The 82,323-nt window shown below is 63.7% G+C and carries 78 protein-coding genes (1 of these 78 running past the window's edge); 21 read left to right on the top strand and 57 right to left on the bottom strand.

Translation table 11 applies throughout. The features are described from left to right. Nucleotides 1-690: formate dehydrogenase subunit beta (fdxH, locus tag Q352_RS0110570; RefSeq protein ID WP_028499321.1), on the top strand; the 690-nt coding region annotated here is incomplete at its 5' end. After that, nucleotides 687-1,313, top strand: coding sequence for a formate dehydrogenase subunit gamma (locus Q352_RS0110565; RefSeq protein WP_028499320.1), 627 nt, complete (start codon nucleotides 687-689; stop codon nucleotides 1,311-1,313). The genes fdxH and Q352_RS0110565, both read left to right, overlap by 4 nt. A gap of 65 nt (nucleotides 1,314-1,378) precedes the next feature. Here the strand turns inward: Q352_RS0110565 and Q352_RS0110560 are convergent, their stop codons facing one another. From Q352_RS0110560 to Q352_RS0110520, 9 genes are all read right to left on the bottom strand, one after another. Continuing rightward, nucleotides 1,379-1,942: a PqiC family protein gene (locus Q352_RS0110560; RefSeq protein WP_028499319.1), complete on the bottom strand. Its 564-nt coding sequence runs from the start codon at nucleotides 1,940-1,942 to the stop codon at nucleotides 1,379-1,381. Continuing rightward, on the bottom strand, nucleotides 1,939-3,585 hold the full coding sequence (locus tag Q352_RS0110555) for a PqiB family protein (RefSeq protein WP_036385982.1): 1,647 nt from the start codon (nucleotides 3,583-3,585) through the stop codon (nucleotides 1,939-1,941). Before Q352_RS0110555 ends, Q352_RS0110560 begins: the two co-directional genes overlap by 4 nt. After that, nucleotides 3,569-4,231 carry a paraquat-inducible protein A gene (locus Q352_RS20655; RefSeq protein WP_036385979.1) on the bottom strand — a complete coding sequence of 221 codons (663 nt, stop codon included), beginning with the start codon at nucleotides 4,229-4,231 and terminating at the stop codon, nucleotides 3,569-3,571. The genes Q352_RS0110555 and Q352_RS20655 overlap by 17 nt, the downstream gene beginning before the upstream one ends. Further along, the gene (locus Q352_RS23900; RefSeq protein ID WP_051528864.1) at nucleotides 4,228-4,869 is read right to left on the bottom strand and encodes a paraquat-inducible protein A; all 642 of its coding nucleotides are present in this window, start codon (nucleotides 4,867-4,869) and stop codon (nucleotides 4,228-4,230) included. The genes Q352_RS20655 and Q352_RS23900 overlap by 4 nt, the downstream gene beginning before the upstream one ends. Nucleotides 4,870-4,925: 56 nt before the next feature. After that, on the bottom strand, nucleotides 4,926-5,618 hold the full coding sequence (locus Q352_RS0110540) for a peptidoglycan DD-metalloendopeptidase family protein (protein WP_028499316.1): 693 nt from the start codon (nucleotides 5,616-5,618) through the stop codon (nucleotides 4,926-4,928). A gap of 84 nt (nucleotides 5,619-5,702) precedes the next feature. After that, nucleotides 5,703-5,906 carry a hypothetical protein gene (locus tag Q352_RS0110535; RefSeq protein WP_028499315.1) on the bottom strand — a complete coding sequence of 68 codons (204 nt, stop codon included), beginning with the start codon at nucleotides 5,904-5,906 and terminating at the stop codon, nucleotides 5,703-5,705. A gap of 183 nt (nucleotides 5,907-6,089) precedes the next feature. Further along, nucleotides 6,090-6,707: a protein-methionine-sulfoxide reductase heme-binding subunit MsrQ gene (gene msrQ / locus Q352_RS0110530; RefSeq protein WP_028499314.1), complete on the bottom strand. Its 618-nt coding sequence runs from the start codon at nucleotides 6,705-6,707 to the stop codon at nucleotides 6,090-6,092. Then, the gene (msrP, locus tag Q352_RS0110525; protein WP_211249618.1) at nucleotides 6,707-7,642 is read right to left on the bottom strand and encodes a protein-methionine-sulfoxide reductase catalytic subunit MsrP; all 936 of its coding nucleotides are present in this window, start codon (nucleotides 7,640-7,642) and stop codon (nucleotides 6,707-6,709) included. Before msrP ends, msrQ begins: the two co-directional genes overlap by 1 nt. Before the next feature lie 88 nt (nucleotides 7,643-7,730). Beyond that, nucleotides 7,731-8,396, bottom strand: a complete 666-nt coding sequence (locus Q352_RS0110520; protein WP_051528862.1) for a MarC family NAAT transporter — start codon at nucleotides 8,394-8,396, stop codon at nucleotides 7,731-7,733. Between the two features lie 141 nt (nucleotides 8,397-8,537). Here Q352_RS0110520 and Q352_RS0110515 point away from each other — a divergent pair, with 141 nt between their 5' ends. From Q352_RS0110515 to Q352_RS20650, 3 genes are read left to right on the top strand one after another with little or no spacing between them, the layout of a single operon-like run. Next, nucleotides 8,538-9,647: a VIT1/CCC1 transporter family protein gene (locus Q352_RS0110515; RefSeq protein ID WP_028499311.1), complete on the top strand. Its 1,110-nt coding sequence runs from the start codon at nucleotides 8,538-8,540 to the stop codon at nucleotides 9,645-9,647. A gap of 49 nt (nucleotides 9,648-9,696) precedes the next feature. Next, nucleotides 9,697-10,836: a methyltransferase gene (locus tag Q352_RS0110510; protein WP_028499310.1), complete on the top strand. Its 1,140-nt coding sequence runs from the start codon at nucleotides 9,697-9,699 to the stop codon at nucleotides 10,834-10,836. A gap of 60 nt (nucleotides 10,837-10,896) precedes the next feature. Next, nucleotides 10,897-11,598 (top strand): NleE/OspZ family T3SS effector cysteine methyltransferase, encoded by a 702-nt coding sequence (locus tag Q352_RS20650; protein WP_051528860.1) that lies wholly within the window; start codon nucleotides 10,897-10,899, stop codon nucleotides 11,596-11,598. Here the strand turns inward: Q352_RS20650 and mnmL are convergent. Both mnmL and Q352_RS23735 read right to left on the bottom strand, forming a co-directional pair. Next, nucleotides 11,577-12,509, bottom strand: a complete 933-nt coding sequence (gene mnmL, locus Q352_RS0110500) for a tRNA modification radical SAM protein MnmL/YtqA (protein WP_028499309.1) — start codon at nucleotides 12,507-12,509, stop codon at nucleotides 11,577-11,579. The two genes, Q352_RS20650 and mnmL, sit on opposite strands and share 22 nt — an antisense overlap. Nucleotides 12,510-12,566: 57 nt before the next feature. Further along, nucleotides 12,567-12,743, bottom strand: coding sequence for a protein MIGRI (locus tag Q352_RS23735; RefSeq protein ID WP_169735646.1), 177 nt, complete (start codon nucleotides 12,741-12,743; stop codon nucleotides 12,567-12,569). A 132-nt stretch (nucleotides 12,744-12,875) separates the two neighbouring features. Between Q352_RS23735 and metX the strand changes: the two genes are divergently transcribed. From metX to Q352_RS0110480, 3 genes are all read left to right on the top strand, one after another. Then, entirely contained in the window at nucleotides 12,876-14,018 is a 1,143-nt protein-coding gene (gene metX / locus Q352_RS0110490) for a homoserine O-succinyltransferase MetX (RefSeq protein ID WP_028499308.1), read from the top strand. Beyond that, nucleotides 14,015-14,602: a methionine biosynthesis protein MetW gene (metW, locus tag Q352_RS0110485; RefSeq protein WP_028499307.1), complete on the top strand. Its 588-nt coding sequence runs from the start codon at nucleotides 14,015-14,017 to the stop codon at nucleotides 14,600-14,602. The genes metX and metW overlap by 4 nt, the downstream gene beginning before the upstream one ends. 97 nt (nucleotides 14,603-14,699) lie before the next feature. After that, nucleotides 14,700-15,968 carry an AmpG family muropeptide MFS transporter gene (locus Q352_RS0110480; RefSeq protein ID WP_028499306.1) on the top strand — a complete coding sequence of 423 codons (1,269 nt, stop codon included), beginning with the start codon at nucleotides 14,700-14,702 and terminating at the stop codon, nucleotides 15,966-15,968. Here the strand turns inward: Q352_RS0110480 and Q352_RS20645 are convergent. The 5 genes from Q352_RS20645 to Q352_RS0110455 form a co-directional block, all read right to left on the bottom strand. Continuing rightward, entirely contained in the window at nucleotides 15,952-18,096 is a 2,145-nt protein-coding gene (locus Q352_RS20645; RefSeq protein ID WP_036385974.1) for a TonB-dependent receptor domain-containing protein, read from the bottom strand. The genes Q352_RS0110480 and Q352_RS20645 overlap by 17 nt on opposite strands. Before the next feature lie 433 nt (nucleotides 18,097-18,529). Continuing rightward, the gene (locus Q352_RS20640; RefSeq protein WP_051528859.1) at nucleotides 18,530-19,678 is read right to left on the bottom strand and encodes an osmoprotectant ABC transporter ATP-binding protein OsmV; all 1,149 of its coding nucleotides are present in this window, start codon (nucleotides 19,676-19,678) and stop codon (nucleotides 18,530-18,532) included. Then, a complete protein-coding gene (locus Q352_RS0110465) occupies nucleotides 19,678-20,325 on the bottom strand; it encodes an ABC transporter permease (protein ID WP_028499305.1) in 648 nt (215 codons plus the stop codon). The genes Q352_RS20640 and Q352_RS0110465 overlap by 1 nt, the downstream gene beginning before the upstream one ends. Nucleotides 20,326-20,335: 10 nt before the next feature. Beyond that, a complete protein-coding gene (locus tag Q352_RS0110460; RefSeq protein WP_051528858.1) occupies nucleotides 20,336-21,268 on the bottom strand; it encodes a glycine betaine ABC transporter substrate-binding protein in 933 nt (310 codons plus the stop codon). 99 nt (nucleotides 21,269-21,367) lie between these two features. Further along, nucleotides 21,368-22,084 (bottom strand): ABC transporter permease, encoded by a 717-nt coding sequence (locus tag Q352_RS0110455; protein WP_028499303.1) that lies wholly within the window; start codon nucleotides 22,082-22,084, stop codon nucleotides 21,368-21,370. 493 nt (nucleotides 22,085-22,577) lie between these two features. Here Q352_RS0110455 and ybaK point away from each other — a divergent pair, with 493 nt between their 5' ends. Further along, nucleotides 22,578-23,060, top strand: a complete 483-nt coding sequence (ybaK, locus tag Q352_RS0110450) for a Cys-tRNA(Pro) deacylase (protein ID WP_028499302.1) — start codon at nucleotides 22,578-22,580, stop codon at nucleotides 23,058-23,060. Nucleotides 23,061-23,063: 3 nt separating this feature from the next. Here the strand turns inward: ybaK and wrbA are convergent, their stop codons facing one another. Further along, nucleotides 23,064-23,660: an NAD(P)H:quinone oxidoreductase gene (gene wrbA, locus Q352_RS0110445; RefSeq protein ID WP_051528857.1), complete on the bottom strand. Its 597-nt coding sequence runs from the start codon at nucleotides 23,658-23,660 to the stop codon at nucleotides 23,064-23,066. Between the two features lie 127 nt (nucleotides 23,661-23,787). On the opposite strand from wrbA, the gene Q352_RS0110440 reads away from it, so the two are divergent. Continuing rightward, nucleotides 23,788-25,014, top strand: a complete 1,227-nt coding sequence (locus tag Q352_RS0110440) for a YihY family inner membrane protein (protein WP_028499300.1) — start codon at nucleotides 23,788-23,790, stop codon at nucleotides 25,012-25,014. Nucleotides 25,015-25,127: 113 nt separating this feature from the next. Next, the gene (locus tag Q352_RS22295; RefSeq protein ID WP_051528856.1) at nucleotides 25,128-25,838 is read left to right on the top strand and encodes a phosphatase PAP2 family protein; all 711 of its coding nucleotides are present in this window, start codon (nucleotides 25,128-25,130) and stop codon (nucleotides 25,836-25,838) included. Nucleotides 25,839-26,054: 216 nt separating this feature from the next. Here Q352_RS22295 and polA read toward each other — a convergent pair whose 3' ends face one another. After that, nucleotides 26,055-28,817: a DNA polymerase I gene (gene polA, locus Q352_RS0110430; RefSeq protein ID WP_028499299.1), complete on the bottom strand. Its 2,763-nt coding sequence runs from the start codon at nucleotides 28,815-28,817 to the stop codon at nucleotides 26,055-26,057. A gap of 13 nt (nucleotides 28,818-28,830) precedes the next feature. Between polA and Q352_RS0110425 the strand changes: the two genes are divergently transcribed. The 4 genes from Q352_RS0110425 (at nucleotide 28,831) to Q352_RS20630 (ending at nucleotide 31,387) form a co-directional block, all read left to right on the top strand. Further along, nucleotides 28,831-29,559 carry an LOG family protein gene (locus tag Q352_RS0110425; RefSeq protein ID WP_028499298.1) on the top strand — a complete coding sequence of 243 codons (729 nt, stop codon included), beginning with the start codon at nucleotides 28,831-28,833 and terminating at the stop codon, nucleotides 29,557-29,559. An 18-nt stretch (nucleotides 29,560-29,577) separates the two neighbouring features. Further along, on the top strand, nucleotides 29,578-29,919 hold the full coding sequence (locus Q352_RS0110420) for a DUF2782 domain-containing protein (RefSeq protein WP_028499297.1): 342 nt from the start codon (nucleotides 29,578-29,580) through the stop codon (nucleotides 29,917-29,919). Nucleotides 29,920-29,927: 8 nt separating this feature from the next. Beyond that, entirely contained in the window at nucleotides 29,928-30,866 is a 939-nt protein-coding gene (locus Q352_RS0110415) for a homoserine kinase (protein ID WP_028499296.1), read from the top strand. Between the two features lie 149 nt (nucleotides 30,867-31,015). Beyond that, nucleotides 31,016-31,387 carry an META domain-containing protein gene (locus Q352_RS20630; protein WP_051528855.1) on the top strand — a complete coding sequence of 124 codons (372 nt, stop codon included), beginning with the start codon at nucleotides 31,016-31,018 and terminating at the stop codon, nucleotides 31,385-31,387. 13 nt (nucleotides 31,388-31,400) lie between these two features. Here Q352_RS20630 and arsC read toward each other — a convergent pair whose 3' ends face one another. Next, complete coding sequence (gene arsC, locus Q352_RS0110405) at nucleotides 31,401-31,769, bottom strand: arsenate reductase (glutaredoxin) (RefSeq protein WP_028499295.1); 369 nt, start codon at nucleotides 31,767-31,769, stop codon at nucleotides 31,401-31,403. 95 nt (nucleotides 31,770-31,864) lie between these two features. On the opposite strand from arsC, the gene Q352_RS0110400 reads away from it, so the two are divergent. Both Q352_RS0110400 and Q352_RS0110395 read left to right on the top strand, forming a co-directional pair. Then, nucleotides 31,865-32,452: a DUF924 family protein gene (locus tag Q352_RS0110400; protein WP_028499294.1), complete on the top strand. Its 588-nt coding sequence runs from the start codon at nucleotides 31,865-31,867 to the stop codon at nucleotides 32,450-32,452. Nucleotides 32,453-32,523: 71 nt separating this feature from the next. After that, entirely contained in the window at nucleotides 32,524-33,729 is a 1,206-nt protein-coding gene (locus tag Q352_RS0110395) for a multidrug effflux MFS transporter (RefSeq protein WP_028499293.1), read from the top strand. A gap of 57 nt (nucleotides 33,730-33,786) precedes the next feature. Here Q352_RS0110395 and Q352_RS0110390 read toward each other — a convergent pair whose 3' ends face one another. Both Q352_RS0110390 and Q352_RS0110385 read right to left on the bottom strand, forming a co-directional pair. After that, the gene (locus tag Q352_RS0110390; RefSeq protein ID WP_051528854.1) at nucleotides 33,787-33,993 is read right to left on the bottom strand and encodes a YbdD/YjiX family protein; all 207 of its coding nucleotides are present in this window, start codon (nucleotides 33,991-33,993) and stop codon (nucleotides 33,787-33,789) included. After that, entirely contained in the window at nucleotides 33,983-36,058 is a 2,076-nt protein-coding gene (locus tag Q352_RS0110385; RefSeq protein ID WP_028499291.1) for a carbon starvation CstA family protein, read from the bottom strand. The genes Q352_RS0110390 and Q352_RS0110385 overlap by 11 nt, the downstream gene beginning before the upstream one ends. A 551-nt stretch (nucleotides 36,059-36,609) precedes the next feature. Here Q352_RS0110385 and Q352_RS0110380 point away from each other — a divergent pair. Continuing rightward, nucleotides 36,610-37,320, top strand: coding sequence for a response regulator (locus Q352_RS0110380; RefSeq protein WP_028499290.1), 711 nt, complete (start codon nucleotides 36,610-36,612; stop codon nucleotides 37,318-37,320). Then, nucleotides 37,317-38,621 carry an ATP-binding protein gene (locus Q352_RS20625; protein WP_051528853.1) on the top strand — a complete coding sequence of 435 codons (1,305 nt, stop codon included), beginning with the start codon at nucleotides 37,317-37,319 and terminating at the stop codon, nucleotides 38,619-38,621. The genes Q352_RS0110380 and Q352_RS20625 overlap by 4 nt, the downstream gene beginning before the upstream one ends. Before the next feature lie 282 nt (nucleotides 38,622-38,903). On the opposite strand, the gene Q352_RS0110370 is transcribed toward Q352_RS20625, so the two are convergent. The 11 genes from Q352_RS0110370 to Q352_RS0110320 form a co-directional block, all read right to left on the bottom strand. After that, nucleotides 38,904-39,266: a hypothetical protein gene (locus tag Q352_RS0110370; protein ID WP_028499289.1), complete on the bottom strand. Its 363-nt coding sequence runs from the start codon at nucleotides 39,264-39,266 to the stop codon at nucleotides 38,904-38,906. 172 nt (nucleotides 39,267-39,438) lie between these two features. Then, nucleotides 39,439-39,975 carry a dTDP-4-dehydrorhamnose 3,5-epimerase gene (rfbC, locus tag Q352_RS0110365; RefSeq protein WP_028499288.1) on the bottom strand — a complete coding sequence of 179 codons (537 nt, stop codon included), beginning with the start codon at nucleotides 39,973-39,975 and terminating at the stop codon, nucleotides 39,439-39,441. Next, entirely contained in the window at nucleotides 39,976-40,857 is an 882-nt protein-coding gene (gene rfbA, locus Q352_RS0110360; protein WP_028499287.1) for a glucose-1-phosphate thymidylyltransferase RfbA, read from the bottom strand. A gap of 11 nt (nucleotides 40,858-40,868) precedes the next feature. After that, nucleotides 40,869-41,759: a dTDP-4-dehydrorhamnose reductase gene (gene rfbD, locus Q352_RS0110355; RefSeq protein ID WP_028499286.1), complete on the bottom strand. Its 891-nt coding sequence runs from the start codon at nucleotides 41,757-41,759 to the stop codon at nucleotides 40,869-40,871. Further along, nucleotides 41,756-42,823 carry a dTDP-glucose 4,6-dehydratase gene (rfbB, locus tag Q352_RS0110350; RefSeq protein ID WP_028499285.1) on the bottom strand — a complete coding sequence of 356 codons (1,068 nt, stop codon included), beginning with the start codon at nucleotides 42,821-42,823 and terminating at the stop codon, nucleotides 41,756-41,758. The genes rfbD and rfbB overlap by 4 nt, the downstream gene beginning before the upstream one ends. A 165-nt stretch (nucleotides 42,824-42,988) precedes the next feature. After that, the gene (locus Q352_RS0110345) at nucleotides 42,989-43,765 is read right to left on the bottom strand and encodes a ferredoxin--NADP reductase (protein WP_028499284.1); all 777 of its coding nucleotides are present in this window, start codon (nucleotides 43,763-43,765) and stop codon (nucleotides 42,989-42,991) included. A 179-nt stretch (nucleotides 43,766-43,944) separates the two neighbouring features. After that, complete coding sequence (locus Q352_RS0110340; RefSeq protein ID WP_028499283.1) at nucleotides 43,945-45,306, bottom strand: 4Fe-4S binding protein; 1,362 nt, start codon at nucleotides 45,304-45,306, stop codon at nucleotides 43,945-43,947. Further along, nucleotides 45,303-46,130 (bottom strand): FTR1 family iron permease, encoded by an 828-nt coding sequence (locus Q352_RS0110335; protein ID WP_028499282.1) that lies wholly within the window; start codon nucleotides 46,128-46,130, stop codon nucleotides 45,303-45,305. The genes Q352_RS0110340 and Q352_RS0110335 overlap by 4 nt, the downstream gene beginning before the upstream one ends. A gap of 7 nt (nucleotides 46,131-46,137) precedes the next feature. Then, nucleotides 46,138-46,458, bottom strand: coding sequence for a cupredoxin domain-containing protein (locus tag Q352_RS0110330; RefSeq protein ID WP_028499281.1), 321 nt, complete (start codon nucleotides 46,456-46,458; stop codon nucleotides 46,138-46,140). A gap of 86 nt (nucleotides 46,459-46,544) precedes the next feature. Next, nucleotides 46,545-47,081, bottom strand: coding sequence for an iron transporter (locus Q352_RS0110325; RefSeq protein WP_028499280.1), 537 nt, complete (start codon nucleotides 47,079-47,081; stop codon nucleotides 46,545-46,547). A gap of 131 nt (nucleotides 47,082-47,212) precedes the next feature. Continuing rightward, a complete protein-coding gene (locus Q352_RS0110320) occupies nucleotides 47,213-48,325 on the bottom strand; it encodes a glycosyltransferase family 4 protein (protein ID WP_028499279.1) in 1,113 nt (370 codons plus the stop codon). A gap of 162 nt (nucleotides 48,326-48,487) precedes the next feature. On the opposite strand from Q352_RS0110320, the gene Q352_RS0110315 reads away from it, so the two are divergent. After that, on the top strand, nucleotides 48,488-48,811 hold the full coding sequence (locus tag Q352_RS0110315; protein ID WP_028499278.1) for a YfiM family lipoprotein: 324 nt from the start codon (nucleotides 48,488-48,490) through the stop codon (nucleotides 48,809-48,811). A gap of 3 nt (nucleotides 48,812-48,814) precedes the next feature. Here the strand turns inward: Q352_RS0110315 and Q352_RS0110310 are convergent, their stop codons facing one another. From Q352_RS0110310 to gmd, 16 genes are all read right to left on the bottom strand, one after another. After that, the gene (locus Q352_RS0110310) at nucleotides 48,815-49,060 is read right to left on the bottom strand and encodes a hypothetical protein (protein ID WP_028499277.1); all 246 of its coding nucleotides are present in this window, start codon (nucleotides 49,058-49,060) and stop codon (nucleotides 48,815-48,817) included. A 143-nt stretch (nucleotides 49,061-49,203) separates the two neighbouring features. Then, nucleotides 49,204-49,422 carry a hypothetical protein gene (locus tag Q352_RS23380; RefSeq protein ID WP_146745105.1) on the bottom strand — a complete coding sequence of 73 codons (219 nt, stop codon included), beginning with the start codon at nucleotides 49,420-49,422 and terminating at the stop codon, nucleotides 49,204-49,206. Between the two features lie 88 nt (nucleotides 49,423-49,510). Continuing rightward, complete coding sequence (locus Q352_RS0110305; RefSeq protein WP_036385996.1) at nucleotides 49,511-50,848, bottom strand: TolC family outer membrane protein; 1,338 nt, start codon at nucleotides 50,846-50,848, stop codon at nucleotides 49,511-49,513. 2 nt (nucleotides 50,849-50,850) lie between these two features. Next, nucleotides 50,851-52,215, bottom strand: a complete 1,365-nt coding sequence (locus tag Q352_RS0110300) for an HlyD family type I secretion periplasmic adaptor subunit (RefSeq protein WP_211249617.1) — start codon at nucleotides 52,213-52,215, stop codon at nucleotides 50,851-50,853. 11 nt (nucleotides 52,216-52,226) lie between these two features. Then, nucleotides 52,227-53,951 (bottom strand): type I secretion system permease/ATPase, encoded by a 1,725-nt coding sequence (locus tag Q352_RS0110295; protein WP_276324990.1) that lies wholly within the window; start codon nucleotides 53,949-53,951, stop codon nucleotides 52,227-52,229. Nucleotides 53,952-54,092: 141 nt separating this feature from the next. After that, on the bottom strand, nucleotides 54,093-54,884 hold the full coding sequence (locus tag Q352_RS0110290; protein WP_084300057.1) for a Crp/Fnr family transcriptional regulator: 792 nt from the start codon (nucleotides 54,882-54,884) through the stop codon (nucleotides 54,093-54,095). A gap of 233 nt (nucleotides 54,885-55,117) precedes the next feature. Further along, nucleotides 55,118-56,440, bottom strand: a complete 1,323-nt coding sequence (locus Q352_RS0110285) for a DUF4214 domain-containing protein (RefSeq protein ID WP_146745107.1) — start codon at nucleotides 56,438-56,440, stop codon at nucleotides 55,118-55,120. Nucleotides 56,441-56,616: 176 nt separating this feature from the next. Beyond that, complete coding sequence (locus Q352_RS20620; protein WP_146745108.1) at nucleotides 56,617-57,675, bottom strand: hypothetical protein; 1,059 nt, start codon at nucleotides 57,673-57,675, stop codon at nucleotides 56,617-56,619. Next, complete coding sequence (locus tag Q352_RS0110275) at nucleotides 57,627-59,117, bottom strand: MBOAT family O-acyltransferase (RefSeq protein WP_028499271.1); 1,491 nt, start codon at nucleotides 59,115-59,117, stop codon at nucleotides 57,627-57,629. The genes Q352_RS20620 and Q352_RS0110275 overlap by 49 nt, the downstream gene beginning before the upstream one ends. A gap of 71 nt (nucleotides 59,118-59,188) precedes the next feature. Continuing rightward, nucleotides 59,189-60,306, bottom strand: a protein-coding gene (locus Q352_RS0110270) for an IS3 family transposase (protein WP_156952523.1) whose coding sequence is annotated in 2 segments (ribosomal slippage) — nucleotides 59,189-60,045 and nucleotides 60,045-60,306 — 1,119 coding nt in all. Because the reading frame shifts where the segments join, the coding sequence is not laid out codon by codon here. Between the two features lie 264 nt (nucleotides 60,307-60,570). After that, entirely contained in the window at nucleotides 60,571-62,100 is a 1,530-nt protein-coding gene (locus tag Q352_RS0110260; protein WP_028499268.1) for a DUF4214 domain-containing protein, read from the bottom strand. Between the two features lie 837 nt (nucleotides 62,101-62,937). Further along, nucleotides 62,938-66,282, bottom strand: coding sequence for a glycosyltransferase family 4 protein (locus tag Q352_RS20615; RefSeq protein WP_051528851.1), 3,345 nt, complete (start codon nucleotides 66,280-66,282; stop codon nucleotides 62,938-62,940). Next, nucleotides 66,272-67,537 carry a class I SAM-dependent methyltransferase gene (locus Q352_RS22290; RefSeq protein ID WP_051528850.1) on the bottom strand — a complete coding sequence of 422 codons (1,266 nt, stop codon included), beginning with the start codon at nucleotides 67,535-67,537 and terminating at the stop codon, nucleotides 66,272-66,274. Before Q352_RS22290 ends, Q352_RS20615 begins: the two co-directional genes overlap by 11 nt. A gap of 3 nt (nucleotides 67,538-67,540) precedes the next feature. Further along, nucleotides 67,541-68,770: an ABC transporter ATP-binding protein gene (locus Q352_RS24285; protein ID WP_028499267.1), complete on the bottom strand. Its 1,230-nt coding sequence runs from the start codon at nucleotides 68,768-68,770 to the stop codon at nucleotides 67,541-67,543. Further along, complete coding sequence (locus tag Q352_RS0110240) at nucleotides 68,767-69,558, bottom strand: ABC transporter permease (RefSeq protein ID WP_028499266.1); 792 nt, start codon at nucleotides 69,556-69,558, stop codon at nucleotides 68,767-68,769. The genes Q352_RS24285 and Q352_RS0110240 overlap by 4 nt, the downstream gene beginning before the upstream one ends. A 111-nt stretch (nucleotides 69,559-69,669) precedes the next feature. Next, a complete protein-coding gene (gmd, locus tag Q352_RS0110235) occupies nucleotides 69,670-70,641 on the bottom strand; it encodes a GDP-mannose 4,6-dehydratase (protein WP_028499265.1) in 972 nt (323 codons plus the stop codon). Between the two features lie 126 nt (nucleotides 70,642-70,767). Between gmd and Q352_RS20605 the strand changes: the two genes are divergently transcribed. Continuing rightward, entirely contained in the window at nucleotides 70,768-71,700 is a 933-nt protein-coding gene (locus Q352_RS20605; protein ID WP_051528849.1) for a GDP-mannose 4,6-dehydratase, read from the top strand. Here Q352_RS20605 and Q352_RS0110225 read toward each other — a convergent pair. The 9 genes from Q352_RS0110225 to Q352_RS0110185 form a co-directional block, all read right to left on the bottom strand. Continuing rightward, a complete protein-coding gene (locus Q352_RS0110225; RefSeq protein WP_159075970.1) occupies nucleotides 71,660-72,862 on the bottom strand; it encodes a glycosyltransferase family 4 protein in 1,203 nt (400 codons plus the stop codon). The genes Q352_RS20605 and Q352_RS0110225 overlap by 41 nt on opposite strands. A gap of 6 nt (nucleotides 72,863-72,868) precedes the next feature. Beyond that, nucleotides 72,869-74,287: a mannose-1-phosphate guanylyltransferase/mannose-6-phosphate isomerase gene (locus tag Q352_RS0110220; protein ID WP_036385964.1), complete on the bottom strand. Its 1,419-nt coding sequence runs from the start codon at nucleotides 74,285-74,287 to the stop codon at nucleotides 72,869-72,871. A gap of 199 nt (nucleotides 74,288-74,486) precedes the next feature. Next, complete coding sequence (glmS, locus tag Q352_RS0110215; RefSeq protein ID WP_028499262.1) at nucleotides 74,487-76,313, bottom strand: glutamine--fructose-6-phosphate transaminase (isomerizing); 1,827 nt, start codon at nucleotides 76,311-76,313, stop codon at nucleotides 74,487-74,489. A 91-nt stretch (nucleotides 76,314-76,404) separates the two neighbouring features. Then, entirely contained in the window at nucleotides 76,405-77,769 is a 1,365-nt protein-coding gene (glmU, locus tag Q352_RS0110210) for a bifunctional UDP-N-acetylglucosamine diphosphorylase/glucosamine-1-phosphate N-acetyltransferase GlmU (RefSeq protein ID WP_028499261.1), read from the bottom strand. Nucleotides 77,770-77,859: 90 nt separating this feature from the next. After that, nucleotides 77,860-78,282: a F0F1 ATP synthase subunit epsilon gene (locus Q352_RS0110205; RefSeq protein ID WP_028499260.1), complete on the bottom strand. Its 423-nt coding sequence runs from the start codon at nucleotides 78,280-78,282 to the stop codon at nucleotides 77,860-77,862. 11 nt (nucleotides 78,283-78,293) lie between these two features. Then, on the bottom strand, nucleotides 78,294-79,670 hold the full coding sequence (atpD, locus tag Q352_RS0110200) for a F0F1 ATP synthase subunit beta (protein WP_028499259.1): 1,377 nt from the start codon (nucleotides 79,668-79,670) through the stop codon (nucleotides 78,294-78,296). Nucleotides 79,671-79,705: 35 nt separating this feature from the next. Further along, nucleotides 79,706-80,572 carry a F0F1 ATP synthase subunit gamma gene (gene atpG, locus Q352_RS0110195; protein WP_028499258.1) on the bottom strand — a complete coding sequence of 289 codons (867 nt, stop codon included), beginning with the start codon at nucleotides 80,570-80,572 and terminating at the stop codon, nucleotides 79,706-79,708. 34 nt (nucleotides 80,573-80,606) lie between these two features. Next, nucleotides 80,607-82,151 (bottom strand): F0F1 ATP synthase subunit alpha, encoded by a 1,545-nt coding sequence (atpA, locus tag Q352_RS0110190; protein WP_028499257.1) that lies wholly within the window; start codon nucleotides 82,149-82,151, stop codon nucleotides 80,607-80,609. Between the two features lie 8 nt (nucleotides 82,152-82,159). Beyond that, nucleotides 82,160-82,323 carry the final stretch of a F0F1 ATP synthase subunit delta gene (locus tag Q352_RS0110185; protein WP_028499256.1) on the bottom strand. 373 nt of this gene lie beyond the right edge of the window, so 164 of the gene's 537 nt are visible here — the last part of the coding sequence; its start codon lies beyond the right edge, outside the window; the stop codon is at nucleotides 82,160-82,162.

Below are 82,323 nucleotides of genomic sequence, written 5' to 3'. Positions count from 1 at the left end.
TACGACAACCCGGCCGACCTCACCGCCCAGTCGTGGACGGTGATGCGTTATGCCGAGGTCGAGGAAAACGGCAAGCTGGAATGGCTGATCCGCAAGGACGGCTGCATGCACTGCAGCGAACCGGGCTGCCTGAAGGCCTGCCCGTCGCCCGGCGCGATCATCCAGTACAGCAACGGCATCGTCGACTTCCAGGAAGAGAACTGCATCGGCTGCGGCTACTGCATCTCCGGCTGTCCGTTCAACATTCCGCGTCTGAATCCGGTCGACAACAAGGCGTACAAGTGCACGCTGTGTTCCGACCGGGTGTCGGTCGGCCAGGAACCCGCCTGCGTCAAGACCTGTCCGACCGGCGCGATCCGCTTCGGCAGCAAGGAGGACATGAAGACCTTCGCCGGCGAACGGGTCGAGGACCTGAAGTCGCGCGGCTATGACAACGCCGGGCTGTACGATCCGCAAGGCGTCGGCGGCACCCACGTCATGTACGTGCTGCACCACGCCGACCGGCCGGAGCTGTATCACGGCCTGCCGAAAGATCCGGCCATCAGCCCGGTGGTCAGCCTGTGGAAGGGCCTGCTGAAGCCGCTGGCCACCGTCGGCATCGCCGCCGCCGGCCTGTTCGGCTTCTTCCATTACATCACCGTGGGCCCGAACCGCACCGATGACGACAACGATGAGGAGCAACCGAAATGAGCCGTGAAAACCTCATTGTCCGTTACCGCGCCATCGAGCGGATCAACCACTGGATCGTTGCCTTCTGCTTCGTGCTGCTGGCGCTGTCCGGTCTGGCGCTGTTCTATCCGGCGTTCTTCTGGCTGACCGGCGTGTTCGGCACGCCGCAACTGGCGCGCATCATCCACCCGTTCGTCGGCGTGGTGATGTTCACCGGCTTCTCGGTCATGTTCCTGCGCTACTGGAAGCACAACCTGGTCAACCGCGAGGACATCAAGTGGATGATGGCGGTCGGCACGGTGCTGAAGGGCGGCGAGGTCGGCGACACCGGCAAGTACAACGGCGGCCAGAAAGGCATGTTCTGGCTGATGGCCGGCTGCCTGCTGGTGATGCTGGTCACCGGCTTCATCATGTGGCGACCGTACTTCGCGCCGATGTTCCCGATCCCGCTGATCCGCCTGGCCCTGCTGTTCCATGCCTGGTCGGCGCTGATCCTGATCGCCGGCATCATCATCCACGTCTATGCGGCAATCTGGGTCAAGGGCACGATCCGGGCCATGGTCGAAGGCGTGGTCACCGCCAGCTGGGCGCGCAGCCACCATCCGAAATGGTTCCGCGAAATGCAGGCCAGACAGCGCAAGTAGGCTGCCTCCCCGGTCACCATTGCGGGCGCCCACAAGGCGCCCGCAATGGTGTTCACCCCTCGTTGTCAGGACTTCGGTACGGCTGCCGCGATACGCGTGGCCAGTTCCGCCAGCATCCGGCCATGAGCCGCAACCAGCGCGTCATAACTGCCGTCGGCGGCACGGTCGCTCAGGGCGACCCGGCCGCTGTCGACCGCCGCGCCCCCGGCACGGGTCAGGGTCCACAGCGCCTCCAGCGCCGCCGGTCCCCCGAGCGTCGAGTCGAAACGCTGGATATCCACCGTCAGCCGGTAGACCGCCTCCTGGCCTGCAGCCTGCCCCGGCCCCGCCACGGCCATGCCCAGCCGCGTCGCCAGATCGGCACGCAGTGCCATGGCGATATCGCTGCGCAGCGGCTGCAGCCAGCGCCGCTGCTCCATGATCCGCAGCGCGCCGTCCTGGCGCACGACGAGCTGCGGCCGGTCGACGGCGTCCGGCACGGTCACCGCGACCAGTGCGAGCTTCACCTGCGCCGACGCGGAGGCGCCGACCGGCAGCGAGCTGTCGGCCAGGCTGTAGAAACGGGGGCTCGGCGAGGCGCAGGCGGCCAGCGCCGCCACCAGCATCATCGGAACAACGGAGCGTCTCATTGGTCTTTTTCCTTTCCGCGCAGCAGCGCTTCGGGGTTGCGCTCTAGGTAATCGGTCAGGTTGCGCAGCGATTCCGCCGCGCGGCCAACCTCGCGCAGCGTGCCGCGCAGGTCCTGCTGCAGCGGTGCGTCCTGCGCCAGCGTGCCCTGGGCAGTGTCCAGCGTCCGCCGCGCCTGGGCCAGCGTAGCCGCCGCTTCCGGCGCGACCTCGCCGTCGAGGCGGCGGATCAGCTTGTCGCTGCTGTTGATGGCGCGGTTCAGGTCGCGAATGGCGACGCGCAACTCGCGGCTGATCTCGTCGAACGGGATCTTGTCGATCTTCTTCAGGATGCTGGCGGCCGAGTTCTGCAATTCGCCAAAGCTGCCCGGCGTGGTCGGCAGCACATGCGGTTCCTGACGCCAGTCGATTGTGGTTTTCGGCAGGGTCGGGAAGAAGTCGAGCGCGATATACAGCTGCCCGGTCAGCAGGTTGCCGGTACGCAACTGGCCGCGGAAGCCGTGTTCGACCATCGCATCCAGCAGCTTGCGCTGGTGTTCCTCGGAGGAGTCGGCCAGCTTTTGATCCTGCGGCCGGCGATAGCGCGCCTGCAACCGGTGCGGGTAAATCGCCACCTCGACCGGGAACAACAGTTTTCGGCCCTTCGGGTCGTATTCGAGATCGATCGACTTGACCTCACCGATGACGATGCCGCGGAAGTCCAGCGGCGCACCGACCGACAGCCCGCGCAGGCTCTCGGTGAAATACATCAGGAAGGTGCGGGTATCGGTATCCGGCGTCTTCATCGCCTGCACCTTGTCCGCCGCCAGCCGGAACGAGGTGTTTTCCTTCGCCGGCTGACCGGCCGGCAGGTCGCTGGCGTCCTGGAAGGCGATACCGCCGGCCAGGATGGCTGCCAGCGATTCGGTCTGCAGTTTCACACCGTTGGCATCGATGCTGACATCCAGCCCGCTCGCCTGCCAGAAGCGGCTGCTGCTGGTCACGTATTTCTCGTACGGGCTGTTGATGAACACGCGCAGGGTGACGCTGCGCCCGTCGGCATCAAGCTGGAATGCCGTGACCTGCCCGACCTGGATGCGACGGAAATAGACCGGCGAACCGACCCCCAGCGAGCCGATATCGGTGGTGTACAGCGTGAACTGGCGACCCGGCAGCTCGCCGGTCACTACCGGTGGCACATCCAGTCCGGCGAAGTTCCGCCGCTCCTCGGTCGACTTGCCGATATCCATGCCGATATAGGCGCCGGACAGCAGGGTACCGAGCCCGGACACGCCACCGACGCCGATACGCGGCTTGACCACCCAGAAGCGGGTGTCCTTCAGCAGCATGGAGCCAGTGTCCCTGGCCATGTCCGCGGTTGCGACCACATGCTTGCGGTCGGGTGACAGCGCGACATGGCTGACCACGCCGATATCGACGTCCTTGTACTTGATCCTGGTCTTGCCGGCCTCCAGCCCTTCGGCGGACAGCAGGGTGATGGTGATGACCGGTCCGCGCTCGAGTACCGACTTGACCGCCAGCCAGCCGCCGATCAGCGCGGCGACCAGCGGAATGATCCATACCAGCTGCAGCGAGCGCTTTTTCGGCGGGTCCTCGCTGGCGACGGGCAGCGCATCCAGTGCGTCCTGCTCAGGGTTTTGCGACATGCGGCTCTCCGGGACGGTCCACATCCGGTTGATCATCGAGCGGATCCCAGATCAGGCGGGGATCGAAGCTCAGGGCCGAGAGCATGGTCAGCACCACCACCGCCGCAAAAGCGACGGCGCCCGGCCCGGGATTGATGGAAGCCAGCGACTGGATCTGCACCAGCGCGGCCAGAATGGCGACGACATAGATGTCGAGCATCGACCAGCGGCCGACGAACTCGACCAGCCGGTACAGCTTCAGCCGCTGCTGCGGCAGCCAGGTCGAGCGGCGCTGGGTGGTGATCAGCAGCAGCGTCAGCGCGATCATTTTCAGCAGTGGCACCATGATGCTGGCGAAGAACACCAGCAGCGCCAGCGGCCAGGAGCCGCTGATCCACAGGTAGACCACGCCGCTGAGAATGGTATCGGCCTGCACGCCGACGATGGAGCCGGTAATCATGATCGGCAGCGCATTGGCCGGGATATACAGGATCATTGCCGCCAGCAGCAGCGCCCACGCGCGTGCCAGGCTGGCCGGCTTGCGCACGTGCAGCATCGCATCGCAGCGCGGGCAATGGCCGTGTCCGTCGGCCGGCAGCCGTGACAGCAAACCGCAGGCATGGCAGCTGGCCAGTCCGCGCTGTCGCGCCGTGCGCCACACCGTCACCGCAGGCTCCCCAGCCGGCGCCAGATCGCGTCGGGATGAAACGACGCCGACATGCCGGCCATCATCGGGATCAGCAGCAGCAGCGCCCACAGCGACAGGCCGGGCATCACGCTGGCGTAGTGGGTCAGCTTGACCACCGAGACCAGCACGCCGAGCAGGAACACCTCGATCATCCCCCATGGCCGCGACAGGTGCAGCCAGCGCAGCACCTGCGGTGCGGCCGGTGGGCGCAGGCCAAGCCTGACCGCACCGAGGACATAGACCAGCATGCCGAGAATGCCGGCCGGGGCGACGATGGTGGTGACCGCCACCAGGATGGCGACCAGATACATCCGGTCCAGCCACAGATGGCGAACGGCGCTGGCCAGACTGCTGGCCGTGGTATTGCCCTGCATGTCGATGGCCACGATCGGGAAGGCATTGGCCACGATGAACATGATCATCGATGCCAGCGCCAGCGCCAGAGTGCGGGAGATCTCGTTCGGGTCATGCCGCAGCAGCACGCCGCCGCAGCGGGCGCAGCGCACCACGCGCGAACGCGGCGGATAGTGCAGCCGCTGTACCAGGTCGCACTCGTGGCAGGCGACGATATTGTCGCCGGCGTTCAGGGAAGGCAGGTCGACGCGAGCATCAGGCAACGCCTCTCTCCTGCAGGAAGAAACAGCTTCAAGAATACGTCACGCCGGCGTCGGCGTCAGTCCAGGTATGGCAGCGGGTCCACCGCCTTGCCGCGCAGGCGCAGCTCGAAATGCAGCTTGACCCGGTTGCTGGCGGTGTCGCCCATGGTCGCGATCTTCTGCCCCTTGCGCACCGACTGCCCTTCCCGCGCGATCAGGGTCTGGTTGTGCGCATAGGCGGAAATGTAGTCGTTGTTGTGCTTGATGATCAGCAGATTGCCGTAGCTGCGGATGCCACGCCCGACGTACACCACCTTGCCGGCCGCTGCAGCATAGACCGGGTCGCCGGCGGCACCGGCGATGTCGATGCCCTTGTTGCTGCTGCCGTCAAAACGACCGACCAGTTGCCCTTTGGCCGGCCAGGCCAGGCTGATGCCCGATGCCGGCGCGGGCTCGGCCGGCGGCGGTATCCTTGACGGTTTCGGTGCGGGTTTTGTCGTCGACGGTTTCGATGCCGTGCCGCCGGACGGGCGGGAAGCGCCGGTTGGTGGCGAAACCCGCAGCACCTGCCCGGTTTCGATGCGCGAGGCATCGCCCAGGCCATTCCAGCGGGTCAGCTCACCGACACTGCGGCCGTGATTGACGGCAATGCGGTACAGCGTGTCGCCGGATTTGACCCGATAGTAGCCGGCGGCGACCGGCTGGCTGGAGCCGGTTGTGCCGCAGGCAGCAAGAAGGCAGGCGAGCAGGGCCGAGGAAAGAAAGCGCATGCGGCGGATTCTAACATCAGCCGGCGCCATGGCCGGATGCGTGCAGTGTGATGCCGGACCGTGGCGGGTCCGGCAGGGCGGTTGCTAATCGCGCTTGCCGTAAACGGCGTCGAGCAGCGCGTCCAGGTCTTCGTGAAAGCGGCGGGCCTCTGCCTGCTTGCGGTCCGTCCGGGTAATCGGACGATGCATGAAGCGTTCGCGCCACGGCCCGAGCGAGAACCCCGTGGTCTGCTCGATTTCCTTGAGGGAGGCCGTATTCAGCGAGCTATAACCGGTGCTTCGGTTCATGAACGTTTCCTTGTAAAAGGCAACAATTTCGTTCAGATGCGGCGGCTGTACAGCGACAACTTTAATAGCATGGCTGTTGCATCGCCGCAACCGCAAGTCCATGACGATCTGTGACTTTCTTGATCCGGCCCCGCGCCGGCCGACCCGGTGCGCGTGCCTGGCGACCGGGTGGTTTCGCCGCGGCTACCCGTGCCCCGCGACGGCGGACCGCCCCTGCCGCCAGCGCCAGAACAGGCGGGTCCCCAGCAGCACGCCGAGCACCATGGCGAACAGCGCCGGTTCGCGAATGTCCGCCTTGACCAGCCACCAGAAGTGCACAACCCCGGCGATGGCGATCGGGTAGACCAGGCGGTGCAATTGCCCCCAGCGCCGCCGGAGCCGGCGCATCCAGCCATCGGTCGAAGTCAGCGCCAGCGGCACCAGCATGGCGAAGGCGGCGAAGCCGACCGTAATGAACGGCCGCTTGACCACGTCATGGACGATGGTGAACGGGTCGAACATCTGGTCCAGCCACAGATAGGTCAGGAAATGCAGCGACACATAGAAAAAGGCGAACAGCCCCAGCATGCGCCGCAACCGGATCACCGCGTTCCAGCCGCTCAGCCGGCGCAGCGGCGTTACCGCCAGGGTGATCATCAGCATGGTCAGCGTCCACCAGCCGGTTTCCCGGGTGAGGAACTCGACCGGGTTGGTCTGGTGGCCGAGCAGCAGCCGCCAGACGATGGAGGCCAGCGGCAGCAGGCACAGCGCGAACAGCAGCGCCTTGAGCCGGGCGGGCGCAGGCGGCCAGTGGCGGCGCATCAGAACCATTTGCGCAGGTCGAGCCCGCGATACAGCCCGGCCACCTGCTCGCCATAGCCGTTGAACGGCAGCGTCTTGCGCTTGAACAGCTCGCCGATGCGCCGTTCGGTTGCCTGGCTCCAGCGCGGGTGATCGACGTCCGGGTTCACATTGGAGAAAAAGCCGTATTCGTCCGGCGCGGACTTCATCCAGCTGGTCTGCGGCGAACGCTCGACCAGATTGATCTTCACGATGGACTTGATGCTCTTGAAGCCGTATTTCCACGGCACCACCAGCCGTACCGGTGCGCCGTTCTGGTTTGGCAGCGTCTCGCCGTACAGGCCGACGGCAAGGATGGCCAGCGGGTGCATGGCCTCGTCGATACGCAAGCCTTCCCGGTATGGCCAGTCGAGCAGCAGCATCCGCTGCCCCGGCATCTCGGCCGGACGCGACACGGTGACGAACTCGACGAACTTGCCGCGCGACTGCGGCCCGACCTGCTTCAGCAGCGCCGACAGCGGAAAGCCCAGCCACGGAATCACCATCGACCAGCCTTCGACACAGCGCAGCCGGTAGATGCGTTCCTCCAGCGGCGCCAGCTTCAGGATCTCGTCGAGCGAGAAGGTGCGCGGCCGGTCGACGAAGCCGCCGACCTCGACCGCCCATGGCCGGGGCTTGAAGTGACCGGCGTTGCGGGCCGGGTCGCCCTTGTCGGCGCCGAACTCGTAGAAGTTGTTGTAGCGGGTGATGTCGTCGAGCGGGGTTTTCGCCTCGCTGGTCGAATAGCGGCCCGGCGTACCGGACAGGGGCGCTGCCGCAGCCAGCCCCGGCCACAGCAGGCCGGCGGATGCCGCCAGCCCGGTCGCCATCAGGCGACGGCGATCGAGATAGCACGCCTGCGGCGTGATCTCCGACGCGGGCGGCACGGATGGATCATCGATACGGATCAGTGACATGGCAACCTCCGGCACCGGGACGAAAACGGACAATACCCTGTCGTGGACCTTCTGCGGCAACCATCGTTCACGCCCGCCCGCAGAAGGCTCAGATCAGCGTTGTCGAGAAGCCGTGAACCACACTGCTGATGCCATTGATGATGAACTGCACGCCGAGGCAGATCAGCAGAAACCCCATGATCCGTCCAACTGCGCTGACGCCGCCGGTGCCCAGCGTACGCTGTACCCAGCCGGCGCTGCGCAGCGTCAGCCAGCACACCACCGACGTGATCAGGATGCCGATGATGACCGACACGAAGCCCATCCACATCGCGCCGCGCGACAGGTCGCGAATCGACGACGACATGCCGATCACCACCGCGATCGAACCGGGGCCGGCCAGCATCGGCATGGCCAGCGGGGTGAAGGCGACATCCGGCTTGGCGCGCGCTTCCTCGTGCACCTTGCGCGGCAGCGGCTGCTCGTCGGGAAACAGCATGCGGAAACCGATAAAGCTGACCACCAGTCCCCCGGCGATCTGCAGCCCGGGAATGGAGATGCCGAAGGTAGTCATGATCAGCTCGCCGGCGAGCAGGAAAGTGGTCAGGATGCCGACCTGATAGGCGCACGCCAGCGTCACCTGCCGCTTGCGCTCGGCCGGTGTCAGGTCGTGGGTGATGGCCAGCAGCAGCGCCGTGGTCGACAGCGGGTTGATAATCGGCAGCAGGCCGATCACCGTGGCAAAAACAAAGGCAGACAACGAGGACAGCAGCATCGAAAAGCTCCACAGCGAGCAGGCAGGATAGCGGCTAACGCCCGGAGGGGAAATCGGTTTTCCCCCGGGATGCCATCCGCCGCCATTTCCCCCTACTCTACGGGGTATCGGCCACGATATTGCCCACTCAAATCAAGACTCATGAAACCGGATTCCCAACATCGGCGCCTGCTCGACAACTGGCACGACGAGCTCAACAGTGCCGCCATGTACGACGCCCTGGCCGCGGCCGAACGCGACCCGGGGCGGAAGGACATCTTCGCCCAGCTGGCACAGGCCGAGCGGCGCCATGCCGAGGTCTGGCGCCGGCGGCTGGAAGGCGCCGGCCTGACGCCGCGCCCGCATCGCCAGGACTTCAGGACCCGGCTGATGCGGCGGCTGATCCACTGGTTCGGACCGGCCTTCGTCATCTCCAGCATCGCCGCCGCCGAGTACGCCGACCGCAACAAGTACGCCGGCCAGCCGGATGCCGCCGCGCTGTCGTCGGAAGAGCGCGGCCACGCCGCCGTCATTCAGGCCGTGGCCGATGGCGGACCGGCCATTGCCGGCGCCGAGCCGTGGCACCGCGGGCTGGCCTCCGGCAATGACCTGCGGGCGGCCATACTCGGCGTCAACGATGGTCTGGTATCGAACTTCTGCCTGGTGATGGGGGTGGCCGGCGCTTCGGCCAGCCCGTCGTCGGTGCTGCTGACCGGCTGCGCCGGTCTGATCGCCGGCGCACTGTCGATGGCACTGGGCGAATGGCTGTCGGTCACCAATGCCCGCGAACTGGCCAGCTCGCAACTGGGCAAGGAAGCCGCCGAGATCGAACAGACGCCGGAAGCGGAACGGCACGAACTGGCACTGATCTACCGCGCCAAGGGGCTGCCGAAGGACGAGGCCGAGCGCATTGCCGGCACGCTGATGGCGGACAAGGACACGGCGCTGGACGCCATGGCGCGCGAGGAACTCGGCATCGACCCGAAGGAACTCGGCGGCCGGCCGTGGCGCGCAGCCGGTCTGTCGCTGGCGCTGTTCTCCCTCGGCGCGCTGATGCCGATCCTGCCGTTCACCCTGCTCGACGGCATGGCGGCCCTGATCGGCAGCGCCGTGCTCAGCGCACTGGCGCTGTTTGCGGTCGGCGCGCTGACTTCGCTGTTCAACGGCCGCTCGGCGCTGTTCTCCGCGCTGCGCCAGACCGTGATCGCCGGCCTGGCCGCCGCCATCACCTACGGCGTCGGTCATGTGCTGGGCGCATCCCTGTCCGGCTGATGCCTGCCTTACAATGGCGGCCCGATTGCCTGCAGAAAAGCCCGACACCGTGACCGAACACCCCCCGCAGATCCACTGGACCGAGAACGGCGAAGCACACAGCGCACGCTGGCGCGCCGAAGGCGGGACGCCGGCACCGAAACGCGTGCAGGTCGTCGACGACCAGACCCCGGCCGATCTTGCCTACCGCCTGGCCTGCGAAGGTACGGCGCTGCTGTGGCGCGGCGACTTCCACAACGCGCGCCAGTTGCTGCAGGCCATGGCGCGCCGCGCCGACCGCAAGCCGCGCAAGACGGCCGCGTCAGCCGCCGATGCCTTCCATCTGCACCGGCAGGCCCAGTCGCAGCGCGCCCGCACGCTGGGCATGCTGCTGCTGCCGTTCGAGGCCGGCCACCAGTTGCCGCTGCGCCGCGCGCCCGATGTGCGCGCTGCCTGCCAGGAAGCCTGCGGGCCGGCCGACGACGCCTATGTGATGTCGCTGCGCGAGCTGCAGGGCATGGTCGGTGCTCATGAATGGCGCAAGAAAGGGGTGGAAATTCCGGTACTCGGTGCCCGCATCCATCCGTACTACGGCGTGTTCTCGCCGCTGCGCGGCGAGTATGTCGATCTGGTTGCCGGCACACCGCTGCCGGACACCTCGCTGGCCTTCGACATCGGCACCGGCACCGGCGTACTCGCGGCCGTACTGGCGCAACGCGGCGTCGCGCGCATCATTGCCACCGATCAGGACCCGCGCGCGCTGGCCTGCGCCCGCGACAACCTCGCCCGGCTCGGCGTCGACCACCAGGTCGAGGTGATCGAAGCCGACCTGTTCCCGCCGGGTCGCGCACCGCTGGTGGTGTGCAACCCGCCCTGGGTGCCGGCGCGGCCGAGTTCTCCGATCGAATACGCGGTCTACGACCCGGACAGTCGCATGCTGCGCGCCTTCCTGGCCGGACTGGCCGACCATCTGACGCCCGGCGGCGAAGGCTGGCTGATCCTGTCCGACCTGGCCGAACACCTGGGACTGCGCACGCGCGAGGCGCTGCTGGCGATGATCGACGCGGCCGGACTGACCGTGATCGACCGGCACGACATCCGTCCGCGCCACCCGCGCGCCAGTGACGACAACGACCCGCTACATGCTGCGCGCGCCGCGGAAATCACCTCGCTGTGGCGGCTGGCGCCACAGCCGCCGCAGCCGGATTAGACATCGGCGGCACGCGCGGGAAAGATCGGGGGCCATGCCACCAAGCCATGGGAGCCCCCGATGCATGCCGGCAATGTCTCCCCCTATTCCACCGTCCTGACCGGGTGGCGCGATCACCCGCATGCGTTGCCACTGCTGGACCGGGTCAGACACGCCTGCCACCCGGCCAACTGGGACGCGGCCATGGCCGCGCCACTGACCGTGCCCGACAGGGTCTTCGCTACCGGCAATACCCGGCTGGAAGCGCGATTGCTGCCGGTTTACTTCTACCAGCGGCCGCGTATCGAGCAGGACATGGCGCGCTGGTACACCCCCCACTGCCAGTTCCGGCGGCTGGACCCCGGCGAAGCCAACTGCGCCGAAACCAGCTGGCAGACGGTGCTGGCCGGCCTGCGGCCGATGGGACAGTTCTCCGTCCCCACGCTGTTCTCCCCGGTCCTGCACGCCATACTGACGCTCGACCGGATCGGTGCCTTCGTTTTTCCCAGGGAGAGCACCGACACCCTGCTGATCGTGGTCATCTACCGGCGGGATGCCGAACAGGGGGAAACCTTTGCCCGGCGCTTTATCGAGCTGTACCGGCAGAAACAGGAAGTCATGCGGTCGATGACCGGCAGCGCGGCAGACAAGGCGATTGCCTCGGAGAAAGTCGTGGCCCGGGCCATGGGCGAGATCCTGCACTACACCGACGCGTCAATCGACGCCTACCTGAAGCACCTCGACACGCTGGGCCAGCCCCCTCAGGACACGGGCACCGGCTGAGGCGCCCACGGCTGGCCCAGTGTCGTGCCCTGCCCGCCGTGGCGTGCCAGGTTGTCGGCGATCGCCTGCATCGACGGCCAGCGTTCCGCACACCAGTCCGGTGCCAGCAGCACGTCGCGTTTGGCCGTTGCCGACACGCGGTGGAACACCACGTCGGCCGGCGTGGCGCGAATCAGGTCGGCGGCAATGGTCACGTAATCGTCGAAACCGACCGGGGCCAGCTCGCCGCGACGGAACTGTGCGGCCATGCGGCTGCCGCGCACGATATGCAGCGGATGCAGCTTGATGCCCTCGACGCCGGCATCCAGCACCTGGTCCAGCGTGATCCGGCACATGGTCGCCGTTTCGCCCGGCAGGCCGACAATCAGATGGGTGCAGACCTGCAGGCCGCGCACATGCGCCCGGGTCACCGCGTCGCGGTAGGCAGCAAAGCCATGCCCGCGGTTGACCCGTTCCAGCGTCGCGTCGAATGCACTCTGCAGACCGAGTTCCAGCCACACTTCGGCGCCGCGGTCGCGATAGCCGGCCAGCAGGTCGAGTGCCGCGTCCGGTACGCAGTCGGGCCGGGTGCCGACGCACAGGCCAACCACATCGGCCGAGCGCAGCGCGGTTTCGTACATCTCGCGCAGTACCGACACTTCGGCATAGGTATTGGTATAGGCCTGGAAATAGGCGAGGTATTTGCGCGCGCGGTCGGCGTCGAGCTTGCCCTGTTCCAGTTGCTGGTCCAGCGGCAGGGTGGCAGCACGGCTGAACGCACGCACATTGCAGAATGTGCAGCCGCCGCGGCCGAGCGTGCCGTCGCGGTTCGGGCAGGTAAAGTCGGCGTTCAGCGCCAGTTTGTGCACCCGCTCGCCGAAACGGCGTTTCAGATGGTGTCCGAGGGTATGGACGAGATGATCAAGTTGCATAGGGGGACAGAGTCTACCGGGGACGGCCCGATGTCCCCTTGCCCGTCGTCAATGCTGTCAGTGCCAGCCCAGCCAGTACAGGATGGCAATCAGTCCGGACGAGATGACCAGCGCCTGCGCCAGCGTCACCGCCCATTCGCGGAAGCTCTTGCGCTGTTCGCGCGAAAACAGCCACTGGTACAGCGCCAGCAGGACAAAGGCGAACACGAAGAACTTGAACAGGCGGCCGAGCATCGGTTTCCACGGGCAGGCGACAGGAGCGGCGATTGTCGGCGTGCGGCCGGCACCGGGCAAGCGCGACCGTCGTCGCCACGCCGCCCTCGCGTGGCATAATCGTACACGACTGTCATCCCCGCCCTGACCCCCATGACCTCCGCACCCGACTCCGTCGGTCTGGTCGAAGCGCAGACTGCGCACTTCGATACCCCGCTTGCCCTCGCATCCGGCAGCCAGCTCGACCGCTATACCCTGTGTTTCGAGACCTACGGCGAACTGAACGCCGACCACAGCAACGCCATCCTGATCTGCCACGCGCTGTCGGGGCACCACCACGTTGCCGGCCGCTACCATCCGGACGACAAGGCGGCAGGCTGGTGGGACAACATGGTCGGGCCCGGCAAGCCGATCGATACCCGCCGCTTCTTCGTGGTCGGCGTCAACAACCTCGGTGGCTGCCACGGCTCGACCGGACCGTCGAGCATCGACCCGGCCAGCGGCCAGCCATTCGGCTCGCGCTTTCCGGTGATGACCGTGCCGGACTGGGTGTGTACCCAGGCCAGGCTGGCCGACCGGCTCGGCATCGAGCGCTGGGCGGCAGTGATCGGCGGCAGCCTCGGCGGCATGCAGGCGCTGCAGTGGTCGCTGGCCTATCCGGACCGCATCGCCCATGCACTGGTCATCGCCTCGGCGCCCCGGCTCAGCGCGCAGAACATCGCGTTCAACGACGTTGCCCGCCAGGCGATCCTGACCGACCCGGATTTCCACGGTGGTGATTTCTACGCCCACGGCGTGGTCCCGCGCCGCGGGCTGCGGCTGGCGCGCATGCTCGGCCACATCACCTATCTGAGCGACGACGGCATGGGTGCCAAGTTCGGCCGCATGCTGCGCAGCGGCGAATACCAGTATGGCTACGATGTCGAATTCGAGATCGAGAGCTATCTGCGCTACCAGGGCGACAAGTTCTCCGACTACTTCGACGCCAACACCTATCTGCTGATGACCAAGGCACTGGACTACTTCGATCCGGCTGCCAGCCACCAGGGCGACCTGGTTGCCGCACTGAAGCCGGCCCGCGCCCGCTTCCTGGTCGCCGCATTCACGTCCGACTGGCGCTTCAGCCCCGAACGCAGCCACGAGACGGTCAAGGCGCTGGTTGCCGCCGGCAAGCGCGTCGCCTACGCCGAAATCGAATCGGCACACGGCCACGATGCCTTCCTGATGCTCGATCCACCGTATGTGGAACTGATGCGTACCTACCTGAACAACGTTGCCCGCGAGGTGAACGCATGAACCTCCGCCCCGACCTGCGCCAGATCTACGACTGGGTGCCCGCCGACAGCCGCGTGCTCGACCTCGGCTGCGGCGACGGCACCCTGCTGGCGGCGCTGAAGCAGAAGCGCGTCACCGGCTACGGTGTCGACTTCGACGTCAACAATGTCATCGCCAGCGTCGGCAACGACGTCAACGTGATCCAGGCCGACCTCGAGGAAGGGCTGATGGAGTTCGGCGACGACGCCTTCGACACCATCGTGCTGTCGCAGACCATCCAGGCCATGAAGAACACCGAAGCCATCCTGATCGACATGCTGCGCGTCGCGCACGAGGCGATCGTGACCTTCCCGAACTTCGGCTACTGGCAGAACCGCTGGCAGATTTTCCGTGGCCACATGCCGGTGTCCGAGACCATTCCGTACCAGTGGTACGACACGCCGAACATTCACTGGTGCATGCTCGGCGACTTCGAGGCGCTGTGCGAAAAGAACCGCATCCGCATCGCCGAACGCAAGGTCATGGACGGCGAGAAGGAGATCCACTTCCTGCCGAACCTGCGCGGCAGCCTCGCCTTCTACCGCATCGCGCGCGACCGCAGCTGATCCCTGCCAGCCATGGCGCCGCAGCATGGCACAATGGCGTCTTTCCCGACCCGATCCCGGCCGGCCGCGCGCCGGCCGGCGCTTTTGCGACAGCCTGATGACCCCCTCCGAAGCCCCGACCTGGTACCGCGCCATTTTCACCCGCAAGATGCTGATCTGCGTATTCACCGGCTTCGCCTCCGGCCTGCCGCTGTACGTGCTGCTGAACCTGGTCCCGGCCTGGATGCGCAGCGAGGGCGTCGACCTGAAGGCCATCGGCCTGTTCGCGCTGATCCAGCTGCCGTATACGTGGAAATTCATCTGGTCGCCGCTGATGGACCGTTTCTCGCTGCCGCTGCTTGGCCGGCGGCGCGGCTGGATCGGCGCCACGCAACTGGTGCTGGTCGTGCTGATCGCCTCACTCGGGCTGTTTCACCCGCAGGCCGACATCGCGCTGATCGCCGTGCTCGCCATCGGCGTGTCGTTCAGCTCGGCCAGCCAGGACATCGTGCTCGATGCCTACCGGCGCGAAATCCTCGATGACCGTGAACTCGGTCTCGGCAACTCCATCCACATCAATGCCTACCGGCTGGCCAGCCTGATCCCCGGCTCGCTGTCGCTGATCCTGGCCGACCACCTGCCATGGCGCGAGGTCTTCTTCATCACCGCCCTGTTCATGCTGCCGGGCCTGCTGATGACACTGGCCATCAGCGAGCCGAAACTGATGCGCGCCGCGCCGAAAACGCTGGAAGAAGCAGTGGTCGAGCCGTTCCGCGAATTCATCACCCGGGCCGGCTGGCGCGAGGCGCTGCTGATTCTGGGCTTCATCTTCCTGTACAAGCTCGGCGACAGCATGGCCACCGCGCTGGCCACCCCGTTCTACCTCGATACCGGCTTCAGCAAGTCGGACATCGGCCTGATCGCCAAGCACGCCGGGCTGTGGCCGGCGGTGATCGGCGCCCTGCTCGGCGGCATCTGGATGCTGAAGCTCGGCATCAACCGCGCACTGTGGCTGTTTGGCGTGGTCCAGCTGGTGTCCATTCTCGGTTTTGTCTGGCTGGACCAGACCGGGGCGGACCGCATGGTGCTGGCCGCCGTCATCGGCTTCGAGGCGCTCGGCGTCGGCCTCGGCTCGGCCGCCTTCATCGCCTTTATCGCCCGCACCACCGACCCGCGCTATACCGCAACCCAGTTTGCGCTGTTCACCAGCCTGGCCTCGGTGCCGCGCGCGGTGATCAACTCGACGACCGGTTATCTGGTCGAGGCACTCGGCTGGACCCCGTTCTTCCTGCTGTGCACGGCGCTGGCGGTTCCCGGCATGCTGCTGCTGTTCAGGATCGCACCGTGGAACCCGCCAGAACGCGACAAGGTCAGAAGCGCAGCGTAGCCGACAGCCACAGCCGCCGTCCCTCCTGTATCCGCTGGTAGGCGTTGACATAGGCCGCCGCCTCCGGCGACAGCGGATTGGGTCCGTAGTCGACAAGGTTCTTGTCGAACAGGTTGTACAGCGTCGCGGACAGCGCGACCGATTTGCCGAAGGCATGGCTGCCACCCAGATCGAACAGCAGATACGGTGCATAGCTGACCGGGCGCCGCGCCGGCGTCAGCCCGCGATACTGGCCGGCGCGATAGCTGGCGCCCAGCCACAGGCGTGCCGCATCGCCATGCGTCCAGTCCAGCCGCGCATTGGCCATGTGCCGTGGCTGGTCCCCGAACGGGTGGCCCCGGCCCCGGCCGGTGAGCTGCCTGCTGTCGGTCAGGGTGTAATTCAGCGTGGCCGACCAGGCCGCGCCCAGTGGCTGCCGCGTGGCCAGCTCCAGTCCGAACAGGCGTGCGGCGCCAATATTGGCCGACTGACTGAACTCGGTCACCGGCCGTCCCCGACGATCGGTCCAGGGCCCGACATCGACGCAACCCGGTACCCGGCCCGCCTTTGCGCGGCAGTTCGGCAGCCGCACCGACTCGATCTTGTTGCCGAAGCGGGTGTGGAACAGCGTCGCCGAAGCCGTCCGCCCGCGCAGCGTGTTGAAGCCCACGCCGAGCTCGGACAGGGTGGCGGCTTCCGGCTTCAGTTGCGGATTGCCGAGCAGCGGCAGCGTACCCTGGCGGCCGAGGCCGATGATGCCGGGCGTGGTCTGGTTCAGCCGTGGCGGTTTGTGCCCGCGGCTGATGCCGCCCCTGACCGTCCACTGTGCATCGGCGTTCCACCGCAGAGACGCACGCGGACTCCACTGCCCGCCGGCAGCCTGGATGTGTTCATGCCGCAGGCCCAGCGTCAGCGCCAGCCGGTCGCTGAGCCGCCACTCGTCCTCGGCAAACACGGCCCACTGCCGCCGGGTCAGCGACGACTGCGGGTTGTCGGCCAGCGTGTCGTGCAGGCGCTGCTGCCAGTACTGGCCACCGGCCGTCAGCCGGTGCGGCGCGTCCGGCCAGGGGGCGACCAGCCGGCTGTCCAGCGTCAGATTGCCGTGTTCGAGCCGCCGCGGTTGCCCGTCATCGGCCCGGCGTGGCCAGCGCATCGGCTGGGTCCGGCCCCGGGTCGCGGTCCGGTCATGCAGCAGGCTGGTTTCGCTGCGCACTGCGCCCCAGCGCCCCAGATGGGTCAAGGCATAACGGTCGCGGTCGAATGCCATGTCCGGCGCATAGCCGCCACCGGCTGCGCGGGCCGGTACCGACTCATTCAGCGTGCCCAGCTCGCCGCGCCGGTTCGAATACGCGAGCCGCGCCCGGTCGATATCGAGCAGCAGTTCATGTGCTGGGTCCGGCGTCAGTGTCAGCCGCAACCCGAAGTTGTCGCTCCGCCCGGCACCGAGTCCGTTGAAGCCCGGCGTGACGGTCCGGCCGTCGCGATCGGCATAACGGATGTCGGCGCCGTCCCGGTGCGTGGCGCCGGCCCGCACCGCCAGACCGAGCAGGCCCGCCTTCAGCGGTCCGCTCGCATGCAGTGTGCCGCCCTGGTCTCCGTCGAATGCACGGTTCAGCGACAGGGTCCCGTCCAGCTGGAACGAACCGCCCCAGCGGCTTCCGGTCTTGCGGGTAATGATGTTGACCACCCCGCCCAGTGCATCGGCACCGTACTGGACCGCCATCGCGCCGCGCATGACCTCGATCCGCTCGATGGCGGACGCCGGCGGAATGAAGTGACTGTCGACATCACCAAAACCGTTGGGGCGCACACTGGCGCTCTGATTCAGCCGCTTGCCGTCGATCAGGATCAGCGTGTAGTCGGCAGGCATGCCGCGGATGCGGATATTCGCCCCGCCGGCCTTGCCGCCCCGGCTGACATCCACGCCTTCGACCTCTTTCAGCCCGTCGCCGAGATTGTGGAAACGCCGCCGTACCAGCGTGTCTCCGTCAATGACCGACAGACTGGCGGACGCCTGCCCGCTCCGGACACCCGCTCCGGCCGGACTGACAACGACCGGTTCCAGTACCACGGCCGGCTCGGCCCGCGCCGTCCCTGCCGGCAACAGGGCCAGCAGGCCCGCTACCCTTGCCCAACGATGCCACTCCATACCCGTGCTCTCCGTCTGCTGTTCTGGCGCGACGCACGGGGCCCTTCCCCGCCGTCGCGCCAGAACAGCAGGGCGACGGAGAGAGGGGCACGGAGAAACGGGCAGGGAAGCGCATTCCGCCATGATCCGCACGGGAGGAAACAACGGAATCAGAGGAATCCGAAAAGTGGACCGCTGACAACAAAAAACCGCTTCCTGGCAGGAAGCGGTTCAGACAGTCCGTAAACCCCGTCCACGAAGAACGGACGAGCGAAGCGAGGTTTCCCCGCGGCGGCGGGGACGGAAGAGGCAGGATTCAATCAGGCAGACTGCCGTGCTCACGACAGTTTCTGTCAGTCGGGCGTGCACCGACGCCACGGTGAACGTCAGTGCCCACCTGTATGAGCAATCTGAACCGCCTCCTGCCAGGAAGCGGCTGATGGTCAATGCCGCATCAGCGCGCCATGCGCGCCGACGCATGTCCGGCAACCCGGCCCGAGGTCAGATAGCTGGCAATATAGTCCTGCGACACCTCGCCGCTGTAGCGGCCATCGGCGTCGACCACCGGCATCCAGGTCAGGTTGTGCTCGTACAGCCGCGACAGCACGACGCGCAGGTTTTCGTCCGCCCCCGAGGTGACGGTAATCGGGGTCAGCCGGTCGGCGCAGACGCCGTCCGCGCCGCGCGCCTCGCGGCGCTTGACGAAACCGAGCGGCTTGCCGGCCCCGTCGACCACGGTCAGGTAGCGCAGGTCGTTGTCGTCCATGATGCCGAACGCCGTGCCCAGCGGCGTATCCAGGCTGGCGGTCTGGGTTTCCTGCATGTCGGCCACATCGCCGGCCTGCACCAGCAACAGCCGCTTCAGCGTGCGGTCCTGGCCAACAAAGGAGGCCACGAAGTCGTCGGCCGGTTTGGCCAGGATCTCGTCAGCGCCGGCGCACTGGACAATGCGCCCCTGACGGAACACGGCAATGCGGTCGCCGAGCTTGATTGCCTCGTCGACGTCATGGCTGACCAGCAGCACGGTCTTGCCGAGCTGGCGCTGCATCTGCAGGAATTCGTTCTGGATCTGTTCGCGGTTGATCGGGTCGACCGCACCGAACGGCTCGTCCATCAGCAGGACCGGGGCATCGGCCGCGAGCGCGCGGATCACGCCGATGCGCTGCTGCTGACCGCCCGACATTTCACGCGGGTAGCGCTGCAGGAAGCGATCCGGGTCCAGCGCCACCATGTGCATCAGTTCGCGGGCGCGTTCGCGGCAGCGGCGCTTGTCCCAGCCGAGCATGCGCGGCACCACGGTGATGTTTTCCTCGATGGTCATGTTCGGAAACAGGCCGATCTGCTGGATCACGTAGCCGATCTTGCGCCGCAGCGCCACGGTATCGATGCCGGCAGTGTCCTCGCCGTTGATCAGCACCGAACCCGAGGTCGGCTCGATCAGCCGGTTGATCAGCTTCATGGTCGTGGTCTTGCCGCAGCCGGACGGGCCGAGGAACACGCACATTTCGCCTTCCGGCACGCTGAGACTGACATTGTCGACGGCATTGAATGCCTGGCCGTTCTTCTGGACGAATTGCTTGCACAGGTTTCTGAGTTCAATCATCAGCGAATTCCTTTCGGGGTCAGTACGCGCTGCAGTTTCAGCAACGCCCAGTCCATGACGACAGCCAGCAGGCTCACCATCACGGCACCGGCGATCAGTTTGCGAATGTCACTCTGGCTGATGCCGTGCAGGATCAGCGTGCCGAGGCCGCCGGCGCCAACGATGGCGGCAATCGCCATCACGCCGATATTCAGCACCACGGCAGTGCGGATGCCGCCGAAAATCACCGGCACCGCCAGTGGCAGCTCGACCCATTTCAGCCGTTGCCAGAAGGTCAGACCGATGCCGCGCCCGGCCTCGCGTATCCCCGGATCGACCTGGGTCAGCGCGGTATGGGTATTGCGCACGATCGGCAGCAGCGAATACAGGAAGGCGGCGGTCACGGCCGGCACCGCGCCGATGCCGTGCCCGATCTGCGAGAACAGCGGAATCATCAGTCCGAACAGCGCAATGGCGGGGATGGTCAGCACCACGGTCGCCAGCCCCAGCACCAGCGACGCCAGCGAACGGAAGCGAACGATCAGCACCCCCAGCGGCACGCCGAGCAGTACCGCCAGCCCGACGGCCAGGCCGACCAGCTGCAGGTGTTCGCGCGTCAGGCCGAGCAGATAGCCGGTGTTGTGGATCAGGTATTGCCAGGTTTCCATGTCGGCCTCCTCAGATCAGTCCGCGCTGGCGCAGGAAATCGGCAGCCACGGTCCGCACCGGCAGGTGTTCGATGTCGACGCGGGCGTTCATGGTCGACATCGCCTCGTTGTCGAGCGCGGCGGACAGGGTGTTCAGCGCGTCGGCCAGTCCCGGATGCTGCGCCAGCACCTCGGCACGCACGACCGGTGTCGCCGCGTAGCTGGGGAAGAAGCCGAGATCGTCTTCGAGCACCACCATGTCGAAGCCCTTGACCCGGCCGTCGGTGGTGTAGACCAGTCCGGCCGGCACGAAGCCGTCGCGGATGGCGGTATAGACCAGTCCCGGGTCCATCTGCCGGATCTGCGGGCGGGTCAGCGGCAGCTTGTACAGCGCCTGCAGCGGCTTGAGCCCGTCCGGCCGGCCGGCGAACTCCATATCCAGTCCCAGATGCCAGGCCGCGGACGGATCGGCCAGGGCGACGGCGTTCATTTTTGCCACCAGATCGGACAGGGTGCGAATCCCCTCGCGTTCGGCGCGCTGGCGCTGCATTGCGAACGCATAGGTATTGTTCAGCGCCGATGCGTTCAGCCAGGTCAGGCCCTTGTCGGCATCGAGGCGTCTGACCGTGTCGTATGCCTGCTCCGGCGTCATGCGCTCGTTGATCTTGTTGTAAACGATGAGTGCGGTGCCGGTGTAGTCCCACACCAGGTCGAGCTGCCGGCTTTCCAGTGCCCCGCGCATGATCACGGTGGCCAGATCGCCCTTCTGGCTGACCTGGAAGCCCTTGTGCTCCAGGTACTGCGCCGTCAGTTCGGACAGCAGTTGCTGCTCGGTAAAGTTCTTGCTGCCGATCACCAGCCCGGCCGCGACGGCCTGGGTACCGGCAATGGCCAGCATGGCGGCGGCCAGCAGCCGCCCGGCATGGCGCCGGAATGTGGAACAAAGCGACGGGAATGTCGTCATGACGGTCCTCCTTGAAGTGGGGCCAGCCGGCCGGTCGCACGGAGCGGCGGGCATGGCGGTGCCGGCGGCGTCACCGCCGGCCACGGGGGGATGGCGGAATCAGTTCGCCTGGCCCGGCGTCATCAGCCGGCCGAAGCTGGCGACGATGAAATCCAGGAACAGCGCGACCAGTGCGGTCGCGGCGGCACCGATGAACAACGCGGTCTGGTTGTTCAGGTAGATGCCGGGGAAAATCAGCTCGCCGAAGCTGCTGGCGCCGATCAGGAAGGCCAGCGGTGCGGTACCGACATTGATCGCCAGTGCCACGCGCACGCCGGACAGGATCATCGGCAGCGCGTTCGGCAGTTCGACCCTGAGCAGCCGCTGCTGCGGCGTCATGCCGAGGGCGTCAGCCGCTTCCAGCATCGCCGGCGGCAGGCCGGCCAGGCCGGCGTAGGTATTGCGGACGATGGGCAGCAGCGATGCCAGGCACAGTGCGACGATGGCCGGCCGGTCGCCGATGCCGATCAGCACCATGGCCAGCGCCAGCACCGCCAGCGGCGGCAGGGTGTTGCCGATATTGAAAAGCTGCATCCACTTCTCGGCATGGCGGCGCATTGCCGCCCGGCTGAGCAGAATGCCGCTGGGCAGGCCGATGGCCAGTGCGGCCAGCATCGACACGCCGACCAGATACAGGTGCTGGCGTCCCAGGTAGACGAGGTCTTCCCGGTAGTCCCGCAGCACGTCCGGGCCGATGCCCCAGACCAGTGCGGCCAGCAGGGCGGCCGTGACCAGAAGCCCGATGGATATGCGCTTGATAAACGCTCTTTTGTACATCTGCGTCCTCCTTGGCGACTCGCGGGGACCGGACGTCCTGCGCGAATGCTGTAATGATCGCGACAACCAGGGCGGTGCTTTGCCGCTCCCGCCGGATGGCGAAACGCGGGCAGAAACACGCCCGTAAAGAGCTGCCTTGTAAACACGGTGTCCGGGTGGACCGGACCTGAATTGAGGTGCGCCAGGTGGCGCATTTGACAGTCGTCTGACTGCAGAACTGAGTGCGGCGTTACGCGCCGCGGGGGATGCCGCAGCCCCGTTTATAACACTTGGTTACGCAGAAAAACAATTCCTTACCGCACTTTCCGGACCGTTTTCACCATGAAAAGCCGCGCAGGAAGCCCCGGAAAACCCCGCCAGACCTGGATTTGACCGCAAACGGAGCACGAACGGCGACAACGTTCTACAATCGCCCGGAAATCCCGTTTTTTCGACGCGGCACAGCGCGAATATCCGCGCTGCGTACCGCAGTTACCCGTTTTTCGAAGACGATATGAGCCAGAAATTTCCCGTTACCCAGGCGATCCGCGCCTTGCGCGCGGCCGGGGTCGAATGGACCGACCATCTGTACGACTATGAGGAGCACGGCGGCAGCGCCGTTGCCGCCGCCTCACTCGGCGTCGACGAGCACTGCGTGATCAAGACGCTGATCATGCAGGACGAGAACCGGAAGCCGCTGATCGTGCTGATGCACGGCGACCGCGAAGTCTCGACCCGCAGCCTGGCCCGCCAGGCCGGTGTCAAGCACATCGAACCGTGCACGCCGGAAACCGCCAACAAGCACTCCGGCTACCTGGTCGGCGGCACCAGCCCGTTCGGCACCCGCCATCCGATGCCGGTGTACATGGAAGCGAGCATCGCCGGGCTGCCGAAGATCTTCATCAATGGCGGCAAGCGCGGTTATCAGGTCTGTCTGGCGCCGGCCGACGTGATCCGCCTGCTGAAGCCGACCCTGGTCGACGCGGCACAGGCCTGACGCTCAGTCGACGGCCAGTTTTTTCGCCACCGCTGCCAGCCGCGCGCCCAGTGCCTGCGCCAGCGTGCGCTCGGCCTCGGCCAGCGGGTGCTGACCCTCGACGCCAGCCCAGTGGCTGGCCCCGTACGGCGAACCGCCACCGGTGGTGGTGCTCAGCGCCGGCTCGGTATACGGAATGCCGACCAGCAGCATGCCGTGATGCATCAGCGGCAGCATCATCGACAGCAGCGTCGATTCCTGCCCGCCATGCAGGCTGCCGGTGCTGGTGAACACCGCCGCCGGCTTGCCGGCCAGCGCACCGGACAGCCATTCCGGCGTGGTGCCATCCCAGAAGTACTTCATCGCCGACGCCATGTTGCCGAAGCGGGTCGGACTGCCCAGCGCCAGTCCGTGGCAGGCGCGCAGATCGGCCTGCTCCACATATGGCGCGCCCTCGTCGGGCACGGTCGGCGCGGTGGCCTCGCACAGCGCCGACACCGCCGGCACGGTGCGCAGCCGGGCCCGGCAGCCCGGTACCCGCTCGATCCCGCGCGCGATCTGACGCGCCAGCTCCCGCGTCGCGCCATGACGGCTGTAGTACAACACCAGAATTTCGATCATCAGGCTTTCTCCTTGCAGTCGGCCGCATGGTACGCGAGCGCCCCGGCCGCGGCGATTGGCAGGCACGGCGCACCGGCTGTCGATAAGCTGCCATAATCCTGCCATTGCCCCGGATAGCCAGCCCGCCATGCCCGCCCTACCCGCCCGCCTCGACCCCCCCCTCAGTTTCGCCGCCTTCATCTGGCGCCGTGCCATGCACAACCGCAGCATCCAGGTCGCCGCCAGCCTGACATTCACCACGCTGCTGTCGCTGGTACCGCTGTTCACCATCGCACTGATCGTCGTCTCGGCGTTTCCGGTGTTCGACGACATTTCCGCCGCGTTCAAGACCTTTCTGCTGACCAATCTGGTGCCCGATTTCGCCGGCAAGGTCATCACCGTCTACCTGAAGCAGTTCACCGACAACGCCGGCAAGCTCACCGCCGTCGGCATCGGCGCGCTCGGTGTGACGGCACTGTCGCTGATGTTCACTATCGACAGCACGTTCAACAGCATCTGGCGGGTCAGGAAAAGACGGCCGCTGATGCAGAACATGCTGGTCTACTGGACCGTGCTGACGCTCGGCCCGATCCTGCTCGGGGTCGGCATTTCCGGCTCGGCCTGGCTGCTGCGCGAAAGCGGTCTCGGTCATCGCCTGCCGTGGTTCGCCAGCCTGATCCAGGACGGCGGCACCCTGCTGCTGTCCACGCTGATGCTGACCGTGCTGTACGGACTGGTGCCGAACCGCCACGTGCCGCTGTCGCAGGCGCTGACCGGCGCGTTCTGTACCTCGCTGGTGCTCGGCATGGCCAAATGGCTGTTCGCGCTGTACCTGTCCGGCTTCAAGTCCTACCAGTTCGTCTACGGCGCGTTCGCGACCTTCCCGATCATGCTGCTGTGGCTGCAGCTGCTGTGGCTGATCGTGCTGCTCGGCGCCGAAACGACCGCGGCGCTCAGCTACTGGCGCGGTGCAGCCTGGCGACGCGAGTTCGAAGCGCAGCGCCAGTTCCGCGATGCGGTCGAAGCCCTGTTGTGCCTGGCCGATGCCCAGCGCGAAGGCCGCGCGCTGACCCAGCCGGAGCTGCGCCGGGTCATCGATACCGGCTATGACGAAATCGGGCTGGTACTGGACGAGTTGACCCTGGCCGGCTATGTGCAGCGCGGCGAGCGCGATCGCTGGGCGCTGCTGCGCCGGCCGGAAGACATCCGCCTCGACGACCTGTTCCGCCGCTTCGTGCTCGACACCCGGGCCGGAGAGGATGAGGTCGCACGCGGACTCAGCCGGCTGATGGTGCCGGTCGGTCACCAGCTCGACCTGTCACTGGCCGAGTTTGGCCGGCAACTGCAGGCATCTGCAGCCGAAACGACGGGCTGAGCGACGACAACACCCGTGGCACGGTCAATCTCTGCCGCACAAATTTGGCTATCAACCCCTCCGGCATGCAAAAATCAGCGCCTGACCCGCTCGCCGACTCCCTGACGACTGCCATGCCCATTTCCAACATTACCTTTTCCAGCCATCGACAACGCGACACGGCGTTCTGGCGTCTCCACCTGCTGGCACTGACGCTGATGGCCGCCGGGCTGTTCTGGCTGTGGCAGGATGCCCGACTCGACTTCTGGCTGGCATCACTGTCGTATTCGCCGGCCGAGCGCGGCTTTCCGCTGAAGGACACATTCTGGATGCGCGAGATCGGCCATGTCGGCCTGCGCAATTTCGTCATCGCCATCGGGGTCGCCACCCTGGCGGTCATCGTCTGGCCGCGTACCTCGCCCGAACTGCGCACGCGCGCCGGCTACGTACTGCTCAGCATGGCGGCGTGTACGCTGGCCATCTCGGTACTGAAACAGGGCAGCGTTCACCATTGCCCGTGGGATCTGGTCCAGTTCGGCGGCACGGCGATCCACTTGCCGCTGTTTGCCTCGCTGCCGGCCGGCCAGAGTGCCGGTCAGTGCTTCCCCGGCGGCCACGCGTCAGCCGGGTTCGCACTGCTGGCGCTGCCGTTCGCCGCACGCGGCTGGCGGCCACGCTGGGTACTGCCGCTGACGCTGTTCGCGCTGCTGATGGGCGGACTGATGAGCGGTATCCAGATGGTTCGCGGCGCGCATTTCCTCAGCCACAATCTGTGGACGCTGTGGTTCTGCTGGGCGATCTGTCTCGTCGTCTATGCGCTGTACCGCTGGCGGCGCTGGATGTAACTGCTTTCCGGTGCGCACGGATAGCGGTGTGCCGCCCGGTGTACGCCCGGCTGATGGCAGGGCGCGGGCGGGCGGAGGATTAAAAAAAGACGGCCAGCGAATACTGGGTAAGCCGTTTCTTCCATTTCTGACCATCGCCCGGCATGGGGCAAAAAAATGGCGCAGTCCTGCTAGGACTTGCGCCATTGACGGTGACCCCGTGCCGTTGCGGCCGGCTCAGTGCGCCGCTTCCCAGTTCGGACCACTGCCGACTTCGGCGACCAGCGGAACGGCCAGTTCGGCGGCGGCGGCCATGCGCCGCGGCAGTTCGGTGCGGATCAGTTCCAGCTCGGCGGCCGGCACTTCCAGCACCAGTTCATCGTGTACCTGCATGATCAGCCGGCTGGACAGTTTTTCCGTCCGCAGCCAGTTCTGCACATTGATCATCGCCAGCTTGATCAGGTCCGCCGCGGTGCCCTGCATCGGCGCATTGATCGCCGCGCGCTCGGCGCCCTGACGGCGGCCGGGGTTCGACGAGCGGATTTCCGGCAGGTACAGCCGGCGGCCGAACACCGTTTCCACCCAGCCCTGTTCTCGCGCCGTCTGCCGCGTGCGTTCCATATAGGCCGCCACTCCCGGGTAGCGGGCAAAATAACGCTCGATAAACGATTGCGCGGCGCTGCGGTCGATTTCCAGGCTGGCGGCCAGGCCAAAGGCGCTCATGCCGTAGATCAGGCCGAAGTTGATGGTTTTTGCATAGCGGCGCTGTTCGGCGCTGACCGCGTCCGGCGCCACGCCAAACACTTCGGCCGCCGTCGCGCGGTGGATGTCGCGGCCGTCGCGGAAGGCCTGCACCAGGCCTTCGTCGCCGGACAGGTGCGCCATGATGCGCAATTCGATCTGCGAGTAGTCGGCCGACACGATCAGGTTGCCGGCATCGGCGACAAAGGCCTCGCGCACGCGGCGGCCTTCTTCGGTGCGAACCGGGATGTTCTGCAGGTTCGGATCGCTGGAGCTCAGGCGACCGGTCACCACGGCGGCCTGCGCATAGTGGGTGTGCACGCGGCCGGTATCCGGATTGATCATGCCCGGCAGTTTGTCGGTATAGGTCGACTTCAGCTTGGCCAGCGCGCGATAGCGCAGCAGCGCTTTCGGCAGCGGGTAGTCGAGCGCCAGTTTTTCCAGTACCGATTCGTCAGTGCTCCAGGCGCCGGTGGTGGTTTTCTTCACGCCGTGGGCCTTGGCGTCGATGCCGAGCTTGTTGAACAGGATGTCGCCCAGCTGCTTCGGCGAATTCAGATTGAACGGCTGCTCCGCCAGCGCGTACACCTCGCGCTCGATCTCCAGCATTTCCGTGCCGAGCTGCTGGCTCTGCCGTGCCAGCACCGCACGGTCGATCAGCACGCCGTTGCGTTCCATGACGAACAGCACGTCGGCGGTCGGCAGTTCGATCTTGCGGTACACATCGGCGCGCTTGCCGTCGAGTTTCGCCGCCAGCACGCGCGCCAGCCGCAGCGTGATGTCGGCATCTTCGGCCGCATAACGGGTCGCCGTCTCGAGATCGACTTCACAGAAGCCGATCTGCTTGGCACCCTTGCCGCAGATGTCCTCGTACTTGACCGTCTTTACGCCGAGTTCGCGCTCGGCCATGGCGTCCATATTGTGCTTTTCATGGCTGGCGAGCACATAGCTCATCAGCATGGTGTCGTCGGCGACGCCGGCCAGCGCAATGCCGTGGTTGGCCAGCACGTGGCGGTCGAAGTTGAGATTCTGGCCCAGTTTTTTCCGTTCCGGGTTCTCCAGCCACGGCTTCAGCCGGCCGAGCACATGCTCGCGGTCGAGCTGGTCGGCGACGCCCGGCGCGGTGTGCGCGAGCGGAATGTAGGCGGCGATGCCGGGGGTGACGGCGACGCTGACGCCGACGATGCGGGCATGCATCGGGTCGAGGCTGTCGGTCTCGGTATCGAACGACACCACGTCGGCCGCATCCAGTGTGGCCAGCCAGACATCGAGCCGTTCGTCGCTGGTCACCATTTCGTAGCGGGCCTCGTCGGTCGGCTGCGACAGTGCATCGTCGACCACGATCGCGGCCGGCTCGGCGGCCGGCGTCGCATCGGCACTGACACTGGCCACCGGCGCGCTGTCGCCGCCGTATTCCTTCAGCCAGGTGCGGAAGCCCAGGTCCTTGCACAGTACGGTCATGGCCGCGCGATCGACCGGCAGGCGCGCCAGCGAGTCGAGGCCATGCGGCATCGCGTCATCAAGTTCGACGTCGGTCTTGATGGTGACCAGTGCGCGCGACAGCGGCAGGCGCGGCAGGGCATCGCGCAGGTTTTCGCCGACCTTGCCGCCGACTTCGTCCGCGCGCGCCATCAGCGTGTCGAGGTCGCCGAACTGTTCCAGCCATTTCACCGCCGTCTTCGGCCCGCACTTGTCGACACCGGGCACATTGTCGACCTTGTCGCCGGTCAGGGTCAGGAAGTCGATGATCCGCGCCGGCGGCACGCCGAACTTGGCCAGCACGCCGGCTTCGTCGAGCCACTCGTCGGTCATGGTGTTGACCAGCGTCACACCGGGCCCCACCAGCTGGGCGATATCCTTGTCGCCGGTCGAGATCACCACGCGGAAGCCGTCGGCGGCGGCCTGGCCGGCCAGCGTGCCGATCACGTCGTCGGCCTCGACGCCGTCCTTGACCACCAGCGGCCAGCCCAGCGCGCGTACCGCCTGGTGCACCGGTGCGATCTGTGCCGCCAGCTCGGTCGGCATCGACGGCCGGTTCGCCTTGTACTCGGGATACAGGTCGTCGCGGAAAGTCCTGCCCTTGGCGTCGAATATGCACGCGCTATAATCGGCTGCGACTTCACGCTCCAGTCGTCTCAGCATGTTTATCATGCCGTAGACCGCGCCGGTCGGTTCGCCTGTGGGCGAGCGCAGATCGGGCATCGCATGAAACGCGCGGTACAGGTAGGAAGAGCCGTCGATCAGAAGCAGGGTTTTCATAAGGTATTTTCGGATGAGCTTGTCAGACAAGATCCCGGCGGCGAGCAATCGTTACGCGGTAATGCAAAAATTTCGCTCGCGCGAGGCATGGCATGTACTGAAAATCATGGCGGAATTCGTCGAATCCGCCGAGGAACTGCAGGGTATTGAACCTGCCGTAAGTATTTTCGGCAGCGCGCGGACTGCGCGCGATCATGCGGATTATAAGCTGACGGAGGACATTGCCCGGCGTCTGTCGGACGCGGGCTTCGGCGTGATATCCGGCGGGGGTCCCGGCATCATGGAGGCCGCCAACAAGGGCGCGTTCCAGGGCAAGGGTCCGTCGATCGGACTGAACATCGTGCTGCCGCACGAGCAAAAGGGCAACGAGTATCAGGACATCAGCCTAAAATTCAATCACTTCTTTTCGCGCAAGGTCATGTTCGTCAAGCATGCGTGCGCCTACGTGGTGATGCCGGGCGGCTTCGGCACGCTCGACGAGCTGTTCGAGTCGCTGACGCTGGTGCAGACAGGCAAGAGTCGCCGCATTCCCATCATTCTGGTCGATACGTCGTTCTGGCGCGGGCTGGTCGACTGGTTTGCCGACCAGCTGGTCGGACGCGGCATGATCAATCCCGGCGACCTGGCACTGATCACGCTGACCGACGACCCGGCAGAAGTGGTGAACGCCATTTTCGAGCACTACGAAACGCGGGGCTTCTCGGCATCGCCGGAAGAACGCGAGCGCATGCTCAACCTCTAACTTTTTCAGGAACCGCCAATGCGCAACTCCACCGCCCTCGCCGCCCTGCTCGCGGCCCTCGCTGCGGCTCCGGCCCTCGCTGCCGACGCCGGCAAGCCCGCTCCCAACGCACCGCCGCCGCCGCAGATCGGCGTTGACGACGGCAGCGACGCCGAGCCGGACGTCACCATCCGTCAGGAAGGCGACAAGAAGATCGAGGAATACCGCGTCAACGGCAAGCTGTATGCGGTCAAGGTGACACCGAAGGTCGGCCCGCCGTACTACCTGGTCGACCAGAAGGGCGACGGCGAGCTGACACCGTACGACGTGACCGGTCGCGGCAAGCTGAAGATCCCGCACTGGGTCCTGTTCACTTTCTGATCGCCGACATGTCCGTTTACACCACCGTGACCCCGGAGGCGCTCGAGCCGTGGCTCGCCCGCTACGACATCGGCCGGCTGGTCGCGCTGAAAGGCATCGCCGCCGGCGTCACCAACACCAACTACTTCGTCACCACGACGCAGGGCCGCTACGTGCTGACCCTGTTCGAGGCGTTGCAGCTGGACGAGTTGCCGTTCTACCTGAACCTGACCCACCACCTGTCGCGCCACGGCGTGGCGGTGGCCGGGCCGGTAGCCGACCGTACCGACCAGTTCGCCAGCATGCTGGCCGGCAAGCCGGCCTGTCTGGTCCATTGCCTGCCCGGCACCGATGTCAGCGCCCCGACGCCGGCACAGTGCGCTCAGGTCGGTGCCATGCTCGCCAGCATGCATATCGCCGGCGACACCTTCCCGATGTCGATGCCGAACCCGCGCGGCCCGCACTGGTGGAGCGTGACCGCGGCGGCCGTCTACCCGTTCATGGCTCCCGCCGACGCCGCGCTGCTGCGCGACGAGCTGCATCTGCAGAACAGCCATCGCTATGCGTACCTGCCGCGCGGCATCATCCACGCCGACCTGTTCCGCGACAACGTGCTGTTCGACGGCGAGCAGATTTCCGGCTTTATCGATTTCTACTACGCCTGCAACGACCTGCTGCTGTATGACCTGGCCATCGCGGTCAACGACTGGGCCATGCTGGCGGACGGCGACATCGACAACGAGCGCGCCCGGGCGTTTATCGACGCCTACCGCGCGGTGCGCCCGCTGCAGCAGGCGGAAATCGAGGCCTGGCCGCTGATGCTGCGTGCGGCAGCCATTCGCTTCTGGGTATCGCGGCTGTACGACCTGCACCTGCCTGCCGCAGGCGAACTGACCTACGCCAAGGACCCGGCGGCCTTCCAGCACGTGCTGGAACGGCACCGCCAGCGCACGGACTTCTGGCTGTAACCCCCACCTCCCGACCGGGCCGCGCCACGCCGGCCCGCGGACGGGGCCTGCCCTTCGGGCACGGCTTCGTGCTACGGTAAAAAAGACGCCGCGACCCATCCTTGCGGATCGGCGCGGTGTTTCCTGTTCCGTATCAAAGGGAGTCCAGTATGAAATTCGCACCGATCGCGGCCACGCTGGCCGCTGTTGTCCTGTCCGCCTGCGCCAGCACCGGCACCGCTGCCAACGCCGGCATTGCACAGGGCGAATGGAAAAGCGCGACCGGCATCACCCTGCTGGTCGAGGACGGCCGCCTGTCCGGCCGCGCCGGCTGCAACCGCTTCACCGGCACGGCAAAAGTCGAGGATGGCCGCCTGGTGACGGGCCCGCTGGCAGCGACCAAGATGATGTGCTCGCCGGACCTGATGAAGGCGGAAGCCGAGCTGTTCGCCTTTCTGGACAGCAAGCCGACCGTGACCCGGCAGGGCGACCGCACGCTGATTCTCAGCAGCGGCGACCACCAGATCACGCTGACCCGCTAAGGCCGGATGCCCGTCAGCCGGACTGCAGATGCGCCAGCAGTTCGCAGACCTTTTCCGGCGGCCGGGCAATCAGCGCATGGTTGCCGACGACGACGATCGGGCGCTGCAGCAGCCGGGGATATTCGACCAGTGCGGCGACCAGGTGATGGCGATCCAGGGTGATGTCATCCAGATACAGATCGCGGTATTCCGCTTCGTTGCTGCGCATCAGTTCGCGCGGCGGCAGGCCGAGCAGGTCGATCAGCCGGCTGATTTCCGCTTCGTCGAGCGGTGTTTTCTGATAATCGACGACCCGCGGCGTCACGCCGGCCTCCTGCAGCAGGCGCAGTGCCTCGCGTGATTTCGAGCAACGCGGATTGTGATATATGACGACCTCGGGCATGGCTGGTCAGGGTTTCCAGGTGATGACGACAGGATCATTCTGGCCGATGACACTCATCCCGGGCAATCAACTTTGAGATAAATCAGGTTTCTGCCATGGCGACTCCAAGCTCCCCCCACAGCATTCTCGACTTCTGGTTCGGCCGACCGGACGACCCCGACTACGGCCTGCCCCGCATCACCTGGTTCACCCGGGATCCGGCATTCGATGCCCTGATCCGCGCACGCTACCGGGACATTCTCGACAGCGCCCTGAACGGGGAACTGGACCACTGGAACGATTCGCCACGCGGCACGCTCGCCCATCTGCTGGTACTTGACCAGCTGACGCGCAACGCGTTCCGCGACAGCGCCCGTGCCTATGCCGGCGACGAGCAGGCCCGCCGTCTGGCAATCCGGCTGGTCGACAGCGGTGACCACCTGCTGCTGGCGCCGATCGAACGCCAGTTCGCCTATCTGCCGTTCGAGCATGCCGAAAACATCGACCACCAGAACCGCGCCATTGCGCTGTTTACTGCACTGGCACGCGACGAGCCCTCGCTGGCGAGCAGTGTCGACTGGGCCCGTCGCCACCGCGACATCATCGTGCGTTTTGGCCGCTTCCCGCATCGCAACGAAGTCCTGGGGCGCGACAGCACCCTGGAGGAAGCCCAGTTCCTGACCGAGCCCGGTTCCTCGTTCTAGCCGGCACCACGGCTTGCCGGATCGGGGCGGGGCCCCTACCATCGGCGGGTTTGCCTCCCCCGGACCGCCGCATGTCACGTACCCCCTCCGCCCCCGGTCTGGCGCTGATCCTGGCCGCGCTGGCCACACTCGGCCCGTTTTCGATCGATACCTTCCTGCCAGCCATGGCGACGATCGGCCACGCGCTCGATGCCAGCCCGATCGAGATCCAGCAGGCGCTGTCGATCTACCTGCTGTGCTACGGCGCCATGATGCTGTGGCACGGCGCGCTGTCCGATGCCATCGGCCGCCGCCCGGTCATCCTCGGCGCCACGCTGCTGTTCGCCATCGCCTCGATCGGCTGTCTGCTGGCGCAGACCCTCGGCCAGCTGCTGCTGTTCCGTGCGCTGCAGGGCCTGTGTGGCGGCGCCGGCCTGATCGTCGGCCGGGCCATCATCCGCGATACCTTCGACGGGCCGGCCGCCCAGAAGCTGATGTCGCAGGTCACCATGCTGTTCTCGCTGTCTCCGGCGATTGCGCCGGTCATTGGCGGCTGGCTGTACGGCGCTTTCGGCTGGCGCTCGATTTTTGCCTTCATGGCGCTGGTCGGTTTCATGCTGTTTTCCGTCTGCGCCTGGCGGTTGCCGGAAACGCATGCCCGGGAACAGCGCTCCACGCTGGCGCCGCGTGCCCTGGCGAAAAATTACTGGCACATTGCCTGCAACCGACAGTTCCGCTTCCTGGCACTGGCGCTGTCGTTCAACTTCGCCGGTTTCTTTCTCTACATTCCGGCGGCTCCGGTATTCCTGATCCGCCATCTCGGGCTCGGACCGACCGATTTTCTGTGGCTGTTCGGTCCGGCGGTCTCCGGCATCATGTTTGGCGCCTGGCTGTCCGGACACCGGGCCGGACGCTACTCCGCCCGTGAATCGATCCACCTCGCCTATGTCCTGATGGCCATCGCGGCGGCCGCCAATCTGGCCAACAGCCTGTTTTTCGCACCGTCGCTGCCATGGAGCGTGCTGCCGCTGGCGCTGTACACCACCGGCATGTCGATCGCCGCGCCATCGGTCACGCTGTTCGTGCTCGACCTGTTCCCGGGCGCACGCGGCACGGCATCCAGCGTGCAGGGCTTCGTCCAGACCCTGTTCTCGGCTGCCGTGGCCGGGATCGTAGCCCCGCTGCTGTGGTTCTCGCCGCTGGCGCTGGCGCTGGGCATGAGCGGCTTCCTCGCCATCGGCTACCTGATGTTCGTGCTGGCACACCGGCGTCGGCCCGGCCCCGAAGCCGTGTCCTGATGCGCAACGACAATGGCCGCAGCAAACGCTGCGGCCATTGTCATTCCGGATCGGCAATCAGCAGGGACACTTGCTGAGCTTGCCGCTCTTGCCCGGATAGCGCGCCTCGATGGCCGCGCGGTGGAATGCCGCCCGGCTCATCGCCGGAAGGTCCGGGTGGTGGTCGCGCATGTGCGCGACATAGGTGTCGTAATCCGGCACCCCCACCATCAGGCGCGCCGTCTGCGCCAGACGGCGCGCCACGAGCTTCACGTTAAGCAGCATGGGTGCCTGTTGCCTCCTTGCGATACTGGACCGGGGTTTCGTGCATGGTCGGATGCGCCTGTGCACGTGCCTTCAGGATAGCCCGGAATCCGAACACCAGCATCATCACCACCACCGCCATGAAGCCGGCGCACAGCGCCGCATCCACGTAGTCGTTGAAGATGATCTGCTGCATCTCCGCCGCCGTCTTGGCCGGCGCCAGCACTTCGCCATTGGCCAGGGCGCCGCTGAACTTGCGGGCATGGGCCAGGAAGCTGACCTTGACGTTGTCGTCGAACAGTTTCAGCCAGCCGGCGTACAGGGTCGAGATCAGCACCCAGACTGCAGGTACGACCGGCACCCATACGTACCGACCCTTCTTCATCTTCACCAGCACGACGGTGGCGAGGATCAGCGCGATACCGGCCAGCATCTGGTTGGCGATGCCGAACAACGGCCACAGCGTGTTGATGCCGCCCAGCGGATCGACCACGCCCTGATACAGGAAGTAGCCCCAGAAGCCGACCGACAGCCCGGTCGCCACCAGGTTGGCGGTCCACGACTCGGTGTTGCCCAGCGGCTTGATGAAGGTGCCGAGCAGATCCTGGATCATGAAGCGGCACACGCGGGTACCGGCATCGACGGTGGTCAGGATGAACAGCGCTTCGAACAGGATGGCGAAGTGGTACCAGAACGCCATCATCGTCTTGCCGCCGATGACCTGGTGCAGGATGTGCGCCATGCCGACCGCCAGCGTCGGGGCGCCGCCGGCGCGCGACAGGATGGTGGTTTCACCGACGTCCGCCGCCATTTGCGTCAGCATGTCCGGTGTCAGCACAAAGCCCCAGCCGGAGATGACCTGGGCCGCTTCGGCAGCGGTCTTGCCGATCACGGCAGCCGGGGCGTTCATGGCGAAGTAGACGCCCGGATCGAGCACGCAGGCGGCGATCAGCGCCATGATGGCGACGAACGACTCCATCAGCATGGCACCGTAGCCGATCATGCGGGCATGGGTTTCATTCTCCAGCATCTTCGGCGTGGTACCGGAGCTGACCAGCGAGTGGAAGCCCGACACCGCCCCGCAGGCGATGGTGATGAACAGGAACGGGAACAGGCTGCCGGCAAAGACCGGGCCGGTGCCGTCGATGAACTTGGTGACCGCCGGCATCTGCATGTCCGGCGCCACGATCAGGATGCCGATGGCCAGCCCGCAGATGGTGCCGATCTTCAGGAAGGTCGACAGGTAGTCGCGTGGTGCCAGCAGCAGCCACACCGGCAGCACCGAGGCAATGAAGCCGTAGGCCATCAGTGCCCAGGCCAGCTGCGTACCGGTCAGGGTGAACAGCGGCGCCAGCGTTTCGCTCCTGGCCACGTCACCACCATAGACGATGGCCAGCATCAGCAGGATAAAGCCGACCACCGAGATCTCGCCGATGCGCCCCGGGCGGATGTAGCGCATGTACACCCCCATCAGCAGTGCGATCGGGATGGTCATTGCAATGGTGAACGTGCCCCACGGGCTGCCGACCAGCGCCTTGACCACCACCAGCGCCAGCACGGCGAGCAGGATGACCATGATCATCAGGATGCCGACCGAGGCCACCACGCCGGCGACCGGGCCGAGTTCCATCTTGATGATCTCGCCCAGCGACTTGGCATCGCGGCGGGCAGACAGGAACAGGATCAGGAAGTCCTGTACCGCACCGGCCAGGATCACGCCGACGATGATCCACAGCGTGCCCGGCAGATAACCCATCTGCGCGGCCAGCACCGGGCCGACCAGCGGGCCGGCGCCGGCAATGGCGGCGAAGTGGTGGCCGAACAGCACCCATTTGTTGGTCGGTACGTAATCGAGGCCGTCATTGTGACGTTCGGCCGGCGTCAGCCGGCGCGGATCGAGTTCCAGCACCTTGCTGGCGATGAAGCGGCTGTAGAAGCGGTAGGCGATGAAGTAGCACGACACGGCGGCCACGATCAGCCAGATGGCATTGACCGATTCGCCGCGATTGAGTGCCACCACGCCGAGCGCCCAGGCGCCCAGCAATCCCACGCCGCCCCACAGCAGCGTGTCCTTGATGGATTTCATGTGTTTGTCCCCACGGGTTGTGATTTGTGGCGTCTGACGCGCCTGACTGTGCCATTTGGCACGCTTGCCGACCTGATTTCAAGCCGGGATTTTCCGGGCCGCAACATTTGCGCCGCCACAAATATTCATAAACGAATCAATAATTTTCCTTATCCAACATGACGACCAGGCCGACCGCTTGCGCCATTCATGCCGGTCGGGCGCCGGTTCTGGCGGGCACGGGTGGATTCATTGCCGCATGTCGGCCGGTCATGACATTTAATATCGCCGGTTTTTTCAGCTTTGCCATTTTCTGTTTCTCCCGCCGCCGGCGCCGTCCGGGCATCCCGCTCGCGCCGGCGGCCCGGGCGCCGCCCTCGACCCGCTGCCGATACGGGAAACGATGCCGGCAATGGCGGGATCAGTGCGAAAATGAACACGACCGTCTGTCGCATTTTCGTCAATAAAATTGTCCGATCAGCCCGCAAACGGCAGCAAATGCCCCTTCCCCCTCTTGGCAGACACGCCGCTTGGAGTAAGGTGTGCGCTGACGCATTTTCCTGCCCCCGACCATGCCCACAAAACTGTTGCTGGTGGAAGACGATGCGGCGCTGGCCGGCCTGATTGCCGACTATCTGCGCCAGAACGGCTTTCTCGTCGATATCGAACCCCGTGGCGACCTCGCGGCCGCCACCATTCATGCCACGCCGCCGGATCTGGTCATCCTCGATCTGATGTTGCCGGGCATGGACGGTTTTGCCGTCTGTCGCTCGGTTCGCGAACGCTATACCGGCGCCATCCTGATGCTGACCGCGCGCGACGATCCCATCGACCAGATCCTTGGTCTCGAACTCGGTGCCGACGACTACCTGACCAAGCCGGTCGATCCACGGCTGCTGCTGGCCCGCGTCCGCATGCTGCTGCGCCGGGTTTCCCCCCCGGCGGTGGCGGCGGACCCCGCCCCCGCCGGCTGTGATGTGCTGCGTTTCGGCGAACTGGAATGCAACCGTCGCAGTCGCCAGGTGCTGCTGGCAGGCGCGCCGCTGCCGCTCAGCACGGCCGAGTTCGATCTGCTGTGGCTGCTGGCCAGCCGGGCCGGCGAAGTCATCGGGCGCGAATCGCTGCTCGAGTCGCTGCGCGATCTCGGCTTCGACGGCGAAGACCGCTCGCTGGATGCCCGCGTGTCCCGCCTGCGCAAGAAACTCGATGAACGCGGCGACCTCGACCGCATCAAGACGGTCCGCAGCCAGGGCTATCTGTTCCGGCCCGGAGACAGCGCTTGAACCGGCGCGGCCTGCAGAAACGCGGACTGTTCTGGCTGTTCTTCCGCTACTACATCATTCTGGCCTGCACGCTGGCGCTGCTGGTGACCCTGGCCGGCTGGCTGCTCGACACCCAGCTTGACGAGGATGTCCGCGAAGACGCGCTGGGGCGTACCGCCGACGTGATCCAGCTGATGCGCTCCGACTACGCCCGTACCCGGGCCGATGAATGGAGCTCGCTGACCCGCTATTTCAATGCGACCGGCCCGTACTCGGTTGCTCTGCTCGACGCGCCCGCCCATGCCGACATGTGGCTGTCGTCGAATGGCGATCTGGTCTACGCCCGGCTCGGACCGACCCATACCCTGGTCATCGGCCCGATCGACGCGCTGGCAACCAAAAGCCGCGATCTGCTGCTCAACACCCAGCATCAGCTGGAGCTGGTGGTGACGCTGCTGGTCGCACTGGGCTTCGGCATCGGCCTGTATGCGTGGCTCAAGCCGCAGTGGCGCGACCTGATCATGCTGCTCGATACCGCCGAGCGTCTCGGCGAAGGCCAGTTGACCACCCGCGCGCCACCGGCCGAGTCACGGCTGTTCCAGCCGATGGTCACCACGCTGAACAGCATGGCGAGCCGGCTCGATGCGCTGCTGGCCAGCCGCCAGGTCATGGCCCATGCGCTGGCCCACGAATTGAAGACCCCGCTGGCCAGGCTGCGTTTCGGCCTGGCCCTGCACGACACGGCACCGGACCCGCAGGCACGCGCGCAGCGCCGCGCCGGCATCGATGCCGATCTGGAAGAGCTGGATCGCCTGATCAGCGACAGCCTCGGCTGGGTACGGATGGCCGGTGGCCAGGTCGAACTGCGCAGCCAGCCGCTATCGCTGGCCCACTGGCTGGCCGAGCAGATCACGCCGGTTGCCCGCGCCTACCCGGCGCTGGAGATCCACTGTCAGGTCGACACGACCCTGACCGCCACCCTAGACCCGGTCCAGTTCGGGCTGGCCATCCGCAATCTGCTGGGCAATGCCGCTCGCCATGCCCGGTCCCGCATCGACATCGCAGCCCGGATCGAGGAAGACGACAGTCTGACACTGACCGTCGATGACGACGGGCCCGGCATTCCGGAAGACGCGCGCGAGCGGATCTTCGAGCCGTTTGTCCGCCTGGACGCGGCACGCAACCGTGAAAGCGGCGGCACCGGCCTCGGGCTGGCACTGGCACGTGCTGCGGTCGAACTGCATCACGGCAAGCTGTCCGCCCTCGAGTCGCCGCTTGGCGGTGCCCGTTTCTGCATGAGCGGCCTGCGCCCGGCGCCATGACCGGCCCGGAACGGGTTCGACAGACGCAAGAAAAGGGACCTTTCGGTCCCCGGACTGCTCATGAAGTTGGGCACCGACGGTCGCGGTGGCGTCGGTACACGCCCGACTGACAGAGTCTGCCGTGAGCACGGCAGTCTGCCTGATTGAATCCTGCCTCTTCCGTCCCCGCCGCCGCGGGGAAACCTCGCTTCGCTCGTCCGTTCTTCGTGGCAGGGACCGACACAAGAAAAGGGACCTTTCGGTCCCTTTATTGTCCAGGCTACTTCCCGTAGACCTGCTTGATTACTGCGCCGGAGTCGCGGCCGGTGCAGCAGCCGGCTTGGCGGCGGCCTTCTTGTGGCTGCTCTTCTTGTTGTGATGAGCAGCGGCCTTCTTGTGCTTGGCAGCATGCTTGGTGGTGGTGTCAGCCTGGGCTTCCTGTTCAGCCTTGGCCGGAGCCTTCTTCACCGCAGCCTTTTTGGCCGGGGTCTTCTTGGCAGCCACTTTCTTGTGTGCAGCCTTCTTGTGCGTCTGGGTCGTTTGCGTGGTCTTGGCGGCCGGAGCGGCAGCGGCATCAGCAGCCGGTGCGGCCGGGGCAGCAGCCATGGCGATGGCGGTGGAACCTGCAAACAGGGCAGCAACGAGGGTGGTCAGCAGCTTGTTCATTTCATTTCTCCAAATCGGTCGGGGGCAAGGCGCTGTTCAATGTGTTGCGCCATGGATGTAGTGTCGTCCCGAACCCTTTCCGCGTCAGTGCGACAAGCGTTTCACTTGGTATGCGTATGTATTGTCAGCTGCTGTCAGATACCGTCACATTTCCTCGCGCGAGGCGCTGCCGTCAGCGCGGGTCGAAGGGCAGCGCCAGCCGGTCCTTCTCCGACAGGATGGGTTCGCGAGCCAGTGGCCAGCGGATGCCGATGCGCGGATCGTTCCAGGCAATGGTCCGTTCCAGTGCCGGGCACCAGGTGTCCGTGGTCTTGTACAGCACCTCGGCCCCGGCGGACAGCACCAGATAGCCGTGGGCGAATCCTTCGGGAATCCACAACTGCCGCCGGTTCGCCGCCGACAGCGTGACGCCGGCCCACTGCAGAAAGGTCGGCGACGATTCGCGCAGGTCGACGGACACATCGAACACTTCGCCCTGCACGACCCGCACCAGCTTGCCCTGCGCACGCGGAGCCAGTTGCTCATGCAGGCCGCGCAGCACGCCTTCGACCGAGCTGACCTGATTGTCCTGGACGAAGGTCACCTCCCGGCCGATCACGGCATCGAATGCCGACTGCCGGTAGCTTTCATGGAAACTGCCGCGCTCGTCATGAAACACGGTCGGTTCCAGCAGGGCGAGCCCGGGCAGGGGGGTGTCGATCAGCCGCACTCAGAACACCGGCTGCTTCAGCAGGTTGAGCAGATACTGCCCATAAGTATTCTTGAGCAAGGGTGTGGCCAGCCGCTCCAGTTGTGCCGCGTCAATATAGCCCAGCCGGTAGGCTATCTCTTCCGGGCAGGACACCTTCAGGCCCTGTCGGGTTTCGATGGTGGCAATGAACTGGCTCGCCTCCAGCATCGACTCGTGGGTGCCGGTATCCAGCCAGGCATAGCCGCGACGCATGGTCTGTACATCGAGCATGCCGCGTGACAGGTAGACCTTGTTGATATCGGTAATCTCGAGTTCGCCCCGTGCCGACGGCCGGATCGAACGGGCAATCTCCACCACCTGCTTGTCGTAGAAATACAGTCCGGTCACGGCATAGTTCGATTTCGGCTGTGCCGGCTTTTCTTCGAGACTGAGCACCCGCCCGGCTTCGTCAAACTCGACCACCCCGTACCGCCCCGGATCCTGAACCCGGTAGGCAAATACGCTGGCGCCATCGGTCTTGCGATCAGCGGCACCGAGCAGGCTGCCAAAGTCATGGCCATAAAAGATATTGTCCCCAAGCACCAGGGCCGACGGCTGACCGGCCAGAAAGTCCTCGCCGATCAGAAAGGCCTGTGCCAGCCCGTCCGGGCTGGCCTGGACCGCGTACTGCAGGTTGAGTCCCCAGCCGTGACCATCACCCAGCAGTTGCGCGAAACGTGGCGTGTCCTGTGGGGTGGAGATGATCAGGATGTCACGAATGCCGGCCAGCATCAGCGTGGCCAGCGGATAGTAGATCATCGGCTTGTCATAGATCGGCAGCAGTTGCTTGCTGACCGCCAGTGTCGCCGGATACAGGCGGGTGCCGGATCCCCCGGCGAGGATGATGCCTTTTCGTGCCATGGGAATTCTGCTCAATCGTTCAACTGCGAAAATACATGGTCGACACCAGCCTGCCAGTGCGGCATCAGCAGGCCGAAGGTCCGTTCCAGCCGTTCGCAATCCAGCCTGGAATTGGCCGGACGCGGTGCCGGCAGCGGATAGTCGCTGCTCGGGATCGGCTGAATGGCATCTGTGGTCAGCGCCAGCCGCAACCCGGCCTGTTCGGCGAGGCCTACCACATGCCGCGCATAGTCATACCAGCTGGTCTCGCCGCGTGCAGTCAGGTGGTAGGTGCCGTACGGGAAGGCCTGCGGCGACTGCAGGTAGCGGGCAAGCAGATGCGCGGTCGCATCGGCCACCAGCGCCGCCGAGGTTGGCGCCCCGACCTGATCGGCAACGATGCTCAGCGTTTGCCGTTGTTGCGCCAGCGCCAGCACCGTCTTGAGGAAGTTGTTGCCATGCGCGCTGACCACCCAGCTGGTGCGCAGGATCAGGTGCCGGGCGCCGCTGTTGCGGATCGCCTGCTCCCCGTCCCACTTGGTCTGTCCGTACACCGACTGCGGCTGGGCCGCATCGTCTTCGACGTAGGCACCTGCCTTGCGACCGTCGAACACATAGTCAGTCGAGTAATGGACCAGCAGCGCATCATGCCGCGCGGCCCAGGCGGCCAGCCGCGCCGGCGCCTCGGCATTGATGGCGGCCGCGGCGGCCGGTTCGGTTTCCGCCTGGTCAACCGCCGTATAAGCAGCCGGATTGACAATGATGCCGGGCCGGAAGCGATCGAGCGCCGCCTCGATGGAGGCCGGATCGGACAGATCCATCTGCGCGCGATGACAGGCGACGATGTCGCCCAGCAATGCCAGCGCGCGTTGCGATTCAAATCCGACCTGGCCGTTGGCGCCAGTAATCAATATGCGAGTCATGCCTGGCTTCCATAGTGCAGGTCTACCCAGTCGCGGTAGGCGCCACTGGTGACATTGTTTACCCAGTCCGGATTGGCCAGATACCACTCGACCGTTTTCCGGATGCCGGTATCGAACGTTTCCGCCGGTTTCCAGCCCAGTTCGCGCTCCAGCTTGCGCGCGTCGATCGCATAGCGGCGATCGTGGCCCGGCCGGTCGGTCACGTAGTGAATCTGGCTGGCATAACTATTGCCATCGGCACGCGGTCGCAATGTGTCGAGCATTCGGCACAGGGTGCGGACCACGTCGATATTCGGCTTTTCGTTCCAGCCACCGATGTTGTACGTGTCGCCGGGTCGCCCGGCGTCCAGCACCCGGCGGATCGCGACACAGTGGTCGCCCACGTACAGCCAGTCGCGCACCTGCAGGCCATCACCGTAGACGGGAAGCGGTTTTCCGGCCAGTGCATTCAGGATCACCAGCGGGATCAGCTTTTCCGGGAAATGGTACGGCCCGTAGTTGTTGCTGCAATGGGTGGTCAGCACCGGCAGACCATAGGTATGGAACCAGGCCCGCACCAGGTGGTCGGACGCGGCCTTGCTGGCTGCATACGGGCTGTTTGGCGCACAGGCATCGTCTTCGGTGAAGGGAGCGTCGTCTGCCGACAGCGTGCCGAAGACTTCATCGGTGGAAACATGCAGGAAGCGGAATGCCGACCGCCCGGCCTCGTCCAGCGTCTGCCAGTACGCGCGCGCCGCCTCAAGCAGGGAAAAGGTGCCGACAATATTGGTGTCGACAAAGTCCGCCGGGCCATGGATCGAGCGATCGACATGGCTTTCGGCGGCGAAATGGATCACGGCCCGTGGACGATGTGTATCCAGCAACTGGCTGACCAGCGTCCGGTCGCCAATATCGCCGTGCACGAACTGGTGCCGCGAATCACCGTGCAGGCTGCGCAGCGTATCCAGGTTGCCGGCATAGGTGAGCTTGTCAAGATTGACCACCAGCTCGTCGCTTTGTGCCAGCCAGTCGAGCACAAAGTTCCCACCGATAAATCCGGCACCGCCCGTAACCAGAATGGTCATGATGTTCTGCTTGAATGAGATGCCGCTTTGATCGGAGCCCGGGCCGACAACTTGACCCGCCCGGCCATGAAAATCGCAAAAACCGCATTCTAGCGCAGCGCTCTCCCGGGCACGACAAAGCCGGCTTGCGCCGGCTTCGGACTGACTGGCATCAACCGCCGGGCATCATTTCTCGACGAAGGCGCGCTCGATGGCGAAGTCGGCCGGATCGCCCATGCGCGGCGATTCCTTGAAGCCCATGCCGGTCAGCATCACCGTCAGGTCGTGCAGCATGGCCGGGCTCCCGCAGATCAGCGCCCGGTCATTGGCCGGATCGAGTTGCGGCAGGCCGATGTCGGCGCACAGCTTGCCGGACGCCAGCAGGTCGGTCAGGCGGCCCTGATTGCGGTACGGTTCGCGGGTCACGGTCGGGTAGTAGATCAGCTTTTCGCGGACGATATCGCCAAAGTACTCGTTTTCCGGCAGTTCTCTGGTGATGTAGTCGTGATAGCCGAGCTCGCTGACCCAGCGCACGCCGTGAGTCAGAATGACTTTTTCGTAACGCTCGTAGACTTCCGGGTCCTTGATGATGGACATGAACGGGGCGAGCCCGGTCCCGGTCGACAGCAGATAGAGGTTCTTGCCCGGCAGCAGGTTGTCCTGCACCAGGGTGCCGGTCGGTTTCTTGCTGACCAGCACGGTGTCGCCGACCTGCAGATGCTGCAGCTTCGACGTCAGCGGGCCATCCTGTACCTTGATGCTGTAGAACTCGAGGTGCTCGTCATAATTCGAGCTGGCGATGCTATAGGCACGCATCAGCGGCTTGCCGTTGACTTCGAGACCGATCATCACGAACTGGCCGTTGATGAAACGCAGTCCCTCGTCACGGGTGCAGGTGAAACTGAACAGGGTGTCGTTCCAGTGATGGACTGAGAGGACACGTTCGGCGGTCATGTTCGACATGGCAACTGGATACGGTGAGTGTCTGAGAATGCACGCATTGTACTGGCAGCGTAAAGCGCCGCCTACACAAAATACCGATAAGCAATATCAGGCGTGCCCATTAAAACAAAAGGAAATTATGGGGTTGCCGACCCATCCACATGGGATAAGGGCCGGCCCATGTCATTCATCATCCGGGGCTACCAGATGTAGAACAACAAGACCCACATCCCGAGAAACAGCCCGAGACCGGGCAGGATACAGGACAGTGCCAGCAGGCTGCGTCCCCTGCCCGCACCACGCCGGCGTGCCAGACGCCACAGCAGGCGCAGGCTCCACAGCGCGGCGGCCGACAGCAACGCCGCCCGCCACCACGGCAGGTTCGGGATATTCAGTCCCTCGTGTTTCAGCAAGGTCACGGTGGTCATCGACAGGCCGAGGAACACACCGACCCCGGCCAGCGGAATCAGCCCCTGGGCCAGTTGGTCCAGCGTGCGTCGGGCGCGTCCCGGCAATCCGCGATCGGCCGCCCACAAGCCGGCCAGCAGCATGCTGCCGACTACCGCCGCCGTACCGAGGATAAAGCCCAGCACCAGCGAACCATCCAGCCAGCTGAAGCTGTCGTTGACTTCCGGGTAGTGCGTCAGCAACCACCACGGCGCACCGTCATCCAGCGGCCAGTAGATATCGCGGTTGATCAGCCAGGTAGCAATATCCTGCTTCAGCGCGACCAGCCACGGGCTGGACGACCAGGCAAACGCGCCGAGCGCAATGCCCATCATGCCGTAGACGATCAGCAGCGTCGGCCAGCGGCCGGAATCGGCTACCTCGACGATTTCCGCTTCCGGACTGCGCGGTGCCAGGGTCACCGCATCGCGATACCCGCTGCAGCGCCCGCACATGTGACAGTCGCCGGCCCCCTGCATATGGCCGATGGCGACCAGTGGCGCACAGTTGATCGGAATGACCTTGCGTCCGGGTTCGCGGAATTTCTCGTGATCGACCTTGAAATGCCACGGCGCCAGCCGCGCCAGCAGGTTGAACACGCCGTTGACCGGGCACAGATAGCGACACCAGACCCGCTTGCTGCTGCCATACAGCAGGCCAACGGCAACGGCGGCCACCGTCGACCCGCCCAGCACCAGCAGCACCGCCAGCGGATACTGGTATACGCTGACCAGTTGCCCATAGATGGTGGTCAGCGCAAACGCCACGAACGGCCAGCCGCCCCAGCGCATCCAGCGCGGAATCGGCCGGCGCAGGCCGCGCTCACTGGCCCACTCCGACAGCATGCCTTCGGGGCACAGCCAGCCGCACCAGGCGCGCCCGAACAGCGGCATGGACACCAGCACGAATGGCCACCACACGCCCCAGAACGCAAATTGCGCCAACACCGTCAGGTTGTTGAGCGCATGGTCGGTCTCGGTCGGCAGCGGCAGGAACGGCGGCACGACCAGCAGGGTCGCGTACACCAGCACGATCCCCCACTGCAGGCGCCGCAGCCAGTGTGCGTGGCCGCGCAGCCAGTCTCCTGCCTGCGCGGCATAGGTAGCGACAGTCATGCTTTTGCCACGACCCCGGACTTTCCCGCCCGCTTCAGCAGCAGCGTGGTCACGACCCAGTAGCCGAGCCAGACCAGCAGCAGCGTCAGTGCCGGATGTGAACGATAGCCGGCGAAGTCGGCCAGGATCTTGCCGAGGCCATAGCTTTCATCGAGCAGACCGGAGCTGTCCCACAGCTGGTCGATACCGGCCGGCAGGGTGCCCATGCCGATCAGACGGTCGATGCCGGCATTCAGCAACGCGCCCGCCAGCAGCAGCAACAGGATTTCGGTAACGCGGAAGAACACCCGCCACGACAGCCAGCGACCGCCAAGCTGCAGCACGTAGAAAGTGGCCAGCGCGGCGACAAAGCCGCCAATGCCCGCCAGCAGCAGGCTGGCATGGTTGTCGCTGCCGGCCACGGTGCCGTACAGGAACACCACCGTCTCGCTGCCTTCGCGCGCGACGGCGATCATCACCAGCACCAGCATGCCCCAGTAGTTGCGCTGCGCCGCCTGGGCGGACAGCCCCTGCTCCAGTTCCCGCTTCAGCGTGCGGCCGTGGCGCTTCATCCACACCACCATCTGCACCACCAGCGCCGCGGCGACCAGCGCCATGCCGGCCTGGAAGTATTCCTGCCCTTCGTCGCCCAGCCAGTCGGCCACGCCGAGCAGCATCAGCGCCAGCGCGCCGGACAGCGCCAGGCCGGCGGCCACGCCGCCCCACAGGAACGGCATGCCGCCGCGCCCCAGATCCGAGTTTGCCTTCAGCCATGCATAGAGAATGCCGACCACCAGCAGCGCTTCGACGCTTTCACGCCAGACGATAAATGCGACCTGTTCCATCCTGCTCTCACTTCACCACGATGACGCCACGCGCCTGCGGGTGGAAATCGTCAAAAAACGGGTATTCGCCCGGCGAGGCGCCCATCACCACCACCGACGACTTGACGCCGGGTGCCAGCACCTTTTCCTTGCGCAGCGGCAGGCTCTCGAATTCGGCCGGGGTCTTGCCGGTATTGATGACTTCGATGCGGAACTTGGTCTTGGCCGGCGCGACGATGCGTGTCGGCGTCAGCGTGCCGTCCTTCAGCTCGACGCGAAAAGTCGGCATGTCGTCGGCGAAGGCCAGACCGCCGAACATGAGCAGGCACAGGGCTGCAGGTAAACGCATGATCCATCCTCAAGCACTTGCGGCCCGGCGAAGCCGCCAGGCCGTTTTTCTGCGACAAGCGGCGGCCAATGGCCGCCGCGCGCGTCTTAGTAGCCGCCCTTCTTGCCGGTACCGGCGTAGGCGAATTCATAATTGAGTTCGATCGGCTTGAACCACGGGCCCACGCCGGTTTCCTTGTCGACGTGACGACCGAAGTGAGCATGCTGGTTCGCGCTCGGCGGCAGGATGGTGTACTTGAGCTTGTACTTGCCAGCGCCTTCGAGCTTGATGTTGTCGCCGTAGTGCGGGCCGTCCGACGCAACCATCGGCATCAGGTCGCCCTTTTGCACCTTGGTGCTGCCGACCTTCTGCAGTTCGTACTTGACCACCAGGTACGGCATCCATTCGCCTTCGCCGAAACCGGTCGGATTGGCCTTGGCGGCGTGGATGTCGGCTTCGAGGTGGATGTCGCTCTTGGCGGCGTCCAGCATCATGCCGTCCGGATCCATCTTCACCGGTTGCAGGTAAACGGCGGCGATCTCCATACCGCCCTTGATGGTCGGCTTGCCGATCGGGTATTCCGCAGCACTGGCTTGCAGTGCGAGGGCAACGAGGCTGAGCCCCAGCAGCGCTTTCACTTTCATGTGACGTGTTCCTCAGAGGGGTGAAATGGGCGGATCATTAACGGGAAGTTAACGAAATGCGCGGATAAAGGATTGTACCCGCATTTCAATGAATGAGAAACAGTCGCAAATAGAGACAATGCTGAGGCGGATTATTTGCCTGAGACATCGCGATACAGCGCAGCGTACCGCTCGACCATATGCCGCGCAGTGAAATGCCCGAGATAGCGTTGCCGTGCGCGCGCGCCCATCGCGGCCGCCAGCGCCGGTTCATGCCACAGGCGGTCCAGCGCCTGGCGCAGGGCTTGTACATTGCCTGGTGGAACTACCAGGCCAGTCTCCCCATCCAGATTGATATAGCTGGTGCCGGTACCGATCTCACAGGACACAAGAGGCTTGCCGTGCATGGCGCCTTCGATCAGCGTCACGCCGAACGCCTCGGAACGCAGGTGTGACGGGAACACCACACCGAGGCAGAGCACCAGCAACGCGGCCTTGTCTTCATCCGGCAGCGGTCCGAGGAAATGCACGTTGTGCAGCCCCAGGCGCTGCGCCTGCGCGCGGAGTTCGGTCTCCATTGGTCCGCCCCCGACAATCGCAACCGGATAATCGCAGCCTGCCAGCGCGTCAAGCAGGATGTGCAGACCCTTGTAGTAACGGATGGCACCAACGAACAGGAAGAACTTTTCGCCCAGCCGTTGTCGCCATCCGGCCAGCCGGGCCGGATCTGGCACCGGCTGACTACCCTCGTCGACCCCGAGAGGAATCACTGTCACCCGGTCGGCAAAGCGCTGGAGCACCGGGCTGGTGACCAGGTAATTCGGCGAGGTGGCAACGATCCGGTCCACACTGGACAGGAAGCGGTTCATCAACGGTCGATACAGGTGCAGCAAGGTCTTCTGCTTGACGATGTCCGAGTGGTAGGTGACGACGCTCGGTTTCTTCATCCGCGTGGCGAAGTGAACGACGTCCATGAACGGCCACGGGAAATGGTAGTGAACGACATCGGCCTGACGTGCGAGTTCGGCAAACCGGCCGAACACCGCGGCGGAGAAGCCGGTCGAGGCAACATAGCAATCGAGCCTCGCGCGATGCACAACATGCCCAGCCACACGCTCGTCGCGCGCCGCGCCGCGCGGACTCAGGGACAGCACCTCGGCGTCAAGGCCGAATTCGCGCCCTCCTTCGGCAAGCTGATAGATGACCTGTTCGACCCCGCCAAAACTGTCGGGGTAATAGGTTTTGAAGAAGTGAAGAATTCTCAAATGGCGTCTCGCAATGGTGGAAAAGCACATCGCCCCCGCCAGAAAGATCGGGACCGGCCATCACGATACCATCCACCACCGCCAGTACCGGCGCTGGCAAATGACGAGGACGCCCCCATATACTTGCCTTACGCCGGGGAACCGGCCCTATGCTGGAAACCGATGAACCGCAGTACCGCCCAATGTCGCCAGTGGTTGGCGCACCACCTGCCCGAACCAGCGCTGGCCGCGTGGCGGGCTCTGCCGCGCGCGCAGCTGCGTGCGCGCATCCGCGAAACCGACAAGCAGCAGCACTTTTTCTGTAGCATGGGACTGGCATTGGTGCTGTCGTCAGTAGCCACGCCGGCCATTGGCCTGCCGGCGACGTTCCTGCTTGGTCTGGTCAAGGAAATCTGGGACGAGCGTTATGGCAGCGGATTTTGCTGGTACGACATGGCAGCCAACGCCATCGGCATAATGGCCGCCCTGCCGCTGATTCTGGTATAGCCGTTACAGCAGGCAGCGCCAGAGCACGTCGGAGAAATCTCCGCCGCCAATCAACTGGACTACTGCTTCGGAGGCATCGAGGCTGTTGTAGGTGGGCAGCGGAGCGGAAACGGCCTGCGTGGTGGGCTCCGGCGCGCCGAACAGCAGTTCCAGCGGCTCGGGGGCGGGGCTCAACGGCAGCGCCGATACCGGCAGGGCGTCGAAGGCCCCAGTCAGCTCCCTGGCATCATCAGTGGAAATCGAAGGCATGGGCGAGTCTCTGAAAGGTCGGAGCAGCGTAACAGGCTATCATACGCCGGCCTCACCATCGTGTTGCAACTATCCACCACGTGCACACCCGATACCGACATGAAGAACACGCTCTTCAGCAAGCAGCCACACACTTGAAAACCCTAATGGCATGAATTGTCACGCGGCCAATATTTAATACGCACATATCGATCGATGTCCTGCATGGCAGCGCAGGCCACGGGACAGTGAACGGCGACAACGGCATCGCTACAGCCAGCCATGCCTGCATCCCACTGCACGATCAGCCGCACAGCTGCGGTCACCTTCAAGGGCAATACTGTCACGAAAGGCAAGGAGACCATGAACAGCATCAAGCTCACGCCATTCGCATGAGCGTGAATCGCTCAATTACCACAGCCTCCCGCCACAACACGTGATCGCGCCATGGCGGGCATGCCTTCTCTTGTCTCAGAACGCTGCTTCCGCACTGAAATAGCGGTCAACCTCGATGATATCCGCCTCGCTGAGCTCGCCAGCTGCCGCTTTCAGACGCACGCGGCTGATCAGGTAGATGTACTTGGCCTCGGCCAGGTCGCGGCGCGACTGATAAAGTTGCTCCTGCGCATTGAGGATGTCGGCATTGGTGCGCAAACCGGCCTTGAATCCCATCAGCGTGGATTTCAGCGAGCGCTCACTGGACTTGACCGCCAGATCCAGCGCCCGCACCTTGCTGGCGCCAGTGGTAGTGCCCGTATACTGGCGAACCACCTCGGTGCGGATCTTGCTGATCGCCGCCTCCAGATCCTCTTTCGCCTTGTCCCGATTGGCGGCCGCCTGGCGGGTCAGTGCCGATGTATAGCCACCAGAGAACAGTGGAATATTGACCTGTACACCGATGCTTCTGCTGGTCGTCCGCTGGTTGACCGTCGTCACCGAATCACTGTCGGCCTTGGAGAACGAACCAACCAGATCCACAGTCGGATAGTGCCCGGCCTTGCTGCGATCAATTTCACGGTCAGATATTTCGACCGCCTTGCGCTGGGCACGGATTTCCGGGTTGTTGGCCAGTGCGCGTTCGGTCCACATGGCAGCCGAATCCTGCATCGTCGGCAGCACGAATGCATCGCCGCTGAGTACTGCCAGCGAGCGCGGCGTTTCGCCAATCAGTTCCTGCAGCGTCTTCAGCGAGACCTGCAGCCGGTCCTCGGCCTCAATGCGCTGGGCGTCGGCGATATCGCGCCGCGCAGTCGCTTCGTCCACGTCCGTTACCGTTCCGTCTCCGAGTTCGTACATGCGCTTGGCCGCCGCCAGCTGTTCGCTGATGGCCTTGAGCTTGGCCTCGGCCAGGTCGATCGAGTCGCGCGCCAGCAAGACGTCCATGTAAGCGCCTGACAGGCGCACAGCCAGATCCTGCAGTTTCTGGTCCAGCACCGCATCGCTGTATTCAGCGCGCGCATTACCCTGCCGGTACTCGGCCAGGCGCTGCATATTGAATAGTGGCTGGCTAAGCTGCACGCTGGCGCTCTTGCTCGTATAGTCAAGATCCTCGGTAAACGTCCGGCCCAGGTAGGGCTGCTTGCGATCCCCGGTCACCTTGTACTTGTAGCCGCTGGCGCTGATCTGCGGCAGCAGGCCGGCGCGTCCGAGGTTGCGGTTTTCCTGTCCAGCCTCGTTTTCCTTCAACGCAGCACGCCAGGTCGGATCGCTCTCGCGCGCAGCGTGGTAGGCGTCAAACAGGCCGATCGCCTGGACGGCCGGTGCGGCGCAGGCTAGCGCCACAAAGGTGGCAATGAAAGTCCGTTTCACCGTCATTGCTCCTTGAACGCGCCATCGACGCGATCCAGCAAAGGTTTGATCAGGTAGTTGAGCATTGTGCGTTCGCCCGTTTTGACTACCACCGACGCCGGCATCCCCGGACGGATCTGGTTCTGGCCAAGCATGACCAGTCCCTTGTCGGTCACTTTTACCTGCACCAGGTAATACGGCATATTGGTACGTTCATCGACCAGGCGGTCAGCGGACACCGTGTCGACCACACCCGGAACATTCGGTGTCTTGGCATGGCTGAAGGCCGGGAACGACAGTTCGACCGGCAGCCCCGGATGCACCTTGTCGATCAGTTGCGGCGCCACCTGTGCCTCGACCACCATCGGCTCATTGCGCGGCACCACATCCATGATGTGGAAGCCCGGCTGGATAACCCCGCCAACGGTATGCACATTCAGCCCGACCACGATGCCGTCAATAGGCGACTTGATCTGCGTATTTTCGAATTCGTAGCGCAGTGCACTCAGGCGATCAGCCTGGGCATTGGCATCCTTCTGCACGTCAGTCAGCAACGACTGAACTTCTTTTTGATACTCCTGCCGGCGCTGGAGAATGCGGAGCTTGAGCTCAGCAATCTGGTTATGGGTGCGACCGATATTGGCCAGATCCTCCGCCAGCGAGCCGTTGATCTGCAGCGCATCGCGCTCCAGGCCCAGCATGCGGTTGCGCGGCACATAGCCTTCCCGGGCCATCTCGCGCACGCCCTTCAGTTCCTCGTTCAGAAAACCCAGTTGCTGCTGGCGGGACTTCCGGACCTGTTCCTGCCCATGCAGTTGCTCAAGCGCAGCAGCCAGGTTTTCTTCCAGAATGCGGATTTCGCTGTCCAGCGACGAACGTCGAGTCGTGAACAGGCGGGTCTGCAGCGCGATCGCTTCCTTCACCCGCAGGTCGTCCCCAAAACTTTTCAGCTCCGGTATCGGTTCCAGATTGGTCTTGCCATCACGCTCGGCCACCAGACGACTTTCCACCGCCTTGGCTGAAATGAACTGCGCCTCGGCCATACCCAGCTGTGAGCCAGACTGGGTCGGGTTCAGCTTGACCAATACCTGGTTTTTTTTCACCGCCTGGCCTTCGCGCACCAGAATCGCATCCACCGTGCCACCGGTCAGATGCTGGATGGTCTTGCGGTTACTGGCGACCTTGACCGACCCCGGTGAGGTCACCCCGGCATCGAGCGGTGCCAGCATGGCCCATAACATAAAGCCTCCAAAGCCCAGGATCAGCACACCCAGCCCCCAACGCACTGCACGATGAGAGTTGATATCCACGGGCGACGCTTCACCCTCGGATGCCGGGCGGGTCGCCTCGGCATCCATGATTTCAAATTTTTTCTTCAGACTTTTCATGGTCGTTTCGTTCAAGCGACATCAGTGGAAACGGGGGCCTGCTGCGGAGCAGGCACGGCCGGCTGCTGGGCCTGCATCAGAGCCTGCAGCACCTGGTCGCGTGGCCCGTACATCTGCATCGTGCCGTCGCGCAGTACCATCAGCTTGTCGACAGCGTTGATGATGCTGGTGCGGTGAGTAATCAGCACCACGGTCTTGCCGCGCTGCTTCATGCCTAGAACGGCCCGAACAAGCGCGGCCTCGCCCATGTCGTCAAGATTGGAGTTCGGTTCGTCGAGCACGATCAGGGCCGGCTCGCCATACAGGGCGCGGGCCAGACCGATACGCTGCTTCTGCCCGCCTGACAGCAGGCTGCCGTCAGCACCGAGCCGGGTATCGTAACCCTGCGGAAAACGCAGGATCATGTCGTGCACACCGGCCAGTTGTGCCGCAGCAATGACCATACCGCTGTCGATTTCGCCAAAACGCGCGATATTCTCGGCAATCGTGCCCTCGAACAGTTCGATATCCTGCGGCAGGTAGCCGATGTGAGGCCCCAATTCGTCCTTGTTCCACAGAAAAATGTCGGCGCCGTCGAGCCGGACCTTGCCTGACTGGGCCGGCCAGACGCCCACCAGCAGACGGGCCAGCGTCGACTTGCCGGAAGCCGACGGGCCGACAATACCGACCACGTCTCCCGGATTCATCGCAAAACCCAACCCGCGCAGAACCGGTGCCTGGGCGCCCGGAGGCGCGGCAATCACATTTTCCACCACCACCTGCCCTTGCGGCACCGGCAGGCTCATCGAGCTGCCGCGTGGCGGGTGCTCGGTCAACAGCTCGTCCAGCCGCGCATAGGCGGCACGGGCACCGATCAGTTGCTTCCAGGTACCAATGGCCAGTTCGACCGGCTGCAGCGCGCGCCCCATCAGGATCGAGCAGGCAATCATCATCCCCGGGGTCAGCTTGCCTTCGATCACCAGCAGTGCACCGGCGCCCAGGATCAGTGATTGCAGCGAAATACGGATGAATTTGGTGATGGTGTTGATCTTGGCCGCCCGGTCCGAAGCCAGCGTCTGCATCGCGAGGATGCGGCTGTGATGGACGAACCATTTGCCTCGGATTGCAGGCAGCATGCCCATCGCTTCGATCACCTCGGCATTGCGCAGATTGTTGTTGGCGAAAGCACCAGAGGCAATCGATGCCTGATTGGCCTCGGCCAGCGGCTTGCGCGTGGCGACCTCGGTCACCCAGGCGAGGCAAAACAGCACCACGGCGCCAAACAGCACGATCAGGCCCAGCATCGGGTGGAACATGAAGCACACAGCCAGATAAATCGGTGTCCACGGCGCATCGAAGAAGGCGAACAGGCCATTGCCGGTCAGGAACTGGCGCACGCTGGTCAGGTCATGGATAGTCTGCCCAGGGTTGCCGCCGGCGCGGCGCAGGTTCTTCTCGAATGCAGCAGTGAATACCCGGTTATTGAGCCGCATATCCAACTGATTGCCAACGCGGATCAGCACCGCTGAACGTGTGTATTCAAGTGCCTCCATCAGCGCGAACAACCCCAGCGTCATCAGTGTCAGCATCAGCAGCGTGGTTTCGTTCTGGCTGGCCAGCACCCGGTCGTACACCTGCAGCATGTAGATCGACGGCATCAGCATCAGCAGGTTGATGACGAAGCTGAACGCGCCCAGCGCATAGAAAGTCCGGCGAAAGTCGTAAAGCACCGCACCCAGTTCAGTGCGCTTTGACAACAACGATTTCATCATGTTTGGAACTCGGTTAGACAGAAAATCCGGTCACCCGACAACAGGTCGGAGCCGGACTGCATGACAGGAACACATGCCGAAAAGGAAAAGCACGAAAGGTATGAAGGTGTCCGGAGAGCGGTCAGGTCATGCTGCCATTTCCACCCGAAGCGCTCGCACCGGCATGCCATGAGCCAGTGCCTCAAGCACATCAGGCTGACGCACAATGTACTTGCCGCCCCCCTTCTCCAGCACGCCGCGCCGGAGCAGGTCACTGAGCGTCCGCGACACCGATTCCCGGCTGGTATTGATCATGTTGGCGACATCCTGCTGACTCGGCATGGTCTCGATAACCTGAACGCCGCCAGCCTGTGGCTGGCGCAGCATGCACAGAAAACCGTAAACCCGCTGCGGGGCATTGGGCATGCCAAGCAAAACGCGGAACGCATTCGACTGCCGCAGCATCCGGGTCAGGTGCCGGAGCATCAGCTCGGCCACAGCCGGCACCTGGCAGAACAACTCGCGCGCCTGCTCGCCCGGCAACACGCCAACTCGCGATGGCTTCAGCGCCACCACCGCCACGGATGGCGGCAGTGCATCAATCACGCCAAGCTCGCCAAAAAAGCCTCCGGGCACCACGGTGCCGAGGCTGAAATCGCGTCCGTCCTCAAGCCGGCCAAGCACCTGCAACTGCCCGTGCAGCAAAAAGTACAACTCGTCACGGACTGGGGCCTGGCCAACAATGACCTCGCCTTTGGAGAAGGCACGTATCGCCACCCACTTCAGCAGGCGCTCCAGCTCAACGTCCGACAGCACGGCAAACAGCGGCACCTGTTGCAGCATGGACGGGCCGGCGCACAAATCTCCGCACTTGCTCACGCCTCCCGGCATGTGCACTCCGCTGACAGCATGGGTTTTCGCCCCCTTCTCGATGATCATCAAATCTGAAAATGTGATATTCGTCACATTTTATCGGAGATTGCCCCCCTGCACACTTAAATTATGCGTTGTTCGGGAATCCCATATTCCTGATTATGCTTTTGTCACCACACGCATATGCACATTGCGGCAACAGCCGGACCGGCACAGACAAAGCCCCCCCGATGCCGGGTGGCATCCGGGGGGGCATTCACGAGGGGAAGAGATTGGCAGCTTTTCGCGCGCGTCAGCAATCAGGCAGAAAACGGCACATACCAGACCCCGCCTGCAGTCTGCGAGGCGGTCAGGGAAATATTCTCCGCGCTATCGGCAAAACTCAGCAAGACCTGTGGCTGCGTCAGTGGATGACTGCTCATCTCGTTAATCCACCAGTCCATACCCGCCTGGTCCGGTGCACGACCCAGAACATGCGCATAAACCAGGTTCAGGAATGTGGCATTATCAGCCGCTGCCCCGTACATGGTCTGGAACTCACCACTTGCCACGAAGCTGTTCGCCACATCACCGGCACTCAGGCCATGGTCCCGCTGCTGCAACCAGTAGCCCACCCCGGCTTCGTCCGGTCCACGATCAAATGCAGCCTGATACAGCCGAAACAGATCCGTTGCCGTATCGTCCAGCGCCAGGGCACGTGAATCTGTAAAGCTGACCCGCTCCACCGACGCCAGCGAATAAAATATCTGCTCTCCGTTGTTGTACAAGGTCGCGCCATCTGGTGCCACACGGGACAGGGAGTAACCATTACTGGCGCCGTCGGCTATCAGGGAATCGATGCCGCCACCGCCATCCACTGCGCAATACAGCCAGCCGGGCTTCTCCCCGGAGCTCGTCACGACGGGCAGCGCAGCTTCGAAAATGAAGTCCGCTGCCGCTGTGCCGGCATAGCTTCCCGAGGCGCCCCCCGTGTCATTGGCTGCAATCCAGCCCCGCAGCGTGTTGAGCATGGCAGTATCCAGCGCGGCAGCCCAGTCCTGCGTCGACACCACACCGATCACCAGGGGACCACTGGCAGAGTCGATCCAGACCGGCGAGCCACTGTCGCCGGAATGGATGCTCAGCAGGCTGGTATCCCACACGCTGTCGGACAGCCTGGTCACCCAGCCGGAACTCAACCCCTGGACATAGTGGTCCCAGTACATGCTGGCCAGTACGCTGTCGTAACCGGACTGTTTCACCGACAACGCGGAGCTGTAGCTGTCGTACTGATTGGACATGCCGAACCACGATCCGGTCTTGCCGGAAGTCGTCAGCAAGGCCACATCGCTGTGCACATCGGAGTAAGCGATCATGCCGTCGCCCTCTCCGACCCGGTAATAGTTGAAGTTACTGACCTTGTACGGCGTGCCTTCATCGGAGTAGCCATATCCGGCATAAGCCGTCACCTCGACAGCAGCGCCGAGTTCGGGCGCGTACACCATGTGCGATGCGGTCAGCACATCATTGGGACCGACGAATACCCCCGTGCCGAAGTAGGTCGAACCATCAGCATAACGCGACCGCACCAGGCAGATCATGTTGAGCGGAGAGCTGGGGGAAAGCTGGGGTATATCGGTCACAACACACTTCTCCAGGAGATTGCGGGGCCACCCATTACGCGGCGCACCGCAGCCCTGCCTGCCTGCCGCGGCAGGGCGATATGGACACCCCCAAGACGCTGCAAATTATATCCAACTAATGAATATTAATTGAGACAGAAAAATACCGACGTCAATTGTTCGGACAGCACTCCGCCTCAAGGCCGTGCAGTGGTCCCCTGCCAACCGCACCAGCGGCCCAGGTCCGGCCCCAGCAGCGAAATGACGCGCCCGGTATGACGGGCCCGCCCTTCCGCTGTCAGGTGGTAATCCGTATTGAAATACCAGTCGCGTGGGTACATGAAGTCATACGGATTGCCGACGTAAACCAGACCCTGCGCCCTCGCCTGCACCGGCAGAGATGCGTAGAACCGGTGCTCGACAGGATCGGTCCGGTAGGAAACATCGAACAGCAATGTCGGCGGCAACAGGATCAGGCAGGCGCCCCGCTGCTGCAGCCAGTTCCGATAAGCCACCAGGCGGCGCCAGGCCGTGGGGTCAGGCGGGTTGTCGCGCCCGTATCGCCATGGACGCGTGGCAGCCAGTTCTGCCCGCTCCTGATCCGTCCGGTCGGCCGCCGCTGAATGAGTCTGATCACCGCGCACGTCTACATGGTGGCCGCCATACACTCCTTGCCCGACAGAACGGTCGGGCGGATTGCGCCAGCCCTTCCAGAGGCGCAGCGGCTCCACGTCAGCCAGAAAGCGCAGGCGCTCCCGCCACGGCAGTCCCGACCAGTAAGCGGGATCACGAGCCAGCACATAATCGATAACGATACTGTTCAACGCTTCCGCATTGCCAAACATCGGATACTCCAGAGGCATCAACACCACATCCCCGGGGCCGATCAGTGCCTTGGATGACTCAAGCACGTAAGGCAACAGCAGGCCGGCATTAACCGCACCATTGACGACAGGCAGCCCCCAGGCACGCTCGAGCCGGCCCGAATCCAGCCCGAATAGCGCATTCGAGCCCGATACCAGCACCAGTTTGCGTTGACCAGCTAGTGACTCGGCACGGGCCAGCTTGATCGCCCGCACCTCGGCCACCCAGCGGGATGACGGTGTCTGCCGGCCCAGTTGACCGGCAAACAGCACATACCACCCAAGCGAAAGCCCTGCCATCGCCATCGCCAACCCGGCCCAGAAGCGCACTTTTTCTCCGCCCGTCAGAAATTGAAATACAGGAAATCGCCCGTTGGCGCCGTCAGCAGCCATTTCAGCGCACACCACAGCAACACACCGCAGACAAGCCCCACCGCCAGGCCCGGCATGTGCGTTACAGACGCATTCGGTACGGGGTCGTAGCGCATGAAGCGGGCAGCATTCGGCAGCCCCCAGACAACGAGCAGCCCGGCCAGCAGCCACAGCCAGACAGCGGAAGGCGACAACGCGAGCATGGCCTCAACCACATCACCCTCAGGGAAAACGGGAAGCCAGGTTTGCAGCAGGGACAGGTATAAATGCCATGCGGTCGCCAGATCCGGCGCCCGGAACAACACCCAGGCCAGCGCCACCAGCAAGAATGTCATGCCGACCCCCAGCATCCGGGCTGCCGTGCCCCCCCTGGGAGAGGCAGGACGCGGCAGGTGGACGCTCACTGCGCGCCATGCATGGTTGAGCAACAGCAGCACGCCATGCATCACCCCCCACAGCACAAAGGTCCAGCCAGCTCCGTGCCAGACTCCGCCGAGCAGCATGGTCAACAACAAATTGCGATAGCGCCTTGCAGACCCTGCCCTTCCGCCGCCCAGCGGGATATACACGTAATCACGAAGAAAGGATGACAAAGTCATATGCCATCTACGCCAGAATTCAATAATTGAGTCGGCGCGATACGGCGACTGAAAATTGAGCGGCAGACGAAAGCCGAACAGCAGCCCCAACCCGATGGCCATGTCGGAGTAGCCGGAAAAATCGAAATACAGTTGCAGTGTGTAGGCAAGCATCCCGCTCCATGCTGCCTCCCCGGACACGGGACCCGCTGCCGCTGCGGCAAAGACCGGGCCGGCATAGTGGCCAAGGCTGTCAGCCAGCACGACCTTTTTGAACAGCCCGATGGCAAACAGGCCCAGCCCCGATTGCCAGATCCGATGATCATGCAACAGCGGATTGCCCGGTGAGAGCTGCGCGATCAACGGCTGATGATGAACGATAGGTCCCGCGATCAACTGAGGGAAAAAGGTCACAAAAAACAGGTAATCGCGCAGCCGGTGCTGATGGACGAGTCCGCGCCTGCAATCGACGAGATAGGCGATCTTCTGAAAGGTGACGAAAGAAATTGCCAGCGGCAACACGTGAGCGGGCAGCGTCCAGTTTTGCCCGATTACACCGGATAGTGTAATGCTCAGGAAGTGCGCGTATTTGAAATAGCCGAGCGCAAGCAGATTGAAGGTGATCCCGACCGCCATCCAGCGTGCAGCTGCGGCATCCCGCCCCATTCGCCGCACGGACAGAATCCGGCCCCCGAGCAGGAAATTGATGGCCACCGAGCCCAGCAGTAGCGGCAGGTAACGCGGATCCCACCAGCTGTAGAAAACCAGGGAAGCCAGCACCAGCCAGCCAAGTGCCCATGTCAGATTTCGTCCAGCCAGCCAGCGCCAGGCCAGCCAGGCTAGCGGTAGAAACCCGAAGATGAACGTGAACGAACTAAACAGCATGCGGAAAGGCAACGGCGATAGGGAAACGGGATTCTACCGGGTCTTGTATCCGTATGCTGACCTCCTCCCGACTAACCGAGCGGTCTAAGCTGGAGATTTCCGGCTTCAAGATGGGCTAGCCGGAACTCGCTGGGAGTCCGGTCGCCCGGTGAACTGTGCGGCCTGAATTCGTTGCAATCCTGCCGCCAACGCTCGATTTTGTCACGCGCATCAGCCAGCGACAGAAACCAATGCACGTTCAGGCACCCATCACGCAGACTGCCGTTGAACGACTCGATGAAGGCATTATCCGTGGGTTTCCCGGGCCGCGAGAAGCCCAGCGTGATGCCTTGTTCGTACGCCCATTGATCCAACGCCACCGAAATGAATTCACTGCCGCTGTCGACCTGAATCCGCTGTGGCGTACCGCGCAAGGCTTGCACATGCAGCATCGTCGCCACTACGTCCGCGGTTTTCAGGGCGAAATCCACCGTGACCGCCAGGCTTTCCCGGCTAAAATTATCCACTACAGTTAACGCCCGGATCTTTTGGCCGTTGAACAGTTGATCGGCGACGAAATCCATGCTCCAGCACGCATTCACGTTGGAGACGACCGGGCGCGCCTGGCGATGCGCAGCGGCCACGCGTCGTCTGGGGCGTTTGCGCCGCAGGTTCAGACCTTCCTCGCAGTAGATCCGGTAGGTCTTCTTGTGATTGATCAGCAAGCCCTCACGCCGCAGCAGGACATGGATGCGGCGCGCGCCATAGCGAATGCGCGTAGCGGCAATCTCGCGGATCCTCTGCCCTTCCGCGCGATCGTCACGAGGGTGAGGGCAATAAAAACAAGTGCCTTGCCACAGTTGAACGACAGCGGTGGCACGGCGAATGCTGACGCGGTACGCGTCGATCAGGAAGTTGGCCAACTCGCGTTTGCGAGCCGGCTTCACAGCTTTTTCTGGATGACTTCCTGCAGCATCTGCTTGTCCAGGCTCAGGTCGGTCACCATGCGCTTGAGTCGGGCGTTCTCTTCTTCCAGCTGCTTCAAGCGGCGCAGCTCGCTGACGCCGAGGCCACCGTACTTCTTCTTCCAGTTGTAGAAGGTGGCCTCGGAGATGCCCATCTTGCGGCAGACCCCCGCGACCGTGGTGCCCGACTCCGCCTGGCGCAGCGCGAAGGCAATCTGCTCTTCCGTGAACTTCGATTTTTTCATGACAAATCTCCTGCCCGGATGGGCTCAAATTTGCCAGAAATCTCTACTTTTCACCGCTACGGTTTTTCGGGAGGAGGTCCATCCTGGCTCAGCCTCTGCTTCTGGCGACCGCTAAAAATGGGGGGGATTACCACTATTGAATTCATACGGCCGATATGCTGACCGAAATGGCAACACCCCCCGGCAAGCCGGGGGGTGTTGCATTAACGCGTAAGCGTTACGACGGCGGTCTGACAATAAGGTGACAGCTCGCCACTTGCCCAGTTAGGCAGCGTGGATGGCGTTGGTCAGGTCAACCGTACCGGCCAGCTTGATGACCAAGTCATCAGCAAGCCCAGCCGGGCCAGCGGTATTAACCGCACCGCTACCCACAACGTAGGTATCGCCACCAAACTGGAACCACTGTGCATGGTTGGCACCTGCGGCATTAACATCAGTTTGAACCGTCAGCAGTGCAGCAGCAAAATCAGCCGGAGCCGTTGCGAAAGCAGCAGCCTTGGCAATACCGGCAGTAGCATCGGCGACGATCAGCGAGTCACCAACAGCAAAGTCGGCGATCGTCACGTGGCTGCCAGCCGAGCCGGCAATAAAGGAGAACGCATCAGCACCAGCCCCACCGCTCAGTTTGATCGAGCCGGTATTGGCAACCAGCGTCGTCACTGTGATCAGGTCGTTACCATTACCGGCATCAACCGCAATGTTGCTGCTGCCACCAGCAACTTGGATCTTGTCATTACCCGAACCGGTCACCAGCGAGGTCGTCGCGGCACCGCTGCCAACCGTGATGTCGCCAGCGTAGGAACCGGCAGCAAACACCTTGGTGTTGGCATCCAGCGTCACTGCAGCAGCCTTGCTACCGGCCAGGCTCACGGTATCAAAACCGTTGAAATGGTAGGTAGCATCAGCATCCTTGTTGTTGACAATCAGGTTGGAGAATTTGTTGACAGTCGCGCCACTGTTAATGGTCACATTGCCACCGATGGTGTTCACCAGTGCATTGTCACCGAGCACATCATTTACGGTAGCGTTGGCAGCCTTCAGGGTCAGGCTAGTGATCGTAGTAGCATCCTTCTCCGTGTTAACAACCAGGCCGTTGTTGCCGGTAATTGCAATTGCATTGGTGCCCAGCGCCTTGTCCACCGTAACCGAAGCGATCTTGGAGTTGGTGAAAGCCGTAGCATCAAAATTAGCGGCAGCAGTATCAGCAGCCAGTTTCACACTTTCGAAGTTGTAGAACTGGGTTGCATGGCTAGTAGCAGCCTTCAGAATCAGCGTGTCGACGCCAGCACCTGCATCAATCTTGGCATCAGAAGCCATGTTGGTCAGGCCATCAGCCGAGAACACATCATTGCCTGCGGTGCCATTCAGCGAAACGGTTTTGTTTGCGACCATCAGGACATCGACATCGACAAGGCCGGTAGTGGTGCCGGCAGCCACTGCTTGGGCAGCTTGGGCTTGGCCGATTTGCACAGTCGCAGCATTTTCGGTCACGCCAGCCAGAACGCCCTTCAGCGATGCGGCGAACACCGGGGAGCCATCGGCGTAGGTTGCGCCCGACAGTACGATACCGGCAGCAGTGGCTTGCTCGACAAAGGAAGCCGACACGGCAGCCTTGTTGGCGACAATGGCAGCATCGTCACCTTGCGCACCATTGATCACGGCAACGATGAACTGCGAAACCGACACTTTGCCCTGGGCCAGTTGGGCATCCCAGTAATCCTTGCCAGCGGCATCCGGCTTGTGGCCGAACAGGTTGTTGTAAACCTGGTCGATGAACTCGCTGCGGCCGGTCACCGAATTGACCAGCGTCGGGTCATTGATCAGTTTGAAGTTGGCAGCAGTTTCGACTTGCTTGCTGCTACCGAAAGCAGCGGCGATGGCTTCGGCAGAAGCACCGGTGCTGGTCCAGTAAGCCAGACCAGCCGGGTCAGCGGCACGGTTGAAGTAAGCAACGTAGAGTTAATGAATTTGGGTAGCAGTTGCTGCCATTGTGAAGCTCCTATCTAGATAGTTCGGTGCAATCGTGTCGCCGCCGGATTTCCGCAGCAGACCACCCTGTTGCAATCACTCTCGTCCTTGGCGGCCGGCGCCGGGTGGCTGGCTCGGCAGTGACAGGCCTTCTACAAGGTCTGCCGGACAAGGGTGTGAAACCAAGCGGTGTTGTAGAGACACTTGCGGGGACAATTCTACGAACGGGTTTGCCATACTGACAAATCTGTCCATCGTTGTTGCTGCGGCGAGTATGACAGCTTTCTTGCCGGCAAAGCCAGCATCAATAAAAATTCATCTATCACCTCAATTCCGAATAAAAAAAACTCTTTCAAATTCATTGCATTAACTGACTTTTGATTTACATCAAACGACCGATTCGTCACAAATTTTCGTATTGACTTTTTTACGGGACCAAAAGTTTACGTTTTTTCGGCTGCACTTTAACTGTATCATTTTTGCAACACCAACTCCGGATGCGTGCACCATTCAAGGAAAACGACCCGCTTCTGGCGGGCTGCAATGGCTCAAAATGCAGGCACTATCGGTTTTACCGACACATCAAAGTACGCATGATTAGGGAGGGAGAGCACTCCCGCCAACACAAAAATTCATTCACCATTGAATATGGCAGGCCCATCATTAGTGGGCATCTAGCGATGACGGTGCGAGCCCGTCGATCAGCCGGCACAGCCGGGTCGACAACTGCGGCCACTGCCGGACCGCGCACCAGCGTGCAATGCGCTCGCACTCGGCCGTTCGCGCCACCGGTGTGGCCAGCCGCTCCAGCAGCAACGACAGGCCTGCCGCCAGTTGCTCGGGCCCGGTGCCCGGCAGACGGTTCACTGCCTCGCCCACATCATCGAAAATACTCAGCGGCGTGACCGCGACCGGCACACCGACCGACAGGCCGGTGCGCACGGCGGCACTCGACGATTCCTGGGTATGCTGATACGGATAGACGAGCAAATCGGCATGCTGAAGCCAGCTCAGGCTTTCGGTATCGGGCAGAAAATCGGTCAGGAAAGTCACTCGCCCCCCCAGCCGGTAATGGTCGATCAGCGCCTGGCAATCACGTGCTTCCTGCGCCGACTGCTCGACCGGGTAGCATGCGGTAACCAGTAACAAGTACAGATCGGACTGGCGCTCGGCAAGCATGGCAAATGCATGAATTAGCGCCTGTATGCCCTTGTGTGGCAACAGAAAGCCGTAACTGGCCAGCACGCGCTTGCCGGCCAGCACGGCCGGGCGTACAGCCGGTACGGGCGCCGCCCCCACGCCATGCGGGAACAGAACGACATTGCGTACATGACCGAAGGTCTTGAGCCGGTTCAGGTCATCCACGCCGTGAACGTACAATCGGTCGGCGGTGGCCAGCGCGGGAGCAATATCCGTCAGGGTCTTCAGTTCGGCACCATGATGGACGTCAGCCGTCGAGTGGAAGAACAGGTGCACACCGATCGCGCGTGCTTTCAGCCGCTCGACCAATCTGGCCAGCGCAGGCAGGCCGAAGAACGAGAAGTTGAACTGGATGACAACCGCCCCCAGACCCTGGGCAACGATAGTGTCATACAGCGCATCCAGGCTCCCGGCGGACTTGTCGGCAGCAGACCAACAGCGGTGGACGTTTGGCGCGTCCGGGCTCTCCACTTCGGCGTCGCGGTTGGCAAGCACGACCAGCCGGTCGGCCGGGATACGGCAGGCAAGACGTTCGGCATAGATGGCAATACCGCAGCGGCTGTGCCAGGTGCTGACCCAGCCGATTTTCGGTTCCGGGCGCAGCAGCGGCTGCGCCTCCAGTGCGGCCACTGCTGCGCGGGTCCGTTCAGCCACACCGCGCCAGGTATAGTCACGCTCGATTTTCAGGCGGGCGGCCGCCGTCCGGCGGGTCAGCCCAGCCGGGCTCGTCTGGCGCACTTCACGCAGCCTGGCGGTCAGATGCGCAAGGTCCGGCTCCGCCCAGACCGAATTCGACAGCCCGAGATGCGTCTGTGCCGGCGCGAAACGGTAATCGACCAGCCAGGCCGTTTCCTCGGTGCAAAAGTCAGTCTGCCCGCCCCAGTTGGTCGTGATGACCGGCAGATCGAACAGCATGGCTTCAGCCATCGGCATGCCCAGTCCTTCACCGCGTCCCGGCGCGACAAAGGCGTCGCAGCCTCGGTACAGCGCGTTCAGCTCGGCCTGCGGCAGATCGCGCTCGATCAGGACAACGTCCGGGTAGTCAGGATCGGCTGCCCGCAAACGTTCCAGCTGGCTGGCGACCGTGTTGTGCGGATTGGGGAAGGTCTTGATGATCAGGCTGACATCGTCCCCGGCACGGAATGCCTTGCCCCATGCGCGCAGCAGCACATCCACCCCCTTGCGCGGGAAACAGGACGACACGTGCAGGAAGCGGAAGCCGCGTCCCGGCACGCCAGTGCTGGCCACCGGCGCCGCGAGTATATGGTCGACGCCGGCCCCGACCACGGCGATCGGCGTGCTTACGCCATTGTCGCGCAGAATTTTTTCCACTTCCCGCGACAGCACGGTGATCAGGTCGAGATCATGGTTGAAGCGGGCCGCATGGTCGGCCGGAAACGCGCTTTCTTCCCACCCATAGCAGTGGAAGGCATTGACCCGCCCCCTCATCCGGTTCGTACGCGGCGGGTAGCAGAAACGCAGTACGGTATCCAGTTGCGGGTGTGACGCGCTGCGCTGCGACAGTGCAGCAATGTCGGGATGAGCGGCCAGAAAGCCGGCATCCGGCGCAAAATCCCCACCACCCTCGGTCGAAAACAATGCAACGTTCTCGCCGAGATCACGCAGTGCGCGCGCGAGTTCACGGTTGACGATGGCCAGGCTGTAATCACTATCGAACGGGCCTTCGACCTGCCAGGCCAGCAGGTCGTTACGCGGCATGTCGACCGGCGCCAGCGGCACCCCGATATCCAGCGAGCCAAGGTAATCGGCCAGTTGCCGGCGGACGACGTCGGCGCGGAAGCGTTCGAGATTGCGCCGCTGCGCGGCGATGATACGGCGGCGCAGCGCCGGCTGGCTGGAAATCAGGTTCAGCAGCGCACCGATCCGGCGCGGGTCCTTGCTGTCCAGCAGCAGGCCGCCCTCACCCAGCGTATTGCCGATATTGCTGCTGTTGTAGGCTACCACCGGGACGTCGTGCAGCATGGCCTCGATCAGCGGCATGCCGAAGCCTTCGTGCTCACTCATGGACACGAACACGTCGGCGGCACGGTAGTAGCCGATCAGGGCGTCAGCCGGCACCTTGCCCGGCATGTCGATATAATCGCCGAGTCCGAGCTCGGCGATCCGTGCATCCAGTCGCGCGCGGTAGTCCTCGCTGGTCGTGCCACCAACGATCATCAGCCGCGCCGGACGATCAATGAAGTGCAGCAGCTCGGCAAAAGCTTCCAGCAGGTCGAGCTGGCCCTTGTTCTCGCAGATGCGTCCGATAAACAGCACGTTGAATGTGTCGGCGTGCCGGGCTTCGATACGCACATCGCAGGGTGCCGCCAGTACCCGGTCAATATCGACCAGCATAGGAATGGTGACCGCATTGCCGTATCCGCTGTCGCGCAGCTCATCGGAATTGAAGTCCGAATCCCCGATGGCACCGATGCACTGCGGCGCCCAGTCGCGCAACTGCTGTCGGCCGAGGGTGCAGTAGCGGTGCAGATAGCTGCCCTCCGGGAAGAATTCCGCCGGGGTGATGTTATGGTAAACGAGGATTTTCGGCTCAGTGCGCGCCTCGATCCAGGCCGCATCGTCATGGCCGAGACTGTGATGGACGAGCAGCGCCTGGCGGTCCTCGCCGACCGGATAGTCGCGGAACGAGCGGAGATCGTGTTTGAGGGCGTCATGGACGGTAACGCAGTAGATTTCCGACCGGAATCCGAGGGAACGCAACAGCTTGCGGGTGAACAACAAGCCATTGGTCACCCCGTCGCCGGGTGCACAGCTGTGGCTGAACTGGTGGATGGCGTCAATCTGCATGTCGTTTCCAGGCGATAAGCGCGTAGTCCTGAGGACCGTACATCAGGTGGTTGAAACGCTGGGCCAGCTCACTGCTGCCGTCCTTGACATGCCATTCGGCATCAACCGGGTGCAGGCGGCGGATCTCGGTACGTGCGTAGCCGCGATGCTGAGCGAGGAATTCGAGCACCAGCGGGGGAATGGGGTTCAGATGGGTCGAGTCGTTGTAGAACGAGCAAGAACCCACAATCACGTTTTCGGGGTTTGGCGTTTCGAAAATCACCAGTCCGTCCGGGCGCAATGCGCGCAGCGCAGCGTCGAACAGCTGCAACAGCACCTCAAACGGGATGTGTTCAATGAGATGAAAACCGGTCACCGCGCCCAGGCTGCCGGCAGGCAGGCTGTTCAGGTAGGAGATCGCATCGCCATGAGTGACGTCCAGCCCGTGCTGCCGGCATTGCTCGGCCATCCGTTGGTTGAGATCGATGCCCCGGCAGGCAATGCCGTTCTCGGTCAGCAGCTCCAGCCACTCGCCCCGGCCACAACCGATGTCGAGCACGCTCCAGTCAGCCTGGCCACCGGCGCGCTCGCGCAAGACCGGCAGGTACACGGTCTGCCGGGCCTTGATCTCCTCGCGGCTGCCGCGGAAAGCGTCCTCGAAAGCCACATAGTAGCTGTCAAGCAGTGCCGTCTCGACAGTGTCGCGCGGCAAAGGAGCAGCGCATTCATCGGCCCCGCGCAGCAGCAGTTGCTCGGCTTCACGCAATTGCTGCTGGAGAGATGCAATGCGGTTTTCCTGCGTGCAACGCCAGGCCCGCTGCTGCCGCTCCATGTTCAGCAGCGCGGCGGACATGTCATTGTTCGCGTCCTGCAGGCTCTGCAGGTGCGCCTGAGACGAACGAATGGCTTCAGTATGCTGCCGGAACAGATCGTCATGCACCTGCAGCTTGCCCAGTGTGATGTCGCGGAAGCGTGGCAACTGCAGCAGCACGAAGGTCCAGCGCGCTGCTCGGCCGACCAGCGGCAGCATTCGCACGCGTTCGCGGAAAGGCAGCCCATGCAGGGTCAGGGCCTGCATCGTGCGCCGTGTGGCACGCACGATGCGCACCAGCAGTGGATAACGTTGCAGACGCTGGCGCAGCGACGGTTTTCCGACGGGCGCCACCGCCAGTGGTGTGGCCTGCATCAGGCTGTCACGACGACGTGTCTGTATATCGCGGGACAGCCGGGCTTCCAGCACCTGCAGGTCAATTTCCGGGTTATTGTCTTGCAGCATGGCTCAGTTTCGGGGGCTAAGGTGAGGCTCGATGACCAGAGGGCTGGTGCCGATGAACTCGGGGTGTGACCCCCGAACCACTTCGAACACCAGGCATTTTTCCCACCAGTCGTAGCTGTCCTGCAAGTGGGTCGCATGGCTGTGCAACGCCAGTGTCACACTGTAACTACCGACGCCGAGGGCAAGCGACGGGATGTTCAGCACCAGTTCCTGCTCATGACCCGGCTGCGTTCCCAGGGGCTCGGAATAGCCAAGGTGCCAAGTGTTGGTGCCGAAGATGTCATTGCCGAGGCGATCCTTGATCAGGATGCCAAACGTCAGGTCGGCCAGTTGCTCGTGAACCTGATAGCGCACGCGCAGTTGTGCCGCCTCGCCGACGCGGAAAATCTGGCGTTCCTCGTCGCCATGCTGCAGTACGACACCGTTGATCTCCGCCTTGCGGTTGCCCGAACGCAGATGCAGAGGCGTCTCGCGCGCATTCGCGCGGTGATGGTCTGCCTCGCGCTCGGCGATCAGCGCGTTGTAGTGGTCAAGCACGATATCCGGCTTGTCGTCAAGAACAATGCGGCCACCATTCAGCAGAATGGCACGATCACACAAGCTCTTGACAGCCCCCGGGTCGTGGGAGACGAACAGCAGTGTCGTGCCTTGTTCGCGAAAAGCGCGAATTCGGCCGAAACACTTGTGTTGAAAATAAACATCCCCGACTGCCAGCGCCTCATCGACAATCAGGATATCGGGCCGAAACGCTGTCGCAACGCTGAACGCCAGCCGCACTTGCATGCCACTGGAATATGTGCGAACAGGACGGTCGAAATAATCGCCAATTTCGGCAAACGCCTCGATCCCGGCCAGCGCACCGTCGATCTGGCCGCTGGTCCGTCCCATCAACTGGCCGGTCATGTAGACATTCTGACGACCGGTGAAATCCGGGTGAAATCCCATTCCCAGTTCCAGCAATGCCGATAGCTGGCCATTGACCCGGACCTGACCAGCGGTGGGAAAGGACGTCCCAGTCAGCAGTTTGAGCAGGGTGCTCTTGCCGGCACCATTCTGGCCCACAATGCCGACCGACTCGCCGGCCGCCACACTGAAGCTCAGGCCATGAAGCACCCAGCTCAGCCGGTGGCGCGGCTGCCCGCGCGGGGACAGCCATTCGCGCAGTCGGCTCCATTTGCCCGGGTAGTTCTTGTAGGCCTTGCTGAGTCCGTTGACTTCGATCACCGGATTCATAGTTCATCCACCATTTCACGTTGATGGCGACGGTAAACCCACAGGCCGATCACCAGGGAAAACGAGGTCCAGATCGCTGCAGATAGCAGACCATCGAGCGGCGGTATGCGCTGCTCCACGAAAATGGTCTGGTAGAAGTTGAAGACGCCGACCAGCGGGTTCAGCATGATCCAGCGGTGCGTCCACACTGGCAGCACAGAAATCGGGTAGATGATCGGAGTCAACCAGAAGCCGAACTGCAACACGGCACCGACCAGTTGGCCCACGTCGCGGAAAAACACGTTCAGCGTCGCGCACAGAAGGCCCAGCCCCAGCGCCAGCAGCGTCTGCAGCACAATGACCGGCAGGATGGCCAGAATCACCCACCCTGGAAAATGACCGATCAGCAGCAAAAACACCAGGAAAAGACTGAAAATCACCGCAAAATTGAACGAGGTGATCAGAACAGTGATGACAGGCAAGCAGATGTTCGGGAAACTGCTCTTCTTCATCAGGTTGGCATTGTCGATAAAGATCGTCTGACAGCGCAGCAGGGTTTCGGAAAAATACAGCCACGGCAGCAGACCCGCGCACAGGTGGATGCTATAGGCGAAGTCGCCCCCCACGCCGGGTAGCCGGCTGTGCATGACTTTGGAGAAAATCAGTGTGTAGACGAGGATCATCATCAGCGGCTGGATGACAATCCAGGTCGCGCCGAGCAGGGTCCCCAGATAACGCGCGTGGATATCCCGCTTGACGCTGCCAAGCACGAAGCCTCGAAATTGCCAGAGGGAATGGATCAGTTTCATTCGGTCCTCTGCCCGCGATAGTCGACCGCGGACAGTTTCAGGGGAGAAGCGGTACGGAAAAGCCGCCGAGAGGGCGGAGCAGGCGGGGGAACCCCGCCCGATGCGCGACGTTTATTCTTTCCCGACACGGCGCAGGTCGGCCTCGACCATCATGGTGATCAGTTGTTCGAGCGAGGTCTTCGGCGTCCAGCCCAGTTTGGCGCGCGCCTTGTCCGGGTTGCCGAGCAGCACGTCCACCTCGGCCGGGCGGAAGAAAGCCGGGTCGATGACGATATGGTCGTCGGGGTTCAGCCCCACATGGCGGAAAGCAATTTCGCACATCGTGCGCACGGTGGTCGTCACACCGGTGGCAACGACGTAATCGTCCGGTGTGTCCTGTTGCAGCATCAGCCACATGGCTTCAACATAATCTCCGGCAAAACCCCAGTCGCGCCTGGCGTCGATATTGCCGAGGCGCAGTTCCTTCTGCTTGCCGAACTTGATGCGCGCGACGGCGTCAGTCACCTTGCGCGTCACGAATTCGATGCCGCGCAGCGGCGACTCGTGGTTGAACAGGATGCCGCTGGAGGCATGGAGCTTGAAGCTCTCGCGGTAGTTGACGGTGATCCAGTGACCATACAGCTTGGCCACGCCATACGGGCTGCGCGGGTAGAACGGCGTCGTCTCGCTCTGCCGCTCGGCCTGGATCAAACCGAACATTTCGCTGGTCGATGCCTGGTAGAACCGCGCGTCCGGCTTGACCAGGCGGATCGCTTCGAGCAGTCGCGTCACACCGAGCGCATCGATGTCGGCGGTGACCAGCGGCTGGTTCCACGAGGTGCCGACGAAGCTCTGTGCACCAAGGTTGTAGATTTCGTCCGGCTGACTCTGCTGGACGGCGCGGATCAGCGACGCAGCATCGGCCAGATCGGCCTCGATGAACCGGATTTCTTCGCGAATGCCCAGCTCGTCCAGCCGCCAGACTGTCGGCGTACTGCGGCGGGCAATGATCCCGTAGACTTCGTAACCCTTGTTCAACAGAAGTTGCGCCAGGTAGGCGCCATCCTGGCCGGTCAGACCAGTGATGAGTGCTCGTTTGCTCATATTCGACTCGCGGTAGACACCCGCGTCCTTTGGCTTGGCTTGCTGAAACCCGGCACGGTGATCCTCACGCGGAGGGCGCACTTCGGGCACAATACCCCGGCCATCAACCAGAGACCGGAGTAAAAAATGCGGTTAATGATAACGGGAGGTCGGGGTTTTGTCGCCGGTCATGTAGTCAGGCAACTGCAGGCCGGCCGTAGCGCCGACTGGCTGGCCCTGCCTTCTGTGGTCGATGTGCTGGACAATCGGGCACTGGAGGCGGAAATCCGCCGACTGGCCCCGGACGCCGTGCTGCACCTGGCCGCCCAGAGCAATGTCGCGGCCTCTTTCGAGGATCCCGCCGCCACGTTCCGGGTCAATTACCACGGGACAGAAGCGTTGCTCAATGCTCTCGATGCCTGCGGATTCGACGGCGCCCTGCTGTTCGTCGGTTCGGGCGACATGTATGGCCTGGTCGACCCGGCCGCATTCCCGATCACCGAGGACACGCCGTTACATCCGCGCAACCCGTACGCAGTCAGCAAGGTTGCCGCCGAGGCGCTGTGCTTCCAGCGCGCCATCAGCAGCCGCTACCGGATCATGATGGCGCGACCGTTTAATCATGTTGGCGCTGGCCAGAGCACCGGTTTCGCGCTGCCGTCTTTTGCTTCACAACTGGCCGCGATCGCCCGCGGAGAGCTGGCGCCGGTGCTGGAGGTCGGGGACATCGACGTGACACGGGATTTCACCGATGTGGCCGATGTGGCCGAGGCCTATCTGGACCTGCTAGCGCACGGCGTGCGCGGAGGCATCTACAACATCTGCTCGGGTCACGAATACCGGGTGCGCGACCTGCTAGACCGTCTGATCGCCATTGCCGGTGTCACGGTAGAGGTCCGTCAGGACCCGGCGCGTCTGCGCCCGGCCGAACAGCGCCGGGTTGTCGCCAGTCATGCGCGGCTGAGCAACGCAACCGGCTGGCAACCGCGAACGCCGATAGAGGATTCCCTGCGCGCTATCTACTCCAGCTTCGCGAGGTTCACCACGGACAGCGGCGGTATGCATTCCGTGTCTCGCTGACACAGCGCGCCCAGGTATAGGTCGCCGCGCGCGCGCGCGCCGCAGCCACAAGACGTGCGCGCAGCGGCGCATCGGTCAGCAATCGTTCGAGCGCGACGCTCATGGCCGTCACATCAAGCGCGTCAACCAGTAGTGCGCCGTCGCCTGCCACCTCGGGCAGAGAACCACGGTCGGATGCCAATGCAGGAATGCCGGACGCCATCGCCTCCAGCAGTGGCAGACCGAAACCCTCGTACAGCGAGGGCAGCGCAAACGCCCGGGCCCCCGCGTACAGGGCCGGCAGGTCATCTTCGGCCACATAGCCGAGTCGCCGAACGCGGCCGGAGGCCTCGGCGGCCTGCAGCCGTTCGAGCAGACGAGCATTGCTCCAGCCTCGCCCGCCGGCCAGCACCAGCGGCCAGGCGCTCTGCAGCGACACCGGCAGGCGCTCATGGGCGTCCAGCAGACGTTCCAGATTCTTGCGTGGCTCCAGGGTAGCCACCGACAGCAGATATCCGCCCGACGCCAGCCGGTATCGCGCAAGCACCGGATCCAGATCGGCTGCCTCACGCGGATGGAACTCCGGCTCCACACCAAGCGGAATCGCAGTGACCTTGTCCGGGGCGACACCATAGGTGGCGATCACTTCCTGCCGTACCGACTCCGCATCCGTGATCAGACCGACCGCCTGCTCGATCCGGCTCGGCAGGCATTCGTTCATCCAGCGCACTCGCTCGGGAGGGTGGCACTCCGGGTAATGGCAGTAGGACAGATCGTGCAGCGTGATCAGCGTGCGCCCCGGATAATCGAGTCCCAGATAGTTCGGCGTGTGGAGCAGGTAACCCTGCTCGGCCCGGCGCGCCAGCAAGGTACGGCTCTGCATGCCGACCCACTGCAGGTAGGCGCGCCGCAGTATCGGGCGAAACGGCAGTCTCGCAGCGATCCGGGCCACGCGTCCGGCCGAACCGGAAGCCAGCCCGCGCTCCATCTGCCCAAGGCTGACCGGATGGCCTCCACGCAGCAACTGGAGCGCCTCCGCATCCAACTCGGCCGACAGGCCGCGTGCCAGCATCAGCGCATAGCGACCGATACCAGTCAGCGGCTGGCGCACGGCATCCACGTCGAGCAGCACGTGATCGGTCGCCGTCGGCACAGTCAGGCGGCGCAGCAGCGCGTCATCCATGCCCATTCAGCAGCGACCGTAGTTGTCCTGAAAGCGGACAATGTCGTCTTCTCCCAGGTATTCGCCGCTCTGCACCTCAATCAGTACCAGATCGATCGAGCCGGGGTTTACCAGCCGGTGCTGGTGACCGGCGGGAATATAGGTCGACTCGTTGGTCGACACGAAAATTTCCTTGTCCCCATTGACCACCCGCGCCGCGCCGCGCACGACGATCCAGTGTTCACTGCGATGATGGTGCATCTGCAGGCTGAGACTGGCCCCCGGCTTGACCACGATGCGTTTGATCTTGAAATGGTCACCTTCTTCCAGCACGGTGTAAGTGCCCCATGGGCGGTGGACTGTGCGGTGGAGCTTGTAGGCCTCATGCCCCTGCTCCTTAAGGCCCGCATAGATCCGCTTGACGTCCTGAACACGGTCCTTGCTAGCCACCAGCAACGCATCCGAAGTGTCGATGATGACCAGATTGTCGATGCCGACAGCACCAACCAGCCGCTCCTCGCTCTTGATGTAGCAGTTGCTGACATCATGAAGCATGACTTCGCTTTCGATACAGTTACCGTCCTCGTCCGGCGGAACGAGGGCGCCCAGCGCAGTCCAAGAACCGATGTCACTCCAGCCGATATCGCATGGCACCACGGCCACTCGCGACGATTTTTCCATCAGCGCATAGTCGATGGAGATATCGGGCACGACGGCAAAACGCTCGGCGTCGAGTTCAAGCTGCAGCACGTCCTGTCCTCCCACCTGCTGCGAGGCGGCCAGGCAGTGCTCGACCGCCTGAATGACCTCGGGGCTGTGCGCGTTCATCTCGTCGATCAGCGTGCCGGTCCGGAAGCAGAACATGCCCGAATTCCACAGAAAACGGCCCGAGGCCAGATAGTCGCGAGCGGTGTCCTGAGAAGGCTTTTCGACAAAACGCAGCACGCGGTGACCATCAGCCTCGATATAGCCGTATCCGGTTTCCGGGCTGTCCGGGTGGATGCCGAACGTTACCAGCATGCCATCTGCAGCCAGCTCGACTGCGCGCGCCACCGCAGTTGCAAATGCTTTCTGGTTGGCGATCAGGTGATCGGCTGCAAGCACCAGCAGCACTGCATCGTCACCATGGCGCTGGCGGACCTGCAGGGCCGCGCAGGCGACTGCGGCAGCGGTATTGCGCCCGAACGGCTCCAGCATGAATGACGCAGGCAGTTTCCGCGAATTGACTTCGCGCAGCTCGTCCTTGGTCTTGAAGAACAGATCGCGGTTGGTCACCGTCAGGATTTCTGCCACATCCGGCAATTTGAAACTGCGGAGAAATGCCTTCTGCAGCAGGCTTTTTCCGTCAGCCAGCCGGATGAACGGTTTCGGATGCTGTTCGCGCGAGACGGGCCACAGCCGCGAGCCGGCGCCGCCGCACAGAATGGTCGGGATCAAGGTAGGCATTCTGTTCCAATGGAATCGAAGATCAAAAGTTTGAAAGGTTCTGCTCGCGATTATGAACGTTTTCCCGGCGCAGGCGAAACGGACTGTTATCGCCGATCAATGGATATTCACCGCCGGCATTTTATTGACAAATAAAAATGCCAATATATTTACACCCGGAATATAAGATCTATACGGATAAAATCCGGCGCTGAGCGGTCTACTCCACCGTCACGCTCTTCGCCAGATTGCGCGGTTTGTCGACGTCGGTGCCCTTGGCCAGCGCCACGTGATAGGCCAGCAGTTGCACCGGAATGGTGTGCACGATCGGCGACAGGATGCCGACATGGCGCGGGGTACGGATCACGTGCACGCAGTCGGAATCGCTGAACTGGCTGTCCAGGTCGGCAAACACGAACAGCTCGCCGCCGCGCGCGCGCACTTCCTGCATGTTGGATTTCACCTTTTCCAGCAGCGTATCCTTCGGCGCGATGACCACCACCGGCATGTCGCTGTCGACCAGCGCCAGCGGACCGTGCTTGAGCTCGCCGGCCGGGTAGGCCTCGGCGTGGATATAGGTGATTTCCTTCAGCTTCAGCGCGCCTTCCAGCGCGATCGGGTAATGCACGCCGCGACCGAGGAACAGCGCATGCTGCTTCGACGCAAACGCCTGCGCCCAGCTGCTGATCTGCGGTTCCAGGTTCAGCGCATGCTGGACCGAGCCCGGCAGGTAGCGCAGCGCTTCCAGATAACCGGCTTCGGCCTCGGCATCGACTCGCCCGCGCTGCTTGCCCAGCGTGATCGCCAGCGTGAACAGCGCCACCAGTTGCGTGGTGAACGCCTTGGTCGAGGCGACGCCGATTTCGGCACCGGCGCGGGTGTAGAACACCAGGTCGCTGGCGCGCGGAATCGCGCTCTCGCTGACATTGCAGATCGACAGCGCAGTGCGGTGACCGAGCTCGCGGGCGCGCTTCAGCGCTTCCATGGTGTCCAGCGTTTCGCCGGACTGCGACAGGGTGACGATCAGGTGTGCCGGATTCACGTAGGCGTCGCGGTAGCGATACTCGCTGGCCACTTCGACGCTGCACGGCAGGCCGGCAATCGCCTCGATCCAGTATTTGGCAGTCAGACCGGCGTAGTAGCTGGTGCCGCAGGCCAGGATCTTCACCCCTTCCGCAGCGGCCAGCCGGCCGCTGTCGTCACCGAACACGGCCGGGCTGAAGCCCGCGCCCAGCACGGCATCGATGGTGTCGGACAGGGCCTTGGGCTGCTCGTGGATTTCCTTCTGCATGAAGTGGCTGTACGGGCCCAGCTCCAGCGAGGCCAGTGACACTTCGCTTTCGCGGATGTCGCGCTGCACCGGCGTACCGTTCTGGTCGGTGATGTCGACCCCCTCGCGCGTCAGCCGCACGACGTCGCCCTCTTCCATGAACATCACCCGGCGGGTGGCGGACAGGATGGCGGACACGTCGGAGGCGACGAAATTCTCGTCATTGCCAAGGCCGATCAGCAGCGGGCAGCCCATGCGGGCCGCGACCAGCTCCTGCGGGCGGTCGAGCGCCATCACGCAGATGGCGTAGGCGCCATGCAGCTCGCGCACCGCGCGGCGGACCGCGTCGAACAGGTCGTGGCTCTGCTGGTCGTAGAAGTCGATCAGGTGGGCGACCACTTCGGTATCGGTCTGCGAACTGAATTCATACCCCTGGGCGATCAGTTCGGCGCGCTTTTCTTCGTGGTTCTCGATAATGCCGTTATGCACGATGGCAATGCGGCCATTGGAGATATGCGGGTGTGCATTCGGCTCGGTCACGCCGCCGTGGGTGGCCCAGCGGGTATGGCCGATACCGGCGCTGCCCTGCAGGCCTTCCGCGAGCACGGCCGTTTCCATTTCCGTCACCCGGCCGACACGGCGAACCCGGCGGATTTCATCGCCGACATTGACGGCAATGCCGGACGAATCGTAGCCCCGGTATTCCAGCCGCTTCAGGCCATCGATCAGCAGAGGAACGATATCACGATGGGATACGGCACCGACTACACCACACATATTCTGTCCTCAAATCAATCCGGGCGGGCAATGCGCCATTATATACGGTGGCCCCGACCCCATCGGTAACGAAGCGTCGCCGGCGTGCGCGTTACGGTTTCTTCGGTCGCTGCCAGCCGGACAGCGTCATCTGCTTGGCCCGGGCCAGCGTCAGGGCACCGGTCGGTGCGGTGCGGGTAATGACCGAACCGGCACCAATGGTTGCGCCCTGTTCGATCCTGACCGGTGCGACCAGCATGGTGCCGGAACCGATAAACGCGTTGTCCTCGACCACGGTGCGGAACTTGTTCACGCCATCGTAGTTGCAGGTCACGGTACCGGCGCCGACATTGACGCCGCGGCCGATGTCGCTGTCGCCGATATAGGTCAGATGATTGACCTTGCTGCCCTCGCCGACGCGCGATTTCTTGATCTCGACAAAGTTGCCGACATGCACGTGGCCGGCCAGTTCGGCGCCCGGCCGCAGCCGCGCGTACGGACCGATGCGGGCGCCTTCGCCGACGCTGGCACCATCCAGATGCGAGAACGGCTGGACCTCACAGCCGGCTGCCAGGCTGACATTGCGCAGCACGCAATGCGCCCCGATGTGCACGCCGTCGCCCAGCATGACCCGGCCCTCGAACACACAGCCGACATCGATGCTGACGTCACGGCCGCACTGCAGTTCGCCACGCAGATCGAAGCGGGACGGGTCCAGCAGCGTGACGCCCTGGTCCAGCAGCGCATTCGCCTGTTCGCGCTGGAAGATCCGTTCCAGTTCGGCCAGTTGCCGCTTGGCATTCACCCCGGCCGCCTGCCAGCTGGCCGGCACGGCCAGTGTGGTCACCGCGACATCGTCGCGCACGGCCAGCGCAATCACGTCGGTCAGGTAGTACTCGCCCTGCACATTGTCATTGCCGAGTTCGTTCAGCCAGCCGGCCAGCCGCGCCGCCGGCAGCACCAGGATGCCGGTGTTGATTTCCCGGATCGCCAATTGCACTGCCGACGCGTCCTTCTGCTCGACGATGCCGCTGACCCGGCCATGTGCATCGCGCACGATGCGGCCATAGCCGGTGGGGTCGTCCAGGGTATCGACCAGCAGGCCGACGCCGCTGCCGGCCGCCGTTGCCAGCCGGCGCAGCGTCTCGGCCTGGATCAGCGGCACGTCGCCGTACAGCACCAGCACCTGACCGTCCGCCGGCAGATGCGGCATGGCCATTTTCAGCGCATGGCCGGTACCCAGTTGCTGTGCCTGCTCGGCCCAGCGCAGGTCGCTGTCGCCAGCGAACGTTTCGCGAACCCGTTCGCCGCCGTGGCCGTACACCACGACCAGCACATCCGGCGTCAGCTGGCGCGCGGTGGTGATGACCCGGCCGAGCATCGGCTGACCACCAATCGGGTGCAGGACTTTCGGCAGGTCGGAATACATGCGTTTGCCGCGACCGGCGGCAAGAATGACGGTACTGAGCGCGTTCATTTCGGATTCAATAAAGAAAAGGCTGCAATCCGGAGAGGATAGCAGCCTTTATGCTTGGGGCCATACCGCCCCACTCGTACCAGTCCGGGTTTAGTGAACCCGACGACGCAGATACTCGAGCGACTTCAGCTCGGCCAGTGCGGTCTTCAGTGCCTGACGGGCCTGGGCGGTTTCGCGATCGTCGGTCGCCTTGGCCAGTGCGGCCTCGGCTGCCTTCTTCGCGGCTTCCGCACGCTGCTCGTCAAGCTCGTCGCCCCGTACCGCCACATCGGCGAGTACGGTGATCGAGTCCGGCTGGATTTCCATCAATCCGCCGGACACGGCAACGATCACTTCTTCGGCCTGACCCGGCACACGAATGCGCAGCGGGCCCGGTTTGATACGGGTCAGGAGCGGCACGTGACGGGGATACACACCGATTTCGCCCATCTCTGCCGGGGCGACCAGAAACTCGGCCTCGCCCGAATAGATTTGCGCCTCGGCGCTGACCACTTCCACATGCATCGTACTCATGGCCTACCCTTTTAGAGCGTCTTGGCTTTTTCAGCCGCTTCTTCGATGCCGCCGACCATATAGAACGCCTGTTCCGGCAGTGCATCGTACTCGCCAGCGAGAATCGCCTTGAAGCCCTTGATGGTTTCACGCAGCGACACGAACTTGCCCGGGCTGCCGGTGAACACTTCAGCGACGAAGAACGGCTGCGACAGGAAGCGCTGGATCTTGCGAGCGCGGGCAACGATCAACTTGTCTTCTTCCGACAGTTCATCCATACCCAGAATCGCGATGATGTCACGCAGTTCCTTGTACTTTTGCAGCGTCATCTGCACGCCACGAGCGACAGCATAGTGTTCTTCACCGACAACCATCGGATCCAGCTGACGCGAGGTCGAGTCGAGCGGGTCAACGGCCGGGTAGATACCCAGCGCGGCGATATCGCGCGACAGCACCACGGTGGCGTCCAGGTGGGCGAAGGTCGTGGCCGGCGACGGGTCGGTCAAGTCATCCGCAGGCACGTAAACGGCCTGGATCGACGTGATCGAGCCGGTCTTGGTCGACGCGACGCGTTCCTGGAACTTGCCCATTTCTTCCGCCAGCGTCGGCTGGTAGCCCACGGCGGACGGCATACGGCCCAGCAGTGCCGACACTTCGGTACCGGCCAGCGTGTAGCGGTAGATGTTGTCGACGAACAGCAGCACGTCCTTGCCTTCGTCGCGGAACTTCTCGGCCATGGTCAGGCCGGTCAGTGCCACGCGCAGACGGTTGCCCGGCGGTTCGTTCATCTGGCCGTACACCAGCGCGACCTTGTCCAGAACGTTCGACTCTTTCATTTCATGATAGAAGTCGTTGCCTTCGCGGGTCCGCTCGCCCACGCCGGTGAACACGGAGTAACCGCTGTGTTCAATGGCGATGTTGCGGATCAGCTCCATCATGTTCACGGTCTTGCCGACGCCGGCGCCGCCGAACAGGCCGACCTTGCCGCCCTTGGCGAACGGGCACAGCAGGTCGATCACCTTGATGCCGGTTTCCAGCAGTTCGGACGAAGCAGCCAGCTCGTCGAACTTCGGGGCGGTACGGTGAATCGGCATGCGCTCTTCGGTCGCAACCGGACCTTGTTCGTCAACCGGTTCGCCGAGCACGTCCATGATGCGGCCGAGCGTCGCGGTACCGACCGGTACCGAGATCGGCGCACCGCTGCTGATCACGTCGAGGCCACGCTTGAGGCCGTCCGACGAACCCATGGCGATGCAGCGCACCACGCCGTCGCCGAGTTGCTGCTGGACCTCGAGGGTCAGGCCAGTACTCTCGACCTTCAGGGCGTCATAGACCTTTGGAATGGCGTTGCGCGGAAACTCCGCGTCAACGACCGCGCCAATGATCTGTACGATTTTGCCTTGGCTCATTGTCAAATCCCAATAAAGTAAACCGTCTCGCAGCGCTAGACAGCCGCGGCGCCGGCGACGATTTCCGAAAGCTCGGTAGTAATCGCGGCCTGGCGCGCCTTGTTGTACGTCAGCTTCAGTCGCTCGATCGCCTGAGCGGCGTTGTCGGTAGCGGCCTTCATGGCCACCATCCGCGCCGCCTGTTCGCTGGCCATGTTCTCAGCCACCGCCTGGAAGACGACGGATTCGAGATAGCGGCGAACCAGAATGTCGAGAACGGAGCGCACATCCGGCTCGTAGAGATAGTCCCACGAGTACGGGAATTCGCTCTCCAGCTCTTCGGTCCTGAGCGGCAGCAACTGCTCGATCTTCGGCTCCTGCTTCATCGTGTTCACGAACTTCGAGTACACGATGTGCAGTTCGTCGATATCGCCGCTCAGGTACGAGCGGACGATTTTCGACGCCGGTCCGATCAGCTTTTCCTGCTGCGGCGTATCGCCGAGCTGGGTTGCGCTGGACACCACGTTCATTTTCAGACGGGTGAGCGCCGCAAAGCCTTTCTGGCCGAAGCAGCAAACGTCGACTTCCACGCCCTTGTCGCTCCATCCGTCGACCAGCTGATAGAAAGTGCGCAGCACGTTGGCGTTCAAGCCACCGCACAGGCCCTTGTCCGAGCTGACCAGGATGACACCGACACGCTTGACCGATTCCCGCGTCTGCAACGCGGGATGCTTGAAGTCCGGATTGGTTTCGGCGACATGCGCCATCACTTCACGGACCTTCTCGGCATACGGACGCGCGGCGCGCATGCGCGCCTGCGTCTTGCGCATTTTCGACGTCGCGACCATCTGCATAGCGCGAGTGATCTTCTGCGTACCTTCTACGCTTTTGATCTTGGTGCGAATTTCCTTGCCGACTGCCATGTCCCAATCCTTTCAGTGGTGACGTCTGAAAAGATCAGGCGAAGTTGTAGCCGGCCTTGAACGATTCCATCGCTTGCGCGAGTTTCTTGTCGTTCTCTTCCGACAGCTTGCCGGTCTTTTCCACGTCTGCGAGCAGGTCGGCGTGGTTAGCCTTCATGTGCGACAGGAAATCAGCTTCGAACTTCAGTGCCTTCCGGACCGGAACACCTTCGTAGTAACCCTTGGTCACGCCGTACAGCGTCAGGGCCATTTCCGAGATCTTCAGCGTCGAGAACTGCTTCTGCTTCATCAGCTCGGTCACGATTTCACCGTGCGACAGCTGCTTGCGGGTCAGTTCGTCGAGGTCGGAGGCAAACTGGGCAAAGGCCGCGAGTTCGCGGTATTGCGCCAGCGCCAGACGGATACCGCCGCCGAGCTTCTTGATCACGTTGGTCTGGGCTGCACCACCGACGCGCGACACCGAGATACCGGCGTTCACGGCCGGGCGGATGCCGGCGTTGAACAGGTCGGATTCCAGGAAGATCTGGCCGTCGGTAATCGAGATCACGTTGGTCGGCACGAAAGCGGACACGTCGCCGGCCTGCGTTTCGATGATCGGCAGCGCGGTCAGCGAGCCGGTCTGGCCCTTGACTTCACCGTTGGTGAACTTCTCGACGTAGTCGGCGTTCACGCGGGCTGCGCGTTCCAGCAGACGGCTGTGCAGATAGAACACGTCGCCCGGGTAGGCTTCACGGCCCGGCGGACGGCGCAGCAGCAGCGAGATCTGGCGATAGGCCACAGCCTGCTTCGACAGATCGTCGTACACGATCAGCGCATCCTGACCACGGTCACGGAAGTATTCGCCCATCGCGCAGCCGGAGTACGGGGCGATGTATTGCAGGGCGGCGGTTTCGGAAGCCGAAGCCGCGACGATGATGGTGTGACCCATCGCGCCCTGGTCTTCGAGCTTGCGCACGACGTTGGCGATCGACGAAGCCTTCTGGCCGATGGCGACGTAGATGCAGATGACGCCGGTGCCCTTCTGGTTCGCGATGGTGTCCAGCGCCACGGCGGTCTTGCCGGTCTGACGGTCACCGATGATCAGTTCGCGCTGGCCGCGGCCGATCGGGATCATCGCATCGATGCCCTTCAGGCCGGTTTGCAGCGGCTGGTCCACCGACTTCCGTTCGATCACGCCCGGCGCGACCTTTTCGATCGGGCTCGATGCCTTGGCGGCGATCGGACCCTTGCCGTCAATCGGCTGACCGAGCGAGTTCACGACACGACCGACCAGTTCAGGGCCGACCGGCACTTCCAGAATGCGACCCGTGCACTTGACTTCGTCGCCTTCGGAAATGTGTTCGTACTCGCCCAGCACCACGGCGCCGACGGAGTCGCGTTCCAGGTTCAGGGCCAGGCCATAGGTATTGCCCGGGAATTCGAGCATTTCACCCTGCATCGCGTCCTTGAGGCCGTGAATGCGGATGACGCCGTCGGTCACCGAGATGACCGTACCGGTGGTACGCGCTTCGGTGGCGGACGGCAGGTTCTGAATCTTCGCGCGAATGAGCTCGCTGATTTCAGAAGGGTTCAACTGCATGATCTCTCCTAACTTTTGAGGCTGACCGCCATTGCTTGCAGTTTGCCGCGTACCGAGGCGTCGATCACGTCGTCGCCAATCTGGATGCGTACACCGCCGAGCAGCGCAGAATCTTCGCTGACCTCGAGTTGAATCTCTTTGCCATACTTGGCTTTGAGGGTCGCTGCGAGTT

It is taken from the genome of Microvirgula aerodenitrificans DSM 15089, from assembly GCF_000620105.1.
GTDB lineage: Bacteria > Pseudomonadota > Gammaproteobacteria > Burkholderiales > Aquaspirillaceae > Microvirgula > Microvirgula aerodenitrificans.
The sequence above is the reverse complement of the archived record's forward strand: the minus strand, read 5'-3'. Positions and strand labels throughout refer to the sequence as shown.

Coding starts and splice junctions, on each gene's coding strand:
- Q352_RS0110565 (WP_028499320.1), top strand. CDS start 687: ATGAGCCGTGAAAACCTCATTGTCCGTTACCGCGCCATCGAGCGGATC.
- Q352_RS0110560 (WP_028499319.1), bottom strand. CDS start 1,942: ATGAGACGCTCCGTTGTTCCGATGATGCTGGTGGCGGCGCTGGCCGCC.
- Q352_RS0110555 (WP_036385982.1), bottom strand. CDS start 3,585: ATGTCGCAAAACCCTGAGCAGGACGCACTGGATGCGCTGCCCGTCGCC.
- Q352_RS0110540 (WP_028499316.1), bottom strand. CDS start 5,618: ATGCGCTTTCTTTCCTCGGCCCTGCTCGCCTGCCTTCTTGCTGCCTGC.
- Q352_RS0110535 (WP_028499315.1), bottom strand. CDS start 5,906: ATGAACCGAAGCACCGGTTATAGCTCGCTGAATACGGCCTCCCTCAAG.
- msrQ (WP_028499314.1), bottom strand. CDS start 6,707: ATGCGCCGCCACTGGCCGCCTGCGCCCGCCCGGCTCAAGGCGCTGCTG.
- msrP (WP_211249618.1), bottom strand. CDS start 7,642: ATGTCACTGATCCGTATCGATGATCCATCCGTGCCGCCCGCGTCGGAG.
- Q352_RS0110520 (WP_051528862.1), bottom strand. CDS start 8,396: ATGCTGCTGTCCTCGTTGTCTGCCTTTGTTTTTGCCACGGTGATCGGC.
- Q352_RS0110515 (WP_028499311.1), top strand. CDS start 8,538: ATGAAACCGGATTCCCAACATCGGCGCCTGCTCGACAACTGGCACGAC.
- Q352_RS20650 (WP_051528860.1), top strand. CDS start 10,897: ATGCATGCCGGCAATGTCTCCCCCTATTCCACCGTCCTGACCGGGTGG.
- mnmL (WP_028499309.1), bottom strand. CDS start 12,509: ATGCAACTTGATCATCTCGTCCATACCCTCGGACACCATCTGAAACGC.
- Q352_RS23735 (WP_169735646.1), bottom strand. CDS start 12,743: ATGCTCGGCCGCCTGTTCAAGTTCTTCGTGTTCGCCTTTGTCCTGCTG.
- metX (WP_028499308.1), top strand. CDS start 12,876: ATGACCTCCGCACCCGACTCCGTCGGTCTGGTCGAAGCGCAGACTGCG.
- metW (WP_028499307.1), top strand. CDS start 14,015: ATGAACCTCCGCCCCGACCTGCGCCAGATCTACGACTGGGTGCCCGCC.
- Q352_RS0110480 (WP_028499306.1), top strand. CDS start 14,700: ATGACCCCCTCCGAAGCCCCGACCTGGTACCGCGCCATTTTCACCCGC.
- Q352_RS20645 (WP_036385974.1), bottom strand. CDS start 18,096: ATGGAGTGGCATCGTTGGGCAAGGGTAGCGGGCCTGCTGGCCCTGTTG.
- Q352_RS20640 (WP_051528859.1), bottom strand. CDS start 19,678: ATGATTGAACTCAGAAACCTGTGCAAGCAATTCGTCCAGAAGAACGGC.
- Q352_RS0110465 (WP_028499305.1), bottom strand. CDS start 20,325: ATGGAAACCTGGCAATACCTGATCCACAACACCGGCTATCTGCTCGGC.
- Q352_RS0110460 (WP_051528858.1), bottom strand. CDS start 21,268: ATGACGACATTCCCGTCGCTTTGTTCCACATTCCGGCGCCATGCCGGG.
- Q352_RS0110455 (WP_028499303.1), bottom strand. CDS start 22,084: ATGTACAAAAGAGCGTTTATCAAGCGCATATCCATCGGGCTTCTGGTC.
- ybaK (WP_028499302.1), top strand. CDS start 22,578: ATGAGCCAGAAATTTCCCGTTACCCAGGCGATCCGCGCCTTGCGCGCG.
- wrbA (WP_051528857.1), bottom strand. CDS start 23,660: ATGATCGAAATTCTGGTGTTGTACTACAGCCGTCATGGCGCGACGCGG.
- Q352_RS0110440 (WP_028499300.1), top strand. CDS start 23,788: ATGCCCGCCCTACCCGCCCGCCTCGACCCCCCCCTCAGTTTCGCCGCC.
- Q352_RS22295 (WP_051528856.1), top strand. CDS start 25,128: ATGCCCATTTCCAACATTACCTTTTCCAGCCATCGACAACGCGACACG.
- polA (WP_028499299.1), bottom strand. CDS start 28,817: ATGAAAACCCTGCTTCTGATCGACGGCTCTTCCTACCTGTACCGCGCG.
- Q352_RS0110425 (WP_028499298.1), top strand. CDS start 28,831: ATGAGCTTGTCAGACAAGATCCCGGCGGCGAGCAATCGTTACGCGGTA.
- Q352_RS0110420 (WP_028499297.1), top strand. CDS start 29,578: ATGCGCAACTCCACCGCCCTCGCCGCCCTGCTCGCGGCCCTCGCTGCG.
- Q352_RS0110415 (WP_028499296.1), top strand. CDS start 29,928: ATGTCCGTTTACACCACCGTGACCCCGGAGGCGCTCGAGCCGTGGCTC.
- Q352_RS20630 (WP_051528855.1), top strand. CDS start 31,016: ATGAAATTCGCACCGATCGCGGCCACGCTGGCCGCTGTTGTCCTGTCC.
- arsC (WP_028499295.1), bottom strand. CDS start 31,769: ATGCCCGAGGTCGTCATATATCACAATCCGCGTTGCTCGAAATCACGC.
- Q352_RS0110400 (WP_028499294.1), top strand. CDS start 31,865: ATGGCGACTCCAAGCTCCCCCCACAGCATTCTCGACTTCTGGTTCGGC.
- Q352_RS0110395 (WP_028499293.1), top strand. CDS start 32,524: ATGTCACGTACCCCCTCCGCCCCCGGTCTGGCGCTGATCCTGGCCGCG.
- Q352_RS0110390 (WP_051528854.1), bottom strand. CDS start 33,993: ATGCTGCTTAACGTGAAGCTCGTGGCGCGCCGTCTGGCGCAGACGGCG.
- Q352_RS0110385 (WP_028499291.1), bottom strand. CDS start 36,058: ATGAAATCCATCAAGGACACGCTGCTGTGGGGCGGCGTGGGATTGCTG.
- Q352_RS0110380 (WP_028499290.1), top strand. CDS start 36,610: ATGCCCACAAAACTGTTGCTGGTGGAAGACGATGCGGCGCTGGCCGGC.
- Q352_RS0110370 (WP_028499289.1), bottom strand. CDS start 39,266: ATGAACAAGCTGCTGACCACCCTCGTTGCTGCCCTGTTTGCAGGTTCC.
- rfbA (WP_028499287.1), bottom strand. CDS start 40,857: ATGGCACGAAAAGGCATCATCCTCGCCGGGGGATCCGGCACCCGCCTG.
- rfbD (WP_028499286.1), bottom strand. CDS start 41,759: ATGACTCGCATATTGATTACTGGCGCCAACGGCCAGGTCGGATTTGAA.
- rfbB (WP_028499285.1), bottom strand. CDS start 42,823: ATGACCATTCTGGTTACGGGCGGTGCCGGATTTATCGGTGGGAACTTT.
- Q352_RS0110345 (WP_028499284.1), bottom strand. CDS start 43,765: ATGTCGAACATGACCGCCGAACGTGTCCTCTCAGTCCATCACTGGAAC.
- Q352_RS0110340 (WP_028499283.1), bottom strand. CDS start 45,306: ATGACTGTCGCTACCTATGCCGCGCAGGCAGGAGACTGGCTGCGCGGC.
- Q352_RS0110335 (WP_028499282.1), bottom strand. CDS start 46,130: ATGGAACAGGTCGCATTTATCGTCTGGCGTGAAAGCGTCGAAGCGCTG.
- Q352_RS0110330 (WP_028499281.1), bottom strand. CDS start 46,458: ATGCGTTTACCTGCAGCCCTGTGCCTGCTCATGTTCGGCGGTCTGGCC.
- Q352_RS0110325 (WP_028499280.1), bottom strand. CDS start 47,081: ATGAAAGTGAAAGCGCTGCTGGGGCTCAGCCTCGTTGCCCTCGCACTG.
- Q352_RS0110315 (WP_028499278.1), top strand. CDS start 48,488: ATGAACCGCAGTACCGCCCAATGTCGCCAGTGGTTGGCGCACCACCTG.
- Q352_RS0110310 (WP_028499277.1), bottom strand. CDS start 49,060: ATGCCTTCGATTTCCACTGATGATGCCAGGGAGCTGACTGGGGCCTTC.
- Q352_RS0110300 (WP_211249617.1), bottom strand. CDS start 52,215: ATGAAAAGTCTGAAGAAAAAATTTGAAATCATGGATGCCGAGGCGACC.
- Q352_RS0110290 (WP_084300057.1), bottom strand. CDS start 54,884: ATGATCATCGAGAAGGGGGCGAAAACCCATGCTGTCAGCGGAGTGCAC.
- Q352_RS20620 (WP_146745108.1), bottom strand. CDS start 57,675: ATGGCTGCTGACGGCGCCAACGGGCGATTTCCTGTATTTCAATTTCTG.
- Q352_RS0110275 (WP_028499271.1), bottom strand. CDS start 59,117: ATGCTGTTTAGTTCGTTCACGTTCATCTTCGGGTTTCTACCGCTAGCC.
- Q352_RS20615 (WP_051528851.1), bottom strand. CDS start 66,282: ATGCAGATTGACGCCATCCACCAGTTCAGCCACAGCTGTGCACCCGGC.
- Q352_RS22290 (WP_051528850.1), bottom strand. CDS start 67,537: ATGCTGCAAGACAATAACCCGGAAATTGACCTGCAGGTGCTGGAAGCC.
- Q352_RS24285 (WP_028499267.1), bottom strand. CDS start 68,770: ATGAATCCGGTGATCGAAGTCAACGGACTCAGCAAGGCCTACAAGAAC.
- Q352_RS0110240 (WP_028499266.1), bottom strand. CDS start 69,558: ATGAAACTGATCCATTCCCTCTGGCAATTTCGAGGCTTCGTGCTTGGC.
- gmd (WP_028499265.1), bottom strand. CDS start 70,641: ATGAGCAAACGAGCACTCATCACTGGTCTGACCGGCCAGGATGGCGCC.
- Q352_RS20605 (WP_051528849.1), top strand. CDS start 70,768: ATGCGGTTAATGATAACGGGAGGTCGGGGTTTTGTCGCCGGTCATGTA.
- Q352_RS0110225 (WP_159075970.1), bottom strand. CDS start 72,862: ATGGATGACGCGCTGCTGCGCCGCCTGACTGTGCCGACGGCGACCGAT.
- Q352_RS0110220 (WP_036385964.1), bottom strand. CDS start 74,287: ATGCCTACCTTGATCCCGACCATTCTGTGCGGCGGCGCCGGCTCGCGG.
- glmS (WP_028499262.1), bottom strand. CDS start 76,313: ATGTGTGGTGTAGTCGGTGCCGTATCCCATCGTGATATCGTTCCTCTG.
- glmU (WP_028499261.1), bottom strand. CDS start 77,769: ATGAACGCGCTCAGTACCGTCATTCTTGCCGCCGGTCGCGGCAAACGC.
- Q352_RS0110205 (WP_028499260.1), bottom strand. CDS start 78,282: ATGAGTACGATGCATGTGGAAGTGGTCAGCGCCGAGGCGCAAATCTAT.
- atpD (WP_028499259.1), bottom strand. CDS start 79,670: ATGAGCCAAGGCAAAATCGTACAGATCATTGGCGCGGTCGTTGACGCG.
- atpG (WP_028499258.1), bottom strand. CDS start 80,572: ATGGCAGTCGGCAAGGAAATTCGCACCAAGATCAAAAGCGTAGAAGGT.
- atpA (WP_028499257.1), bottom strand. CDS start 82,151: ATGCAGTTGAACCCTTCTGAAATCAGCGAGCTCATTCGCGCGAAGATT.